The sequence below is a fragment of the Delftia sp. DLF01 genome, assembly GCF_014852125.1.
Lineage (GTDB): Bacteria > Pseudomonadota > Gammaproteobacteria > Burkholderiales > Burkholderiaceae_C > Comamonas > Comamonas acidovorans.
The window spans coordinates 115,344-226,807 of sequence record NZ_JACVAZ010000004.1 but is presented as its reverse complement, the minus strand read 5'-3'; the positions used below and the strand labels follow the sequence as shown (position 1 = coordinate 226,807).

General features: G+C 69.4%; 102 protein-coding genes. 46 read left to right on the top strand and 56 right to left on the bottom strand.

Annotated elements, in window-relative coordinates; all coding sequences use genetic code 11:
- Positions 1-58: 58 nt before the first annotated feature.
- The 7 genes from IB269_RS22065 to IB269_RS22035 all read right to left on the bottom strand — a co-directional run bounded on the left by IB269_RS22065 (position 59) and on the right by IB269_RS22035 (position 9,425).
- Complete coding sequence (locus IB269_RS22065) at positions 59-412, bottom strand: energy transducer TonB (protein WP_012207609.1); 354 nt, start codon at positions 410-412, stop codon at positions 59-61.
- Between the two features lie 79 nt (positions 413-491).
- Entirely contained in the window at positions 492-2,846 is a 2,355-nt protein-coding gene (locus IB269_RS22060) for an ATP-dependent DNA helicase (RefSeq protein WP_192368313.1), read from the bottom strand.
- Positions 2,843-4,519 (bottom strand): VRR-NUC domain-containing protein, encoded by a 1,677-nt coding sequence (locus IB269_RS22055; protein ID WP_192368312.1) that lies wholly within the window; start codon positions 4,517-4,519, stop codon positions 2,843-2,845. The genes IB269_RS22060 and IB269_RS22055 overlap by 4 nt, the downstream gene beginning before the upstream one ends.
- A gap of 109 nt (positions 4,520-4,628) precedes the next feature.
- Positions 4,629-5,441, bottom strand: coding sequence for an SDR family NAD(P)-dependent oxidoreductase (locus tag IB269_RS22050; RefSeq protein ID WP_192368311.1), 813 nt, complete (start codon positions 5,439-5,441; stop codon positions 4,629-4,631).
- An 82-nt stretch (positions 5,442-5,523) separates the two neighbouring features.
- On the bottom strand, positions 5,524-7,383 hold the full coding sequence (locus tag IB269_RS22045; protein WP_192368310.1) for a CocE/NonD family hydrolase: 1,860 nt from the start codon (positions 7,381-7,383) through the stop codon (positions 5,524-5,526).
- 11 nt (positions 7,384-7,394) lie between these two features.
- Positions 7,395-8,372, bottom strand: coding sequence for a Bug family tripartite tricarboxylate transporter substrate binding protein (locus tag IB269_RS22040; protein ID WP_097204947.1), 978 nt, complete (start codon positions 8,370-8,372; stop codon positions 7,395-7,397).
- Positions 8,373-8,408: 36 nt separating this feature from the next.
- On the bottom strand, positions 8,409-9,425 hold the full coding sequence (locus IB269_RS22035) for a porin (protein ID WP_123695690.1): 1,017 nt from the start codon (positions 9,423-9,425) through the stop codon (positions 8,409-8,411).
- 165 nt (positions 9,426-9,590) lie between these two features.
- Between IB269_RS22035 and IB269_RS22030 the strand changes: the two genes are divergently transcribed.
- Entirely contained in the window at positions 9,591-10,517 is a 927-nt protein-coding gene (locus IB269_RS22030) for a LysR family transcriptional regulator (protein ID WP_013800538.1), read from the top strand.
- Positions 10,518-10,538: 21 nt separating this feature from the next.
- Here the strand turns inward: IB269_RS22030 and IB269_RS22025 are convergent, their stop codons facing one another.
- The 7 genes from IB269_RS22025 to IB269_RS21995 all read right to left on the bottom strand — a co-directional run bounded on the left by IB269_RS22025 (position 10,539) and on the right by IB269_RS21995 (position 17,077).
- Positions 10,539-11,291 (bottom strand): ABC transporter permease, encoded by a 753-nt coding sequence (locus tag IB269_RS22025; protein ID WP_170962118.1) that lies wholly within the window; start codon positions 11,289-11,291, stop codon positions 10,539-10,541.
- Entirely contained in the window at positions 11,288-12,529 is a 1,242-nt protein-coding gene (locus IB269_RS22020) for an ABC transporter substrate-binding protein (protein ID WP_016448371.1), read from the bottom strand. The genes IB269_RS22025 and IB269_RS22020 overlap by 4 nt, the downstream gene beginning before the upstream one ends.
- 73 nt (positions 12,530-12,602) lie before the next feature.
- Complete coding sequence (locus tag IB269_RS22015; protein ID WP_065347657.1) at positions 12,603-13,418, bottom strand: ABC transporter ATP-binding protein; 816 nt, start codon at positions 13,416-13,418, stop codon at positions 12,603-12,605.
- Complete coding sequence (locus IB269_RS22010) at positions 13,415-14,503, bottom strand: acyl-CoA dehydrogenase family protein (RefSeq protein ID WP_192368309.1); 1,089 nt, start codon at positions 14,501-14,503, stop codon at positions 13,415-13,417. Before IB269_RS22010 ends, IB269_RS22015 begins: the two co-directional genes overlap by 4 nt.
- The gene (locus tag IB269_RS22005; protein ID WP_016448373.1) at positions 14,493-15,077 is read right to left on the bottom strand and encodes a carboxymuconolactone decarboxylase family protein; all 585 of its coding nucleotides are present in this window, start codon (positions 15,075-15,077) and stop codon (positions 14,493-14,495) included. The genes IB269_RS22010 and IB269_RS22005 overlap by 11 nt, the downstream gene beginning before the upstream one ends.
- A 130-nt stretch (positions 15,078-15,207) precedes the next feature.
- Positions 15,208-16,149: an AraC family transcriptional regulator gene (locus IB269_RS22000; protein WP_043821688.1), complete on the bottom strand. Its 942-nt coding sequence runs from the start codon at positions 16,147-16,149 to the stop codon at positions 15,208-15,210.
- A 154-nt stretch (positions 16,150-16,303) separates the two neighbouring features.
- Positions 16,304-17,077, bottom strand: coding sequence for an AraC family transcriptional regulator (locus IB269_RS21995; RefSeq protein WP_063328453.1), 774 nt, complete (start codon positions 17,075-17,077; stop codon positions 16,304-16,306).
- 181 nt (positions 17,078-17,258) lie between these two features.
- Between IB269_RS21995 and IB269_RS21990 the strand changes: the two genes are divergently transcribed.
- A complete protein-coding gene (locus IB269_RS21990) occupies positions 17,259-18,512 on the top strand; it encodes an MFS transporter (RefSeq protein ID WP_192368308.1) in 1,254 nt (417 codons plus the stop codon).
- 9 nt (positions 18,513-18,521) lie between these two features.
- Here IB269_RS21990 and IB269_RS21985 read toward each other — a convergent pair whose 3' ends face one another.
- Positions 18,522-19,550, bottom strand: a complete 1,029-nt coding sequence (locus IB269_RS21985; RefSeq protein ID WP_192368307.1) for a Bug family tripartite tricarboxylate transporter substrate binding protein — start codon at positions 19,548-19,550, stop codon at positions 18,522-18,524.
- Between the two features lie 203 nt (positions 19,551-19,753).
- Here IB269_RS21985 and IB269_RS21980 point away from each other — a divergent pair, with 203 nt between their 5' ends.
- Both IB269_RS21980 and IB269_RS21975 read left to right on the top strand, forming a co-directional pair.
- Positions 19,754-21,532 carry an IlvD/Edd family dehydratase gene (locus tag IB269_RS21980; protein ID WP_192368306.1) on the top strand — a complete coding sequence of 593 codons (1,779 nt, stop codon included), beginning with the start codon at positions 19,754-19,756 and terminating at the stop codon, positions 21,530-21,532.
- A gap of 90 nt (positions 21,533-21,622) precedes the next feature.
- Positions 21,623-22,315, top strand: coding sequence for a GntR family transcriptional regulator (locus IB269_RS21975; RefSeq protein WP_043821684.1), 693 nt, complete (start codon positions 21,623-21,625; stop codon positions 22,313-22,315).
- Positions 22,316-22,349: 34 nt separating this feature from the next.
- Here the strand turns inward: IB269_RS21975 and IB269_RS21970 are convergent, their stop codons facing one another.
- Positions 22,350-23,183, bottom strand: a complete 834-nt coding sequence (locus tag IB269_RS21970) for an AraC family transcriptional regulator (RefSeq protein ID WP_013800526.1) — start codon at positions 23,181-23,183, stop codon at positions 22,350-22,352.
- Between the two features lie 70 nt (positions 23,184-23,253).
- Between IB269_RS21970 and IB269_RS21965 the strand changes: the two genes are divergently transcribed.
- From IB269_RS21965 to IB269_RS21955, 3 genes are all read left to right on the top strand, one after another.
- Positions 23,254-23,916, top strand: a complete 663-nt coding sequence (locus tag IB269_RS21965) for an MSMEG_1061 family FMN-dependent PPOX-type flavoprotein (protein ID WP_034397215.1) — start codon at positions 23,254-23,256, stop codon at positions 23,914-23,916.
- 27 nt (positions 23,917-23,943) lie between these two features.
- Positions 23,944-24,348: a hypothetical protein gene (locus tag IB269_RS21960; RefSeq protein WP_192368305.1), complete on the top strand. Its 405-nt coding sequence runs from the start codon at positions 23,944-23,946 to the stop codon at positions 24,346-24,348.
- Between the two features lie 123 nt (positions 24,349-24,471).
- Positions 24,472-26,715: a TonB-dependent receptor gene (locus IB269_RS21955; protein WP_192368304.1), complete on the top strand. Its 2,244-nt coding sequence runs from the start codon at positions 24,472-24,474 to the stop codon at positions 26,713-26,715.
- Positions 26,716-26,892: 177 nt separating this feature from the next.
- Here the strand turns inward: IB269_RS21955 and IB269_RS21950 are convergent, their stop codons facing one another.
- The 3 genes from IB269_RS21950 to IB269_RS21940 all read right to left on the bottom strand — a co-directional run bounded on the left by IB269_RS21950 (position 26,893) and on the right by IB269_RS21940 (position 30,022).
- A complete protein-coding gene (locus IB269_RS21950; protein ID WP_012207634.1) occupies positions 26,893-27,405 on the bottom strand; it encodes an MgtC/SapB family protein in 513 nt (170 codons plus the stop codon).
- Positions 27,406-27,520: 115 nt separating this feature from the next.
- Complete coding sequence (locus tag IB269_RS21945; protein WP_192368303.1) at positions 27,521-28,984, bottom strand: chloride channel protein; 1,464 nt, start codon at positions 28,982-28,984, stop codon at positions 27,521-27,523.
- Between the two features lie 144 nt (positions 28,985-29,128).
- Entirely contained in the window at positions 29,129-30,022 is an 894-nt protein-coding gene (locus IB269_RS21940; RefSeq protein WP_013800520.1) for a LysR family transcriptional regulator, read from the bottom strand.
- Positions 30,023-30,163: 141 nt separating this feature from the next.
- Between IB269_RS21940 and IB269_RS21935 the strand changes: the two genes are divergently transcribed.
- Positions 30,164-31,219: an NAD(P)-dependent alcohol dehydrogenase gene (locus IB269_RS21935; protein ID WP_063328464.1), complete on the top strand. Its 1,056-nt coding sequence runs from the start codon at positions 30,164-30,166 to the stop codon at positions 31,217-31,219.
- Between the two features lie 6 nt (positions 31,220-31,225).
- On the opposite strand, the gene IB269_RS21930 is transcribed toward IB269_RS21935, so the two are convergent.
- Complete coding sequence (locus IB269_RS21930; protein ID WP_192368302.1) at positions 31,226-32,164, bottom strand: LysR substrate-binding domain-containing protein; 939 nt, start codon at positions 32,162-32,164, stop codon at positions 31,226-31,228.
- A gap of 136 nt (positions 32,165-32,300) precedes the next feature.
- Between IB269_RS21930 and IB269_RS21925 the strand changes: the two genes are divergently transcribed.
- Together IB269_RS21925 and IB269_RS21920 are read left to right on the top strand one after the other, a co-directional pair.
- Positions 32,301-33,326, top strand: a complete 1,026-nt coding sequence (locus IB269_RS21925; RefSeq protein WP_192368301.1) for a Bug family tripartite tricarboxylate transporter substrate binding protein — start codon at positions 32,301-32,303, stop codon at positions 33,324-33,326.
- 7 nt (positions 33,327-33,333) lie between these two features.
- Complete coding sequence (locus tag IB269_RS21920) at positions 33,334-34,221, top strand: N-formylglutamate amidohydrolase (RefSeq protein WP_192368300.1); 888 nt, start codon at positions 33,334-33,336, stop codon at positions 34,219-34,221.
- A 69-nt stretch (positions 34,222-34,290) separates the two neighbouring features.
- On the opposite strand, the gene IB269_RS21915 is transcribed toward IB269_RS21920, so the two are convergent.
- From IB269_RS21915 to cbiE, 5 genes are all read right to left on the bottom strand, one after another.
- Complete coding sequence (locus IB269_RS21915) at positions 34,291-34,620, bottom strand: DHCW motif cupin fold protein (RefSeq protein WP_192368299.1); 330 nt, start codon at positions 34,618-34,620, stop codon at positions 34,291-34,293.
- 62 nt (positions 34,621-34,682) lie between these two features.
- Positions 34,683-35,480, bottom strand: a complete 798-nt coding sequence (cobF, locus tag IB269_RS21910; RefSeq protein WP_160854323.1) for a precorrin-6A synthase (deacetylating) — start codon at positions 35,478-35,480, stop codon at positions 34,683-34,685.
- On the bottom strand, positions 35,477-36,355 hold the full coding sequence (gene cobM / locus IB269_RS21905; RefSeq protein ID WP_192368298.1) for a precorrin-4 C(11)-methyltransferase: 879 nt from the start codon (positions 36,353-36,355) through the stop codon (positions 35,477-35,479). The genes cobF and cobM overlap by 4 nt, the downstream gene beginning before the upstream one ends.
- Positions 36,352-36,849 carry a cobalamin biosynthesis protein gene (locus tag IB269_RS21900; RefSeq protein ID WP_047219211.1) on the bottom strand — a complete coding sequence of 166 codons (498 nt, stop codon included), beginning with the start codon at positions 36,847-36,849 and terminating at the stop codon, positions 36,352-36,354. Before IB269_RS21900 ends, cobM begins: the two co-directional genes overlap by 4 nt.
- Positions 36,846-38,048, bottom strand: a complete 1,203-nt coding sequence (gene cbiE, locus IB269_RS21895; RefSeq protein WP_192368297.1) for a precorrin-6y C5,15-methyltransferase (decarboxylating) subunit CbiE — start codon at positions 38,046-38,048, stop codon at positions 36,846-36,848. The genes IB269_RS21900 and cbiE overlap by 4 nt, the downstream gene beginning before the upstream one ends.
- Between cbiE and IB269_RS21890 the strand changes: the two genes are divergently transcribed.
- A complete protein-coding gene (locus IB269_RS21890) occupies positions 38,047-38,832 on the top strand; it encodes a cobalt-precorrin-6A reductase (protein ID WP_192368296.1) in 786 nt (261 codons plus the stop codon). The two genes, cbiE and IB269_RS21890, sit on opposite strands and share 2 nt — an antisense overlap.
- Here the strand turns inward: IB269_RS21890 and cobJ are convergent.
- From cobJ to cobG, 4 genes are read right to left on the bottom strand one after another with little or no spacing between them, the layout of a single operon-like run.
- Complete coding sequence (cobJ, locus tag IB269_RS21885; protein ID WP_192368295.1) at positions 38,775-39,599, bottom strand: precorrin-3B C(17)-methyltransferase; 825 nt, start codon at positions 39,597-39,599, stop codon at positions 38,775-38,777. The genes IB269_RS21890 and cobJ overlap by 58 nt on opposite strands.
- Positions 39,593-40,363, bottom strand: a complete 771-nt coding sequence (gene cobI / locus IB269_RS21880) for a precorrin-2 C(20)-methyltransferase (RefSeq protein WP_013800508.1) — start codon at positions 40,361-40,363, stop codon at positions 39,593-39,595. The genes cobJ and cobI overlap by 7 nt, the downstream gene beginning before the upstream one ends.
- The gene (locus IB269_RS21875; RefSeq protein WP_013800507.1) at positions 40,353-40,982 is read right to left on the bottom strand and encodes a precorrin-8X methylmutase; all 630 of its coding nucleotides are present in this window, start codon (positions 40,980-40,982) and stop codon (positions 40,353-40,355) included. Before IB269_RS21875 ends, cobI begins: the two co-directional genes overlap by 11 nt.
- Complete coding sequence (gene cobG, locus IB269_RS21870) at positions 40,982-42,226, bottom strand: precorrin-3B synthase (RefSeq protein ID WP_192368294.1); 1,245 nt, start codon at positions 42,224-42,226, stop codon at positions 40,982-40,984. The genes IB269_RS21875 and cobG overlap by 1 nt, the downstream gene beginning before the upstream one ends.
- A 247-nt stretch (positions 42,227-42,473) precedes the next feature.
- On the opposite strand from cobG, the gene IB269_RS21865 reads away from it, so the two are divergent.
- Positions 42,474-44,237: a methyl-accepting chemotaxis protein gene (locus IB269_RS21865; protein ID WP_192368293.1), complete on the top strand. Its 1,764-nt coding sequence runs from the start codon at positions 42,474-42,476 to the stop codon at positions 44,235-44,237.
- Positions 44,238-44,255: 18 nt separating this feature from the next.
- Positions 44,256-45,389 carry a FecR family protein gene (locus IB269_RS21860; protein ID WP_063328473.1) on the top strand — a complete coding sequence of 378 codons (1,134 nt, stop codon included), beginning with the start codon at positions 44,256-44,258 and terminating at the stop codon, positions 45,387-45,389.
- 54 nt (positions 45,390-45,443) lie between these two features.
- Here IB269_RS21860 and IB269_RS21855 read toward each other — a convergent pair whose 3' ends face one another.
- Positions 45,444-46,154 carry a LexA family protein gene (locus IB269_RS21855; protein ID WP_192368292.1) on the bottom strand — a complete coding sequence of 237 codons (711 nt, stop codon included), beginning with the start codon at positions 46,152-46,154 and terminating at the stop codon, positions 45,444-45,446.
- A 70-nt stretch (positions 46,155-46,224) separates the two neighbouring features.
- Between IB269_RS21855 and IB269_RS21850 the strand changes: the two genes are divergently transcribed.
- From IB269_RS21850 to IB269_RS21840, 3 genes are all read left to right on the top strand, one after another.
- The gene (locus IB269_RS21850) at positions 46,225-46,929 is read left to right on the top strand and encodes a hypothetical protein (protein ID WP_192368291.1); all 705 of its coding nucleotides are present in this window, start codon (positions 46,225-46,227) and stop codon (positions 46,927-46,929) included.
- A gap of 164 nt (positions 46,930-47,093) precedes the next feature.
- Positions 47,094-47,696 carry a thiol:disulfide interchange protein DsbG gene (gene dsbG / locus IB269_RS21845; RefSeq protein ID WP_016448401.1) on the top strand — a complete coding sequence of 201 codons (603 nt, stop codon included), beginning with the start codon at positions 47,094-47,096 and terminating at the stop codon, positions 47,694-47,696.
- Between the two features lie 58 nt (positions 47,697-47,754).
- Positions 47,755-48,432: a glutathione S-transferase family protein gene (locus tag IB269_RS21840; protein WP_225614250.1), complete on the top strand. Its 678-nt coding sequence runs from the start codon at positions 47,755-47,757 to the stop codon at positions 48,430-48,432.
- Positions 48,433-48,456: 24 nt separating this feature from the next.
- Here IB269_RS21840 and IB269_RS21835 read toward each other — a convergent pair whose 3' ends face one another.
- The 3 genes from IB269_RS21835 to IB269_RS21825 are packed head-to-tail and all read right to left on the bottom strand — an operon-like array spanning position 48,457 to position 54,367.
- Positions 48,457-49,950 carry an efflux transporter outer membrane subunit gene (locus IB269_RS21835; protein WP_192368290.1) on the bottom strand — a complete coding sequence of 498 codons (1,494 nt, stop codon included), beginning with the start codon at positions 49,948-49,950 and terminating at the stop codon, positions 48,457-48,459.
- 5 nt (positions 49,951-49,955) lie between these two features.
- A complete protein-coding gene (locus IB269_RS21830) occupies positions 49,956-53,111 on the bottom strand; it encodes a multidrug efflux RND transporter permease subunit (protein WP_192368289.1) in 3,156 nt (1,051 codons plus the stop codon).
- A 26-nt stretch (positions 53,112-53,137) separates the two neighbouring features.
- Positions 53,138-54,367 carry an efflux RND transporter periplasmic adaptor subunit gene (locus IB269_RS21825; protein WP_192368288.1) on the bottom strand — a complete coding sequence of 410 codons (1,230 nt, stop codon included), beginning with the start codon at positions 54,365-54,367 and terminating at the stop codon, positions 53,138-53,140.
- A gap of 137 nt (positions 54,368-54,504) precedes the next feature.
- On the opposite strand from IB269_RS21825, the gene IB269_RS21820 reads away from it, so the two are divergent.
- Both IB269_RS21820 and IB269_RS21815 read left to right on the top strand, forming a co-directional pair.
- Positions 54,505-55,071, top strand: coding sequence for a TetR/AcrR family transcriptional regulator (locus tag IB269_RS21820; protein ID WP_034397250.1), 567 nt, complete (start codon positions 54,505-54,507; stop codon positions 55,069-55,071).
- Positions 55,072-55,222: 151 nt separating this feature from the next.
- Positions 55,223-56,137, top strand: a complete 915-nt coding sequence (locus IB269_RS21815) for a LysR family transcriptional regulator (RefSeq protein ID WP_141835693.1) — start codon at positions 55,223-55,225, stop codon at positions 56,135-56,137.
- Here IB269_RS21815 and acnD read toward each other — a convergent pair.
- From acnD to IB269_RS21800, 3 genes are read right to left on the bottom strand one after another with little or no spacing between them, the layout of a single operon-like run.
- A complete protein-coding gene (gene acnD / locus IB269_RS21810) occupies positions 56,125-58,752 on the bottom strand; it encodes a Fe/S-dependent 2-methylisocitrate dehydratase AcnD (protein ID WP_192368287.1) in 2,628 nt (875 codons plus the stop codon). The genes IB269_RS21815 and acnD overlap by 13 nt on opposite strands.
- Positions 58,753-58,812: 60 nt before the next feature.
- The gene (gene prpC / locus IB269_RS21805; RefSeq protein ID WP_192368286.1) at positions 58,813-60,000 is read right to left on the bottom strand and encodes a 2-methylcitrate synthase; all 1,188 of its coding nucleotides are present in this window, start codon (positions 59,998-60,000) and stop codon (positions 58,813-58,815) included.
- Complete coding sequence (locus IB269_RS21800) at positions 59,997-60,395, bottom strand: acyl-CoA thioesterase (RefSeq protein WP_043821632.1); 399 nt, start codon at positions 60,393-60,395, stop codon at positions 59,997-59,999. The genes prpC and IB269_RS21800 overlap by 4 nt, the downstream gene beginning before the upstream one ends.
- 117 nt (positions 60,396-60,512) lie before the next feature.
- Between IB269_RS21800 and IB269_RS21795 the strand changes: the two genes are divergently transcribed.
- A complete protein-coding gene (locus tag IB269_RS21795; RefSeq protein WP_192368285.1) occupies positions 60,513-61,925 on the top strand; it encodes a short-chain fatty acyl-CoA regulator family protein in 1,413 nt (470 codons plus the stop codon).
- Between the two features lie 36 nt (positions 61,926-61,961).
- On the opposite strand, the gene IB269_RS21790 is transcribed toward IB269_RS21795, so the two are convergent.
- Positions 61,962-62,927 carry a ferritin-like domain-containing protein gene (locus IB269_RS21790; protein WP_012207662.1) on the bottom strand — a complete coding sequence of 322 codons (966 nt, stop codon included), beginning with the start codon at positions 62,925-62,927 and terminating at the stop codon, positions 61,962-61,964.
- A gap of 332 nt (positions 62,928-63,259) precedes the next feature.
- Between IB269_RS21790 and IB269_RS21785 the strand changes: the two genes are divergently transcribed.
- Positions 63,260-63,610: a serine/threonine protein kinase gene (locus tag IB269_RS21785; protein ID WP_192368284.1), complete on the top strand. Its 351-nt coding sequence runs from the start codon at positions 63,260-63,262 to the stop codon at positions 63,608-63,610.
- A 63-nt stretch (positions 63,611-63,673) separates the two neighbouring features.
- Here the strand turns inward: IB269_RS21785 and IB269_RS21780 are convergent, their stop codons facing one another.
- Positions 63,674-63,880 (bottom strand): hypothetical protein, encoded by a 207-nt coding sequence (locus IB269_RS21780; RefSeq protein ID WP_192368283.1) that lies wholly within the window; start codon positions 63,878-63,880, stop codon positions 63,674-63,676.
- Between the two features lie 271 nt (positions 63,881-64,151).
- On the opposite strand from IB269_RS21780, the gene IB269_RS21775 reads away from it, so the two are divergent.
- Genes IB269_RS21775 through IB269_RS21765 form a run of 3 tightly spaced genes read left to right on the top strand, consistent with a single transcriptional unit; the run spans position 64,152 to position 65,291 of the window.
- Entirely contained in the window at positions 64,152-64,475 is a 324-nt protein-coding gene (locus IB269_RS21775; RefSeq protein ID WP_043821628.1) for a hypothetical protein, read from the top strand.
- Positions 64,476-64,501: 26 nt separating this feature from the next.
- On the top strand, positions 64,502-65,023 hold the full coding sequence (locus IB269_RS21770) for a low affinity iron permease family protein (protein ID WP_043821626.1): 522 nt from the start codon (positions 64,502-64,504) through the stop codon (positions 65,021-65,023).
- 34 nt (positions 65,024-65,057) lie between these two features.
- Positions 65,058-65,291, top strand: coding sequence for a hypothetical protein (locus tag IB269_RS21765; protein WP_013800488.1), 234 nt, complete (start codon positions 65,058-65,060; stop codon positions 65,289-65,291).
- Between the two features lie 7 nt (positions 65,292-65,298).
- Here the strand turns inward: IB269_RS21765 and IB269_RS29200 are convergent, their stop codons facing one another.
- Positions 65,299-66,177: a c-type cytochrome gene (locus IB269_RS29200; protein ID WP_192368282.1), complete on the bottom strand. Its 879-nt coding sequence runs from the start codon at positions 66,175-66,177 to the stop codon at positions 65,299-65,301.
- A 72-nt stretch (positions 66,178-66,249) separates the two neighbouring features.
- Here IB269_RS29200 and IB269_RS21755 point away from each other — a divergent pair, with 72 nt between their 5' ends.
- The 9 genes from IB269_RS21755 (at position 66,250) to IB269_RS21715 (ending at position 75,793) form a co-directional block, all read left to right on the top strand.
- Positions 66,250-66,636 (top strand): c-type cytochrome, encoded by a 387-nt coding sequence (locus IB269_RS21755; protein ID WP_013800486.1) that lies wholly within the window; start codon positions 66,250-66,252, stop codon positions 66,634-66,636.
- Positions 66,633-67,571, top strand: coding sequence for a c-type cytochrome (locus IB269_RS21750; protein ID WP_192368281.1), 939 nt, complete (start codon positions 66,633-66,635; stop codon positions 67,569-67,571). Before IB269_RS21755 ends, IB269_RS21750 begins: the two co-directional genes overlap by 4 nt.
- Entirely contained in the window at positions 67,550-70,099 is a 2,550-nt protein-coding gene (locus tag IB269_RS21745) for a cbb3-type cytochrome c oxidase subunit I (RefSeq protein WP_192368280.1), read from the top strand. Before IB269_RS21750 ends, IB269_RS21745 begins: the two co-directional genes overlap by 22 nt.
- Positions 70,100-70,199: 100 nt before the next feature.
- Complete coding sequence (otsB, locus tag IB269_RS21740; protein WP_225614249.1) at positions 70,200-70,955, top strand: trehalose-phosphatase; 756 nt, start codon at positions 70,200-70,202, stop codon at positions 70,953-70,955.
- Positions 70,952-72,478: an alpha,alpha-trehalose-phosphate synthase (UDP-forming) gene (locus IB269_RS21735; protein ID WP_192368278.1), complete on the top strand. Its 1,527-nt coding sequence runs from the start codon at positions 70,952-70,954 to the stop codon at positions 72,476-72,478. Before otsB ends, IB269_RS21735 begins: the two co-directional genes overlap by 4 nt.
- A 111-nt stretch (positions 72,479-72,589) precedes the next feature.
- Positions 72,590-73,678: an acyl-CoA dehydrogenase family protein gene (locus IB269_RS21730; protein ID WP_192368277.1), complete on the top strand. Its 1,089-nt coding sequence runs from the start codon at positions 72,590-72,592 to the stop codon at positions 73,676-73,678.
- Complete coding sequence (locus tag IB269_RS21725; protein ID WP_192368276.1) at positions 73,666-74,424, top strand: PIG-L deacetylase family protein; 759 nt, start codon at positions 73,666-73,668, stop codon at positions 74,422-74,424. The genes IB269_RS21730 and IB269_RS21725 overlap by 13 nt, the downstream gene beginning before the upstream one ends.
- Positions 74,421-75,038 carry a class I SAM-dependent methyltransferase gene (locus tag IB269_RS21720; protein ID WP_192368275.1) on the top strand — a complete coding sequence of 206 codons (618 nt, stop codon included), beginning with the start codon at positions 74,421-74,423 and terminating at the stop codon, positions 75,036-75,038. The genes IB269_RS21725 and IB269_RS21720 overlap by 4 nt, the downstream gene beginning before the upstream one ends.
- Positions 75,035-75,793 (top strand): glycosyltransferase, encoded by a 759-nt coding sequence (locus IB269_RS21715; protein WP_013800478.1) that lies wholly within the window; start codon positions 75,035-75,037, stop codon positions 75,791-75,793. Before IB269_RS21720 ends, IB269_RS21715 begins: the two co-directional genes overlap by 4 nt.
- On the opposite strand, the gene IB269_RS21710 is transcribed toward IB269_RS21715, so the two are convergent.
- The 3 genes from IB269_RS21710 to IB269_RS21700 all read right to left on the bottom strand — a co-directional run bounded on the left by IB269_RS21710 (position 75,763) and on the right by IB269_RS21700 (position 77,680).
- Entirely contained in the window at positions 75,763-76,323 is a 561-nt protein-coding gene (locus IB269_RS21710; protein WP_180318690.1) for a DinB family protein, read from the bottom strand. The two genes, IB269_RS21715 and IB269_RS21710, sit on opposite strands and share 31 nt — an antisense overlap.
- A gap of 22 nt (positions 76,324-76,345) precedes the next feature.
- Positions 76,346-77,212, bottom strand: a complete 867-nt coding sequence (locus IB269_RS21705; RefSeq protein ID WP_192368274.1) for a PhzF family phenazine biosynthesis protein — start codon at positions 77,210-77,212, stop codon at positions 76,346-76,348.
- A gap of 63 nt (positions 77,213-77,275) precedes the next feature.
- A complete protein-coding gene (locus IB269_RS21700) occupies positions 77,276-77,680 on the bottom strand; it encodes a VOC family protein (protein ID WP_192368273.1) in 405 nt (134 codons plus the stop codon).
- Between the two features lie 69 nt (positions 77,681-77,749).
- Here IB269_RS21700 and IB269_RS21695 point away from each other — a divergent pair, with 69 nt between their 5' ends.
- Positions 77,750-79,117 (top strand): PLP-dependent aminotransferase family protein, encoded by a 1,368-nt coding sequence (locus IB269_RS21695; protein WP_192368272.1) that lies wholly within the window; start codon positions 77,750-77,752, stop codon positions 79,115-79,117.
- On the opposite strand, the gene IB269_RS21690 is transcribed toward IB269_RS21695, so the two are convergent.
- The 8 genes from IB269_RS21690 to IB269_RS21655 are packed head-to-tail and all read right to left on the bottom strand — an operon-like array spanning position 79,101 to position 86,222.
- Entirely contained in the window at positions 79,101-79,541 is a 441-nt protein-coding gene (locus IB269_RS21690) for a nuclear transport factor 2 family protein (protein ID WP_192368271.1), read from the bottom strand. The two genes, IB269_RS21695 and IB269_RS21690, sit on opposite strands and share 17 nt — an antisense overlap.
- Before the next feature lie 5 nt (positions 79,542-79,546).
- Positions 79,547-80,338: an SDR family NAD(P)-dependent oxidoreductase gene (locus IB269_RS21685; protein ID WP_012207677.1), complete on the bottom strand. Its 792-nt coding sequence runs from the start codon at positions 80,336-80,338 to the stop codon at positions 79,547-79,549.
- A 5-nt stretch (positions 80,339-80,343) separates the two neighbouring features.
- Entirely contained in the window at positions 80,344-80,904 is a 561-nt protein-coding gene (locus tag IB269_RS21680) for a DUF3833 domain-containing protein (protein ID WP_192368270.1), read from the bottom strand.
- Complete coding sequence (locus IB269_RS21675; RefSeq protein WP_192368269.1) at positions 80,901-82,229, bottom strand: MFS transporter; 1,329 nt, start codon at positions 82,227-82,229, stop codon at positions 80,901-80,903. Before IB269_RS21675 ends, IB269_RS21680 begins: the two co-directional genes overlap by 4 nt.
- Before the next feature lie 18 nt (positions 82,230-82,247).
- Positions 82,248-82,865 carry a hypothetical protein gene (locus IB269_RS21670; RefSeq protein ID WP_192368268.1) on the bottom strand — a complete coding sequence of 206 codons (618 nt, stop codon included), beginning with the start codon at positions 82,863-82,865 and terminating at the stop codon, positions 82,248-82,250.
- Positions 82,862-84,130, bottom strand: coding sequence for an SAM-dependent methyltransferase (locus tag IB269_RS21665; protein ID WP_192368267.1), 1,269 nt, complete (start codon positions 84,128-84,130; stop codon positions 82,862-82,864). Before IB269_RS21665 ends, IB269_RS21670 begins: the two co-directional genes overlap by 4 nt.
- Positions 84,127-84,879: a DUF1365 domain-containing protein gene (locus IB269_RS21660; RefSeq protein ID WP_013800469.1), complete on the bottom strand. Its 753-nt coding sequence runs from the start codon at positions 84,877-84,879 to the stop codon at positions 84,127-84,129. Before IB269_RS21660 ends, IB269_RS21665 begins: the two co-directional genes overlap by 4 nt.
- On the bottom strand, positions 84,876-86,222 hold the full coding sequence (locus IB269_RS21655) for an NAD(P)/FAD-dependent oxidoreductase (RefSeq protein ID WP_043825165.1): 1,347 nt from the start codon (positions 86,220-86,222) through the stop codon (positions 84,876-84,878). The genes IB269_RS21660 and IB269_RS21655 overlap by 4 nt, the downstream gene beginning before the upstream one ends.
- A gap of 140 nt (positions 86,223-86,362) precedes the next feature.
- Between IB269_RS21655 and IB269_RS21650 the strand changes: the two genes are divergently transcribed.
- From IB269_RS21650 to IB269_RS21615, 8 genes are all read left to right on the top strand, one after another.
- Entirely contained in the window at positions 86,363-87,001 is a 639-nt protein-coding gene (locus IB269_RS21650; RefSeq protein ID WP_071956946.1) for a TetR/AcrR family transcriptional regulator, read from the top strand.
- Between the two features lie 147 nt (positions 87,002-87,148).
- Positions 87,149-87,628: a sigma-70 family RNA polymerase sigma factor gene (locus tag IB269_RS21645; RefSeq protein WP_192368484.1), complete on the top strand. Its 480-nt coding sequence runs from the start codon at positions 87,149-87,151 to the stop codon at positions 87,626-87,628.
- A gap of 2 nt (positions 87,629-87,630) precedes the next feature.
- Positions 87,631-88,584 (top strand): FecR domain-containing protein, encoded by a 954-nt coding sequence (locus tag IB269_RS21640; RefSeq protein WP_192368266.1) that lies wholly within the window; start codon positions 87,631-87,633, stop codon positions 88,582-88,584.
- A gap of 96 nt (positions 88,585-88,680) precedes the next feature.
- Complete coding sequence (locus tag IB269_RS21635; protein WP_192368265.1) at positions 88,681-91,206, top strand: TonB-dependent siderophore receptor; 2,526 nt, start codon at positions 88,681-88,683, stop codon at positions 91,204-91,206.
- Positions 91,207-91,343: 137 nt separating this feature from the next.
- The gene (locus tag IB269_RS21630) at positions 91,344-91,859 is read left to right on the top strand and encodes a sigma-70 family RNA polymerase sigma factor (protein ID WP_012207690.1); all 516 of its coding nucleotides are present in this window, start codon (positions 91,344-91,346) and stop codon (positions 91,857-91,859) included.
- The gene (locus tag IB269_RS21625) at positions 91,856-92,917 is read left to right on the top strand and encodes a FecR domain-containing protein (protein WP_192368264.1); all 1,062 of its coding nucleotides are present in this window, start codon (positions 91,856-91,858) and stop codon (positions 92,915-92,917) included. The genes IB269_RS21630 and IB269_RS21625 overlap by 4 nt, the downstream gene beginning before the upstream one ends.
- A 116-nt stretch (positions 92,918-93,033) precedes the next feature.
- Complete coding sequence (locus IB269_RS21620) at positions 93,034-95,505, top strand: TonB-dependent siderophore receptor (RefSeq protein WP_192368263.1); 2,472 nt, start codon at positions 93,034-93,036, stop codon at positions 95,503-95,505.
- A 169-nt stretch (positions 95,506-95,674) separates the two neighbouring features.
- Entirely contained in the window at positions 95,675-97,792 is a 2,118-nt protein-coding gene (locus IB269_RS21615) for a TonB-dependent siderophore receptor (protein WP_192368262.1), read from the top strand.
- Positions 97,793-97,882: 90 nt separating this feature from the next.
- Here IB269_RS21615 and IB269_RS21610 read toward each other — a convergent pair whose 3' ends face one another.
- The 3 genes from IB269_RS21610 to glmS form a co-directional block, all read right to left on the bottom strand.
- Complete coding sequence (locus tag IB269_RS21610; protein WP_071956951.1) at positions 97,883-98,929, bottom strand: hypothetical protein; 1,047 nt, start codon at positions 98,927-98,929, stop codon at positions 97,883-97,885.
- Between the two features lie 345 nt (positions 98,930-99,274).
- Positions 99,275-99,433, bottom strand: coding sequence for a hypothetical protein (locus IB269_RS21605; protein ID WP_016448437.1), 159 nt, complete (start codon positions 99,431-99,433; stop codon positions 99,275-99,277).
- A 255-nt stretch (positions 99,434-99,688) separates the two neighbouring features.
- Positions 99,689-101,608 carry a glutamine--fructose-6-phosphate transaminase (isomerizing) gene (gene glmS / locus IB269_RS21600; RefSeq protein WP_065347280.1) on the bottom strand — a complete coding sequence of 640 codons (1,920 nt, stop codon included), beginning with the start codon at positions 101,606-101,608 and terminating at the stop codon, positions 99,689-99,691.
- A 137-nt stretch (positions 101,609-101,745) separates the two neighbouring features.
- Here glmS and IB269_RS21595 point away from each other — a divergent pair, with 137 nt between their 5' ends.
- Positions 101,746-102,261 carry an Lrp/AsnC family transcriptional regulator gene (locus tag IB269_RS21595; RefSeq protein WP_012207697.1) on the top strand — a complete coding sequence of 172 codons (516 nt, stop codon included), beginning with the start codon at positions 101,746-101,748 and terminating at the stop codon, positions 102,259-102,261.
- Positions 102,262-102,478: 217 nt separating this feature from the next.
- Positions 102,479-103,639 carry a sensor domain-containing diguanylate cyclase gene (locus IB269_RS21590; RefSeq protein WP_096914160.1) on the top strand — a complete coding sequence of 387 codons (1,161 nt, stop codon included), beginning with the start codon at positions 102,479-102,481 and terminating at the stop codon, positions 103,637-103,639.
- Between the two features lie 25 nt (positions 103,640-103,664).
- On the opposite strand, the gene IB269_RS21585 is transcribed toward IB269_RS21590, so the two are convergent.
- Both IB269_RS21585 and glmU read right to left on the bottom strand, forming a co-directional pair.
- Positions 103,665-104,525 carry a sensor histidine kinase gene (locus IB269_RS21585; protein ID WP_097205651.1) on the bottom strand — a complete coding sequence of 287 codons (861 nt, stop codon included), beginning with the start codon at positions 104,523-104,525 and terminating at the stop codon, positions 103,665-103,667.
- 94 nt (positions 104,526-104,619) lie between these two features.
- A complete protein-coding gene (gene glmU / locus IB269_RS21580) occupies positions 104,620-106,050 on the bottom strand; it encodes a bifunctional UDP-N-acetylglucosamine diphosphorylase/glucosamine-1-phosphate N-acetyltransferase GlmU (protein ID WP_034397314.1) in 1,431 nt (476 codons plus the stop codon).
- Between the two features lie 104 nt (positions 106,051-106,154).
- Here glmU and IB269_RS21575 point away from each other — a divergent pair, with 104 nt between their 5' ends.
- A complete protein-coding gene (locus IB269_RS21575; RefSeq protein ID WP_012207701.1) occupies positions 106,155-107,129 on the top strand; it encodes a LysR substrate-binding domain-containing protein in 975 nt (324 codons plus the stop codon).
- 153 nt (positions 107,130-107,282) lie between these two features.
- Here the strand turns inward: IB269_RS21575 and tyrS are convergent, their stop codons facing one another.
- Complete coding sequence (gene tyrS / locus IB269_RS21570) at positions 107,283-108,515, bottom strand: tyrosine--tRNA ligase (RefSeq protein ID WP_012207702.1); 1,233 nt, start codon at positions 108,513-108,515, stop codon at positions 107,283-107,285.
- A 167-nt stretch (positions 108,516-108,682) separates the two neighbouring features.
- Between tyrS and IB269_RS21565 the strand changes: the two genes are divergently transcribed.
- Both IB269_RS21565 and IB269_RS21560 read left to right on the top strand, forming a co-directional pair.
- Entirely contained in the window at positions 108,683-110,077 is a 1,395-nt protein-coding gene (locus tag IB269_RS21565; RefSeq protein ID WP_192368261.1) for a peptidoglycan DD-metalloendopeptidase family protein, read from the top strand.
- Positions 110,078-110,182: 105 nt separating this feature from the next.
- On the top strand, positions 110,183-111,331 hold the full coding sequence (locus IB269_RS21560) for an anhydro-N-acetylmuramic acid kinase (RefSeq protein WP_192368260.1): 1,149 nt from the start codon (positions 110,183-110,185) through the stop codon (positions 111,329-111,331).
- Positions 111,332-111,464: the final 133 nt, after the last annotated feature.

Below are 111,464 nucleotides of genomic sequence, written 5' to 3'. Positions count from 1 at the left end.
CCTTGTGTCGCTGCGCAGGGCACGCACCGGGTACACACCTGCCACCACCGGCATGCCGCTATTTCAGCAGGAAGGTGACGGGCACGCGCGTCCACATGCTGTCCGGCACGCCGTCGCGCGTGCCGGGGACAAAGCGCCACGTCCGCACGGCGTCCAGCGCCTCCTGGTCGAGCAGAGGATAGCCGCTGCTGTCTGCCACATCCACGGCCAGTGCCTTTCCGCTGGCGCCCACCAGAACCCGCAGCACCACCTTGCCTTCCTGCTCCAGCCGCCTGGCTTCCTTGGGATAGGCCGGCATCTTGTTCTCGCTGGCCTGCCTGTCGGGCACAGGCTGCACCACGCCTGCCGCAGCCGGGCCGCCGGCCAGCAGGCCCAGGGTCAATGCAAGGATGGCGCAGCGCATGCGGGGCATTCGGAAGGCTCCTGGATGGGGACGAGATGGGGGACTGGATGGGTATGGGATGGCAGTCGTGGACTGGTGCGGCCCCGGATCATCGCATGCCCTCCACCCGCCACCAGCGCGGCAGCAGCGCCTGCACCTCGCCGCGCCGATAGCGGTCGTCGATGAGAAAGACCACGCCGCGGTCGTGCTCGCTGCGAATGACGCGGCCTGCGGCCTGGACCACCTTGCGCAGGCCCGGGTAGAGGTAGCTGTAGTCATAGCCCTTGTCCGCGCCGAACTGGCGATCCATGGCGCGCTTCATCTCTTCGTTCACGGGATTGACCTGGGGCAGGCCCAGCGTGGCCACGAAGGCGCCGATGAGGCGCTCGCCGGGCAGGTCCACGCCCTCGGAGAACGCCCCGCCCAGCACGGCGAAGCCCACGCCCTGCCCGGCTTCGGTGAAGCGGGCCAGGAAGGCCGCGCGACCCTCCTCGTCCATGGACGGGGTCTGCAGCCAGACCGGCAGATCGGGATGGGCGCGCTGCAGGCATTCGGCCACGCGCTGCAGGTAGTCGAAGCTGCTGAAAAAGCACAGGTAGTTGCCGGGCCGGCGCGCGTACTGCGCGGCCACCAGGTCGGCGATGGGCCGCAGCGAACGGTCGCGGTCGCGGTAGCGCGTGGAGATGTGGCCGGCCACCTGCACATCGAGCTGGTCGGCCTGGAAGGGCGAGTCGGCCTCCAGCCAGTGCGTGCCTTCGGGCAGGCCCAGGATGTCGCGGTAGAAATGCGGCGGGCTCAGCGTGCCCGAGAACAGCACCGAGGCATGGGCCGCCGCATGGCGTGCCGCCAGGTGGGGCGCGGGCACCACGCAGCGTATGCACAGCGTGGAGGCCGGCGCGCGATGGGGGCCTGAGCGCCCGGGCAGCAGGTGGACATCGAACAGCGCATGGCCGCCGAACTGCTCGGCCAGCGCCATGAACTGCAGCGCCTCCCAGTAGAAGTCCAGCACCGGGTCGCCGGGCAGCATGGGGCTGTCGGCATTGGCGTCGGCGATGGCGGCCACGGCGCGCTGCACGGTGCCCAGCAGGCCTGCGGGCACTTCCTCATGGGCCTGGTAGCTGGCGGTCTGCTCCCTGTTCAGCGCGCTCCAGCTGCGGCTGAGCCGGTCCAGCGCCTTGCGCACGGCACCGGTGGCCGACTTGCGGGCGGCCGCCAGGGCGAACTGCGACAGCTCGGCCGTGTACATGCGGCGCGCGCGCTCGAGCAGGTTGTGGGCCTCGTCCACCAGCACGCCCACCTTCCATTGCTGGGCCTGGGTGAGCGCGTACAGCATGGCGGCGCTGTCGTAGAAGTAGTGGTAGTCGGCCACGACCACGTCGCTCCAGCGCACCAGTTCCTGGGCCAGGTAGTAGGGGCAGATGTCGTGCGCCAGCGCCACGGCACGCACGGCAGGCGGGTCCCAGGGCGCCTGCTGCAGCGCGGCGGCTCGCGCGGCGGGCAGCCGGTCGAAAAAGCCGCGCGCCAGCGGGCAGGAGTCGCCGTGGCAGGCCTTGTCGGGATGCTCGCAGGCCTTGTCGCGCGCCAGGATGGCGAGCACGCGCAGCCTTGCGGGTGGCGCGGGTGGCGAGGGCGGAGGTTGTGGCGCAGCCGGTTCCTGCGGCGGTGGCTGGTGCTGCTCGGCGATCTGCCGGTTCACGCTGGCCAGCGCCTGCAGCGCCAGGCCATGGCCCGTGCCCTTGGCCGTGAGGAAGAACAGCCGGTCCAGGCCCTGGTCCGGCATGGCCTTGAGCATGGGGAAGATGGTGCCCAGCGTCTTGCCGATGCCCGTGGGCGCCTGCGCCATCAGGCATTGGCCGCCCTGCTGCGCGCGCGCCACGCGGTAGACGGCCACGGCCAGCTCGCGCTGGCCGGCGCGAAAGCCCTGCATGGGAAAGCGCAGCGCGGCCAGCGCCGCCTCGCGCGCCGCGCGGTGGGCGGCCTCGCTGCGCGCCCAGTCCAGGAACAGCGCGCATTGCTGCTCGAAGAAGGCGCGCAGCGTGGCCGCGTCTTCCTCCTGCACCAGCACGGTCTCCTCCGAGTTGCCCACGTTGAAATACACCAGGGCCACGCGCAGCCGCTGCAGGCCGCGCGCCTGGCACAGCAGATGGGCGTAGATGCGCGCCTGGGCCCAGTGCAGTGCCCGGTGGTGGGCGCGCACGCCCTCGATCTGGCCCCGGTAGGTCTTGATTTCCTCAAGCTGGCCGGCCTGGGCGTCGAAGCCGTCGGCGCGGCCGCGCACGCGCAGGTCGCCGTATTCACCGGCCAGGCTGATCTCGGTCTCGTAGTCCTTGCCCCTGCGCGACTGCACCAGGCTGTGGCCGGCCATGCCCTCCAGCGCGCTGGGCGCGGTCGTGAAGCGCAGGTCCAGGTCGCCCGCGCGTGCCGTGAACTCGCACAGCGCGCGCACGGCCACGGTGTAGCTCACGCGGCCTCTCCCAGCGGCTGGCCGCGCCACTGCACATGGCACACGCGCACGGGAATGCCGTGCTCGGCACAGTACTGCAGCCAGCGGATCTGGTTGTCCTGCAGCTTGTCGCCGGGCGCCTTGGCCTCGACCAGTTCGTAGCGGCGCTCGGCCGGCCAGAAACGCACCAGATCGGGAAAGCCCGTGCGGTTGGCCTGCACGTCGCGCAGCAGCCGCGCAAAGAGCAGCTTGAGGTGGGCGGCCGGAATGCAGTCCAGCGCCAGCGCCAGCAGCGGCGCGCTCAGCGTGCCCCAGAACACGAAGGGCGACTGCAGGCCCTGCTTGTCGGCATGGCGCTGCACGATGACCTCGCGCCAGCTGCCATCGTCCAGATGCGCCAGGCATTCCTCGAACAAGACTGCGCGGCGCTGCACGAAGTCGGGCGCGGACAGGTCGGCCGGGCCGCTCTGGAACGGGTGGAAGAAAGCGCCCGGCAGCGGCGCGAAGATGGCCGGCCAGCACAGCAGGCCGAACAGCGAGTTGATGAGCGCGTTCTCCACATAGAACACCGGTGCGGAGTCGCTGTGCCAATGGTCGCGCAGCACGTATTCGACGGAGCTGGGCCGGGCCGGCAGGTCCAGCTCCACGTCCATGCGCATCTGCGCCACCACGGGCGCCAGCGCCGCCGCACGCCCGCGCGCGCCCTGCCCCAGGCTGCGGCGCAGGCGCGGCAGCATGCGCGCCACGCGCTGCAGCTCCTCGTCGCTCTCGGGCTGGGCCTGGGCGGCCTGGGCCAGCGCCATGGCATCGGCAAAGCGCTCCATGCGCTCGTACACGCGCATGCGCCGGTGGCGGGCTCCGGGGTAGCGGCTTTGCGCATAGGCCTGCTCGGCACGCTCCCAGTCCTGCATGCGCTCGCAGGCCTGGCCTATGCGCAGCAGCACCTTGGCGCGGCGCTGCTCCAGCCAGGCATTGCCGCTGGCGCAGCCGGCCACCTGCTGCAGCAGCGCATCGATCTCCACGCCCTCATCCAGCGCCGCGCGGCAGGCCTGCAGGGCCAGGTAGCCATCGACATCGGCACGCGACTGGAAGGCCCGCGACGCCGCATCGAAGGCCACGGCCTCGTAGCGGAACACGCCCAGGTCGGCCAGCACGAATTCCGACCAGTCCTGGTAGAGATTGCCGAAGAACATCAGCCGAAAGCGCTCGCACAGCGCACCCACCATCACGCGCCAGGCGGCTTCCCCGGCTCCGACGCCCTGGGGCTGCCACTGCGCATAGGGCCTGGGCGCCTCATGCAGGGGCTGCAGGGCCTGCAAAAGCTCGGCCTTGCGCAGGCCTGAGTGAATGGGTGCGCCGGCGAACAGCTGCAGCAGCTCGGGCTTGGTGTGCAGCGCAAACAGCTCCTCCAGCGCCATGGGGTGGCCCGCGTCCAGCCAGCCCAGCTCCAGCAGGGGCGCGGCTGCCTCGGCAATGCCGGGGATCTCTTCGTACACCAGCTTGCCGGCCCGAAACCACGGCCCGCGCCGCATCAGCAAACGCACCATCAGCGCCTGCGAGGGCTGGGGCAGCTGCGTGAAACGGGTGAGGAATGCCTGCTCGGGCGCGTCCAGCAGATCGCCGTAACGCTGGCCAATCCAGTCCAGCGCGCGCTGGAAGTTGTGCAGGTAGTAGAAGCGGTGGGGAGGGAGCATGGGCCTGGCAGATCGGGCAGCCAGGCCGCTCGAAAACTGTATCTTTATACAGTCATCATATCAAACCCGGTAGTGCTCACTTCGCGCAACGGACTTGCCCCGGGCAGGCTCATCCGGCCAGGAAGCCGCCATCGGTCGCCAGGCAGTGACCGACCACAAAGGCCGCCTCGTCAGACATCAGCCAGACGACGGCCGTGGCCACCTCCTGCGGATGGCCCATGCGCCGCAGTGGCAGGCCCGCCGCCACGGCATGCATGTCGGCAATGCCCGAGCCCAGCATCATGTCCGTGACCACGCGGCCAGGGGCAACGGCATTGATGCGGATGCCGCGCGGCGCGTACTCCATGGCGGCGGCGCGGGTCAGCGACAGGGCCGCGGCCTTGGAGGCGCCGTACAGCGACAGGCCCGGATTGGGATTGCGTATGCCGCTGACGCTGGTGTTGTTCACGATGGTGCCGCCGCCCGCCGCCAGCATGGCCGCCAGTTCATGGCGCATGGCGTGGAAGACCGCACGCACATTCGTGTCGAAGACCTGCGAGAAGACCGCATCATCCTGCTCGGCCAGCGCGGCACGCCGCTCCTGGAAGCCCGCATTGTTGAAGGCCGCGTCCAGCCGCCCGAAGCGCGCCACGGCCTGCTCCACCACCGCCGCCATGTCCTCCTGCCGCGTTGCATCGCAGGCCAGGAAAAGGCCGTCTGCTCCCCGCTGCCGGATTTCCTGCTCCAGCTGCAGGCCCAGCTCACGGCGGCGCCCCGTGACCATCACGGCGGCGGCGCCCTCCTCGGCCATGCGCAAGGCGGTGGCCCGGCCTATGCCGCTGGTGGCACCCACCACCAGGCAGACACGCCCCCGGAGCCGCCCCGACGGTGCAAGGGCCGGCAGGGGGCCGGCCAGTTCCAACTGACGCTGCTGCATGTCCATGGCGATGTTCCTTCGCAATTTGGTTGCATGGTACAACCAAATTGCAGAACATGCCAGACTGCCAAACGCGCGTGTTCCCCGACTAGACCGCCACCACCGGCAGCACGATGCGCGAGGCATGGCAGCCGCCCAGGTGCACGCTGTTGACCGCCACCTGCCTGGGCCCCGCACTGCCCTCGGGCGCGCCAGTGTTGGGGTTCACGTCGAAGCGCGGGAAGTTGCTGCTGGAGATGTCCAGGCGGATGCGGTGGCCCTTGCGGAACAGGTTGGAGGTGGGCATGGGCTCGATGGTGATAGCCACCACCTCGCCGGGCGTCATCAGCTCGGGCTGCTCCCATGAGTTGCGGTAGCGGCAGCGCAGGATGCCGTCGGTGATGTTCATCGCATAGCCCTGCGGATGGTCGGCGCTGGGCGGGTACTGGTCGATGAGCTTGGCGGTGAAGTCCGTGTCGGGCGCGGACGAGGACACCTGCAGCTCGATGGTGATGGTGCCCGTGACCTCCAGATCTTGCTGCAGCGGCTCGGTCTGGAACACCAGCACGTCGCCGCGCTCGGACAGCGGGCCGTAGGGCGGGCGGGCGGCGAAGGTGCTCTCGTGCGTGACCTGGTCGTAGGCGCCTGCGAACATCAGCGGCTCGCCCGAGGTGATGGAGCCGCCCAGGGTGGGCACGGGGCAGGCCGGGTCGAAGCGGTAGCTGCGCACGCCCGGCTGCGGCGCGGGCTCGCGGGCCAGCCTGCCGTCGGCGTGCAGGTGCCAGGCCGTGGGCTGCGTGCCGGGCACGGGCCAGTGGTCGGCGCTGCGCCAGGCCCCGCCGTGGTCCAGCCGGCCCTGGGCCGTGCGCGCGCCCGATCCGCCGCCCATGCGGAAGTAGCGCACGGCGGCTTGCTGGCGCGCGGGCATGGGCCGGCCCTTGAGCCAGTGGTCGAACCAGGCCAGGCGCATGGCCACGTAGTCGTCGGCCAGCGCGCCGTCGAGCACGGCACCGGGCCCGAAATCCACATCGCCCGCATGCGGGACGCTGCGCTCGCCATGGGTCCAGGGGCCCAGCACCATGCGGACCCGGCCATCGCCGCGCGACAGGCCCAGGTAGTTGTCCGTGGTGGTCTGCGCATACGGGTCCCACCAGCCGCACATCAGCATCACGGCCAGGCCGTCGAAGGCGCCGTAGTGGCCGGCGGCGTACAGCTCGGGCTGGCGCCAGTAGTCGTCAAAGCTGCCGCGCTCCCACTGGCTGAACAGGTAGTCCTCGTACTCGGGCGCCCACTGCAGCGGCGAGTCGCCGCGCGACCAGGGCAGGCGCAGGCACCACTGGCCGATGTCGGCCTGCTCCAGCGCCTGGCGCGCTGCGGGCTCCAGGTGGTTGCTGCCGCTGCGCGCATTGCGCAGGGCCCAGACGGCCTGCTTCAGCTCGAAGGCACCGCCATGGCGTATGCCGCCCCGGTAGGCATTCGCAAAGCCGCCGCATTCCAGGAACATGGCCTTGAGGCCCGGTGGCCTTTGCGTGGCCAGCGCAGTCTGCGTGTGCGCGGCGTAGGACAGGCCGTAGGTGCCCACGTTGCCGTTGCACCAGGGCTGCTCCATGATCCATTGCAGGGTGTCGGCGCCATCGTGGGCCTCGCCCAGGTATTTGGTGAACTGGCCTTCGGAACCGAAGCGGCCCCGGCAGTCCTGCACGACCACGGCATAGCCTTCGCGCGCAAAGCGGGCCGCCACCTCGCCCCGGCGCATGGGAAGGGGGTTGGCCGCGCTGCGCTCGCGGCGCGTTTCCTCGTTCTTGCCGTAGGGCGTGCGCTCCAGCAGCACGGGCAGCGGGCCGGGATGGTGGGGGCCGAGGTTCTCGGGCAGATACAGGTCGGTGGCCAGGCGCACGCCATCGCGCATGGGCACGGCGAGGCTGTGGTGGACCACGCCGCCCAGGTGGGTGATTGATGTATTGCTCATGCTGCTGGCGCTCAGTCGAGCTTGAGGTTGCGTTCCTTGACCAGCTTGGCCCAGCGCGCCGTGTCTTCCTGCATGAAGCGCGCCAGTTCCTGGGGCGTGGTGGGCGCGGGCTCGGCGCCCTGCGCCTCCAGCGACTTGGCCACTTCACGGTCCTGCAGCGAGCGCACCAGCGCGGCATTGACCTTGGCCACCACCGCAGGCGGCGTGCCGGTGGGCGCGAACAGCGCATACCAGATGTCGTATTCGAAGTCCTTGACGCCCGCCTCGGCCATGGTGGGCACCTGCGGCAGGGCGCGCGAGCGCGTGGCGCTGGCCACGGCCAGCGGCGTGAGCTTGCCGGCCTTGATCTGCAGCACCACGCTGGGCACGGCATTGATGCCCAGCTGCACATGGCCGCCCACCAGTTCGTTGACGGCGGGCGCGCCGCCCTTGTAGGGAATCTGCAGCATGCGCGTGCCTGTGGCGGCCTGGAACATTTCCATGGACAGATGGCCTGGCGTGCCGTTGCCGCTGGAGCTGTAGTTCAGCGCACCGGGGTTCTTGCGCGCCAGCGCCACCAGCTCCTGCACGGTGCTCACATTGAGGCTGGGGTGCGTGGTGAGGATGGGCACGTTGATCAGCACCCGCCCCACGGGCACGAAGTCGCGCGAGGGGTTGTAGGACAGCTTGCTGGACAGCAGCGGCGCCGTCACCATGCCCGAGCCCGCGCCCAGCAGCAGGGTGTAGCCATCGGCCGGCGCGGAAGACACCAGCTGGAAGCCATGCACGCCGGGGCGGTTGTCGATGACCACGGGCTGGCGCCACAGCTCGGACATCTTGCGGGCCACCACGCGCATGGCCGCATCGGCTGCGGCACCGGCGGGGAACGGCACGACGATGCGCACGGGCTTTTCCGGGAATTCGGCCGCATGGCCGGGCAAGGGCGCCAGGCCCAGCGCAAGGCCCAGTGCCAGGAAAGCCAAGGACAGGAAGCGTTGGAAGTGGGTCATGGGAATCTCCATTCTTGATGCGGGTGTGCAGGACGGTCAGAAGTCATGGCGCACGCCCGCGCCGATGGCGCGCACGGCCACGTTGGGGCGGCTGGAGTCCACGCCGTCGTGGTCCACGAAGGCCTGCAGTTCGGTGCGCTTGGACAGCGCATAGGTATAGGCCAGCTGCTGACGCCTGCGCTTGCCGGTCAGCGAGGTCTGCACGTCGCGCTGCATCAGGTTGAGCACCACGGCGTGCGCGCCATGGCGCAGCCGCGTGCCAAGCATCCAGTAGTCCACGTCGGCGCGCGAGACGCCGGGCTTGTGGTTGAAGCGGTCGCGGCCCAGCAGCACATAGGGCTCGATGGCACCAAAGCTGTAGCGCAGTCCCATCTGCCATTTGCTGTCGAACTCGTTGGCCAGCAGGCCCCCGGCGCGCGTGTCCTTGGCGTAGCCCAGGCCGGCCGCCCACGGGCCTGCGGCGTAGCTCAGGCCCAGGTCCAGCGATCTGGCGTCGTCCTCCAGCCCTGGGGCCTTGGCATCGCCGCGCAGGTAGTAGCGCGCACGGAACACCGTGCCGCCCCATGACGGGCTTTGGTAGCCCAGCGAATTGGAGGTGCGGTTGCGCGCATTGAGCATGGAGGTGCCGATGGCCGTGGCCCCGGCGTCATTGGCCGCGAACGAGGTGATGCCCGTGACCTGCGAGTACAGCGGCGAGCCCGTGGGATTGGCCGAGTCCAGCCGGCCCAGGGCCACCGTGCCCAGGCCGCCGCGCAGTGCCACGTAGCTGTTGCGAAAGGCCGGCGTGGTCAGCGAGCCCGTGTCCGCATCCAGCCCCATCTCCATGCCGAACAGTGCCTGCAGGCCGCCGCCCAGCTCCTCCTTGCCGCGAAAGCCCAGGCGCGAGGCGTTGTCGCGCTCCTCCATGGTGGAGCCGGCATTGCCGGTCTTGAGGTGGTTCACGGTCAGCCGGATCTGGCCGTAGACCTGCATGTCCTGCGCATGCGCAATCGGGTGGCCCAGGGCCGCGATGGACAGGCTGCAGACGGCGGCAATGCTTGGCAGGGCCTTCATGGAATCTTGCTCCTTGTGTTGTGCGTGCTCTGACGCCGCCGATTCTCAGGAGCCCCCGCATCCACCACAACGGTATGACGGACGCGTATTACCCTATGCGATTCGTGATGCGCCGTGCGCGCCCCCGGCCGCGCTGCCATCATGCAAGCACCGCCTGTACAACCCATGAATTTCAAGCAACTCGAAGCCTTCCAGGCCATCATGCTCAGCGGCTCCACCACGGGTGCGGCCGAGCGCCTGGGGCTGTCACAGCCCGGCATCAGCCGCCTGCTGGCCCAGCTGGAGCAGGACCTGGGCCTGCGGCTTTTCATCCGCGAAAAAGGCCGCCTGGTGCCCACGCAGGAGGCCGAGGCCCTGCTGCACGACGCCCAGGTGCTCATGGATTCGGCCCAGTGCTTTCGCCGCCATGCCGAGCAGTTGCGGCTGGGCGGCTTCAAGCGCCGGCTGCTCAAGGTGGCTGTGCCCGGCACCCTGGCCACCTCGCTGATGCCGGCCATTGCGCACCAATTCATGCAGGCGCATCCCGACGTGGTGCTGGAAGTGCTGTCGGGCTCCTACACCGAGACCGAGCGGGCCCTGCTGAGCCGCGACGCCGACATCGGCCTGGTGCGCCTGCCCATGACCATGCCCGGCCTGCGCACGCGGGCCTGCCTGGAGTCCGAGGCCGTCTGCATCATGCCCAGAGGCCATGCGCTGCAGGCGCTGGACGAGGTGACGCCGTCAGATCTGGTGGACGCCCCGCTGATCCTGCTTGGCCGCCAGCGCGAGATCCGCCAGGAGATAGACATGGCCTTTCGCCATGCGCGCGTACAGCCGCGCGTGGCCGTGGAGGTGCATTCCGTGGGCGAAGCCTGCGCCCATGTGGCGCAGGGCCTGGGCGTGTCCATGGTCAACGGCCTGCTGGCCAGCTACTGCCAGCCCGGCGCCCTGTCCAGCCGCCCGTTCAGGCCGCGCATCCGCTACCAGCTGGCCATTGCCTCGCTGGAGGCGGCGGTGCCGTCGCCCCTGCAGGACACGCTGATCGCCTTGCTGGTCCAGGCCATCGTGGCCACCGGGCATGCCGCCCCGGTGGACGACATGCCGAAGGCCTGATGCCCCGGTGATGCCGGCCGCTCAGTGCATCCAGCGCTGGTGCAGCCAGCGCGCCGCATGGTCCAGCGCATAGCCCAGGGCGCCGATCAGCACCACGGCGGCCATCAGCTCCGAATACGCGAGGCGGTCGCGCGTGTCGAGGATGAAGTAGCCCAGGCCGGCCGATACGCCCAGCATTTCTGCGGGCACCAGCACGATCCAGATGATGCCGATGGCCAGGCGCACGCCAGTGAGAATCTGGGCCGTGATGCCGGGCAGCACCACGCGCAGCACGGTCTCGGTGCGCGTGGCCGACAGGCTGCGCGCCAGCAGCAGCCAGTTGCGGTCCAGCTGGGCCACGCCGGCCGCCGTGCTGAGCAAGATGGGCCAGACGGCGGCGAAGGCCAGCAGGAAGTACACGGGCGCGTCGCCCACGCCCAGCACCATCACGGCAATGGGCATCCACGACAGCGGCGAGATCATGCGCAGGAACTGGAACACGGGCGAGAACGCCTGCGAGAACCCGCGCGACAGGCCCACCAGCACGCCCAGCGGCACGCCGACCACGAAGGCCAGCAGCAGGCCCACGGCCACGCGCTGCAGGCTCAGCAGGGTGTGCATCCAGATGTCGGCGCCCGTCAGCAGCTGGCCCAGCGCCTGCAGCGAAGGCCAGGGCGCGAAGGCCGCAGCCACGGGCGTGCTGCGCGCCAGCAGCGCGCCGCCCACCCACCACAGGGCCAGGACCAGGGCCGCGCCCAGCAGCGGCAATCCAATACGTCGCAACACCTGGCTCACACCACGATGGTTTCGCGGCGCGAGAAATCGGCCGGAATGCCGAAGACCTGCGGGCCGCCCACGGCCTGGATGGCCTTGCGCACGAAGCGGTCGTCCACCAGGTCGGTGGCCGCAAACCTGGGCTCCAGCTTGTCGAGGAAGCGCGTGTCGCCCTCGACCTTGGTGGCCTTGATGGCGCGCACCAACTGCTCGGTGTACGAGGGATAGGGATAGGGCTGGAAGTCGATGCGCCGCTGGTGCCAGCCCTTGTTGACGACCACGCCGCTGGCCTCGTAGCTGGCGTAGTCGGTGGCGGCCAGCACCTTGGACAGCGTCTGCTGCGGATGCGGCGTGTAGCGGCGCTCGCCGGTGCTCGACAGCAGGCGCGCGGCGGCCAGGCGGTTGTCGCGCGTCCACAGCTGGGCCTTGACCACGGCATTGGTCACGCGCTGTGCCCATTCGGGCTTGTCGGCGATATCGCGCTCGGCCAGGAAGGTGACGCAGCAGGCGTGGTCCTTCCAGACATCGCCCGAGAAGCGCAGCATCTTGCCCACGCCCGCGATCTCGGCGGCGGCGTTGAAGGGCTCGGCCACGATGAAGCCCGCGATCGACTTGCCGGCCAGTGCCGAGACCATTTCGGCCGGTGCCAGCACGACGAGGTTGACCTCGTTGGCCGCAATGGCGCCGCCGCGCGCGCGGGTCACGGCCGTGAGGCCGGCCTTGCGCAGCACGTCCTGCAGCAGGATGTTGTGGATGGAGTACCAGAACGGGATCGCCACGGTCTTGCCGCCCAGGTCCTGCACCTTCTGGATCTCGGGCAGCACGGTCAGGCCCGAGCCGTTGACGTGGTTCCAGGCCACGATCTTGGCGGGGAACTTGGCGCCGTAGCGCACCCACAGCGTGGAGGGCGTGAGCAGGTGGATGACGTTGACCTGGCCCGAGACGAAGGCCTCGACGATCTGGGCCCAGGAGCGGAACAGGCGCGGCGCCTCGGCCTTGAGGCCTTCGGCCTCGAACAGGCCGTTGCCGTGGGCCACCAGCAGCGGCGTGGCGTCGGTGATGGGCAGGTAGCCGATCTTCACGGGCTGGTCATCGCCCTTGAAGGCCTGGGCGCGCGCATCGCCTGCGGCCAGCAGCGGCGCGGCCACCGAGGCCGTGGCCAGTGCGCCCAGGCGCAGCATGTCGCGCCGCGTGAGGCCGCAGCCGCAGTCCGACGAGGCGCAGATGTGGGTGTAGGAAGGGTGGTCCTGGAAGCTCATGCGAAAGACCTTTCAGAAGAGCATGGTTGAAGTCGAAGAAATGGCGGATCTGCAGGCGGGCAGGCGAGGGAGATCAGGCCTGGGCCGCATGGCGCACGCCGTGCAGGGCCGAGAGGATGTCCAGCCGCAGCGCGGTCACGGCAGCGGCCTGGTCCTCGCGCGGGCGCGCTATGTCCACGCGCCATTCGCGCACGATGTGGCCGGGCCGCCCGCCCATCAGCAGGATGCGGTCGCCCACGAGGATGGCCTCGTCGATGTCATGCGTGACCAGCAGCGCGGCCGTGTGCCAGCGGTGGACCACGTCCACCATCAGCTCCTGCATCTCGGCGCGCGTGATGGCGTCCAGGGCCGAGAACGGCTCGTCAGCCAGCAGCAGCTGCGGCTCGCGGGCCAGGGCACGCGCCAGGGCCACGCGCTGGGCCATGCCGCCCGACAGCTGCGAGGGGTAGAGCGCGCCGCTGCCGCCCAGGCCCACGGCCTGCAGCGCCTGCTCCACGCGCTGGCGGCGGGCCTCTTGCTCCAGCTTCGGCTGGCGCTCGAAGTCCAGGCCGAAGCCCACGTTGCGCCGCGCGTCCAGCCAGGGCAGCAGGCTGGGCTGCTGGAACACGAAGCCCGCGCGCGGGTGCGGCGCGGTCAGCGGCTGGCCGAGGAACTGGAGCTCGCCCCGGCTCCAGGCGCCGCCGTCCGGCGATTCGAGGCCGCCGAGCACGCGCAACAGCGAGGACTTGCCGCAGCCGCTGCCGCCGAGCAGGCAGACGATCTCGCGCGGGGCAATGCTCAGGGAAATGTCCTCGAACACGGCCTTGCCGGGCGCATAGCCAAAGCCCGCGCCGCGTGCCTGCAGCACGGGCGCGGGAGCGTCAGGGGAGAAAGCTTCCGTCTGGGTCATGAACTGGTGGTTTCCAGGGCCGCGCCAGCCAGCGCACCCTGTAGCTGCGTGACGCTGGGCGTCACGATGGGGATGAAAGCCGCCTCGCGCCAACGGCGCGCGAATCCCAGCGGCTGGTCGCGATGATAAGCGCGCCCGCCGCTGGCGTGCAGCTCCAGCTGCAGGGACTGCTGCACGATGTCGTTCAATTCCAGACGCAGGCGGAACAGGGCTTGAGGTCGGTCAAGAAAACGCCCGTCGGACAGGCCCGCATGCAGCGTGGCCGTGGCCAGCTCCAGCGCGTGGCGCTGCTGCTGCAGCGGGCCGCCCAGCACATCGCGCCCGGCGCCGGCACGGGCCGAGGCCGCCGCCAGCGAGGCGCGCGCCAGGCCTATGCACAGCCCCAGCTGCAGGCCCATGAAGGCGGGCCGCACGCGCGGCAGGAAATGGTTGGCGTCGGCATGGATCACATCGGCCGGGCCGATCTGCAGCCCCTCGATGGACAGCGCCGCCGTATGGCTGCCGCGCAGCGCGATCAGGTCCAGGTCGGCGCTGCGCTGCAGGCCCGCCGCATCGCCGGGCAGCGCGGCCACGAAGGGCTTTGCACCGTCGCTGCGCGAGACGGCAACGGCCACCACGAAGCGACCCGGCGGCACCAGGTTGGTGGCCCAGGGCACGCGCCCGCGCAGTGCAAGGCCGTCGGCGCCGACAGTGCCGACGGGCGTGGCCTCGACCTGCAGGGCCTCGATGCCGCCCAGGTACTTCATGGCGTTGGACAGGCCCGTGGCGCCCGCCTGCGTGCCCTGCAGCAGGCCCGGCAGCCAGCGCTGGCGCAGCGCCGCGTTGGGCGACTGCAGCAGGTATTCGACAAAGGCGCGCTGCGCCCAGAACACGAAGCCCGCCGTCAGCGAATGCCCGGCCACGCCGGCAATGGCCTCCAGCGCATCGCCCAGGCTGCCGCCCTGCCCGCCCTCGGCCACGGGCACGCCCAGGCCGAACAGGCCGTGCTGCGCCAGCCGGGGCAGAACCTCGTGCGCATGCGCGGGGCCTTCGTCCAGGGAGTCGGCATGGGCGTCCAGCCACTGCCGCAGCGAATCAGCCAGCATGTGCGTTCTCCTGCGGTTGTCGGAACTGTTCGGGCAGATAGGGCTGCAGCTGCGGGTTGACGGGGCTTTGCGCCAGGCTGTTGGCAAAGTTGCACAGCGTGGCCAGGCTGATGCCCAGCACCACCTCCAGCGCCTGCTGCTCGCTCAGGCCGGCCGCATGGAAGGCGGCCAGGGCCTCGTCGGCCACGGCGCCGCGCGTGGCGATCACGGCTTCGGCAAAGCGGCGCACGGCGTCCAGGCGCGGCTGGCCCGTGTCGCGGCCGTCCTGCAGCGCCACCACCTCGGCCTGGGTCAGGCCGGCCTGCTTGAAGGCAAGCTTGGTGTGGCCGGCCACGCAGAAGTCGCAGCCATGGATGCGCGCCGCCGTGATCTGCACCACCTCGCGCTCGGCCAGCGTGAGCTGGGCGCGCGCGTTGATCTGGCCCACGGTCACATAGGTCTCCAGCGCCTGGGGCGAGTTGGCCAGGATGGCGATCAGGTTGGGCAGGAATCCGTTGCCGGCCAGGGCGCGCTCCACGAAGGGGCGGCTGGCTTCAGGAGCGGTTTGCGGGGTGTGCAGGGTCAGGCGTGCCATGGTGCTTTGCAGGAATGAAGGAATGCCTTCATGATCGGCCGCGCCCCCCTTGCCATCAATGCCGCCGCGTCGCGGATTTATGCCCGAACGTGTCAACCCGCAGGCGGATGCAGCGGGCTCGGATGGCGGCTCAGCAGCAGCGTGCCTGCGCGCGCTGCCAGGCGCCGGGCTGCTCGCCCATCACGCGCTTGAAGGCACGCGAGAAGGCCGCATAGGACTCGTAGCCCACGGCCTCGGCCACCTGGCCGATGGCCTCGCCCTGGGCCAGCCGGCGCGCGGCCAGCTGCATGCGCAGCAGCAGCAGGAATTGCTGGGGCGGCTGGCCGCAGGCCTCGGCAAACTGCCGAAAGAACGTGGCGCGCGACAGGCACACGCGCGCGGCCATGTCGGCCACGCTCCAGTTGCGGGCCGGCTCGCGCAGCAGCTCGGCCACCAGCGGCGCAAAGCCCGGCCGGCGCAGCAGGCTCCAGATGCCGCGCGCCCGCGCATCGCCATGCGCCAGCTGGCGCAGGCCGTAGAAGAACAGCAGGCCCACCAGCCGGTCCATCACGGCCGAGGGCTCGGTGCCCGTGCGCAGCGCCTCGGCGCGCATCAGGTCGAACAGCATGGAGGCGCCGCTCATCGCATGGTCGTCGCCGCGCAGCACCAGGTGGTCGGGAAAGGCATCGACCAGCAGGCCGCGCATGGGACCCTCGAAGGTGAAGAAGCCGCAGGCCAGCGCCGTCTCTCCGATGCCGGCATCGCCAGTGGCGGGACGCATGGCCTGCGGGGCGCAGGCCATGTTCGGGTCGGCATAGGGCGAGATGAAATGCGGCACATCGCGCGAGAGGAACACGCCGTCGCGCGGCTGCAGCTCCACCGAGGGCTGGCCCGGCAGGTGCAGCCAGCAGCGCCCGTCCAGGATCAGGTGAAAGCTGGCCCGCGCGCGCCCCGCCGTGGAGGCCCGCCAGCGCCCGCAGTACTGCCCCACATGGAACACGCTGGCGCGCCATTGCAGGCCGTTGAGCAGGCCGTCGATGACGCGATCGACCTGCGCTTCGGCCGCGCTGTCGGGGACTGGGTCGGGTAGCACGGTGGTACAGGCCAGGCAGTGAAGGGAATGCGGCCGGCCAGTATCGCCACGATGCAGGCGCGGGGGAACGAATCTTTGGGCATATGCTTGTGCCGCAATCGATATCTGGATCTGCATCCAAGTCCGCCCGGCCCGACCTTGGTCCGGTCGTGCCTCAGCGCTGGAAGCCCGAAGGCGGCACCCCGAAATGCCTTTTGAACATGGCCGTGAACGCGCTCTGGCTGGCGTAGCCGCAATCGAGGGCGATGTCGATGATGCGCTCGCCCGCCGCAATGCGGCCCAGCGCGAACATCAGCCGCGCCTGCTCGCGCCACTGGGCGAAGGGCATGCCGGTTTCCTTCACGAACAGGCGCTGCAGCGTCTTGGCGCTCACGCCCAGGCGCTGCGCCCAGTGTTCGGCGGTGGCGGTGTCGGCAGGCTCGCGCATCAGGGTCTCGCAGACCTGGCGCAGCCGCGCATCGGCGGACAGGGGCAGGTGCAGGGGCAGGACCTCGGCGGCGCGCAGTTCATCGACCAGCAGGTGCATCAGGCGCTCGTCGCGGCTGCCTTCGGCATAGTCCAGCGGCACGCCGACGGCGGCCACCACCAGCTCGCGCAGCAGGGGCGACACGTTGACCACGCAGGTGCGCGCGGGCAGGTCCGCAAAGGCCGAGGCGTCGATGTAGGCCGTGCGCATCTTCACGTCGCCCGACATGCGCACATCGTGCTCGGCGTCGGCCTCTATCCACAGCCCCCGGTTGGGCGGCACCAGCCAGGAGCCGGAATGCAGCTGCACGGACATCACGCCTTCGATCGCATACAGCAGCTGGCCGCGCGGGTGGGAGTGCCAGCCCGTGCTGGTGCCATGCGCCCAGTTGGCCTCCATGGCGGCCATGGGGCGCCCGGTCTGGTGGTACTTGAGGTATATGCGCGGCAGTTCTGCGGCCATGGGGCTTCCCGTCCTGTGCGGTTCTATGCGGTTCTATGCGGCTCTCTGTCCCGATCTCGACAATTGAAGTCAGTATAGAGAGAGACAGACGGACACCAAACGCCTATCTTCGGTCCCACGGCCCATTGACCTTCGTCAACGCCGGACCCTGACCGTGCCGCCCTGCGGGGCCCTTTCCTCCATGACAAGCAACACCACCACTCTTGGCGCCCCGGGCGAGCTGGGCGCGCCTGCAACGCACGCCCATCCAGCACCCAGCCATGCCGCGCAGGGCTTTTTGCTGCGCATCGTCGGCGCCGCCGCCTTCGCCCACCTGCTCAACGACCTGATCCAGGCCGTGCTGCCGGCCGTCTATCCCATGCTCAAGACGGAGTTCTCGCTGAGCTTCGCGCAGATCGGCTGGATCTCCCTGGTCTACCAGGTCACGGCCTCGCTGCTGCAGCCCTGGATCGGCCTGTACACCGACAAGCATCCCAAGCCCTACCTGCTGCCGCTGGGCATGGTGGTGACGCTGGTGGGCGTGGGCCTGCTGGCCCTGTCCACCAGCTACCCCATGCTGCTGGCCGCCGCGTCGCTGATCGGCGTGGGCTCGTCCACCTTCCACCCCGAGGCCTCGCGCGTGGCGCGGCTGGCCTCGGGCGGGCGCTTCGGCACGGCGCAATCGACCTTCCAGGTGGGCGGCAACACGGGCTCGGCCATCGGCCCGCTGATGGTGGCGGCCATCGTCATTCCGTTTGGCCAGCATGCGATCGCCTGGTTCATGCTGGTGGCGCTGCTGGCCATCTGGGTGCTGCTGCGCATCACGCACTGGCGCCTGCACCACGCGCCGGCCAAGGTGGTGGCGGCCGGCCAGCATGCGCTGACGGCGCTGAACCGCTCGCAGGTCATCCGCGCGGTGACCGTGATCTGCGTGCTGATGTTCGCCAAGTTCGTCTACATCGCGGCCTTTGCCAACTACTTCACCTTCTATCTGATCGAGCGCTTTGCCCTGCCCGTGCAGCAGTCGCAGCTGTACCTGTTCGCCTTCCTGGCGGCCGTGGCGGCGGGCACCTTCGCGGGCGGCCCGGTGGGCGACCGCATAGGGCGCAAGGCCGTGATCTGGGTGTCCTTCCTGGGCGTGGCGCCGTTTGCGCTGCTGCTGCCGCATGCCGACCTGTTCTGGACGGCCGTGCTGTCCATCGTCATCGGCCTGGTCATGTCCTCGGCCTTTGCGGCACTGGTGGTCTATGCGCAGGAGGCCGTGCCCGGCCGCGTGGGCCTCGTCTCGGGGCTGATGTTCGGCCTCATGTTCGGCATTGGCGGCCTGGGGGCTGCCGGCATGGGCAACCTGGCCGACACCCACGGCATCGTCTGGGTGTACAGCCTGGTGGCCTACCTGCCGCTGCTGGGGCTGGCAACGGCCTTTCTGCCGGAAACGCGCGCCCGGCGACGCTGAGGCGCAGCCTCAATCCGGCTGTATACCCGCCTGCCGGATCACGGCGGACCAGCGCGCCACCTCCTCGGCGATCTGGGCACGCGCCTCGGCAGGCGTGGTGAAGGTGGGCATGGCGCCCTGGGCGACCAGGGCGTCCTTCACTTCCTGCTGCCCCATCACCTCCTTGAGCGCGCCGCTGAGCCGGGCGACGATGGGCGCGGGCGTGCCCGCAGGCGCCAGCAGGCCGAACATCGACGTCACCTCGAAGCCCGACAGCCCGGCCTCGGCCGTGGTGGGAATGTCGGCAATGGAGGGCACGCGCTGCGCCGTGGTCACGGCCAGGGCGCGCAGGCGGCCGCCCTTGATGAAGCCCTGCGTGGCGGGCAGGGTATCGAACACCACATCCACCTGGCCGCCCATCAGATCGTTGAGCGCCGGCGTGCTGCCCTTGTAGGGCACATGGGTCAGCGGCACGCCCGCCTGCCGCTTGAACAGCTCGGCCGCCAGGTGCTGGGGCGAGCCATTGCCCGAGGAGCCGTAGTTCAGCCCGGCCGGCCTGGTTTTGGCCAGGGCGATGAACTCGCCCAGGCTGGCCGCCTTCACCGACGGGCCCACGGTCACCACCAGCGGCACGCGGCCCACCACGCCAATGGGCGCAAAGCTCTTGTCCATGGTGAAGCCTGCCGTGGACGCCATGAGCACGCTGTTGATGGAATGGCTGGTCAGCGCGCCCAGCAGCAGCGTATAGCCATCGGGCCTTTCCTTGGCCACGGCCGCGGCGCCCAGGTTGCCCGCCGCGCCGGCCCGGTTCTCCACCACCACGGGCTGGCCCAGCGCCAGCGAGAGTCTTTGCCCCACCACGCGCCCGATCACGTCGGTGGCGCCCCCGGGCGTGTAGGGAACGACCAGCTTGATGGGCCGGGCCGGATAGGCGCCGTCGGCCAGCGCGGGCGTGGCCAGGCCTGGGCCCAGCGCCAGCGAGGCCAGCAGCGCCGCAGCCAGGGCGGCGCGCCGGTTGGGCGCATGAATGCGACGGATGCGGGATGCAGCAACAACCATGGGTGTCTCCTCCTTTTGTCTTGTGTCGGAAAAACATGCCCGGCACGCACGCCGGGCACGGCTGCATGGTTGGTCAGATAGATTATTAATAATATAGGTGATAACGATGATAATAATCTGTAGCATCCGCCGCTATCCTGCCCCTCGACAAGGCAGCGCCTGCCTTCCGACCCCGCCAAGACCCTCTGCAAAGCACCCCACCCATGACCGACCCCAAGACTCCCGATGGCGCTCCAGGCCATGACATCGCCCCCGCCGATGCGGCCACGGGCATCTCCAAGGGCCTGACCAACTACGGCGACCGCGGCTTTTCGCTGTTCCTGCGCAAGGCCTTCATCAAGGGCGCGGGCTATACGGACTCAGCGCTGCAGCGCCCCGTCATCGGCATTGCCAACACGGGCAGCAGCTACAACCCCTGCCACGGCAACGCGCCCCAGCTGATCGAGGCTGTCAAGCGCGGCGTCATGCTGGCGGGCGGCCTGCCCATGGACTTCCCCACCATCTCGGTGCACGAAAGCTTCTCGGCGCCGACCAGCATGTACCTGCGCAACCTCATGTCCATGGACACCGAGGAGATGATCCGCGCCCAGCCCATGGATGCCGTCGTGCTCATCGGCGGCTGCGACAAGACGGTGCCGGCCCAGTTGATGGGCGCGGCCTCGGCCGGCATCCCGGCCATCCAGCTGATCACCGGGTCGATGCTCACCGGCTCGCACCGCAGCGAGCGCGTGGGCGCCTGCACGGACTGCCGCCGCTACTGGGGCAAGTTCCGCGCCGAAGAGATCGACGCCGAAGAGATCGCCGACGTGAACAACCAGCTGGTGGCCAGCGTGGGCACCTGCTCCGTCATGGGCACGGCCAGCACCATGGCCTGCATTGCCGAGGCGCTGGGCATGACCGTGCCCGGCGGCGCCTCGCCCCCCGCCGTCACGGCCGACCGCATCCGCATCGCCGAGCAGACCGGTACCGAGGCCGTGCGCATGGCGCGCGAGCGCCTGACCATCGACAAAATCCTCACGCCCGCCGCCTTCGAAAACGCCATGCGCGTGCTTCTGGCCATTGGCGGCTCCACCAACGGCATCGTCCACCTGGCCGCCATCGCGGGGCGCATGGGCTATGACATCGACCTCAAGGCCCTGGACCGCATGGGCCGCGACACGCCCGTGCTGCTGGACCTCAAGCCCTCGGGCGACCACTACATGGAGGACTTCCACCACGCGGGCGGCATGGCCACGCTGCTGCGCGAGCTCAAGCCCCTGCTGAACCTGGACGCCCTCACCGTCACCGGCCGCACGCTGGGCGAAGAGATCGACCGCGCCGGCCCCGGCTTTGCGCAGGACGTGGTGCGCCCGCGCTCCAACCCCATCTACCCGCAGGGCGGCATCGCCGTGCTGCAGGGCAACCTGGCGCCGGGCGGCGCCATCATCAAGCAGTCGGCAGCCCATCCCCGGCTCATGGAGCACGAAGGCCGCGCCGTGGTCTTCGAGAACGCGGCCGACCTGGCCCACCGCATCGACAGCGACGATCTGGACGTGACCGCCGACGACATCCTCGTGCTCAAGAACATCGGCCCCAAGGGTGCGCCCGGCATGCCCGAGGCCGGCTACATCCCCATCCCGCGCAAGCTGGCGCGGGCCGGCGTCAAGGACATCGTGCGCATCTCCGACGGGCGCATGAGCGGCACGGCCTTCGGCACCATCGTGCTGCACGTCACGCCGGAGTCGGCCGTGGGCGGCCCGCTGGCCCATGTGCACAACGGGGACCGCATCACGCTGTCGGTGGCGCGCCGCGAGCTCACGCTGCAGGTCAGCGACGAGGAACTGGCCCGCCGCGCCCGGCTCAGCCCGGTGACCGAGCCCACGGCCGAACGCGGCTACCGCAAGCTCTTTCTCACCACCGTGAACCAGGCCGACCAGGGCGTGGACTTCGACTTCCTGCGCTGCGCCACCGAACGCGGCACAATTCCCGGCCCGCGCGAATAGTCCATGCCAGGCAGCGCGGCACGCCCGCCATGCCCAGTGAGGGCCATCAGTTCGGACAAAATGGCGTTTTTGTCCCAACCGCCTGTCTTGATGGTCGCTGCCGCCTCACTGCCGATTTCCCTGGATGCCGAACCCGCCCCCGCAGCCGACGCCCTGGGCGCCATGGTGGCCGCGCTGGAAGAGGATGTGGTCTTCGGCCGGCTGCACCCGCGCGAGCGCCTGGTCGAAGACGACCTCATGGCCCGCTTCGACGTCAAGCGCCACATCGCCCGCGAGGCCCTGGCCGCGCTGGACCGCATGGGCTTGATCGAGCGCCGCAAGAACGTGGGCGCCCTGGTGCGCTCGTTCTCCACCCAGGAAGTGCAGGAGCTGTACGAGCTGCGCGGCATGCTCGAAGTGGAGGCCGCGCGCAAGATCCCCCTGCCCGTGCCGGCCGAGAGGCTCGAACGCCTGACCTCCATCCAGCAGCAGCACGACGCCGCCGTGGCCGAAGGCAATGCGCGCCTGGTGTTCCGCATCAACCTGGCCTTTCACCAGGAACTGTTTGCGCTGGCGGGCAACGACACGCTGCACAAGGCCATCACCGAATACGCGCGCCAGACGCACCCCATCCGCTTCGCCTCCCTGGTCTCGGCCGACTACCGCGAGCGCGCACGCCAGGAACACTGGCAAATGATCGAAGCCCTGCGCGCCCAGGACCGCGACGCACTGGTGCGCCTGTGCGCCGAGCACCTGCTGCCCTCGCGCGATGCGTATCTGAATGCGCAGTTGCAGCGGTTGTAGGCGAAGCCGTTAGCCACAAGGGCACCGCAGCCCCTCAGTCCCGCGCAGCCCCCAGCCTCCCCCGGTACGCCGCAGGCGTCTCCCCGAACGTGCGCCGGAACAGCCCGATGAAGGCGCTGGCCGTGGCGTAGCCCAGGTCCAGCGCGATGTTCGTCACCGGCGCGCCGGCGGCCAGCATCTCCAGCGAGCGCATCAGCCGTGCGCGCTGGCGCCAGGCGGTGAAGCTGAAGCCGGTTTCCGAGACAAAGCGCCGGCTCAGCGTGCGCGAGCTGACGGCGGCCCAGCGTGCCCAGGCCTCCAGGTCGCGGGCATCGGCCGGGTCGGCGATCAGCGCGCGGGCGATGCGCTGCAGGCGCGGGTCGGCGGGAAGGGGCAGGCCCAGGGGCTCCACGGGCAGGGTGCGGATCTCGTCCAGGATCACCGCCATCACATGGGCGCGGGCCTGGTCCGCCGAAGGGCCTGGTTGCACGGGCTGCGTTGTGGGCACGCCTTGCTGCCATCCCCAGCCGGCGGCGCGCAGCACGGCCTCGCGCAGCAGGCCCGAGGTGCGGATGGCGCAGGGCCGCTGCGGCAGGTCGGCGCAGGCCGGCTCCGCCACGTAGACGCTCCAGCCGTGGAAGGGACCATGGGAGCGGCCCGAATGCAGCTGGTGCGGCGGCAGCCACACGGCATGGATGGCGGGCACCACCCAGACCGCGTCTTCCACGCCCACCGACAGCAGCCCGCGCAGCGAGCCGAACAGCTGGCCGCGCGCGTGGCGGTGCGGCTCGGAGGCCAGTTCCTCGTCCTGGTTGCCCACGGCCGCGATCAGCACGGGGCCATCGGCACGGTTCACATGGCTGACCAGTTCAAGAATGGCATCGGGCATGGCGTCTTTGAGCTATTTGTTGGCTGATCCAGTCTACAGCCGCCAACGCCTTTGTTCTTACGCTTGTGCCATGCACACAGACAACACCGCCCTTGCAGAGCCGCCAGGCCCGGCCATCGACCTGGACTCGCTCTACGCCGCCCCGGCAGAAAGAATCCAGAAGGCCGTGCGTGACCGCCTGTCCGACTTCCACGAGGCCTATCTGCGTCAGGCCAGCTTCTTTTGCCTGGCCACGGCCGGCGAACGAGGCCTGGATGCCTCGCCGCGCGGCGGGCCGCCCGGCTTTGTGCAGGTGCTGGACGAGCGCACCGTGGCCTTTGCCGACTGGCCCGGCAACAACCGCATCGAATCCCTGCGCAACCTGCAGGCCGATGACCGCCTGGCCATGCTCTTCCTGTTCCCGGGGCTGGACATCTTCCTGCGCATCAACGGGCGCGGCCGCATCTCCACCGACCCCCATCTGCTGCAGGAGCTGAGCGAAGGCCGGGGCACGCCCAAGACCGCCACCGTGGTACTGGTCGACGAGGTGCTGCTGCACTGCGGCAAGGCCATCCACCGCTCCGGCCTATGGAACCCGTCAAGCCAGCTGGACCGCACCGCCCTGCCCACCGTGGGCCAGATGATGGCCGCCCTCACGCAGTTGGCCGATGCCACGGCGCCCGCCATGGATGCCGCCCAACAGGAGCAGGCCAACGCCCACTACGCCCATGCGGTCAGGCACGACCTGTACTGATGCCCTGCTTTTCCCAGGAACCATGACATGCTGATCGATACCTCCCGCTTTCCCCTGGTCTACCTGCGCGAACCCGAAGCGCAGGCACCTGCAGACGCAGGCAACGGCAATGACGCATCGGCCGAAGCCCAGATCGAATCCCTGCTCGACCAGGGCCGGCACTTCGTGCTGCTCACCGACCACCTGCCCGGCGACCACCCCGAGGAAAGCCACGAAGAACGCAAGCAGCGCGCCCTGTTCTTCAAGCGCAACCGCGAACGCATGCGCCAGCTGTGCCGGGGCATGGTCGTCATCACGGGCGACCGCGCCGTGCCCACCGCCCTGCGCCTGGCCGTGCAAGGCATGGGCAAGGCACTGGGCATGCGGGTTGCGTTCGTGCAGGGGGAGGATGAGGCGCAGGTCTGCTCGTGGGAGCTGCTTGGACAGGCGTGAAGGCGGGCCAGGAGGAGTGTGGGCACAAACAGACACATCTCCCTACAAGCTCCATACGGGGGAGTCGCATCGATAAAATTATTGGGAATCATTCTCATCCCGCATTCTCATCCCGTTTTCTCCATGCACTCCCCCCTCCACACGCTGACCCCGATCGCCGGGGCCCTGGCCCTTCTTTTGTCTGCTGGCGCCGCATGGGCCCAGCCTGCCCCTTCCACGGCATCGGCCGCGCCCGAGCTGGGCACCGTCACCGTGGAGGCCAGCGCCGATGCGTCGGCTGAAGGCCTGTCCAGGCCCTACGCGGGCGGCCAGGTGGCGCGCGGCGGGCGGGCCGGGATTCTGGGCACGCGCGACAACATGGAGACGCCGTTCTCCATCACCAGCTACACCAACGAGCTGATCCAGGACCGCCAGGCCAAGAGCGTGGGCGATGTGCTGCAGAACGATCCTTCCGTGCGCGTGGCGCGCGGCTTCGGCAATTTCCAGGAGTCCTACTTCGTGCGCGGCTTCGTGCTGGGCTCGGACGACGTGGCCTACAACGGCCTGTATGCGTTGCTGCCGCGCCAGTACATCGCCACCGAGCTGTTCGAGCGCGTGGAGCTGCTGCGCGGCGCATCGGCCTTTCTGATGGGCGCCAGCCCCAATGGCGGCGGCCTGGGCGGCAACATCAACCTGCTGCCCAAGCGCGCGGGCACCGATCCGCTGTCGCGCGTGACGGCAGGCATTGCCAGCGGCGGCCAGGCCTTCGTGGCGGCCGACGTGAGCCGGCGCTTCGGCCCCGACCAGGCCACGGGCATCCGCCTGAACGCCGCGCACCGTGGCGGCGATACCGCCATCGACCAGGAAAGCTCCAAGCTCGATCTGTTGTCCGTGGGCATGGACTGGCGCAGCCGCAATGTGCGCCTGTCGGGCGACATCGGCTGGCAGGACAACCGCCTCAAGCGCACGCGCACCAACGTCACGCCGGGCGCAGGGCTGGCCGCCATTCCTGCGGCGCCCGATGCTTCCTCCAACTGGGCCCAGCCCTGGACCTATTCCGACGAGCGCGACCTGTTCGGCACGCTGCGCGGCGAATGGGACATCAACAGCAATGTGACGGCCTGGGCCGCCTACGGCCTGCGCCGCAGCTCCGAGAACAACTCGCTGGCCAACATCACGCTGGCGGCGGCCGGCAATGGCGCGGCCACCACCAGCCGCTTCGACAACGCGCGCAAGGACCGCGTGAGCACAGGCGAGCTGGGCGTGCGCGCACGCCTGAACACGGGCAGCGTGGGCCATGAGATCGTGGCCAGCTACTCGGCCTTTGACCTCAAGGTCTACAACGCCTATGGCATGAGCACGTCTGCGGTCTCGGGCAATGTGCTGAACACCAACCTCTACAACCCCAGCTACTACGCGATCACACCGCTCAACTACCTGGGCAACGACCTGTCCAACCCCGCCTACAACCGGGGCACGCGCCTGAACAGCTTTGCGCTGGGCGACACGCTGTCGCTGATGGACGGCCGCATGCTGGTGACGGCCGGCGTGCGCCGCCAGACGATAGAGACCGACTCGGTGAGCTACCGCATCGTCAGCAACGGCGCGGTCACCAGCCAGGGCGGCGTGCGCACGGCCTATGACCAGAGCCGCACCAGCCCGGTGCTGGGCGCGGTGTTCAAGCTCACGCCCCAGGTATCGCTGTACGGCAACTACATCGAGGGACTGGCCCAGGGCGACACGGCGCCGGCCAAGTCGGGCGACACCATCATCGCCAACGCGGGCCAGCAGATGTCGCCCTATGTGACCAAGCAAAAGGAAGTGGGCGTCAAGTACGACGGCGGCAAGCTGGGCGGCGGCCTGGCCTTCTTCTCCACCGACAAGCCGCGCTCGCTGATCGACGGCAACCTGTTCACCTCGGCCGGCAAGGACCGTCACCAGGGCGTGGAATTCAACGTCTTCGGCGAACCCATGCGCGGCCTGCGCCTGCTGGGCGGCGCCACCTGGCTGGACGCCAGGCAGCAAAGCACGGGCCGAGCCACCACCGACGGCAAGCGCGTCATTGGCGTGCCGCGCTTCCAGGCCACGGCGGGCGTGGAATGGGATGTGCCGGGCATCAACGGCCTGGCGCTGGACGGCCGCCTGGTGCACACCGGTGCCAGCTACGCCAACGATGTCAACAGCCTGCGCGTGGCCGGCTGGAACCGCCTGGACCTGGGCGTGCGCTACATGACCGAAGTGCAGGGCAAGCTGCTCACGCTGCGTCTGCGCGTGGACAACGCGACGGACCGCAACTACTGGGCCTCCGTGGGCGGCTACCCCGGTTCGGGCTACCTGACGGTGGGCGGTCCGCGCACGTTCTCGCTGAGTGCGAGTGTGGATTTCTGAAGGCATGCGTGCATGGCCAGACGAGGCCATGCACGCACGTAACTGCCTATCGGGAGTTGGCGAGTGCCTCGCAAGCCTCACTGGCTGCGTTCGTGATGTTTGCCATGTTCACGTGGCACGAACATCAGGAAAAAGCGAACAAAGCCGGAATGCCAGGCTTCAGGCCGCCGCCCGCCCTCAAGTCTCGCGCGGCTTGGTATCCGGCTCCGCATCAGCCTGCGGGGGCGGCGCACTGACCACGTGCGGCAGCATCACGAGGATGACGATGGCCAGCAGCGTGGCCAGCAGCGCGATGGCTTCGCGCCCCAGGCCGCAGGCCACGCCGATGGCGGCCGTCATCCAGATGCCGGCGGCCGTGGTCAGGCCCTGCACCTGTTCCTCGGAGTGGCGCTTGATGATGGCGCCCGCGCCCAGGAAGCCCACGCCGGCCACCACGCCCTGGATCACGCGGCTCATGTCGGCAATGCCCATGCCACCGCGCTCGGGCACCAGCACGAACAGCGCCGCGCCCATGGCCACCAGCATGTGGGTGCGCAGGCCGGCGGCCTTGCCCTTGTGTTCTCGCTCGTAGCCGACGATGCCGCCCAGCAGGGCCGCCAGCAGCAGGCGCACCATGACGCGCGTGACCTCGGCCGCATCGGGCAGGCTGGAGAATTCCTCGGCCAGGGTGCTGGTTACTTCCTCCCACATGGCGCGTTCCTTTCCTCGGGTTGTGCGTCAGGACTCAGGAAGCGAGCATGGCGTGGCGTGCAGCGCGCCCAGGCCATCGCCCTTCGCCATTGCCTGTCAGCCAAGCGCGCCCGGCTCAGGCGCCTGCGGGCTTGTCCTGGTCCCTGGACGGTGCAGCCGGCTCTGCGGTGCTGGCAGGTGCGCTGGCAGGCTCCGGTTCCGGCGCGGCGGCCGGTGCTGGTACGGGCTCAGGTGCTGGCTCAGTTGCAGATGCAGGCTCGGGAGCAGGAGCAGGCACCAGACTCAGCATGTGCTGGGCCAGCGTCTCGTACAGCGGCCGGGCCAGCATGCGCGAGACCAGGCTGGCCAGCATGGCAGCGGCCATGAGGCTGAGCACCATGGAGTGGCCATCCACCATCTCCATCACGATGATGAAGGCCGTCAGCGGCGCCTGCGTCACGGCGGCCAGGAAGGCGGCCATGCCCATGGCGATGAGGGCGGGCGCAATGTCTGCGCCCATCAGGCCGGCCACGTTGTGGCCCACGCCCGCGCCAATCGACAGCGAGGGCGCGAAGATGCCGCCCGGCACGCCCACCCAGGCCGACAGCCAGGTGGCGATGAACTTCAGGGTGACGTAGAACGAAGGCACGTCGGCCTGGCCCGCCAGCATGTGCTTGACGGCCTCCGAGCCCGCGCCGAAGGTGGCGCCGCCCGTGACCATGCCGATGACGGCGATCACCAGCGCGATCGCCGCCGCGAAGCGGATGGGAAAGCGCGCACGCAGCTGGTTGAGCCGCTCGGGCGTGCGGGTCAGCGAAGCGGCCAGCAGCTTGGCAAACAGGCCGCCCAGCACGCCGCAGGCCAGGGTCACGCACAGGCCGGGCAGCAGCGCGTCCCAGGTCAGGTGGGGCACCTGGATGCGCCCGAAATAGCTGAGGTTGCCGAAGGCCGACACGCCCATCAGGCCGGCCAGCACGATGGCCGCGATGATCAGGCCGCTGGAGCGCGACTCCAGCTTGCGCGACAGCTCCTCGATGGCGAAGACCACGCCCGCCAGCGGCGCGTTGAAGGCCGCCGCAATGCCGGCCGCGCCGCCGGCCACCAGCAGCGCATGGTGGCTGATGCCCGAATGCGGGCCGAACCAGCGCCGCGCATGGTGCATGACACCGGCGGCCACCTGCACCGAAGGCCCCTCGCGCCCGATCGACAGCCCCGCCGCAAAGCCCGCGCTGGCCAGCGCCATCTTGGCGAAGGACAGCCACAGCGACACGAAGCGCCCGCGCTGCGCAGGGTCCAGCGCAGGGTCCAGCGTGGCGATCACCTGCGGAATGCCCGACCCCGCCGCGCCCGGCGCCCAGCGCCGCGTGAGCCACACGGCGCCCGCCGTGACGGCAGGCATCCACAGCAGCACGGCCCAGCCGCCCTGCCAGTGGTAGATGCTCTCGAAGAGTTCAAAGCCCGCGTCGGCCATCAGCGTGAAGGCCACCACGCACAGCCCGGCGGCGGCCGCATAGGCCAGCACGATGGTGCGGTCCAGCCAGCGCCTGCCGTCCCGGAATTCCTGGTTCAGGTTGTGGAGGAAGTCGGGTTCTTGCTGCATCGCGTGAAGAGATCGCGTGAAGGAGTCGCGTCAAAGGACCGCGAAAGAGGCTTGGCGAAAGCCGTTCATTGTGCCCAAGCTGACCGGCCGCGTATGTCACGGGCGGCAATGCCTACTTCGCCGCTGCGTTGATGGCCAGGCGCCTCAGCCGCGCCAGCGCAGCGCATCGACCACCAGCGAGAACGCGGGCGAGGGCTGCCTGCGGCTGGGGTAGTACAGGTGGTGGCCGTCGAATCTTGGGCACCAGTCCTCCAACACGCGCTGCAGCTGGCCGCTCTGGATCCAGGGCATGACCTCGTCCTCGGGCAGCAGCGTGATGCCCAGCCCGGCCAGGGACGCATCGATCTGGGGCTGGGTGGTGTTGAAGATCAGCGGCCCGTCCACGCGCACATTCATCTTGCGGCCCCGGCGCTCGAACTCCCACACATACAGGCCGCCCGAGGTCACCATGCGCTGGTTGATGCAGCGGTGCGCCATCAGGTCCTGCGGATTCTTCGGAATGCCGTGCTCCGCGAAATACCCGGGCGAGGACACCACGGCCATGCGCAGCGGCGGGCCGATGGGCACGGCGATCATGTCCTTGTCGATGGTGCTGCCCAGGCGCACGCCGGCGTCGAAGCGCTCGGCTACGATGTCGCGGAATCCGTAGTACACGTCGAACTCCATGCAGATGTCCGGATAGGCGAGCAGCAGCGGCGCCAGCCGGGGCAGCAGGGTGCTTTGCAGCATGTAGTCGCCGCAGGTGATGCGCACCGTGCCGCCGGGCTTGTCGCGCAGCGCGGTCAGGGCGTCGAGTTCGGCCTCGATCTCGTCGAAGCGGTGGCCTATGGCCTGCATCAGCCGCTCGCCCGCCGCCGTGGGCGAGACGCTGCGCGTGGTGCGCGTGAGCAGGCGGATCTGCAGCCGCTCCTCCAGCGCGCGCACGGTCTGGCTCAGCGCCGACTGGGTGACGCCCAGCGCAGCCGCCGCGCGCGTGAAGCTGCCCTCGCGCGCCACGGTGACGAAGGCCAGCAGGTCATTGAGGTTGCGTCTTGCCATGGCCGCAAGCCTAGCGCCATCCATTGATTAGCTGTGCTGATAAGCCCATTAAGCATTGATTAGCTAGTCAGCAGGGCAGGCGGCGGCAAGAATGCCCGCATCCCTTTCCACACCCACCAGGCCTCCCACGAGGAACATCCCATGACCGTCAAAGCCTATGGAGCCCATGCGGGCGACCTGCCCCTGCAATCCCTGGACATCACGCGCCGCGCACCGGGCGCCCACGATGTGCAGATCGAGATCGCCTTCTGCGGCGTCTGCCACTCCGACATCCACCAGGTACGCTCGGAATGGGCAGGCACGCTCTACCCCTGCGTGCCGGGCCACGAGATCGTGGGCCGCGTCTCGGCCGTGGGCGCCCATGTGTCGGGCGTGAAGGCTGGCGATCTGGTCGGCGTTGGCTGCATCGTGGACAGCTGCCGCCATTGCGCGGACTGCGACGAGGGCCTGGAGAACTATTGCGACCACATGGTCGGCACCTACAACGGCCCCACGCCCGATGCGCCCGGCCACACGCTGGGCGGCTACGCGCAGAGCATCGTCGTGCATGAGCGCTATGTGCTGCACATCCGCCACCCCGAGGAACAGCTGGCCGCCGTGGCGCCGCTGCTGTGCGCGGGCATCACCACCTGGTCGCCGCTGCGCCACTGGGGCGTGGGGCCGGGCCACAAGGTGGGCGTGGTGGGCATTGGCGGCCTGGGCCACATGGGCATCAAGCTGGCCCACGCCATGGGCGCGCATGTGGTGGCCTTCACCACCTCCGAGTCCAAGCGCGAGGCGGCGCGCGCCCTGGGTGCCGACGAAGTGGTGGTCTCGCGCAACGCGGCCGAGATGGCGGCGCACGCCAAGAGCCTGGACTTCATTCTGAACACCGTGGCCGCGCCGCATGACCTGGATGCCTTCTTCACCCTGCTCAAGCGCGACGGCACCATGGCCCTGGTGGGCGCGCCGGCCACGCCCCATCCCTCGCCCCAGGTGTTCAACCTGATCATGAAGCGCCGCAGCCTGGCCGGCTCCATGATCGGCGGCATTCCCGAAACGCAGGAGATGCTGGATTTCTGCGCCCAGCACGGCATCGTCGCCGATATCGAGATGATCCGCGCCGACGAGATCAACGCCGCCTACGAGCGCATGCTGCAGGGCGATGTGAAGTACCGCTTCGTGATCGACAACGCCACGCTGGCAATGACGCCATGACGGGCCTCAGGCGGCGGCCGGGTGGATGCCCATGGCGGCGATATCGGCCGCCGCCGTGTCCAGCAGCCAGCGGCGGAACTCGGCAAAGCCGGGCCGGGGCCGCCGGTCGCCGGGCACGCACAGGAAATAGCCGCGCTGCAGCGTCACCGGCAGGTCAAAAGGCACCACGACGGTGCCGGCCCGCAGTTCCTCGCGCACCAGGCAGCGCTGCACCAGGGCCAGGCCCATGTCCGCAATCACGGCCTGGATCAGGATGGACACCTGATCGAACGCCGTGGCGAGGTTGGGCGCCTTGCGGCCGGCGCCGGCCGCGCGCAGCCACTGCGTCCAGTTGCCCGGGGCGGTGGTGTGATAGAGCAGCGGCTCGGTGGCCAGGTCGCCGGGCTTGCGCCAGCCGCCCTGCGCCAGCCGCTGCGCCATGCGCGCCGGGTGGCAGATGGGCACCATCTCGCGGCCGATGACGTAGTCGCAGCTGCAGTGCGGCCAGTCCTCGGGGCCCAGGCCGGTGAGCACGGCGGCGTCGGGCGTGGGGCCCGTGAAATCCTCGCTCTTGCGGTAGGGCACGAAGTTCACGCGGATGCCGGGGTGCAGCTGCTGGAAGGCGCGCAGGCGCGGAATCAGCCAGGCGCTGGCCAAGGTGGGCACCACCGCCAGGTTCAGCGGCCGGTCGGCCGCGCCCAAGCGCAGGCGGGCGCTGGTTTCCTCGATGGCGGCCAGCGGCTCGCGCACGGCGTCCAGCAGTTCCCGGCCCACGGGCGTGAGGTGCAGGGAATGCGCATTGCGCTTGATCAGCGCCAGGCCATAGTGCTGCTCCAGCCGTGCCACGGCACGGCTGACCGCGCTCTGGGTGACGCACAGCTCGGCCGCAGCGCGCGAAAAACTGCCCAGCCGCGCCGCCGTGGCAAAGGCATGAAGCTCGGACATCGAAGGCGAGTGCAGACGCATGGAATACAGACCCTGAACGGGCATTGACGGACAGCACAACGGCGCGCCCGAAGCCGGTGCGAGCATGCGCAACAGTCATGCTAGCGGCCAAATTGTCGTTTGGAAGCACGGGCCATGCCACCGACACTTTGTCGTCATGAACACGCCCACATCCCTTCGCTCACCGCTTGGCGCACCGCTTCGTGCACGCCGCAGCACCGTCCTCGCCCTTGGCGCCATCGCCGGCATCGCCCTGCTGGGCGCCACGGCGGCCCGTGCCGAGTTTCCCGACCGGCCCATCCGCCTCATCGTGCCCTTTGCGGCCAGCGGCTCGACCGACCTGGCCGCACGCCTGATCGGCGAATATGCGGCCCGCGAGCTGGGCCAAGCCATCGTGGTGGAGAACCGCGCCGGTGCAGGCGGCTCGCTGGGCATGGAGCAGGTGGCCAAGTCGCGCCCTGACGGCTACACCCTGGGCATGGCCACCATGAGCACGCACGGCTCCAATGCCGCCGCCTACGGCACCCGCCTCAAGTACGACCCGGTCAAGGACTTCGCCCCCGTCAGCAATGTGGCGACCGTGCCCAGCGTGCTGGCCGTCAACGCCAAGTTCCCCGCCAGGACCATGGCCGAGCTGCTGGCCATGGCCAGGAAGGAGCCGGGCAAGATCACCTTCGCCTCGCCCGGCATGGGCTCGCTGGGCCATGCCAACGTGGAGTATTTCTCCAGCCTGGCGAAGATCGAGCTGCTGCACGTGCCCTACAAGGGATCGGGCATGGCGCTCAACGACGCCGTGGCCGGCCAGGTGGATGCGATCACGGACAACCTGCCCTCGGCCCTCACCCACATCCAGGCCGGGCGGCTGCGCGCCCTGGCCGTGCTCTCGGACAAGCGCTCCCCCGCCCTGCCCGACGTGCCCACCTACGGCGAGCTCGGCTTTCCACAGATGGGCAATGGCGGCTGGTTCGGCATCGTCGCGCCGGCAGGCACGCCGGCGCCGGTGGTGCGCCGGCTCAACCAGGCCATCCATGCGGCCATGAAGCAGCCGGACTTCATCAAGAAGATGGAGGACGCGGGTGCCACCCTCATCCCCAACACGCCGCAACAGTTCCAGGCCCAGATCGAGCAGGCCGTGGCGCGCTACGCCGCCGTGGCCAAGGTCGCCAAGATCAGCGCGGAGTGAGATGAAGATGCAGGACACCCTCCAGGACCAGGCCCTGTACGTGCTGCACCCGCCCGAGGGCGCCGCCATACCGCTGGTGTGCGATTCGCCGCACAGCGGTGTGTGCTACCCCGGCGATTTCGGGCACGCCGTGCCGCGCTCCGTGCTGCGTGCGGCCGAGGACACCCATGTCGAGGCCCTGTGGGGCGCCGCGCCCGCAGTCGGCGCCACCCTGGTGGAGGCGCTGTTCCCGCGCAGCTACCTGGACCTGAACCGCACGCTCGACGACATAGACCCGGCCCTGCTGGCCACGCCCTGGCCCACGCCGCTGTCGCCCGGGGAGAAGACGCGCATCGGCTCGGGCCTGATCTGGCGCACCGTGAAGAACCAGCCCATCTACGACCGCCTGCTGCCCGTGGACGAGGTGCAGCAGCGCATTGCGCGCTGCTACCAGCCCTACCACCAGGCGCTGGCCCAGGCCGTGGAGGACACGCACCGGCGCTTTGGCGCGGTCTGGCACCTGAACCTGCACTCCATGCCCAACAACGCCTATGAACGGCTGCAGATCCGCAGCGAGCGGCCTCTGGCCGACTTCGTGCTGGGCGACCGCGACGGCAGTACCTGCGAGCCCGCCTTCGTCGCCCTGGTGGAGGAATACCTGCGCGGCTGCGGCTACACCGTGGCGCGCAACGATCCCTACAAGGGCGTACAGCTGATCGCCAGGATCGGCCAGCCCGCGCTGCAGCGGCACAGCATGCAGATCGAGATCCGCCGGCCCATCTACATGGATGAGGACACTCGCGAGCGCAACGCCGGCTTCGAGGCCGTGCGCCAGGACCTCACGGGGCTGCTCCAGACCATGGCGGCGTACTTCGAGAGCCATCCGTCCGTCAGGCATTGCGCCGGCCGGGCATGAGCCCCTGGCATACCGCGCCGTGCGCCACGGCAGCGCGCTGCAGTGGCCGTGCTGATCGTGCCTGCAGGCTCAGTCCACCACGAAGAGCCTGGCGCCCTTGGGCGAGCGCGAGCGGTGCGGCTCGGCGTTGTCCGCTACCTGGTAGCTCATGCCGGGTGTCAGCGTGAAGCGGCGGCCGTCCGCCAGTTCGGTCTCCAGCTCGCCTTCCAGACACAGCAGCACATGGCCCTTGGTGCACCAGTGGTCGGAGACATAGCCGGGCGTGTACTCCACCGTGCGCACGCGGATGTTGCCGAAGTTCTGCGTGCGCCAGAACGCCTGGCCGGCCTCGGCCGAATGCTCGGTGGGCGCCACGGCGGCCCAGTCGGTGGTGTTGAAGGGGACGTTGTCCATCTGCATGGCGGGATTCCTTGATGAAGGGGGTGTGCAGCTTGGGGACCGGCTTTGCAGCAGCCTCGGCCTCAGTCCCCGCGCCGCAGCAGGTAGATATCCATGATCCAGCCATGCCGCTCGCGCGCTGCGGCGCGGGCCTGCACGATGCGGGGGGCGGCCTCGGCCAGCGGGCCGCTGTCCAGCATCTGGCGGTCCATGCCCAGGTAGGCGCCCCACCAGATGTGCAGGCCATGGGAGGGCAGCTCGGTGAAGCTGCATTGCCCGTCCAGCATGACCACGGCCGTGTCCACGCCCGGTGGCCAGCCCTGTTCGCGCAGCTGGCGGCCCGTGGTCACCACGAAGGGCTGGCCTATGCCGTTGAGCGCAATCGCATGCGCGGCGCACAGCACCTGCATGGAGCTGATGCCCGCCACCACGCGCACGCTGTGCGGCGCCGGCTGCATGCGCGCGGCAATGCGCAGGGTGCTGTCGTACAGCGCCGGGTCCCCCCAGACCAGCAGGGCGACCTGCAAGGGCTGGCCGGGGGTGCGCGGCTGCAGCCCCTCGTCCAGGGACCGGGTGATGGCCGCCTGCCAGCAGCGCGTGATGGCCGCATGCCATTCATCGACCTGGGCCAGGTAGTCGTCGCCCACGCTGCGGCGCACGGGCATGTCGAAGCCTTCGATGCGCGGGCCGGGCGCAGTGAGCACGGCATCGCACAGGTCGCGGCGCAGGGCGGCGAGTTCGGCCTTGTCCTCGCCCTTGTGCGGCAGCAGGATCAGGTCGGCGGCCTGCATGGCGGCCTGGGCTTCGCGCGTGAGGTGGTCGGGGTTGCCCGTGCCTATGCCGATCAGGCTCAGCGCCACGGGCGGCAGGGCCGCGCTCATGGGGCGGGGTTCCCGAGGGGCATGTCGCTCCCGAGGTCGCTCACGGTGTCCCTCAAGGTATCCCTCGCGGTATCCAGCGCGGCATTCGCATGCACATCGGTGGCGGGAAAGCGCGGCTCGGTGCCCAGCGGGCGGTAGCGGCGGTCGTAGTCGGCCGCGTAGAGGCGGCTTTCGCCGAAGTCCTCGGCCTGCAGGCTGCGGCCCACCAGGATCAGTGCCGTGCGCTCCATATGGGTGGCCACGGCCTCGGTCAGGCTGCCCACCGTGGTGCGCACCACGGTTTCGTCAGGCCAGCTGGCGCGCCAGACGATGGCCACGGGGCAGTCGGCGCCGTAGTGCGGCAGCAGCTCGGACTGCACCTTGGCGGCCACATGGATGGACAGATGGATGGCCAGCACGGCGCCCGTGGCCGCGAAGGCGGCCAGGTTCTCGCCCTCGGGCATGGCCGTGGCGCGGCCCGAAGTGCGTGTCAGCACCACGGACTGGCACAGGCCGGGCAGGGTCAGCTCCGCGCCCAGCGTGGCGGCGGCGGCCGCGAACGAGGGCACGCCGGGCGTGACGGTGTAGGCAATGCCGGCCTCGCGCAGGCGGCGCAGCTGCTCGCCCATGGCCGACCAGACGGACAGGTCGCCCGAGTGCAGGCGCGCCACGTCTTCGCCACGCGCCTCGGCGGCCTGGATCTCGGCCACGATGTCGTCCAGGCTCATGGATGCGGTGTTGACGATGCGCGCGCCCGGCGGGCAGTGCGCCAGCAGCTCGCGCGGTATCAGCGAGCCTGCGTACAGGCAGACCGGGCAGGCCGCCATGAGGTCGCGCCCGCGCACGGTGATCAGGTCGGCGGCGCCGGGGCCGGCGCCGATGAAATGCACGGTCATGCCGTTGCTCCTTGGTTCTTGGCCTGGCTGGCGTGGGCCAGGCAACAGTTCAGAGGTCCGCCCTGGCCCACGGCCAGGGCCAGGGTGGCGCTGCCATCGTCCGCCACCAGGCGGGTCACGCTCAGGGCGGAGTGCGGGCCTGCGGCGGCCAGCGCCGCCGCCTCGGCCACGCTGCCCGTGCCATAGCGCGCCAGCATGCGCGGCGACTGCGTGACCACGGGCTGCCCGGGCAGTTGCCCTGGCGGCACGCGCACCAGAACGGCCGTGGGCACGACAGCCGCCATCCAGGCGGCCAGCGCCGGGTGGCCGGCCTTGGTGTCCAGCACGGCCACGGCGCAGATGGGCTGGGGCGCGCAGGCGCTTGCGTCTGCGCTTTCCGGCAGCTGCGCCTGCGCCCGCTGCCACAGCGCCTGCAGCGCATGGGGCAGTGCGTCCGTGTGCAGGCCCAGGCCCAGCACGCCGCAGCGGTGGGGGATGGCTTCGTCCGGGTTCACCGCTGCCAGCTCCACTGCACCAGGGGCCGCGCAGCCTTCCAGCTGCGCATGCGGCCCAGCGGCTCGGCGCTGGAAATCTCCAGCCGCAGCAGCTGGCCGCCGTGCTCGGCCTGCAGCTGCACCAGCAGGGCCTCGGTCTCCAGCGTCACGGCGTTGACGACCAGGCGGCAGCCTGCGGGCATGAGGGCCTGCAGGCGCTCGAACAATTCGGCGTCAAAGCCCCCGCCCACGAACACGGCCTGGGGCCGGGCCAGCGCCTGCAGCCCGGCCAGCGCCTCGGGCGCCACGCCCTGCACCACGCGCAGGCGCGCCTGCAGTCCGAAGCGCCGGGCGTTGAGCCGGATGTTGTCCGCACGCGCCGCATGCTGCTCCAGGCTGATGGCAGAGCCACCGGCCAGGCACCACTCCACGGCCACCGAGCCCGAGCCGCCGCCCACATCCCACAGGCATTCGCCGTGGCGCGGCGCAAGAGCCGCCAGGGTCAGCGCGCGGGCCGGGGCCTTGGTGATCTGGCCGTCGTTGGCGTACCAGTGGTTGGGCCGGCCCGGCACCAGCGGCAGGGCCGCGCCGCCCTGGGCGAGCACGGCCACGGCCACGGGCGCGCAGGCAGGGTCGGCGGCCAGGGCCTGGGCGGCTTCGGCGGCGCGCCATGCACGGCGGCGCTCGCGCGGGCCGCCCACGGATTCCATGACCTCCAGGCGGCTGTCGCCCCAGCCTTCCTGCACCAGCCAGTCCGCCAATGCGGCCACGGCGGCGCCATCGCGCAGCAGCACCAGCGACTGGCGGCCTGGCGACAGGTGCGGCAGCAGCTGCTCCACGTGGCCGGCGTGCAGGCCCAGGCAGACCGTGTCTTCCAGCTTCCAGCCCAGGCGGGACGCCAGCAGCGAAAATGTCGAGGGTTGGGCGTGGCAGCGCCACTCCTGCGGCGCCAGATGCGCCGCCAGGCTGCCGCCCGCCCCGAACCAGAACGGATCGCCCGACGCCAGCACCACCGTGGGCCGGCCACGGCAGGCCAGCACGGGCGCCACGTCAAAGGGCACGGGCCAGGGGCGACCCCGCTCGCCGGCACCGGCCAGCGCCAGGTGGCGCGGCCCGCCAAAAACGGTCTCGGCCGCGTCCAGCGCGCGCAGCGCGGCGGGCGAGAGGCCGTCCAGGCCGTCTTCGTTCAGGCCCACCAATGTCAACCAGGGATCAGTCATGCCCCATGTTCTCCTGCTGGGCGGCACCAGCGGCGCCAGCCAGCTGGCCCAGGCCCTGCACCGCGCCGGCATTGCCGCCGTGTTCTCGTATGCGGGCGTCACGCAGTCGCCCGTGGCCCAGCCCCTGCCCACGCGCGTGGGAGGCTTTGGCGGTGCCCAGGGCCTGGCGCAGTTCCTGCGCGGGCAGGCCATCAGCCATGTGGTCGATGCCACCCACCCGTTTGCCGCGCAGATGAGCCGCAATGCCTGCGAGGCCTGCGCCGCCACCGGCACGCCGCTGCTGGCGCTGGAGCGCGAGCCCTGGCAGGCCAGTGCCGGCGATGCCTGGATCGACGTGCCCGACATGCAAGCCGCCGCTGCCGCCCTGCCCCAGGCAGCCGCCCGGGTGTTTCTGGCCGTGGGCCGCAAGCAGCTTGCGGCCTTTGCGGGCCAGCCGCAGCACCACTATCTGCTGCGCCTGGTCGATGCGCCCGAGCCCGGCAGCCTGCCCCTGCCCCACACCACGGTGGTGCTGGGGCGCGGTCCTTTCAGCGCGGAAGACGATGAAGCCTTGTTGCGCACGCACGGCATCGAATGGCTGGTGGCCAAGAACGCGGGCGGCGAGGCCACGCGCGGCAAGCTCGATGCCGCACGCGCCCTGGGCCTGCCCGTGGTGATGGTGCAGCGCCCGGCGCTGCCGCAGCGCCAGCGCACCGGGTCGGTGGCTGCGGTGCTGCACTGGATTGCTCATGGCGTGCTGCCGACGGCGCAGCCCGCACCGCCCGCGCCGCCATCCATGCCGTAGTGGCGTGGCGTGTAGACCCAGCGGCCCACGCGGCGCGTGGCGCTGTTGCCCACCAGGACCACGGTGCGCATGTCGGCCATCTCGGGCGTGGCCTCGGCCAGCGTGCATACGTGCAAGTGTTCCTCGGGCGTGGACACGGCGCGCGCGAACACCAGCAGGCGCTGCGGCTCGCAGCGGGTGCGCAGCAGCTGCAGCAGGCGCACAAAGCCTTCGGGCCGGCTCCTGGAGCGCGGGTTGTAGAAGGCCATGGCGAAGTCGGCCTCGGCCGCCAGTTCCACGCGCCGCGCGATCACCGGCCAGGGCTTGAGGTTGTCCGAGAGATTGATGCAGCAAAAGTCATGGCCCAGCGGCGCACCGGCCCGCGCGGCGGCGGCCAGCATGGCGGTGATGCCGGGCAGCACCTGGATATCGAGCGCCTGCCAGGCGGCAGCCTGCACCGCATCGGCAGATTCCATGGCCTCGAACACGGCCGACGCCATGGCGAACACGCCCGGGTCGCCCGAGGACACGACGACCACCTGCCGCCCGTGCGCGGCCAGCGCCAGCGCCTGGCGCGCGCGCTCCAGCTCCACGCGGTTGTCGGAGGCATGCCAGGCCACGGCCTGGCCCTGACCCGCCTGCGCCAGCAGGGCCTGCGCGCGGGACACATAGGGCAGGTAGCCGACCACATCGTCGGCCGCGTGCAAGGCGGCTGCGGCTTCGGGCGTGATCTGGTCCAGTGCGCCCGGGCCCAGCCCCACCACCGTCAGGCGGCCGGCGCTCACCATGCGGCCTCCGGCCGGCGGCCCTGGCCGTGCACGAGCACGATGGCGAAATAGGGGCAGGCGTCGTCGGACACATCGCCCAGGCGCGCGACCTGCTCGCTGTCCGTGGTGCCGTTCTGCACCAGCCAGGCGGCGTCAAGCCGGCCCGTGCGCTGCAGGGCGCGGCGAATGCGCGGCAAGTTGCGGCCGACCTTCATGACGACCAGGGCCTCGGCCGTCTGCATGCGGCGCACCAGCTCGTCTTCCGACAGGGTGCCGGTCATCACGCTGAGCACGTCGTCGCCCCAGGTGATGGGCTCGCCCGTGGCGTGCCAGCAGCCCACCATGCCGGGGATGCCGGGCACCACGTCCAGCGGCACCTGGCCGCGTTCGCGCAGCCGGGTGTACAGATGCATGAAGGAGCCGTAGAGGAAGGGGTCGCCCTCGCACAGCACCACCACCTGCCCGGTCTGCGCCAGCGCTTCCAGGCGCAGGCACCAGTCGTCGTAGAAGCGCGCCAGCAGGTCCACATAGGCGGGGCTGTCCACGGGCAGCTCGGTGGTCACCGGGTACTCCATGGCGTGCTCGGCGGCGCCTTGGGCCAGCAGGCCGTCCACCAGCTGGCGGGCCTTGCCGGGCCGGCCCTTCTTGCGGAAAAAAGCCACCTGGCGGGCGCCGCGCACCAGGCGGTCGGCCTTGACGCTCATGAGCTCGGGGTCGCCCGGGCCCAGGCCCACGCAGACAATGCCGGGCCCGCCCTGGCTGGGACGCGGCTGCCTACTCGACATGGCTGGCCAGTGCGTTGATGGCGGCCACGGTGATGGCCGAGCCGCCCAGGCGGCCATGCACGGCCATGCAGGGAACGGGCAGGTCCTGCATCAGCGCCTGCTTGGATTCCATGGCGCCCACAAAGCCCACGGGGCAGCCGATGATGGCGGCCGGCCGGGGGCAGGCCGGGTCCTGCAGCATGTTGAGCAGGTGGAACAAGGCCGTGGGCGCATTGCCGATAGCCACCACGGCCCCGGCCAGGTGCGGGCGCCACAGCTCCAGCGCAGCGGCGCTGCGCGTGTTGCCCATGTCACGGGCCAGCGCAGGCACGCGCTCGTCCTGCAGCGTGCAGATGATGGGGTTGGCGGCGGGCAGGCGCGAGCGCGTGATGCCCTCGCTGACCATGCGCACGTCGCATAGCACGGGCGCGCCGTTTTGCAGGGCCTGTGCGGCGGCCTCGGCCATGCCGGGCGAGAAGGCCACGTGCGGGGCCAGCTCCACCAGGCCAGCGGCGTGGATCATGCGCACCACCACGCGTTCCTCGACAGGCGTGAAGCGTTCCAGCGCCGCCTCGCGGCGGATGGTGGCAAAGGACTGCCGGTAGATCTCGGCGCCATCGGTTTCGTAGCGGTGCAGCATTATTCTTTTGAAAACAGCAATCCCGGATTGTCTCGCACCGAGGCCAGGGTCCGCTGCTCCTGCGCCCTATCCCCGGCACGGCCGTGGCGCACTACGGAATAGACAGGGCCTTCGCCCTCGTCTTCACCTTCTGCCCGCAGCACCACCGTGGCCGGCGCCTGCCGCGCGCAGCCCTTGGCGCATCCGGTCACATGCAGGTGCGCGCCATGGGGCACCTGCGGCGCCAGCTCCAGCGCCAACGTCTGCGTGGGACCCAGGGCCTGGGTGCAGCCCGGCGCGCCGGTACAGGCGGATACGCGCAGGCGCGGGTCATGGGCGTGGGTGATCCAGTCAGCGGCGTTGTCCAGCCCTGCAGCCGCCCACCAGCGGGGCAGCGCCGCGCCGGCTCCGGCGTCTTCCACCAGCAGCATGCGCCAGGGCGTCACACGCAAAAAGGCCTGCTCAGGCAAGGCGCGCACCAGCCGCGCCAGCGCCACGGCCGGCAAGCGGCCCAGCGGCGCGCCCAGCAGCCAGCCCACGCCGGGCACGGCACCGGGCGCCGGTCCTTCACCGTGGGCCGGGGTTTCTGTCTCCACCCAGTCCAGTCCGGGGGGCGGCTGCAGTTGCGCCGCCACCGCGGCCATGCGTCCGGGCCGCAAGCCCTGGGCGCGGCGAAGGGAGGCCTGACCGGCAAACCAGCGGGCCAGCGCCAGGCCTGCGGCCACGGCCTGGTCCGCGTCGGCCACGGCCAGCGCGTGGTTGCGCCCGTCAGGCTGCACCAGCCAGCCGGTGGCTGTGCGCTGCAGGCGGATATCGGCGGACACGCCGGCCAGCCGGCCCGGCGCGCCTTCCACCGACCAGCCGAACTTGGCCGGCAGGCCCGCCAGGTCGTCGGCCGCATCCAGTGCCTGCTGCAGGGCCTGGCCCAGCGCATGGACCGACTCCTGCGGCCGGCACAGCGGGTCGATCACCAGATTGCGGCGGCGCTCGCGGCCCGCGTCGGCGTCCAGCAGGCCCACGGCCGCCAGGGCGCGCAGCACGGCGGCGTGCCGCCCGGGCGCAATGCCGCGCAACTGCACATTGGCGCGGCTGGACAGCTCCAGCGCGCCGTTGCCATGCACGCAGGCCAGGCGCGCCAGACGCCGCGCCTGCGCTGCCGTCAGGCGGCCCAGCGGCGGGCGCACGCGCAGCACCAGCCCATCGCCGGAGGCCATGGGCTGCCAGGCGCCGGGGCACCAGCCTTGGATGTGGGGAGGGGTATGCATGGGGTAGGGGCCCCGACTGTAGCGCCGGCGCACCCGGCATCCCAGGTGCAAGACCCGCATGCGTTCATGAAATGCGGACTTTCTTGATCCAGCCCGCCTGGGAAGCGGGCTGGTAACGCCTAACACCCATCTAGCCTGAATTTGTCAATTCAAGTTGAAATTTAACAATTCACCCTTAGGGTTTTATCAAATTGATCATTTATTTTTGATAGAAACTGATACTTGCACCACCTACCTGGAAAGCGCCATGAATCTCCGCACCTGGACCGTCAAGACCAAGCTCTACGCCGCCTTTACCGCCCTGGCTTTACTGGTCGCACTGGTTTCCGTATCTGCCCTTCATGCGCTGGACGGTTCCGACCGCAACCTGACGCAGTTCGTCGACGGCGTGAACGCCCGCGCCCATCTGGCCGAACAGGTGCGCGCGGCTGTGGACAGCCGCGCCATCGCGGCGCGCAACCTGGTGCTGGTGAACACGCCAGCCGATCTGGACATGGAAAAAACGGCCGTGTACGCCGCCCATGCCGCGGTCAAGTCCCACCTGGACCAGCTCAAGGCCCTGGTGGCCGCGCCCGGGGTGGGCGAGGAGGCTCGCGCCCTGGTCGCCCGCATCGACCAGATAGAGCAGCGATACGGCCCGGTGGCGCTGGACATCGTTTCGCTGGCGCTGCGCCAGCAAAGGGACGAGGCCATTGCCAAGATGAACAGCGAGTGCCGGCCGCTGCTGGCCCAGCTGATCGCGGCCACCGACGAGTACAGCCAGCTCACGCGCCAGCACGCCCAGGTCATGGTGGAGCAGGCCACGCAGTCCTATGTGCAGCAACGCAACATGCAGATCGGCGTGAGCGCGGTCGCCTTCGTGCTGGCCCTGCTCATGGGCCGGCTGATCGCGCGCGGCCTGACACGCGCGCTGGGGGCCGAGCCTGCCCAGCTCGGTGAAGTCGCCCGCCAGATCGCCGACGGCAACCTCGACCCCGGACTGGTGCGCAGCGAAGCGCCCGCCGGCAGCGTGCAGGCCTCGCTCAACGCCATGCACCAGAGCCTGGCCAGCGTGGTCAGCGATGTGCGCAACAACGCCGACAGCGTGGCCGTGGCCAGCGAGCAGATCGCCAAGGGCAATGCCGACCTGAGCCGCCGCACCGAGCAGCAGGCCAGCGCGCTGCAGGAAACCGCAGCCTCCATGGACGAGCTGTCTTCCACCGTGCAGCAGAACGCGGACAACGCACGCCAGGTCAACCAGCTCGCGCGCGGCGCCAGCCAGGTGGCGGTCAAGGGCGGCGCCGTGGTGCAGGAAGTAGTGGGCGCCATGCAGGACATCCATGCCAGCTCGCGCCAGATCGGCGACATCGTGGGCGTGATCGACTCCATCGCCTTCCAGACCAACATCCTGGCCCTGAACGCCGCCGTCGAGGCCGCGCGTGCCGGCGAGCAGGGCAAGGGCTTTGCCGTGGTGGCCGCCGAAGTGCGCACCCTGGCCCAGCGCAGCGCGCAGGCCGCCCGCGAGATCAAGCAGCTCATCACTGACAGCGCCACGCGCGTCAGCCAGGGCGCGGAGCTGGCCGACCAGGCCGGCGCCACCATGGCCGAGGTGCTGCAATCCATACAGCGCGTGACCGACCTCATGGGCGAGATCAGCAATGCCAGCGACGAGCAAAGCGCCGGCGTGGCCCAGGTCGGGCAGGCCATGAGCCAGATGGACCAGGTCACGCAGCAAAACGCCGCCCTGGTGGAGGAAAGCGCGGCGGCGGCCTCCAGCCTCAAGTCCCAGGCCCAGCGCCTGGTGCAGGCCGTGGCCATCTTCCGCCTGGGCGACCAGGACGGCGCGGCACAGCAGCCGCGTTTGCAGGCGCCGCTGCCGGCGTCCGTGCCCACCCGCGCGGCCACGGCATCTGCGCTGGCCCCGGCCAGGCCTGCGCCGGCACAACCCTCAGCCGGTGCGCGCCCTGCACGACCTGTACGCCTCGCTGCGGCCAAACCGTCTGCCGAATCGCAGGACTGGACCAGCTTCTGAGGCCGGGAATCCGCACGCATGCGCCGCTACCGCTCCTGCACCGCTCCCCTGGACAAGGCTGCGCAGGTGCGCGAACTGGAAGAGTTCTTCCGCGGGCAAAACCCCATCGACCTCGCTGCGGCCGACTGGCACACGCGCATGGAGCAAGGCCTGACCGCCGAGGAAGAAGCCGAATTCACTGAATGGCTGGCAGCCAGCACGGCGCACGAGGCCGCCTTGCGCCACCTGGGCCAGAGCCTGGCGGCAGCGCGGTCCACTCCCCCCGAACAGGTGGCGCGCCTGCGCGCGGAGCAGGCACGCCGGCGCTCGCAGTCGGCGCCTCACGCACACCCGGAACCGGCCCCGCAGCGCCCGTCCTCCGAAGAGCGCCAAGGCTGGAGCTGGTCCCGCCTGCTGCCGCGCCCTGCCCTGGCGGCCCTGTGCTGCACGGTGGCCCTGGCCGTGGGCGTGGGCTGGCACCAGTGGCAGCAGCAGCCCACCTTCACCAGCAGCCACCTGACCCCACGCGGCCAGGCCAGGACCATCACCTTGCCGGATGGCACCGCACTGTCCCTGGATGCCGATACCCAGGCGCAGGTAACTCTGTACCGCGACCGGCGCGAGGTGCGCATCACGCAAGGGCAGATCCTGTTTGCCGTGGCGCCCGACAGCGACAGGCCCTTTCATGTGCTGGCCGGCCCGGCGCGCGTCACCGTGGGCGGCACGCGGTTTTCCGTGCGCTATCGCGCCACGGGCATGGAGGCGGGCAGCGCCCAGGTGGCCGTGCAGGAAGGCCATGTGCGCGTGGCCAGTGCGCAAGGCACTGCAGCCGCTGGCGCCGCGCCCGCCGCCCTGGTCGCTGGCCAGGCCCTGAGCGTGTCGCCTGCAGGCGTGCTCGGTCCGGTGTCGGCTGTGGCGCCCGGCAGCATTGCGCTGTGGCGCAAGGGACTGATCCGCTTCGAGAACACGCCCCTGGCCGACGCCCTGGCCGAGCTGGAGCGCTACGGGCCGACCGGCCTGGTGGTGCACGACCCGGCCGTGGCGGCCCTGCGCATTGGCGGCAGCTACCAGACCAGCCGCCCCGCCGAGTTCGCACGCATGCTGGCCCAGATCCTGCCCGTCACTCTGGTGGCCGGGCCCGATGGCCAGACCGAGATTGCCGCTGCGCCTTGAGCACGGAGGCGGGGCGCCGGGGCCGCGCGGCGGTCTATCGAAACAGCTCGGTCGTCAGCTTCCCCGCAGCCGGCGCCGGTGTTCGATCACCGTGCCCAGCAGAACCAGTCGGTTCCTGTCGCTGCGCAGCACGGCATGGTCTTCGTTGAGCGGTACCAGATCAAAGACCTCGATGCCATCCTCTCCCACACCGCGCACGCGGTACTTTCTGAGCAGCACCTGCCGCTTGCCATTCCTGGCCAGCACATGGTCGCCGGGCCGGGGGCTGGCCTGCGGATCGATCTGCACACGGTCGCCCTCGCGCAATTCGGGCGACATGGCATCGCCCTCCAGCGCAAGAAAAAACGCACCGGGCGATGCGTTGTCCTTGCCGAATTCGATGTCCAGGCTTTCAGCGGGATCGGGGAATGCGCCGTCATCTGCCAGGGCTGCAGCCTGGGCATGCGAGAGAACGGGATATTGGCGCAATCCTTTGGGAAACTCGGGCAGATTGGTGCCGGGCGTGTCCCCATCTGGAAGCAGGGCCGGCAAATCGGAAACCATCTTCACCAGCCTGGGACTGATTTCGAAAAGCGAAACCTTCAAGCCCTTGGCATACGCAATGCCCGCCTCCAGGCTGATGGGCCGGTTGCCGCTTTGGTGCTGGGAGACCATGGAGGAGCCGCCAGGAATGCCTGCCTTCTCTGCGAACTCGGCCTTGCTTTTCACGGTAGAGAGCAGGCGCTTCAGGTTCGCCGCCTCTTGCTCGGTGGTCCAAACTTTCATGTAGCGATGCTAATAATCGAAACAATTAGCAATGCTTTTCATTTTTCGATAGCTATGCTAAATTTTTCCCATGAGAAATGCAGCCAGCAAAACCCTGTTCCACCGTTTCATCCCCGGCCTGCGCTTCCACTCGTTCTGGTACTACCAGGCGCGCGGCTCCACGGGCAGGGTGCGCTGGGCGCGGCTGCCCATGGTCTCCGACGCCTGTGCGCAGGCCGATCCCCATGGCGCCTGGTGGTGTGCGCAGCGGTGCGCCGCCGTTCTGGCGCAGCGGCCATGGCGGTCCATGCAACTGCCGCCCGGCCTGCCTGCGCAGCCGGATGCCCGCCAGATGGCGCATGTCCTGCAGCAATGGCTGCCGGGCTGGAGCGCTGCGCCGGCCAGCGTGCAGGTCTGTACCCACGCGCTTGAGAACGGCGGCAGCGCGCTGCTGCAGCTGCATGTCCGGGCCAGGAGCGCGCCCAGCATTCTTTGGGCATGGGTGGTTGGGGTGGAGGTCCAGGCGCGCCAATCCCTTCAGGGGCTCGCGCCTGCGCCAGGCAGCCTGCAAGCCGGGCACCTGTCCCCGCGAGCCCTGCTGATCGTTCCCTTCGGCCAGGACATGCCCTGGGCCACCGGTCATACCGCCCGGGTTCGCCTGCATGCAAAGGGACCTCAACTGCGCGGGCCGCATGAAGTGGTTGCGCAGGACGGCTGCTGGTTTGAAGACAGTGGCCTGGATGCCGTGTTGCTGAAGCCGGTCTTGCGCGTTCAGGATGAGCGCGTATCCCTGTGAAGGGCCAGATGGGGCCAGATGGCGCAAGCGATTTCCTATAACGATGGAACGCGGCGGATGCACTCCGACTCACACCGTCCGCCGCTGTTGCCACAGCACCAGGCGTTGCACGCTTGTCGCGCAGCGCCGCACCCTCATTCATTCAACCGTTTCAAGGAGTTCCCATGCATCTTCAACGCACCGTCCTTTTTGCAGGCATGGCTGCCAGCCTCTTTCTGGCGGCGGGATGGGCCACGGCCGCAGAAGGCCCTGCCACGGCCCAGGCCCCCCAGGCCAAGGCCCAGGCCGCCAAGCCGGCGGGCGACACCGTGCAGGCGCAGCTGGAGACCTCCACCTGGGTACCCGACGGCAAGGCCGATGCGCCGCGCGTGATCTATACCTTCACCGACCCCAACTGCAAGTACTGCCACAAGTTCTGGGAGGCCGCGCGTCCCTGGGTGGACGCAGGCAAGGTGCAGCTGCGCCACATCCTGGTCGGCGTGATCCGGGACGACAGCCCGGCCAAGGCCGCCGCCATCCTGCAGGCCCCGGACCGCGCGGCCGCGCTGATGGAGCACGAGAAGAAGTCCGCCCAGGGCGGCATAGCGCCCGCCTTCAGCGTCAGCCCCGACGTGCGCAAGACGCTGGAGGCCCACCGCAAGCTGATGATGTCCCTGGGCTTCCGTGGCACGCCGGGCATCGTGGTGATCGACAGCCAGGGCGGCACCAAGAGCTATGGCGGCATGCCGCGCGATGCGGCCCTGCCCGAGGTGTTCGGGGCGCTGTGAACGGGCTGCCGTGAACCGGACGCCAGGTGATGCCCACACCTCGGCAGCCACGAGTAGCATGGCCGGCAGGATCACCACTGCGGAGAACGCCACCATGCTCAAGCTCTATGGTTTTTCCAGGGTCAATGCCGGCGCGCGCGGCCGCACGCGCGATCTGCGCGTGCTGTGGGCACTCGAAGAGATGCAACTGCCCTTCGAGATCGCGGGCATGGACCATCCCGCGCACGACCTGAACACCGAGGCCTACCGCCGGCTCAGTCCCTTCGAGCAGATTCCTGCGCTGGACGATGACGGGCAGGTGATTTCGGAGTCGGCCGCCATCGTGCTGCATCTGGCCAGGAAGTGCGGCCGGCTGATGCCCTCCGATGCAACCGGCGAGGCCCAGGTGCTGCGCTGGTGCTTTGCAGCCATGAACACGGCGGAGCCGCCGCTGCTCAGCCTGATGGTGCTGGACTGGACGGCCGATGGCAGCTGCGGCAAGCACCGCGAATTCCTGGTGGGCTGGGCGCATCGCATGCTGGGCAACCTGGAGCGCTGGCTGGACGGGCGCCGCTTCATTGCCACCGACGAATTCACGGTGGCCGACATCCTGATGGCGCATGTGCTCGCCTGCATCCCGGACAGCACGCTGACCGCGCCCTGCCCCGCCGTGGTGGCCTACCGCGACAGGTGCCTGGCCCGGCCCGCCTGGCAGCGGACCCTGGCGGCCTACAACGCGCGGGTGGAGGCGGCGTAGCCGGGGCTCAGGGCTGCTCGGTGCTCAGGGCTGCTGGACGGCCGCCACAGGCTGGGACTGTGATGGTGGTGGTGGCGGCGGCGCAGTCCAGCTGCCGCCGAGCACGCGGAACAGCTGGGCCAGCGCCAGCTGCCGCTGGGTCACGGTATCGATGTAGGCGCTTTCATTGGCGAAGGCGCTGCGCTGTGCGTCCAGGTAGCGCAGATGGTCGTCCACCCCCGCCTGGTAACGGGCCTGCGCCAGCCGCAGGCTTTCGCGGCTGCTGTCGCGCAGCGCCAGGCGCGCGGCTTCCTCGCGGCGCAGCGTGTCGGTGGCGGCCAGGGCGTCGGCCACTTCGCGGAAGGCGGTCTGGATGGCCTGCTCGTAGGCTGCCACGGCCATGTCCTTGCGCAGCACGGCCAGGTCGAGGTTGGCGCGGTTGCGCCCCCCGTCGAAGAGGGGCAGCGTGACCTGGGGAGTGAACGACCAGGCGCGCTGGCCCGAGCGGAACAGGTCGGACAGATCGGCGCTGGACGATCCCAGGAAGCCGGTGAGCGAGATGCGCGGGAAGAAGGCCGCGCGCGCCGCACCAATGTCCGCGCTGCGCGCGCGCAGCCGGTGCTCGGCCGCCTGGATGTCCGGGCGGTGGATGAGCAGTTCGGAAGGCGTGCCGGCCGACAAATCCTGCAGCAGCATGGGTACGTCGGGCGACTTTGCGGACCGTGCGGACTGTGCGGACTGTGCGGACAGGTACGGCCCCAGATCTTCCACGCCCGTCAGCAGCAGCAGGGCGTTGCCGGCCTGGCGCAGTTCGCGTTCGCTGCGCTCCACGTCGGCGCGGGCCTGGGCGGCCAGGCCCAGGGCGTCCTGGTGATCCAGGGCGGTGGCCGTGCCCGCATTGCGCCGCTGCGCGGTCAGGCGCAGCGAGGATTCACGGCTTTGCAGCGTGCGCTGCGCCAGTTGCAGCCGGCGCAGGGCCCCGTCGCGGGACAGGTAGGCCTGCACCACTTCGGCGCCCAGGCTGATGCGGGCGGCGCGCGCGGCCTCTTCGGTGGCCAGGTACTCGCCCAGGGCGGCTTCGGACAGGTTGCGCACGCGGCCGAACAGGTCCAGCTCGAAGGCGGCCAGCCCCAGCCCGGCCTGCCAGTTGCTCTGCACCTGCGGCTGGCCCGTGGCATTCATGTCGCCCGGCAGGCGCTGGCGCGTGCCGCCGCCCTGCAGGCCCACGCCCGGCAGCCGGTCGGCGCGCTGCACCTGGTACAGGGCGCGTGCCGCCTCCACGTTGAGCAGGGTCTGGCGCAGGTCGCGGTTGTGGGCCTGGGCCAGGTCCACCAGCTGGCGCAGCTGGCGGTCGGCGATGAAGCTGTTCCAGTCCAGCGTGGCCGCCGACGAGGACAGCACGGGCGCGGCATCCTGTTGCGGCCAGTGCGTGGGAATGGGCGCCTGCGGACGCTGGTGGACCGGGACGAGGGAGCAGCCCGCCAGCACCAGGCTGGCGGCCAGCGCACACAGGGCGCGTGGGAAGAAGTGCATGGACATGGCGCTTACTCTGTGGAGGTTGCCGGGGCCTGCAGGGCAGGCGGGGTGCCGGCCGGCGCCTTGCGCCGGAACAGGGACAGCACCCAGACGAAGAAGACGGGAACGAAGACCACCCCCAGCAGCGTGGCCGACAGCATGCCGCCGATCACGCCGAAGCCGATGGCGGCCTGGCTGGAGGCGCCCGCGCCCGAGGCCAGCGCCAGCGGCACCACGCCCAGGATGAAGGCCAGCGAGGTCATGACGATGGGCCGAAAGCGCAGCCGCGCCGCCTGCAGCGCGGCCTGGGCCAGGCTGTGCCCCTGCGCATGCAGGTCCTTGGCGAACTCCACGATCAGGATGGCGTTCTTGGCCGCCAGGCCGATGATGGTGATCAGGCCCACCTTGAAGTACACGTCGTTGGACAGGCCCACGGCCGAGGTGGCCAGCACCGATCCCAGCGCGCCTATGGGCACGATCAGCATCACGGCGGCGGGAATGCTCCAGCTCTCGTACAGGGCCACCAGCAGGAGGAACACCACCACGATGGCCAGCGCGAACAGCTTGGGCGCCTGGGCACCGGCGGCTTTCTCCTGGAAGGACAGGGCCGTCCACTCGTAGCCGATGCCGCGCGGCATCTCGGCCATGATGCGTTCCAGCTCGGCCATGGCCTCGCCCGTGGTGTGGCCGGGCCTGGCATCGCCCGAGATGCGGAAGGCCGGATAGCCGTTGTAGCGCGAGATCTGCACCGGCCCGCTTTCCCAGCGCACCGTGGCAAAGGCCGACAGCGGCACCTGCTGCCCGCCGGCGTTGGGCACGTGCAGGCGCAGGATGTCCTCGGGCCGCGCGCGGGCCTGGGAATCGGCCTGCACCACCACGCGCTGCAGGCGGCCCGCGTTGGGAAACTCGTTGATCACGGCCGAGCCGTAGGCCGTGGACAGGGCCGTGTTGATGGCGCTGAAATCCACGCCCTGGGCCTGCGCCTTGCGCCGGTCGATGTCCAGCCGCAGCTGGGGCGCATCCTCCAGGTTTTCCATCATGGCGTAGGCAATGATGGGCGAGGCATTGGCCTTGGCCAGCAGCTGGTCGCGCGCGGCGATCAGCGCCTCGCGGCCCAGGTTGGCGCGGTCCTGCAGGCGCAGCGCAAAGCCGCCGGAGTTGCCCAGGCCGTCGATGGGCGGCGGGTCCACGGCCATGACGGTGCCGTCGGACAGGCGGGCAAAGCGCTGGTTGAAGGCCTGCACCTCGTCCCAAGACGCCTGCCCGGCGCCGCGCACCGACCAGTCCTTGAGCGTGACGAAGGCCAGGGCCGCGTTCTGCCCCATGCCCGAGAAGCTGTAGCCCATCAGGAACTCCGCCTGGGCCGTGGCGGGGCGGCCCTGGATGTAGTCCTCCATGTCCTTGACCATGGCCTTGGTGCGCTCCGTGGTGGCGCCCGGCGGCAGCTGCACGCCGACGATGTAGTAGCCCATGTCCTCGTAGGGCACGAAGGATTCGGGCATGCGCGTGTACGCCACGCCCAGCCCGGCCACGATGGCGGCATACACCAGCATGCAGCGCCCGGCGCGGCGCACCAGCCGCTGGTTGAGCAGGTCGAAGCGCTCGGTCAGCGTCGCGAAGCGGCGGTTGAACCAGCCGAAGAAGCCCTTGCGCTCGGCGTGGTGGCCCTTGGCAACGGGCTTGAGCAGCGTGGCGCACAGCGCCGGCGTGAAGGTCAGCGCCAGCAGGCCCGAGAACAGGATGGACACGGCCAGCGACAGCGAGAACTGCCGGTAGATCACGCCCACCGATCCGCTCATGAAGGCCAGCGGCAGGAACACCGCCACCAGCACCAGGGTGATGCCGACGATGGCGCCCGAGACCTGCTGCATGGCCTTGACCGTGGCGGCCAGCGGAGACAGCCCCTCCTCGGCCATGAGGCGCTCCACGTTCTCCACCACCACGATGGCGTCGTCCACCAGGATGCCGATGGCCAGCACCATGCCGAACATGGTCATCATGTTCACCGAAAAGCCCAGCACATACATCACGCCCAGGGTGCCGGCCAGGCAGACGGGCACGACGATGGTGGGAATCAGCGTGTAGCGCAGGTTCTGCAGGAACAGCCACATCACCAGGAACACCAGCGCTACGGCCTCCACCAGGGTATGGATGACCTTGCCGATGGCCACTTCCACGAAGCGCGAGGTGTCATAGGGCACGGCGTACTGGATGCCGGCAGGGAAGTTCTGCGACAGCTCGGCCAGGCGCGCCTTGACGGCCTTGGCGGTCTGCATGGCGTTGGCGCCGGGCGCCAGCTGCACGGCGGCGGCCACGCCCTGGCGGCCGTCCTCGCGCGAGGAAAAGCTGTAGTCCAGCTGGCCGACCTCCAGCCGCGCCACATCGGCCAGGCGCACGGCCGAGCCATCGGCCCTGGCACGCAGCACGATCTGGCCGAACTCCTCGGGCGAGGCCAGCGTGCCCTTGACGGCAATGGTGGCGCTCAGCTCCTGGCCAGGCCCTGCGGGCGAGGCGCCAAAGCTGCCGGCCGGCACCTGCGCGTTCTGGGCGGCGATGGCCGCGTTCACGTCCGCCACCGACAGGCCGTAGCCCAGCAGCTTGTTCGGATCGACCCACACGCGCATGGCCACATCGGCCGCGAAGAACTGCACCTTGCCCACGCCGGGCACCCGGCGGATCTCGTTGTTGATGTTGCGCACGGCGTAGTCGGACAGGGCCACCTCGCTGTTGCTGCCGCTGCCGCTGCCGTCCTTGTAGGTCAGCGAGTAGATCATCAGGAAGTTGGCGCTGGCCTGCTCGACCTGCAGGCCCATCTGCATCACGGACGCGGGCAGGCGCGCCTCGGCCTTCTTGATGCGGTTTTGCACCTCCACCTGGGCCAGCGCGGGCTCGGTGCCCGGGGCAAAGGTGGCCGTGATCTCGGCCAGGCCCGTGGAGCCGCTGGAGGAGTCGAAGTACAGCAGCCCCTTGGTGCCGTTGAGCTCCTCCTCGATGACGCTGGTCACCGACTCCATCACCGTGGTGGCGGAGGCGCCCGGATAGTTGGCGGTGATCGAGATCTGCGGCGGCGCCACGTTGGGAAACTGGGAGACGGGCAGCGCCGGTATGGCCAGCAGCCCGGCGAGCATGATGAAGATGGCCACCACCCAGGCGAAGTTGGGGCGGTTGATGAAGAACTTGGACATGGTCTATTCCTTGGGCAGGCGCCGGCTCAGTCGCTGGACGTGGCGGAGCTGCCGGAGGCGCTGAAGGTGCCGGACAGCCCCGCCGTAGGGGAGGCCGCGGCATCGGAAAGGGCCGTGACCTGAACCCGCGCCCCGGGCTGCAGGCCCGCCATGCGGCCCACCACCACGCGCTCGCCGCCCTTGAGGCCTGCGCTGATCTGCCACTGCGCGCCATGCATGGCCGCGGTCTGCACGGGGCGCATCTGCAGCGTGTCCTGGCCGTCCACCACCAGCACGTGGGCCTGCCCGTCGGTGCTGCGCTGCACGGCCCGCTGCGGCACCAGGATGGCGGCAGGGTCCACGCCCTGGCCCACGGTCACGCGCACATACATGCCGGGCAGCAGCATGCCGTCGCGGTTGTCGAAGCGCCCGCGCAGCGCCATCTGGCCCGTGCCGCGGTCCACCGTCACATCCGAGAACATCAGCCGCCCCGTGCGCTGCAGGCCCGTGCCGTCCACCTTCAGGGAGACCGGCGTGCCGTCCTTGCCCGCCGTCTGTGCCAGGCGGCCCTCGGCCAGGGCCGCGCGCAGGCGCTGGGCTTCGGCCACGGGCTGCTGGAAGTCGGCATAGACCGGGTCGAGCTGCTGGACCAGCGCCATGGGCGTGGCCTCGCCCTGGCCCACCAGGGCGCCCTCGGTGACCAGTGCACGGCCGATGCGGCCCGCGATCGGCGCCCTGACCGTGGCGTATTCCAGGTTCAAGGCGGCCGCCTGCACCTCGGCCTGGGCGGACTGCCGCGCGGCCTGGGCCGCCTGCAGGCGGGCCTGCATGGCCTCGAAGTCCTGGCGGCTGACCGCCTCCTGCGCCACCAGCGGCGCGTTGCGGCCAACCACGGCACGCGCTTCGAGCAGGGCCGCCTCGGCGCTGGCCAGCTGGCCCTGGGCGCGGGACAGGGCGGCGCGCAGGGGCGCCGGGTCGATCTGGAACAGCACCTGGCCGGCCCGGACGTCGACGCCTTCCTCGAAATGGCGGCGCAGCACGATGCCGGCCACCCGCGCACGCACCTCGGCCACGCGCACGGGCTCGATACGGCCCGGCAGCTCGCTGGACAGGGCCAGCGGCGCGGGCTGCACGGTGACGGCCTGCACCACGGGCAGCGCGTCACCCGCTGCGGCCGGAGCCTCGTTGCGGCCGCAGCCCGCTGCAAGGGCGGCCAGGGCGGCCAGCACCAGGGCCGCCAGCGGCAGGCCACGTCGATTGTTCAGACGCATGCTCATGTTCACAACCTGATTGAGTTCGATACGAAGGCCGCGATGGTACATATCAGAATCAAATGAGTCAACATCGATTCATTTGATTCTTTAAAGCATCAACAGATAAAATCCATGCACTTTCCAAGGAGGCATGACAAGCGATGACGAGCACCAAGCAAGAGGACGAAGGCAAGCTGCTGGGCGCACTGGCACTGGCGCTGCTGGACGATCCCAAGGCCAATCTGCAGGAGCTGGCACGCGCCATCGGCATCAGCAAGGCCACGCTCTACCGCTTCTGCCCCACGCGCGACCAGCTCATCGACCGGCTCATAGGGCATGCGGCCGACACCCTGTCGCGCGCCATGCACGCGGCCGAGCTGGAGCGCCACGCGCCGCTGGAGGCGCTGCGCCGCCTCACCGCCCACTGCCAGGACCATCAGACGCTGCTGCTGTTCCTGATGTATTTCTGGCGCTCCGACATCTCGGTGGTCGGCCAGATAGAGAGCGAATGGGTGGCGGCCATGGATGCCTTTTTCCTGCGCGGCCAGCAGGCCGGCGTGTTCCGCATCGACATCACGGCCGCGGCGATGACCGAGCTGTGGCTTTCCATGGCCGTGGGCCTGCTGGATGCGGAACGGCGCGGCCGTGTCGCGCGGGCCAGCGTGGCGGCCGTGATGGAGCAGTCCTTCCTGCACGGCGCCCTGCAGCCCGGCGCACCGGCCGCGTAGCACGCCGGGCGCCGGGCGCCGATGGGGGAAACCGAGGTGATGAATGATGGTCATGCACTGCTTTCAATCGATGAAGGCAGCGATGAAATGGATTCGCATCAATGAACTAGAATTTTTCTAGTTCAAAAATCCATGAATTTTTCTCACCAACATGTTGGAACGCACCCACCTCGCCATCGTCCGTGAAGTCGAAAAACAGGGCTCGCTGACGGCGGCGGCCGGCGTGCTGTGCGTGACGCAGTCGGCGTTGAGCCACAGCATGAAGAAGCTGGAGCAGCAGCTGGGCACGGACATCTGGCTGCGCGAAGGCCGCAGCCTGCGCCTGACGCAGGCCGGCCAGTACCTGCTGGCCGTGGCCCAGCGCGTGCTGCCTCAGCTGGACCTGGCCGAGGAGCGGCTGCGCCAGTTCGCCCAGGGCGAGCGCGGCGCGCTGCGCATCGGCATGGAGTGCCATCCCTGCTACCAGTGGCTGCTCAAGATCGTCGCGCCCTATCTGGCGAGCTGGCCCGATGTGGATGTGGATGTGAAGCAGAAATTCCAGTTCGGCGGCATCGGCGCCCTGTTCGGCTACGAGATCGACCTGCTGGTCACGCCCGATCCGCTGTTCAAGACGGGCCTGGAGTTCGTGCCCGTGTTCGACTACGAGCAGGTGCTGGTGGTCTCCAGCGCGCATGCGCTGGCAGGGGCCGATTTCGTGGAGGCCGCCCAGCTCGCGCCCGAGGTGCTGATCACCTATCCCGTTCCCATGGACCGGCTGGACATCTACAACCAGTTCCTCATGCCGGCCGGCATCACGCCGCGCCGCCAGAAGGCCATAGAGACCACGGACATCATGATGCAGATGGTGGCCAGCGGCCGGGGCGTGGCGGCCCTGCCGCGCTGGCTGGTGCAGGAGTACGCGGGCAAGCTGGACGTGGTGCCCGTGCGCCTGGGCGCCAAGGGCATTGCCAAGCAGATCTTCCTGGGCGCGCGCGTGGCGGACCTGCAGACCGACTATCTGCAGGCTTTCATCGAGCTGGCGCGCCAGCCGCTGGCCGCCGGCACGCCCCCTGCTCAGGCTGCCTGAGCCTGCGCCAGGAAGTCCTGGGCAAAGCGCTGCAGCACGCCGCCCGCTTCGTAGACCGATACCTCCTCGGCCGTGTCCAGCCGGCAGGTCACCGGCACGCGCAGCGTCTGGCCGTTGCGGCGCTCGACCACCAGAGTGAGTTGGGTGCCCGGCGTGCGCTCGCCTTCCACGCCATAGACTTCCGTGCCGTCCAGGGCCAGGGTCTTGCGGTCGGTGCCCGGCAGGAACTGCAGCGGCAGCACGCCCATGCCGATGAGGTTGGTGCGGTGGATGCGCTCGAAGCCTTCGGCCACCACGGCCTCCACGCCCGCCAGCCGCACTCCCTTGGCCGCCCAGTCGCGTGAGCTGCCCTGGCCGTAGTCGGCGCCCGCGATGATGATCAGCGGCTGGCGGCGGTTCAGGTAGGTTTCCATGGCCTCCCACATGCGCACCACGCGGCCTTCGGGTTCAATGCGCGCCAGCGAGCCCTTGTGCTGCACGCCGTCAATGACGGCCATTTCGTTGACCAGCTGCGGGTTGGCGAAGGTGGCGCGCATGGCGGTCAGGTGGTCGCCGCGGTGGGTGGCGTAGGAATTGAAGTCTTCCTCGGGCAGGCCCATGCGCGCCAGGTATTCGCCCGCCGCGCTGTCGGCCAGGATGGCGTTGGAGGGCGACAGGTGGTCGGTGGTGATGTTGTCGGGCAGCAGGGCCAACGGCCGCATGTTGCGCAGCGTGCGCGGGAAGGCCGCCAGCGCGCCCACGCCTTCGGTGTCCCAGTACGGCGGGCGGCGAATGTAGGTGGACTGCGGGCGCCAGTCGTACTGGGGCGAGGCCTTGTCTCCATCGTCCTTGCGGATGGCGAACATGGGTTCGTAGACGGCGCGGAATTGCGCAGGTTTGACCGCTTGCTCGACGATGGCGTCGATCTCCTCGTCGGCGGGCCACAGGTCCTTGAGGCGGATCTCGCGGCCTTCCACCACGCCCAGCACATCCTGCTCGATGTCAAAGCGCACCGTGCCCGCCAGCGCATAGGCCACGACCAGCGGCGGCGAGGCCAGGAAGGCCTGTTTGGCCTGGGGATGGATGCGCCCGTCGAAGTTGCGGTTGCCCGAGAGCACGGCCGTGGCGTAGAGGTCGCGCTCGACGATTTCCTGCTGGATCCTGGGGTCCAGCGCGCCGCTCATGCCGTTGCAGGTGGTGCAGGCAAAGGCGACGATGCCAAAGCCCAGCTGCTCCAGCTCGGTGAGCAGCCCGGCCTCCTTCAGGTACAGCTCCACGGCCTTGGAGCCCGGCGCCAGCGAGGATTTGACCCAGGGCTTGCGCGTGAGACCCAGGCGATTGGCATTGCGCGCCAGCAAGGCGGCGGCGATGACATTGCGCGGGTTGCTGGTGTTGGTGCAGCTGGTGATGGCGGCGATGATGACGGCCCCATCGGGCATCAGGCCCTGACGCTCCTGGGCGCGGGCGGCCTGCAGTTTTGCCGCATCGGCAATGCCGCGCTCGGCCAGGGCCGAGGTGGGCAGGCGCCGGTGCGGATTCGAGGGGCCGGCCATGTTGCGCACCACGGTGGACAGGTCGAACTGCAGCACGCGCTCGTACTGCGCATCGGCCAGGCTGTCGCTCCAGAAACCTGCGGTGCGCGCATAGGCTTCGACCAGGCGCACCTGGGCCTCGTCGCGGCCGGTCAGGCGCAGGTAGGCCAGCGTCTGGTCATCAATGGAGAACATGGCCGCCGTGGCGCCGTATTCAGGGCACATGTTGGAGATGGTGGCGCGGTCGCCAATGCTCAGGCTGTCGGCGCCCTCGCCAAAGAATTCCACATAGGCCCCGACAACTTTTTGCTGGCGCAGGAATTCGGTCAGGGCCAGCACGATGTCGGTGGCGGTGATGCCCGCCTGGCGCCGGCCCGTGAGGCGCACGCCCACGATCTCGGGCAGGCGCATCCAGCAGGCGCGGCCCAGCATGACGTTCTCGGCCTCCAGCCCGCCCACGCCCACGGCGATCACGCCCAGGGCATCGACATGGGGCGTGTGCGAGTCGGTGCCGACACAGGTGTCCGGGAAGGCCAGGCCATCCTGCACGGTGACCACGGGGGACATTTTTTCCAGATTGATCTGGTGCATGATCCCGTTCCCTGCGGGAATCACATCCACGTTGGCAAAGGCCTTCTTCGTCCACTCGATGAAGTGGAAGCGGTCCTCGTTGCGGCGGTCCTCGATGGCGCGGTTCTTCGCAAAGGCATCGGGATCGAAGCCGCCGCACTCCACGGCCAGCGAGTGGTCCACGATGAGCTGCACGGGAACGACGGGGTTGACCTGGGCAGGGTCGCCACCTTCGGCCGCGATGGCGTCGCGCAGGCCGGCCAGGTCCACCAGGGCGGTCTGGCCCAGGATGTCGTGGCAGACCACGCGCACGGGGTACCAGGGAAAGTCGATGTCGCGGCGGCGCTCGATGAGCTGCAGCAGGTAGCCGTCCAGCTGCGCGGGATCGGCGCGGCGCACGAGGTTCTCGGCGTGGACGCGGGCGGTGTAGGGCAGGCGTGCCCAGGCGCCGGGCGAGAGGGCATCGACGGCGGCGCGGGCGTCGATGTAGTGCAGCGTGGTGCCGGGCAGGGGTTTCTTGTGGGTGTGGTTCATGAGGCGGATGCAATGCGGGCGGGCCTGCAGCCCGCCCGCCAGGTTCAGGACAGCGGCGGCTCAGGCGCGCGCATCGAGGGGCACGAACTTCTGGTCATCCGGCCCCGTGTAGTTGGCGCTGGGGCGGATGATCTTGTTGTCCTGGCGCTGCTCGATCACATGGGCTGCCCAGCCGCTGGTGCGCGCGATCACGAACAGCGGCGTGAACATGGCCGTGGGCACGCCCATCATGTGGTAGCTGACGGCACTGAACCAGTCCAGGTTGGGGAACATCTTCTTGACCTCCCACATCACCGCTTCCAGCCGGTCGGCAATGTCGTACATGCGGGTGGTTCCCGCCTCGTCGGACAGGCGCTTGGCCACGCCCTTGATGACCACGTTGCGCGGGTCGCTGACGGTGTAGACCGGGTGGCCGAAGCCGATCACCACTTCCTTGGCATCGACGCGGCGGCGGATGTCGGCCTCGGCCTCGTCGGGCGTGTCGTAGCGCTTCTGGATCTCGAAGGCCACCTCGTTGGCGCCGCCATGCTTGGGGCCGCGCAGCGCACCGATGGCGCCCGCGATGGAGGAATACATATCGCTGCCCGTGCCCGCGATCACGCGCGCCGTGAAGGTGGAGGCGTTGAACTCATGCTCTGCATAGAGGTTGAGCGAGGTGTGCATGGCGCGCACCCAGCCTTCGGAAGGCCGGTGGCCGTGCAGCAGGTGCAGGAAGTGGCCGCCGATGGAGTCGTCATCGGTCTCCACCTCGATGCGCCGGCCCGAATTGCTCCAGTGGTACCAGTACAGCAGCATGGAGCCCAGGCTGGCCATGAGCCGGTCGGCAATGTCGCGGGCACCCGCCAGGTTGTGGTCGTCCTTTTCGGGCAGCACGCAGCCCAGGGCCGAGACGCCGGTGCGCATCACGTCCATGGGGTGGGCGCCGGCAGGCAGCTGCTCCAGCGCCTGCCTGACGCTGGCCGGCAGGCCGCGCAGCGCCTGCAATTTGGTCTTGTAGGCCTGCAGTTCGGGGCGCGTGGGCAGCTTGCCGTGCACCAGCAGATGGGCAATTTCCTCGAACTCGCAGACCTCGGCAATGTCCAGGATGTCGTAGCCGCGATAGTGCAGGTCGTTGCCCGAGCGGCCCACGGTGCACAGCGCCGTGTTGCCGGCGGTCACGCCCGACAGGGCCACGGACTTCTTGGGCTTGAATGCGGACGCAGATGGTGCAGTTGGCGCAGATGGCGCGTCGATGATCGTGGTACTCATGGAAGGGTCTCCTGGTTCAGATAGGAATGGGCAATGGCGGCAGGAAGGCCGTTGTGGTCGACAGCCACCATCTCGAACAGGCCCTTGAGCACGTCCTCGCAGGCAATGCCCGGTGCCTGGGCCGACGCGGTGACGCAGACCGTCATGGAGCTGCGCCCCACGCGGCTGACCCAGCCGCGCAGGACGATCTCGTGGCCCACGGGCACGGGCGCCAGGAAGTCCACGCCGGTGACGGCGGCCATCACCACCTCGCGCTGCGCCAGGCTGCGCGCTGCCAGAAAGGCGGCCTTGGCCATGAGCTGCAGGCCCTGGCCCGCGAACAGCGTGCCGTGGTGGTTGGCCAGCGCGGGCAATACCAGTTCGCGCAACTCGGCGGTTCCAGCAGGTGTTGTCATGCTTCGCAATCTACGCAAAATAGCGGCTCAGCCATAGGGCTGAAAAGGCGAATTCTTGCGAAACGAATCCCACGATATTGCGAATTCTGCGAATAACAGCCACCCGAGGAAACAGGCATGAAGAAGACATTCATGGGCGTCAAGCTGCGCAAACTGCGCGCGGAGCACGGCCTGTCCCAGATCGCCCTGGCCCACGCGCTGGGCCTGTCGCCCAGCTACCTGAACCAGCTGGAGCAGAACCAGCGGCCGCTGACGGTGTCGGTGCTGCTCAAGCTCAACCGTGCGCTGGGCGTCGATATCCAGCAGTTCTCGGAGGACGAGGAGGCGCGCCTGGTCGCCGGCCTGCGCGAGGCCCTTGCCGAGGCGCCCGAATCCATTGCCCTGCCCGAGCTGCAGGAAGTCGCCGCGCAGATGCCGGCGCTGGGGCGTGCGGTGATGGCGCTGCACCGCCGCCATCTGGAAGCCCTGGAGCGCATCGAGAGCATGTCGCTCAGGCTGGGCGATGACCGCTCGGACATGCCGGTGGCGCGCACCATGCCGTTCGAGGCCGTGCGCGATTTCTTCTTTGCGCACCAGAACTATTTCGATGAAGTGGACCGCGCGGCCCAGGCCCTGGCCGGCGAGGCGCGCGCGGACCCGGGCCATCTGGCGGACTGGCTGGTCCGGCGGCTGCAGCAGCGCCACGGCGTGCAGGTGCATCGCTCGGAAGACTCCCGGCAAAGCCAGCGCCGCTTCGACCCGGCCACGCGCTCGCTGTGGCTGTCCTCGGCGCTGGAGCCTGCGCAACAGGCCTTCCAGCTGGGCACGCAGCTGGCCTTGCTGGAGATGGGCGACACGCTGGACCGGCTGATCGCCACCGCCGCCTTCCAGGGCGATCCGGCGTCATGCAAGCTGGCCCGCGTGGGCCTGGCCAACTACTTTGCGGGCGCGCTGCTGCTGCCCTATGACCTGTTCCTGGAGACGGCCGAGCAGTTGCGCTATGACATCGACCTGCTGGGCCAGCGCTTTGGGGTGGGCTTTGAAACCGTCTGCCACCGCCTGAGCACGCTGCAGCGGCCGGGCGCACCGGGCGTGCCCTTCTTCTTCGTGCGCGTGGACCGCGCGGGCAATATCTCCAAGCGCCAGTCGGCCACGCATTTCCACTTCAGCCGCACGGGCGGCACCTGCCCGCTGTGGACGGTGTACGAGGCCTTCGGCCAGCCCGACCAGGTGCTGCGCCAGCTGGCCAGCATGCCCGACGGGCGGCGCTACCTGTGGATTGCACGCTCGGTCTCGCACGGGCAGCGCGGCTATGGTTCGCCGCGCAAGACCTTCTCCATCGGCCTGGGCTGCGACATACGCCATGCCTCGCGCCTGGTGTATGCCAAGGGACTGGACCTGGGCGATCCGGAATCGGCCACGCCCATCGGCATGGGCTGCAAGGTCTGCGAACGCGACCAGTGCACGCAGCGCGCCTTTCCCTATGTGGGAAAGGCGCTGCATGTGGATGAGAACGCCAGCCGCTTTGCGCCCTATGGCGTGGGCGGCTGACGATTCCGTGGCCCGCGCGGTGCGCGGGATGCGCGGTCAGGCTGCGCTGCGGTAACGGTCGCGCAGGTCGCGCACTTCATCGTGGTTGCGCTGGGCACCCTGTGCCTGGCGCTCCACCACCACGCGCACGGCCGGTGGCAGCGGTTGCTTGAGCGCCTTGCGGTACTGGGCGAGGGCGGAGTCCTCGCCGCGCTCGCATTCCTCCAGCACCGCCTTGTCGTCCTGCGAGGTCAGGGCCGTCTTCACGGACACCCAGCCCCGGTGCAGCGCGCCAGCCACCGTGCCGCCCGATGCCGGCTCTCCGCCAAGCCTGCGGATTTCCGCTTCCAGCTCCCGCGCGGCAACACCGCACTCGGTGGAATGGCGCATGAACAGGGCCTTGAGGTCGGGCGAGTCGGCGTTCTCGGAGGAGGTGCGAAAGCCGTACTCGCCATCGCGGCAGGATTCAAGCAGGTCGTTGAGCACGTCCACCACATCGTCGTTGTCGATATCGCCCGTATAGGCGGGGGCGACGATGGTGCCCGTCTCGTCACGGACATCACGGCTGCCTGCGCGCGCCCAGGCGGCGCGGGCTGCGGGCCGGGCCTGGTCCCAGTCCAGATGGCTGGCGCCACGGCGTGTGGTCCATTCGCGCTCCCACTCGGCGTCGAAGGCATCGAAGTCGGCATCGCGGCGTGCGGCGGCAGCGTTCCAGCCCAGCTCGTAGGCGGGACGGTATTCCTCGTAGCTGCGGCCAGCCACGTAATAGGGCTCGCTCTGGTAGGCATCGCGCCAGTAGGCATCTTCAACCGTGGGGTTCACGGCCTCGGCTGCACCCTTGCCAGCCAGCCCGCCGACCACGGCACCGGCCACACCGCCCACGGCAGCGCCGATGGGGCCGCCCATTGCGCCGAATGCAGCGCCGGTGACGGCGCCGCCTGCTGCGCCTATGCCGGTGCCCACCGGATGCGCGCCGGGTGCGTCGGACAGCGGGTCACGGTTTGCGGGGTTCGATTGCGTCATGGAATGTGCTCCTTGGCAGTTGAAAGTGATTCCTATGCTGATGGCCGCGGCGGCCGTCCGGCGTGCGCGCTTGCGGCCATGTGCCGTAGGAACGCAGCGCCCTGCCCTTGCGGACATCGCGCCAGCGGCCTGTGGCCATTTTTCGCACTGCCGCACAGGGCAAGCACAGGGCAATCGGCGTGCCTGCCGGCCCTCCCGCATCGGACTGCATCCGAGCGCATCGGCACGCTCCTACCTCCAGGAAAGTGCTGTGCCCACCCCCGCTGCAAGCCCGCGCAGGCAGGCTTGGTCCATGACCCGGCCACGGTGGCCGGACCCCCTTGGAGATCACCATGCGCACCCCGAACAACACGGCTGCCACCGGCAGCGACACTCCCCAGATCGACAGCAGCGAAGACGCCAGCGCCGACCTGCCCGAAGGCAAGGACATCAACGAGCACCTGAGCGCGGAAAAGGATGTGGCCGATTCCATCGCCGAGGCCTCGGCGCACCGTTTCGACGACATGCCCCAGGACGGCCCGCTGAACTTCGACGATGGAACCGACATGGGCCACCCGCGCGGCAACACGCAGCGCGAGGGCGGCACCTGGCAGGCCGAGGGCGCGGACAGCGGCAGCCTCAGGCCGCCCGCCGAAATCCTGTCCAACCGCAATGGCCCCAGCGACCGCAAGAACGGGCGGTGACGCACCTTCGCACGCCATGAAAAAGGGCACCCGAGGGTGCCCTTGTCGCGAGGAACCGGCAATTCATCCAGCGCCGCGGTCACCGCCTGGTCCGCCGCCCTTGTTCTGGCGCGTCTGGGCCTGGTTGCCGCTGCCGACATGGGCCTCGCGGTCATGGCGGCTTTCGGGCGTTCGCTGGCCTTCGTTCCTTTGCGTGGGCGGCTTCGCGCCCTGGCGGTTGTGATCGTTCTCCACCTTGCCCTTGCCGGGATCCTGTCTGTCGCTGCTCATATCGCGCTCCTTGTCTATGGTGCCGGGCCCCATCGCTGCAGGGCCGGACTTCCAGTCTAGGCAGCGCGCAAGGCCCAGGCAGCGGGTCATGGGCGCCCGCCGGCGTGGGGCGTCTCCCACAGGGCAAACGACGTGCCTGAGAACGGCGTTCATGCGCGAGGCATCTTTTCGTTCCTGCGCTTTCGGCGTGGTCCCACGGCGGCTGCGCACGGGCGAAGAGACCATGGCCCAAGCGCCGCCTGCGCAGGCCCGCGAACGAAAGGAAGACGCCATGAAAGACAAGACCCCATCCGCATCCAAGTCCTCTGCACCCACACAGGCGAAGCCGTCTGGCGATGGCCAGACCAAGCTGCCCGGCCAGGTCGGCAAGGCGCCCCATGCGCCCGGTGAATCCGATGCAGCCGACGCATCCGAACAAGGCCTGCGCCTTCCGCACGAGCGCGACCAGAGCCTGGACGCCACCAGCGATGCGCCCGATCCGGTGATGCGCCAGGCCCATGACGACATTGTTTCCGGCCAGGTGGATACCGACATGCGGCAGACGCCGGGACTGGATGCCGAGCAGCGCAAGAAGATGGTGCGCAAGCAGCCTTGATCGATTTTTCCGGACGGTTTTCCCCCATGCAAAGCACAAGTTCCACACCAAGCCGCCGCACACCGGGAGACGCCCTGGGCTCTATGCCCGAGACCAGCAGTGCCTCGTATGCCGACCACTCGCGCCTGCTGTCGGCCTTCGATCATTTCGCCAGCAGGGTGACGCGCTGGGCCGGCACGCCCATGGCCTTTTGCGTGGCCCTGATCTGCGTGGCCGTATGGGCCGTGGCGGGGCCGATGTTCCACTTCTCGGAGAACTGGCAGCTGGTCATCAATACGGGCACGACCATCGTGACCTTTCTGATGGTGTTCCTCATCCAGCAAAGCCAGAACAAGGACAGCGTGGCCCTGCACCTGAAGCTCAACGAGCTGCTGGCAGCCAACAAGATTGCCAGCAACCGCATGATCGGCATCGAGGGGCTGGACGAGGAGCAGCTGCAGCAAGTGGCGGCCTTCTACGTCAACCTGGCCGCCCGCGCGCGCGAAAGCGGAGCCTGCAAGGAATGCCACTCCATCGACGAGGACGACCCGGCACGGCCCGGCAACTGAGGTGGCCTGACTGCACTCCATCCAGGTAGAACCCATGCCAGACATTCCCGATTGGCTCCAGTGGCCTGCCTTTGCGGCCTCCCTCATCGGCGCATGGTGGGTGGGCTCGCGTTCCGCCGGGCGGCGCAATGTGGGCTTCTGGATCCTGATGCTCAGCAATGTGCTGTGGGCGCTGTGGGGATGGTCCTCCGGCGCCTGGGCGCTGGTGACGCTGCAGGCCTGCCTGGCCATCACCAACATCCGCGGCTCCATCAAGGCCGAGCGTTGAGCCAGCGCTAGCGCAAGCTGGCCAGGTAGGCAGCAATGTCCCGTGCATCCTGCTCGGCGACCCCCATGGCGGGCATGGCGGTTCCCGGCTTGACGGCGTCGGTCTGCACCAGCCAGCGCACCATGTTGTCGGGAGTGTTGTCCAGCACGCCGGCAATGCGGGTGCGGCGCGCCATGCCGTCCAGCGGCGGCCCCACCTGCGGGCTGGCCTGGGCCTGGCCCGCCACCGTGTGGCAACCCACACAGGCGTACTGGTACAGGGCCCGCTGCCCGCGCACGGCATCACCGGGCCGCAGCGCCTGCACGGGCGGCCTGCACGGCTGGAAGGCATCGTCCCGGCCCGCGTGTCCTGCGGAGCCCACCACCCAGTCCTGCCCCGCCATCGCGGCGAACTGCGGCGGCGACAGCTGCGGCATCTTCTGCAAGAAGGCGACCACCGCCCAGAGATCGTCCTCCGACAGGCGAAATTCCCAGGAAGGCATGCCCGTCATCTTCAGCCCGTTGCGCGTGAGCCAGTACAGCTGGCCGGCACTCCATCGCTGCGTGGCGTCGATCAGGGGCCCGGGCAGCGGCTGCATGCCCTGGCCCGCCGCCCCCTGGGCCACGCCGGGGCCGCCGTGGCACTGCACGCAGTGCTGGCGATAGCACTGCGCACCGCGCGCCAGCATGGCTTCGTCCGCCGCGCGCGGCGGCTCCAGGCCCCGCGCGTGGTAGCGCACGGACTGGCGCATGGCAATGTCCAGCAACTGGTAGACCGGCTTTAGGTGCTGGCGATTGGCGGCCACGTTGTAGACGCCGCTGGACACCAGGGCGGCAGCCAGCCCCGCTGCCGCGCAGGCAACGGCCAAAAGCGTGAGTGCCACGGTGCGCAGCTTGGTGGAGGCCATGAGAAATTGTCCTACCCGCCCTGCTGCGCGAATGTCAGCAGATCCTGATTGGGGACGCGGAATAATTTCCCCATGCCCGAGGCGCTCCCCTCCTTCCTGCACCGGCGCCAGCGAGTCGCCGCAAGCCTGTGCGCCGCTTTCTGGCTTGCGTGCGGCGGTGCGGCAGCTGGCCAGGAAAGCGCGTCAGTCGAGCGCGGCAGGCTCCTGCTGGCCCAGTACCGCTGCGGCAGCTGCCACAGCATTCCGGGGGTGGCCGATGCCCGGGGACGGGACGCCACGCCGCTGGACGGCTTCGGGCGGCGCAGCTATATCGCCGGGCGGCTGCCCAACCTTCCGGACCTCCTGAGCGCCTGGATCGTGCACCCGCAGGCACTGGTGCCCTCCACCACCATGCCGTCGCTGGGCGTATCGGCCGCGCAGGCGCGCGACATGGCGGCCTACCTGGGCAGCCTCCAATGAGCGGCACGGCGGCCGCCACCCCCCAGTCATCGCTGCATGCGGGCAGCGTGCAGGCGGCCTCGTTCGGAGAACTCAGTGCCGTGCTGTCCGTGGGCGCGGCGGCGCTGCTGCTGGGCGTGATGCTGCTGCTGGCCCTGTCGCTGGGCCGCGCGCGCCCGGTGCGCGTGCGCCTGTGGCTGGCGGGTGGCGGCATCGCCCTGCCCGTTGCCGTGCTGACAGCCCTGTTCTTCTACGGAGAAAGCCGCCGCCCCGACTGGCGCCCCATGCCCCCGGCCGACGCATTGGTGGTGACCGTGACGGCACACCTGTGGTGGTGGGACATACGCTACAGCGATCCGCGCACGGGCGCCGAGTTCGTGACGGCCAACGAGGTCCGGCTGCCCGTGGGCCGGCCCGTGTACTTCGCGCTGGCCAGCGGCGATGTGATCCACAGTTTCTGGGTGCCGGCACTGGGCGGAAAAATGGACATGGTGCCGGGCCGTCTGCAGCACCTGCTGGTACAGCCCACAGCCGAGGGCCGCTGGCGCGGGCAATGCGCCGAGTATTGCGGCGAGCAACATGCGCGCATGGCGCTCGACGTACTGGTGGTGGCGCCGCAGGCGTTCGAGCGCTGGTCCGCCGCGCAGGCGCGGCCCGCCTCCGTTGCCGTGAACCACCCGGGGCTGCAGGCCTTCGAGAAGCACCGCTGCAGCTTCTGCCACCGCGTGCGCGGCGTGGCCGACGAGGCCTCGCGCGGCCTGGGGCCGGACCTGACCCATGTGGGCGGCCGCCTGTCGCTGGCTGCCGCCAGCCTGCCCAACACGCCGCAGAACCTTCGCTCCTGGATCACCCATACGCAGCAGCTCAAGGCCGGGGCGCGCATGCCCTCGGGCGCAGGGCGTGTGCCCGACCACGAACTGGAAGACATCGCCGCATGGCTGAGCACCCTGAAATAGATGCTGCCCCGCCGCACGGCTTTCCCAGCGCCCTGCCCCGCCCCGCCGGCGAGCGCGAAGCCCTGGAGCGTGCCTGGGCACGCCCGCGCGGCTGGCGCATTTTCAGCGCCGTGAACAACACGCAGATCGGCGCCTTCTACATCGTGACGGCACTGCTGTTCTTCGTGCTGGGCGGCATCCTGGCGCTGGTGATGCGCGTGCAGCTGGCCGTGCCCGACAACGACCTGCTGGACGCCGCCACCTACAACCAGATGTTCACCATGCACGGCACGGTGATGATGTTCCTGTTCGCCGTGCCCGTGGTGGAGGCGATTGCAGTCTTTCTGCTGCCGGGCATGCTGGGCGCCCGGGACCTGCCCTTTCCCCGGCTGTCCGCCTATGCCTTCTGGGCCTATGCGATCGGCGGCCTGGCGTTCTTCTGCACCATCTTCTGGGGTGTGTCGCCCGATGGCGGCTGGTTCATGTACCCGCCGCTCACGAACAAGCAGTACTCGCCCGGCATCGGCGCGGACTTCTGGCTGCTGGGCATCGGCTTCATCGAGATCTCGGCGATTGCGGGCGCCATCGAACTGATCGTCGGCATTCTCTTCACACGCGCACCGGGCATGACGCTGGGCCGGATGCCGGTGTTCGCCTGGGCCACCCTGGTCAGCGCGCTGATGATCGTGTTCGCCTTCCCGGCCGTGATCGCGGCCACCACGCTGCTGGAGCTGGAGCGCGCCTTCGACTGGCCCTTCTTCAATCCGCAGTCCGGCGGCGACCCGGTGCTCTGGCAGCATCTCTTCTGGTTCTTCGGCCACCCGGAGGTCTACATCATCTTCCTGCCTGCGGCCGGCATGGTGTCCATGATGGTGCCCGCCATGGCGGGCACGCCGCTGGTGGGCCAGCGCGCCGTGGTCTGGGCGCTGGCCGGCGTGGGCGTGGTCAGCCTGCTGCTGTGGATACACCACATGTTCGCGGCCGGCCTGGGGCTGACGGCGCTGCTGCTGACTTCCATCGCCAGCTTCGTGGTGGCCATTCCGAGCGGGCTTCAGGTCTTCGCCTGGATTGCCACCTTCTGGCAGGGCCGCGTGCGCATGGACACGCCCACGCTGTTCCTGCTGGGCTTTCACTTCATCTTCGTGCTGGGCGGGCTGACGGGCGTGATGGTGGCCGTGATTCCGTTCGACTGGCAGGCGCATGACAGCTACTTCATCGTCGCCCACCTGCACTACGTGCTGATCGGCGGCATGGTGTTCCCCGTGTTCGCGGCCCTGTACTACTGGCTGCCCGTGTTCAACGGCGCGGCGCTGTCCGAGCGGCTGGGGCGCTGGATATTCGCCCTGCTGTTCGGCGGCTTCAACATCGCCTTTTTCCCCATGCACCTGACAGGCCTGCTGGGCATGCCGCGCCGTGTCTACACCTACGCGGACGCGCTGGGCTGGAACGGGCTGAACCTGCTGTCCACCGTGGGCGCCTTCATCTTTGCGCTGGGCGTGCTGCTGCTGTTCATCGACGTGGCCCGGGCCGTGCGCCGGCCGGACCGCGACCATGGCAATCCCTGGCGCGCAGGCACGCTGGAATGGCTGCCGCCGCGCGAGTACGGCGTGCGCAGCATTCCCGAAGTGCGCGGCACCGAGCCGTTGTGGGACCGGCCATCGCTGGCGCAGGAAGTGGAGGAAGGGCGCCACTGGCTGCCCGGCACCGTCTTCGGCGGCCGGGAAACCCTGCTCACCGATGCGCGCAGCGCGCGGCCCGTGCAACTGCTGCGCCTGCCCACCGACGGCTGGCCGCCGCTGCTGGCCGCAGCGGGCACGGCCGCCTTCTTTTTGCTGCTGACCGTGGAATGGGTGGCGCTGGCCTTTGCCTGCGGCCTGGGCGCCATCGCCGCCATGCTGGCCTGGATCTGGCAGCTGGACCGCACTGCGCCGGCCCCCCGGGCCGAGGTGGCCACGGGCATCTTCCTGCCCGTGCAGCCGGCCGGCAGGCGATCGCATTCCTGGTGGGCCGTGCTCATCCTGTGCACCGTGGACTTCACGGTCTTCGCCTCCTTCGCCTATGCCTACATCCACCTGTCGATGGCGCTGGAGGTCTGCCCTCCGCCGGGCGCGGCCCTGCCCGCGCCCTCCCGGGCCATGGCCAACGTGGTGCTGCTGGCCGCCAGTGCCCTGCTGCTGCGGCACTGCACGCGCTCACCTTTGGGAGACGGACCGCACAGGCAGCGCCTGCTGCGTGCCTGCGCCTTGGGGGCCCTGGTGTGCGCGGTGGGGGCCTTTGGCCTGTCGCTGGCAGGCCATCTGGATGCGGGGCTTTCACCGCGTGCGGACGGCTGGAGCGCGGCCGTGGGCGTCATCGTGGCCTACCAGGGCTTTCACTGCGTGCTGATGATGGTGCTGGGCGGCTTTTTGCTGGCCCGATCATGGTCCGGCCATCTGCAGCCCCGGGCGCGCGCCACGCTGGACAACGTGGGCCTGCTCTGGCAGGCCGCAGCCCTGCAGGGCATTCTGGGCGAGGCCATTTTGCGCCTGGTGCCGGCCCTCATGGGCTGACCGGGCCGCTTTCATCGAGAGACTGCGGCGCATGGCCGATCCCCGCACAAGCGCTCGGCTGACGGCCGATGGACCCGGCACTCGATACCTTGGTCTCTCCATGGAAACACCTCCGCTCCCCACCTGCAGATCCGCGCTGTTCCTCGACTTCGATGGCACGCTCGTGCCCCTGGCCGAGACACCGGACGCCATCCGGCCGGATCCCGCCCTCCTCCCGCTGCTGGCTGGCCTGCAGTACCGGCTCGATGGCGCGCTGGCCATCGTCACAGGCCGTCAGATCGAGGTGCTGGACCGCTACCTGGCGCCGCTGTGCCTGCCCGCCGCCTGCGAGCATGGCCTGCAGCGGCGGGATGCCGCAGGCCGCCTGCACCCGCAGCCATTGGCCATGCCAGAGACCGTGCTGCAGTTGTGCAATGCCTTGGCGGCCGATCATCCCTTCCTGCTGGTGGAGCGCAAGCGCTCCTCGGTCGCACTGCACTACCGGCGCGCGCCAGAATTGGCGGCGCTGTGCCTGGATACATTGAGCCGCGCACTGCGGCACCTGCCCGGTCTGGAGCTGCTGCACGGCAAATGCGTGCTGGAGGTCAGGCCTGCGGGCGTGGACAAGGGCCGCGCCATTGCGGCCTTTCTGCGCGAAGAGCCGTTCGCCGGCCGCACCCCCGTGTTTGCCGGTGACGATGTCACGGACGAGAGCGGCTTTGCCGTGGTGCAGGCGCACGGCGGCATGGCGATCAAGGTGGGCGAAGGCGCAAGCGGGGCCCGCCACCGGCTGGACAGCCCGCAGGCCGTGCACGCCTGGCTGCAGTCCGCATGCATGCACCTGGCGGCACAGACCTGCGCGGAGGCCCTGCCATGAGCCGGCTGGTGGTGATCTCCAACCGCGTGGCCGATCCGGGCAGGACTGCAGCCGGGGGCCTTGCCGTGGCCATGGGCGATGCGCTGCGGCAGACGGGCGGCCTGTGGTTCGGCTGGAGCGGAACCGTCACCGACGACGGTGCCCAGGCCGCGCCTGCCGGCCATGTGCACCGCTCCCAGGCCGGCAAGGTCACGCTGGCCACGGTGGACCTGGACCGCGCGGACCACGACAGCTACTACGCGGGCTACAGCAACGGCGTGCTGTGGCCCGTCTTCCATGGCCGGCTGGACCTGGCGAATTTCGACACGGGCCTTGCGGCCGGCTACCGCCGCGTGAACCAGCTGCTTGCGCGCCGGCTGCTGCCCCTGCTGGCGGAGGACGACATCCTCTGGGTGCATGACTACCACCTGATCCCGCTGGCGGCCGAGCTGCGCGCCCTGGGCTGCCGCCAGCGCATCGGCTTTTTCCTGCACATCCCGCTGCCGCCACCGACCCTGCTGGCGGCCATTCCCGAGCATGCATGGCTGATGCGCTGCCTGTTCGCCTATGACCTGGTGGGCCTGCAGACCCGCCAGGACGTGCAGCATTTCGAGCGCTATGTCTGCGAGGAGGCGGGCGGCCAGGCCCTGGGCAACGGCGCATTCCGCGCCCATGGCCAGCGCCTGGTGTGCCGCGCCTTCCCCATAGGCATCGATGTGGATGGTTTCATGGCGCTTGCACAGGGCGGCGCCTCGCGGGACATGTACGAGCGCATGAAGCACGAATACGCCCAGCGCCGCCTGCTGCTGGGCATAGACCGGCTGGACTACTCCAAGGGCCTGCCGCAGCGCCTGCGCGCCTTCCGGGAGCTGCTGGCCCGCCATCCCGAGCAGCGCCGCAGCGCCACGCTGATCCAGATCGGATCGCCCACGCGCGAGGGCCTGGACGCGTATGCCGACATACGGCGTGAACTCGAATCGCTGTGTGGCGCCATCAACGGCGACTACGGCGAGCTGGACTGGATGCCCGTGCGCTACATCCACCAGACCCTGCCGCGCGATGGCATTCCGGGCCTGTGCCGCGCGGCGGCCGTGGGGCTGGTCACCCCGCTGCGCGATGGCATGAACCTCGTGGCCAAGGAGTACGTGGCGGCCCAGGACCCGGCCGACCCGGGCGTGCTGGTGCTGTCGCGCTTTGCCGGCGCTGCCGAGCAGCTGCAGGAGGCGCTGCTGGTCAATCCCTACGACGTGCACGGCACGGCAGCCGTGGTGCAGCAGGCCCTGCAGATGCCGCTGCAGGAAAGGCGCCAGCGGCACCAGCGGCTGCTGCAGCGCATTGCCGAGCAGGATGTGCACTGGTGGCGCAAGGCCTTTCTGTCTGCCTTGAAAGAGGCCAGGCCGCTGGAGCACAGGGAAAGGGAAGGCTTCGGCATCCCCGTTCCCTCGATCAAGCAGGAGCAGGCGCCGCTGCGCCTGGAACTGGCCGCCTGCCCTGCCGATGGTGTGGAACGGGACGCCTGCCGGTCGGTGATCTCCGACAGGTAATGCCTTCCTGCTCCTGCGGCGCCGCGTTCATCCTCCCGGCACCATGGCATCGCCTGGCGCCTCCCCCCAATTCCAGGCTGCGCAAGGCACGAAAAAGGAAGGTGAGCGGTGATGGCCCAGCACAACGACGAGCACGCCAATGCGTGGACATGCAGCGACACGCTGGCCCAGGCCTTGAGCGGCCATGCGGACCTGTCGCCGGCGGACCAATTGGCCCTGCTGGTAGCGCAGGGCGCCGACCGCCTGCCGCTGCCGGGCCATGGCTACACGCTGCAGCGCTGGCGAGCACTGGCCGAAGTGGCCGCCCACAGCCTGGGCCTGGCCAAGCTCTATGAAGGCCATACCGACGCCCTGGCCATCCTGTCCGAACTGCAGGCCGACCTGGCCACCGAAGGACTGCGCTGGGCCGTCTGGTGCGCCGAGCCGCCGGGCGAGCGCGTGCAGGCCACGGCGGCATCTCCCGACGCCACGCAACGCATGACGCTGCAGGCAGGCTCGGCGGTTCGCCTGTCCGGCCACAAGCCCTGGTGCTCCGGCGCACGCGCCGTGGACCGCGCCCTGGTCAGCGGCTGGCTGGCAGACGGCCAGCGCTGCCTGATCGCCGTCACCATGGACCAGCCCGGCATCAGCAGGGACGACAGCCACTGGCAGGCCGTGGGCATGGCCGCCAGCGCCAGCGCCGATGTGCACTTCGACGGCGCCACCGGCGTGCTGGTCGGGGCCCCGGGCCAGTACCTGAGCCGCCCCGGCTTTCACCATGGCGGCGCCGGCGTTGCGGCCTGCTGGCATGGCGCGGCAGCGCGCATCGCCAGCCATCTGCAGCAGGCCGTCAGTCAAGGCGAGGACCCGCACCGGCAGGCCCACCTGGGCGCGCTGGACGTGGTCCTGGCCAGCGCGGCCGGCCTGCTGCGCGACGCTGCGGCCTGCATCGATGCCACGCCATCGGACCCCTGCCTGCTGGCCGTGAGCCGCGCCCGCCTGGCCGTGGAAGCCGCCGCCGAAGAGGTACTGCGGCGCGTGCCGCGCGCCATCGGTCCCGGCCCGCTGTGCAAGAACAGGGGCCTGGCGCAGCTGATGGCCGACCTGCCCGTCTTCATCCGCCAAAGCCATGCCGAGCGCGACCAGGCGGCGCTGGGCCGCCTGCTGGCCGAGAAGGCACAGGCCTCGCAGGCACCGGGAGGCGCGGCATGGATGCTGTGAAGCCGCGCCTCATCGAGGGCCGGGGCACGCCCGAATCGCGCTGGCAGGCCTGGTTTGCGCAACGCCGGCCAGCGCAGGTATCCATGGACGACCTGCTGGACGGCCGGCGCCGCGCCGTCATCGTCGCGCCGCACCCGGATGATGAAATCCTGGGCTGCGCCGGCCTGCTGCACCGCTGTGCCGAGCGGGGCATGCCCTGCCTCATCGTCTCCGTGACCGATGGCGGAGCCAGCCACCCCGACTCGACGCTGTGGCCGCCGCAGCGTCTGGAGCGCGAGCGCGTGCAGGAGAGCACCCAGGCCCTGGCCCTGCTTGCGCCGCAGGCGCAGGTGCTGCGGCTGGGCTTGCCCGACGGCCATATCGCCGAGCATGCAGCGCAGTTGCTGCAGCGGCTGGAGCAGTTGCTGCAGCCCTCGGACGCGCTGCTGTGCACCTGGCGCGAAGACGGTCACCCGGACCACGAGGCCACGGGACAGGCCTGCGCCACGGCGGCCGCTCGCACGGGCTGCCGGCTCTTCGAGCTGCCGATCTGGGCCTGGCACTGGGCCGAGCCCGGCGACGCGCGCGTGCCCTGGCACCGCGCCGCCGCCATTGCGCTGGCACCGCAGGAGCTGGCGCTCAAGCGCAAGGCCCTGTCGTGCTTTCGCAGCCAGCTGCTGCCAGACCCGTCCACGGGCCGCGACGCCGTCCTGCCGTCCTGGGCCACGCAGCGCCTGCTGCGTCCGTTTGAAGTGGTGTTTCTATGAACGGCGCCAGGCAGCACTTCGAGCAGATGTACCAGGCCGACCCCGACCCCTGGCAGGTCGCATCGCGCTGGTACGAGCGGCGCAAGCGCGACCTGCTGCTGGCCGCCCTGCCCCGCGAGCGCTATGCCCACGGCTTCGAGCCGGGCTGCGGCAATGGCGAGGCCACGCAGCGCCTGCTGCAGCGCTGCGACCGGCTGTGCGCCGTCGATTTCTCGGACAGGGCCGTGGATCTTTGCCGCCAGCGGATTGCGCCGCAGGACCGCGCCCGCCTGGACCTGCAGGCCCTGCCCCTGCCCTGGCAATGGCCACAGGTGCCCCAGGTGCCCCAGGTGCCCCAGCAAGGCTTCGATCTCATCGTGGTCTCGGAGCTCGCCTACTACTTCGACGACGCGGCACTGGCGCATTTCAACCGCCAGTGCCTGGCCTCGCTGCAGGGCGGCGGCCACTGGCTCATGTGCCACTGGCGGCATGGGGCGCACGATCACCTGCAGACCACTCGCACCCTGCATGACAGCGTGTCGGCCCATGCGCAGCTGCACTTGCTGCTGAGCCACAGCGAGCCGGATTTCCAGCTGGACATCTGGCAGAAAACCCCTGAAAGGACGGACAGATGATCGGCGTGTGCATCCCAGCCCATGACGAGGAAGACCTCATAGGCCGCTGCCTGGACAGCGTGTTTTGCGCGGCCGCCCATGCCGACCTGCAGGGCGAGACCGTGGCCGTCGTCGTGGTGCTGGACAGCTGCCAGGACGCCACCGAATCGGCCGTGCGCCGCTGGCCCGCCATCCCCTTGCCGATTGCCGCGCGCAACGTGGGCAAGGCCCGCGCGCTGGGGTCGGAGTACCTGCTGCTGCTGGGCGCCCGCTGGCTGGCCTTCACGGATGCCGATACCACGGTCTCCCAGAGTTGGCTGGCCGACCAGCTGGCGCTTCAGTCCGACGTGGTCTGCGGCACGGTGCAAGTGGCCGACTGGTCGGCCCACGGCGTCCAGGCGGACACGGCGCGGCGGCACTTCGAGACCACCTACACGGACCGCGACGGCCACCGCCACGTGCACGGCGCCAACCTGGGCATCTCTGCCTGGCACTACCGCCAGGCCGGCGGGTTCGACGCACGCACCTGCGGCGAGGACCAGGACCTGGTGGACCGCCTGGCGGCCGGCGGCGCCCGCATCGCCTGGTCGGCCCGGCCCCGGGTGATGACCAGCGGCCGCGCCTACTCGCGCGTGGCCGACGGTTTTGCCGGTGCGCTGCGCCAGGGATGGGCCCTGCCCGGCAACACGCCGCCTGAGCTGCCCGTGCTCCAGGGCGCCCTGGCGCAGCAGGCCCTGGCCCTGCCTCAACCGCAGGCCGGCTCGTCCACGCGGTAGCAGTCCCTGAGGAACACCGGCAGGTCGTTGGCCGGCGGCACGAAGGGCACCTGGTACATCATGTCGCTGACAAAGCCACGGTGGTAGCTGCCGTGGTTCACCACGTGCAGCACGATCTGCTCGCGCGTCATGGCACCCTGCCCGCCGCCCACGAACTCGAAGTGCACGACCTTCGCCAGTTCCTCGTCCGGGCACGCATCGACGAACTCCACATACCAGCGGTCCATTGCCTGCACGGATTCCCACAGCGCCTGCAGCGTGGGCGTGTCGTCGGTGTTGCGCATGGTGTAGCCATGTTTGCGGCCCTGCAGGTGGTGCCTGAAGATGTCCTCCACCACAAGGACGTGGTTCAGCGTGCGCACCATGTTGCCGAAGCTCGTGGGGCGCTGCTTCAGGGCCTCGCCTTCGGGCAGTTCCATCACGCTCTTGAAGGTCAGGCCGTTGGCCCAGGCCTTGTAGCGCACCAGCATTTTCAGGTTGGCCCTGGCCGATGAGACGGGAGCGCGCGGGCTCTCTTGGATCGCTGTCATTCGTGGGTTCTTTCGGTGTGGATCAAAGGCCGCTCAGTGCGCCTTCGACATGGGTGCGCGCAGTGCCGCCCACCCAGACCTGGCCCGTGCCGTCACGGGTCAGGAAGATGCGGCCGTCACGGCCCAGACAGCGGCCCTGGGCGGCAATGTAGTCGCTGTCCATCACCCCTGTCGCAAACAGCCACTGCGCCAGCGAGGCGTTGAGGCTGCCGGTGACGGGGTCTTCGACGATGGCGCCCTGGTGATCGGAGAAGAAGGCGCGCACCTCGCAGGCGGCAGGGCTGGCACCGCTGGCACCGCCGCCCCCCCTGGCATAGGGTCCCACCACGCCCACGTCCATGCGCGTGGGCCACTGCCGGGCCGGGTTCAGCGCCAGCACCTGCTCGGCCGAGGCCAGGCGGATGCCCAGCCAGCCGGGGCCGTTGTCTATCCACGAGGCGGCCTGCACCTCTTCGGCAGTGATGCCCAGCATGCGCAGCGCGGCATCCAGCTCGTCGGCGGTGGGCGCGCCAAAGCGCAGCATGGGCGGCGCGGCGAATGCCAGCCGCCCATGCTCCTGCCGTATCTGCACCAGTCCCGCCCCGCACTCCTGGACGATGTGGCCTGCGTTCCTGGGCGCACCGTGCTGGGACAGCCAGGCATGGCAGCTGCCCAGCGTGGGATGGCCGGCAAAAGGCATCTCCCGGTCCAGCGTGAAAATCCTCACGCGGTAGTCGGCCTGCGCCTGCGTGGGCGGCAGCAGGAACGCGGTTTCGGAGAGGTTGAACCAGCGTGTCAGCTGCTGCATCTGTGCGGTGGTCAGCGCCTGCCCACCGGTGATCACGGCCAGCGGATTGCCGGACAGCGGGCCGCTGGCGAAAACGTCGACCATATGAACGGCAATGCTCATGAAGACGGTCCTTGTTGCATGGAAAGGAAAAGAAAGGGAGACGGGCGGCGGGCCCGATCTGCGCTACGACTGCACATCGGCGCGATGCACCACATGGACCTTGTTGCCGTCGGGATCGCGCAGGTAGGCGCCGTAGTAGCCATCGCCGTAATGCGGGCGCGGGCCGGGCGGGCCTTCGTCGCTGCCGCCCCGGGCCAGGCCGGCGGCATGGGCCGCGTCCACCGCGTCGGGCGACGGAGCCACAAAGGCCACCATGGCGCCATTGCCCGCCGTGGCCGGCTCGCCGTTGAAGGGGCTGTAGACATAAAAGCGCGGCAAGGCCGCCGGCGGCGCCACCCAGCACAACGCGGCCGGCCCGCCATCGGGCTGGACGGCGCGGCGCTGCAGTCCCAGCGGGAAAAGCACCGCGTCATAGAAGCGGCCGGCCCGCTCGAGATCACGGGCGCCGACGGTGATGTGGCTGAACATGGAGTGAACGTTACACTATCAACAAATGAAATAGTGTCACGGCACACTCATTTTTTCCTTGCCCCGACCATGCTCCTGCCCTCCCCCTGGACGCCCCGTCTTGCGCGCATTGAAGCCAGTGCCGCCGAGCGGCTGGCGCGCGCCCTGGCCGACGATATCGTCGAAGGCCGGCTGGCCGGCGGCGACCGCCTGCCCGCCCACAGGGACCTGGCCGACAGGCTGCAGATCGGCCTGGGCTCGGTGACCAGGGCCTATGCGCTGCTGGAGCGCCGGGGGCTGACACGCAGCGTCAAGGGCCGTGGCACCTTCGTGGCGTCACAGCAGGCGCAGGCTGGCGAGGACATCGACCTGTCTTCCAACGCGCCGCCGGCCGCCATCAGTGCGCGCGTCCTGGCTCGTACGCTGACCGGGATTGCGCGCAGCATCGATGCCGATCATTTCAACTTCTATGCCCCGCCCCAAGGCCACCTGGAGCATCGCCGCGTGCTCGTGCGCTGGCTGCAGACGCTGGGCCTGAACGTGGAACCCGACCACATGGTGCTGACCAGCAGCGCGCGCCAGGCGCTGTCCCTGGCATTCGATCTGGTCTGCCAGCCCCGGGGCCGGCTGCTGACCGAGCGCATCACCTACCCCGGCGCCATTGCCCTGGCCCGGCGCAAGGGGTATGCCCTGCAGGGCCTGGCCATCGACGCGCAGGGCCTGCTGCCGCAGGCGCTGGCCGAGGCGCTGGAGGGCATTCCCGCCGCCGAAGGCAAGGTGGTCTACCTCACCCCCACGCTGCACAACCCGACCACGGCCACCATGGGCGCGGAGCGCAGGCAGGCGATCGTGGACATCTGCCGCAGCGCAGGCGCCTGGATCATCGAAGATGGCGTGTATGCCGCCTGCTTGCCCGATCACGCACCCTTGGCCCATCTGGCCACACTGGCGCCCGAGATCACGCTGCATGTGAACGGGCTGTCCAAGTCCCTGGGCCCGGGGCTGCAGGTGGGCATGCTGGTGCTGCCCGCTTCGCTGTGCGGCGCGGCTGTGGAGCTTGTGCAGGAGATGTCCATGGCGCCTTCGGCCCTCTCCTGCGCCGTGATCGATGAATGGCTGTCGCACGGCGTGGTCGCTTCCCTGCAGGCCGACCTGCGCCATGAGGCACAGCGGCGCTGCCGGCTGGCCGCATCACACCTCGCCTCACACCTGAGTGGCTCCGGCCTGGTGCTGCACCCCGAGGCCTATAACGCCTGGCTGCCCATGGAGCGCGAAGCCGCCGACCGCCTGGTATCGGCCGCAGCGGCGCTGGGCTTGAAGCTGACCGATCCGGGCTCGCTCATGGTGGACCCGCAGGAGCAGGCCAGCGGGCTGCGCATCTGCCTGGGTGCGCCGCGTTTCGACGCGCTGGACGGCGCCCTGGCGCAGTTGGCCCGGCTGCTTACTGCGGCGCCCTGAGCTTGTGCTGCAGCGCCCTGGCCACGGCGCCCAGCACGGGAACCTTGGCGAAGATTTCCTCCACCGGGTCCCAGAAATCGCGGTGTACTGCCACCAGCCCCTGCGCATCGAACTCCAGGTAGCTGGTGCCGCAGATGTGCATGGGCTGGCCGGATGAGCGCACAAAGCCCAGCTCCCACAGCAGAAAACCGCTGTCCCCCTGCACCGCGCCGTGGCTGACGGCGAAGCGGGGCCGGTCGAGCTGCTCGAACATGTGGGCAAACACGCGCTCGATCGCGGCGTGGCCGCGCACCTCGTTGAACGGGTCCTTGAACAGGGCCTGCTCGGCATACAGCGACAGCAGCGCCGGCAGGTTGTCGCGGCGCAGGGCCTCGTAGGCCTGGGCCAAGCGGGCCAGTCGCGGATCGGATATGCCGCTGCTCATGGGTTTCATGCTCCGGTGAAGCGGCGGACCGCAGAGAAATACCAGGCGTCTGGCAGGCAGCGCAGCAGGCGCACCCAGCGCGTGAAGCGGCGCGGAAAATTCATCTCGAAACGCCCCTGCGCCCAGCCCTGCAGCATATGCCGGGCCGCCTCGTCGGCGCCGATCAGGGCCGGCATGCTGAAGCTGTTTTGCGCCGTCAGCGGCGTATCGACAAAGCCGGGATTGATGATGGACACGCCCAGGCCCAGGCCATGCAGGTCCAGATAGAGGTTTTCCGCCAGGTTGTTGAGCGCCGCCTTGGTGGGGCCGTAGGCCAGGGACATGGGCAGTCCCCGGTAGCCGGCCACCGAGCCGACCAGGGCCAGATGGCCCCGGCCAGCCTTGAGCAGCATGGGCAGCGCGGCATCGAGCAGGTGCAGCACGCCGCCATAGTTCACGGCCAGGTGGTGCTGCATCTCGGCCAGGTCGAACTCGGTGGCGCGCAGGGGCCGGTAGTGGCCTGCGCAGTAGAGGATCAGGTCGGGCGCCCCGCCCGCGTGGGCCAGCACGGCCTGGGCGGCCGCATCCACGGCGGCGGCATCGGTCACGTCCAGCGGCAGGGCCAGGCAGCCCTCGCGGCCGCGCACGAAGTCCTGCAGCGCGCCGCCGTGACGGGCGGAGACGATCACGCGGGCGCCCTGCCGGTGCAGCGCCTCGGCCGTGGCTCGCCCTATGCCCGAGGAGGCGCCCACCACCCATGCCGAGCGTCCCTTCCAGTCAGCCAGCAGCGGGTTCAGCCCGCGCGAGAACAGCGGCATGGCCATCACTCCTTGACAAAGGACAGCGTCACATCGCCCAGGTGCACGCCGAGCTTGCTCATGGCCGTGCGGTTGAGCAGGGTGCGCCCGTCCATGAGGTACATCCAGTCATCCATGTGAACGTTCCAGACCCGCCCATTCACGGGCAGGGCCAGCACATAGCTCCAGCGGATGGCATTGCCCGCACTCTGGCCCTGGGCCTCGCCCACCACGTCGTCGGCCCGGCCGCTGTAGCGGCCCTCGCCCAGGTGGCGGATATGCCAGACCCGCTCCTGGGTGCTGCCGTCGCTGTAGACGAAGTGCTCCTCCAGGGATCCCTCGTCGCCATTCCAGCGGCCCGTCATGCGCACGGTGAATCGCTTGACCACCTTGCCTGATCGGTCCGTGAACATGCCGTGCGCCGTCAGCGGCCCGTTGAAATACTGGCGCAGGTCCAGCGTCGGCTGCTCCTTGGCGTAGTCCTGGACCGAAGGCCCGGCACAGCCCGCCAGGGACAGTGCCAATGCCGCCCCCAGGCAGACGCGCCGCAGCGGCGAAAACGAAGTGGAGTGGGTGATGTGGCTCATGTGTGACTCCAGGAAGAATGCAATCGCTCGGCGCGCCAAAGCAGCAGCGCCGCCGCCAGCTTGAGCAGGCAGGGCAGCCCGCCATAGGCCCAGGCCAGCGCCTGCAGCCCGGCCGGGTCGGTGCCGCCGCTGCGGTAGCCCGCGGCGGACAGCAGGGGCAGGGCCAGGCCCGCAGCCAGGGCCAGGTTGAGCTTGGTGGCGCAGGTCCACCAGCCCAGGTAGCGGCCCTCGCCCCGGCCGCCCTGGCCGGACTCGTGAATCACGCCCGTGAGCAGTGCGCCCGGCAAGGCCAGGTCCGCGCCCAGGGCCAGCCCGCTGGCCAGGCAGATCACGGCAAAGGCCATGGCGTCGCCCGCGCCCAGCCAGGGCGTGAAGCCGAAGGCCAGCACGCTGGCCAGCATGCCCGCGCGCCAGCTGGGCGCCAGGCCCCAGCGCGAGACGGCCTTCACCCACAGCGGCAGGCCCAGGGCCGCCGCGCCAAAGAAGCACAGCAGCAGCAGGGGCTGCAGTGCAGGCGCCTGCAGCCTGTCGGCCACAAAGAAGGGCAGCAAGGTGGCGGGAACGGCCGCGGCCACGCCATTGAGCATGAAGATGGCCAGCAGCCGGCGAAACCCGGCATCCGCCCACGGAGAAGTGGAAGAGGCCAGCTCGGCCGAGGCCGGGGACTCCGGTAGCGGCATGCGGGGCGCAGAGGACACATGGGGCACAGGAGCCACGGGCGCCCGGAGCCGGTACAGCCCCATCAACCCCAGCGCCAGGCCCAGCGCCAGCACGGCGCTGGTGGCGTCAAGGCCCATCACGGCCGGCAGCACGCTGGCCAGCAGCACGCCCGCCAGCGTGGCGCCCTCGCGCCAGGCCGTCACACGGGCACGCCAGGCGGGCTGGCCGCCCCAGCGGGTGCCCCAGGCCTGGTGGAGGATGGTGACGAAGCTGTAGGCCAGCGTGCACACCAGCAGGCTGCCGGCCAGCCAGCCCAGCATGGCGGCCTGGGAGCCGCGCGGCGGATGCCACAGCGCCCCGAAACCCAGCACCATCAGCAGGCTGCCCAGCGCAGCCGCCCTCCAGGCCGGCCGCACACCCTGGCGCAGCAGCCTGTCGGCCTGGCGGCCAATGGCCGGATCGACCACGGCATCGAGCGCCCGCGTGGCCAACAGCACCGCGCCCAGCCCGGCCAGCGGCGCGCCGGCCACGCTGGCGTAGTGGTAGGGCAGGTTCACATACAGGGGCAGGGACACGAAGGCCAGCGGCGCGGCCAGCCCGCCATAGGCCAGCCCTGTGCGCCAGGGCAGCACGGGGGCGGGAGCGGGGGCCGGGACGGAGGTCATGGCATGGTCCGCTGGCGTTCAGCCCTGGCCCAGCAGCGAGGTGCGCATGGCAGGCGCCGAGGTCTGCGGCGCCAGCCAGATGCCGAAGAACAGGCGCGCATAGTCGGCATCGCGCAGCTGCGCCGTCTGCCGGCCGTTGTGGAAAAAGCGCACATCGCCCTGGCCGTCGTTCAGGCCCAGCAGCCGGTCCTTGGCCACCACATCGGGAAAGGCCTGCTTCATCAGGTCCAGCCATTGGCGGGCCTGCTCTTCGGTGAAGCTGCCGACCCTGCGCATTTCGGCGATGGAGCGCTCGGCGATGGCCGCGCCTTCGAGCTTGCGGTCGTAGACCAGCTCCAGCGCAAACGGGTGGCGGGCGTAGTCCTCGGGCAGCAGTCCGGGCGCGGCCCACAGCCGCGCCTCATAGACGCGCAGGCCGAAAAAGCGCAGCACGGCCGTGCCCATCAGGCGCGCGGACGGCAGGGCGCTGCGCAGTTCGGGCGGAAGTTCGGCGATCGGGGTGATGGCGTGCAGGGCGTTGGACATGGTGATCAATGAAGGGGCAAGGACGCAGGCGGCGCCCCAGGCCAGGGCCTGGCGGCGGGGGGCGCGGGGGGAGCGCGGCGCGCGGCGCGCGTGGGGTTGCGGGGCTGTCATGGCAGGGGCTTGCGCAGCGTGAACTGGACGACATCGGTGTTGCCGGTGTCGAAGGCCGCCTCGCAATACGCCAGGTAGAAGGTCCAGATGCGCACGAAGCGTTCGTCAAAGCCCTGGGCACGCACGGCGTCGAGGTTGTGATCGAAGGCCTGGCGCCAGCGCCGCAGCGTCTCCGCATAGTCGCGGCCGAAGGCCATGCGGCGCTCCACCACCAGGCCGGCGCGGCGCGCCTCCTGCTCGAAGGCGGGGATGCTGGGCAGCAGGCCGCCCGGGAAGATGTACTGCTGGATGAAGTCGGTGGAGCGCAGATAGCGCGCGAACAGGTCCTCGCGCAGCGTGATGGTCTGTATGCAGGCCAGGCCCCCGGGCTTGAGGCAGTCGCGCAGCGTCTGGAAGTAGCCGCGCCAGTATTCGCGGCCCACGGCCTCGAACATCTCGATGGAGACGATGGCGTCGAAGGGCTCGCCCGCATGGCGCGCGGGCAGGTCGCGGTAGTCCTGGTAGCGCAGCTCCACCGCGTCGGCCAGGCCCGCCTGCTGCATGCGCTGCTGCCCCCAGACCAGTTGCTCGCGCGACAGGGTCACGCCCGTGACCCGGGCGCCGAACTCCTGCGCCGCCGCCTCGGCCAGCCCGCCCCAGCCGCAGCCGATTTCCAGCAGGCGCTGGCCGGGCTGCAGCCGCACCTCGTCCAGCGTGCGCCTGAGCTTGGCCTGCTGGGCTTGCTGGAGGTCCGCGTTGCGCAGCGCTTGGCCCGTGCGGCCCTGGAACCAGGCCGCGCTGTAGCTCATGCCCGGGTCCAGCCACAGGCGGTAGAAATCATTGCCCAGGTCGTAATGGGCATGGATGTTCCTGGCACTGCCGGCTCGCGTATTGCGTTGCAGCAGATGGCGCAGGCGGTAGCCCAGCCGGCCCCACCAGCTGCCATAGACCAGGCTTTGCACATGGTCGCGGTTGGCCATACACAGCCGCAGCAGGGCGGCCAGGTCGGGGCTGTCCCACTCACCGGCGATATAGCCTTCGGCCAGCCCGATGTCGCCCGATTTGAGTGTGCGCTCCAGCGCCTGCCAGTCGTGCAGCACGCAATGCGCATCGGCAGCTCCCGACGGGGGGCGGGGCAGGTGCAGCAGGCGGCCATCGGGCTGCTCCAGGTCCAGCTGCCCGTGGGGCAGGCGTTCGAGCAGGTTCAGCACCCGGCGCGCCCGTGCAGGCGTGCGGCGCGGCGTTGCCGCGGAGGGGCTCAGCAGGGGGGCGGCGGTAGTGTTCATCGTGTGACGAAGCGCTTGGGCTCGGAGGGTTTGCCATGGAAAGGCACGCGCTTGGCCCAAAGGCGCAGCGCATGCCAGTGGATGCGGGCGACCACGCCCAGCGTCATCAGGGGTGTGCCGAAGAAGGCGCGGCGCACGGTGGCGCCGTCGAGCGGGTGCAGCACGCCGCCCACGCTGGTCTGCAGCAGCGGGCCGTCCTCGTCGTGCAGGTCCACGCGCGCCAGGGTGCGGTCTTCGCCGCGCTCGAAGCGGAAGCGGTACTCGCCGCGCACCTCGCAGAACGGCGAGACATGGAATTGCTTGCGCGCCACCTGCTCGCGGCCCCAGTCCAGGTCCGGCCCCGCCAGCAGATAGGCATGGCGCTCGCCAAAGGTGTTGTTGACCTCGGCCAGCACGGCGGCCAGCGAGCCGTCGGCGCGGTGCGCATACCAAAAGCTCACGGGCTTGAACACGTAGCCCAGCACGCGCGGGAAGGTGTGCAGCCAGACCTCGCCATCGGCGTCGGCTATGCCTTCGCTGTGCAGCAGCTGCTCGAACCAGGCCAGTGCGTCGCAGCCGCCTTCGCCGTGGTCGCTGTCATGAAAGCTCAGCCAGCCCAGCCGGTTGCGCCGCAGCGCGGCGTCCGGCTGCGTGCGCAGGCTGCGCAGCGGCAGCATCAGAAAGTAGCCGGGATAGCGGAAGGCATGCTCGACAGGCCGCAGGCGGCGGTGCCAGACATGGCCGAAGCCGATGAGGGGGCGGGCCGTCATGCGACCCCCTCGAAGGCCGCGCTGGCGGGCAGGACGGGCAAGGCCGGCAGGGCACGCAGCAGGCCATCGGCCGCGTCCAGTCCCGAGCGCAGGCCATCTTCGTGAAAGCCGTAGCCGCACCATGCGCCGCAGAACCAGGTCCGGCGCTGGCCCTGCACGCCGGCCACGCGGCCCTGGGCCTCGATGGCCGCCAGGTCGAACACCGGGTGGCTGTACTCGATGCGCGCATGGACCTGGCCTTCATCGATCGGGCGCACCGGGTTCAGCGAAACCATCACGGGCTGCTGCCACGGCAGGGGCTGCAGGCGGTTGAGCAGGTAGTGCAGGCAGACGCCGGCCTGGTCCCGTCCCGGGTCGGCCGCGCGTTCGTAGTTCCAGGCGGCCCAGGCCGCCTGCCTGCGCGGCAGCACGCTGGCATCGGTGTGCAGAACGGCCTGGTTGGGCTGGTAGCGGATGGCGCCCAGCACGCTGCGCTCCTGTGGCGTGGCATCGCTGCCGAGCAGGCGCAGGGCCTGGTCGCTGTGGCAGGCCAGCACCACGGCGTCGAACGGCTCCGTGCCGTTCGCCGTCTGCAGCAGCGCGCCGTGCGCGGCGCGGCGCAGGCCCAGCACGGGCGCATTCAGGCGCGCCTCGTGGCGGCCGTCCTTCAGCAGCGCGGCCACCATGCGCCGCACGTACTGGCGCGAGCCGCCGCGCACCGTGTGCCACTGCGGCCGGTCCGTGACCTGGATCAGGCCGTGGTTGTGGCAAAAGCGGATCAGCGTGGCCACGGGAAAGCGCAGCATCTGGTCGGTGGGGCAGGACCAGATGCAGCCCATCATGGGCAGCAGGTAGTCCTGACGGAAGGCGGCGCCAAAGCCGTGGTCGTCCAGAAAATCGCCGATGGCGCTGCGCAGCCGCGCTTCATCGCCTTCCTGGGCGATGCGCGTGGCCAGGCGGTTGAAGCGCAGGATCTCGGCCAGCATCTTCAGAAAGCGCGGGCGCAGCAGATTGCCCCGCTGCGCGAACACGCCGCCCAGCGAACTGCCGCTCCATTCCAGGCCCGCGCGGCCATCGGCCTCAGGCACCTGCACGGAAAACGACATCTCGGCGGCAGCCGTGGGCACCTGCAATTGCTCGAACAAACGCGTCAGCAGCGGATAGGTGCGGTGGTTGAAGACCAGAAAGCCGGTGTCCACGCCCTGGCTCACGCCGCCCAGCGTCAGGTCCACCGTGTTGGCGTGCCCCCCGAAATGGCCGCCCGCCTCCAGCAAGGTCACGGCAGGCCCGCCCGGCGCCGCGGCCAGGCGGCTCGCTGCGGCCAGCCCCGCAATCCCCGAACCGATGACAGCAATGCGATGCATGGAGGCGCCCTTCTTGGTTGAACAGACCGACTAGACCACAAAGACCAAATCGTGAACTGATGAGTTCAAACTATAAACCAAACATACCCGCTTTGCACTATTTGGTATCAGATATGACCTGCGAGGTCTAAAATATCGCTATGACTAGCCGCTCCTCCATCAAAGAACAGATACAGCGCGTGCGCGAGCAGGCCATCGTGGCGGCCGTCAACCGGCTGCTGGCCACCAAGGGCTACGACGCCATGACGGTGGACGAGGTCGCGGCCGAGGCCGGCATGGCCAAGGCCAGCCTGTACAAGCTGTTCACCTCCAAGGAAGAACTGGCGGGCGCCGCCATGGTGGGCGTGCTGGACCGCGCCCTGGCCTTTGTGGACGGCCTGCGCGACACGGCGGCCCAGGCCGCCGAGGCCGGCACGCCGGTGCGCCCGCTGGACCAGCTCAAGGCCGTGACATGCTGGGCCATGCAGACCCAGCTGGAAGGCGAAATGCCCTCCCTGCCGGCGCAGAACTCCAACCTCAGCGCCTCCCTGCAATCCAACGATGCCTACATGGACCGGCTGATCGCCCTGAGCAACCGCCTGAGCATCTGGATCACCGAGGCCCAGACCAGCGGCCAGCTGCAGCCCGCGCTGCCGGCCGAGCTGGTGCTCTACACGCTGTTCGCGCGGGCCTGCGATCCGGTGGTGGCCCTGCTCAAGGAATCGGGCCAGTACACGCACGCGCAAATCATCGACTGGGTCACGAGCACGACCTTCGACGGGCTGGCCGCAGCCCGTTGAACGGCCGGCCCGGGCCGCTGCGGCCTCAATGCAAATGAGAATTCATATCAACTGGATAAAATGCCGGGAGTTCTTTGACGCACAAGAGGAAAGGCCCGGCAAGTGCATCCATCCACCGACAGTGGCGCCAGCCAGGCTCTGGGCAGCATGTACGCGCAGCACAACCCTTGGCTGGTCGCGTGGCTGCAGCGCAGGCTGGGCAACCGCTGCGATGCGGCCGACCTGGCCCAGGACACGTTCACGCGCATCTGGGTCAGCGCCAGGACACAGGCCATCGAGGACATCCAGGAGCCCCGCGCCTACCTGACGACGGTGGCCCGGCGGCTGCTGGTCAACCACCTGGAGCGCCGCTCGCTGGAGCAGGCCTACCTGGCCTCCCTGCACCTTCTGCCCCAGGCCACCGTGCTGTCCGTGGAGGCGCGGGCCATCCTGCTGGAGACGCTGCAGGAGCTCGATGCGCTGCTGGACGCCCTGCCCACCAAGGTGCGCACGGCCTTTCTCATGTCCCAGCTCGAAGGCCTGTCCTACGAGGACATTGCCGCCCACATGCAACTGAGCGTGCGCACCGTGACGCGCTACATGGCCCAGGGCTTTCGGCAATGCCTGCTGGTGATGCTGGAGCGCTGAGCATGCAGGCCGCAGACGCACGCATCCTGGACGAGGCTGCCCGCTGGCTGGCCCGCAGGCACGCCTCGGACTTCAGCGCCGCCGAGCAGGCCGAGCTGGCACGCTGGCGCAGCCAGAGCAGCCGGCATGAACAGATCTGGCAGTGCGCCGAGCAGCTCAAGGGCCGCTTCAACGCCGTTCCCGGCGCCATCGGCATGGCCACGCTCAACCGCGCGCGTCCCTCGGCCGCAAGGCGCCAGCTGCTGCGCTCGGCCGTGCTGGCCCTGGCCACGCCCGCGCTGGGCTGGCTGGCCTGGCGCCACCTGCCCTGGCAGGACTGGACGGCCGACTACCGCACGGCCAAGGGCGAGCGCCGCGCGGTCACGCTGGCCGATGGCAGCCTCGTGCAGCTGAACACGGCCTCGGCCATCAGCGTGCGCATGGATGGCACGGCGCGGCGCATCCGCCAGCATGCGGGGGAAATCCTGGTCGAGACCGCGCATGCCCCGCCCTACGCCTCCCAGCCTTTCATGGTGCAGACAGACGACGGCCAGATGCAGGCCCTGGGCACGCGCTTCATCGTGCGCAAGCTGGAGCACGGCACGGCGCTGGCCGTGCTGGAGGGCGCGGTGCGCGTTACGCCGGCAGCATCGGCCAAGGCCGTGATGGTGCATGCGGGCGAGCAACTGCATTTCGACGGCCATGGCGCCAGCGCCACCCGCCCGGTGGCGGCGCGGGACTCGGCCTGGACGCTGGGCGTGCTCTATGCCGAGAACCTGCGGCTGCAGGACTTCCTGGCCGAGCTGTCGCGCTACCGCGAAGGCTTTGTGCGGTGCGATGACGATGTCGCCGACCTGCGCGTCTCCGGCACGTACCAGTTGCAAGACACCGACCGCATCCTGGCCCTGCTGGCCCAGACCCTGCCGGTGCGCGTGCACGAGCGCAGCCGGTACTGGGTGACGGTGACGCGGCGCTGATTTGGATTTTTTTTGCCAGGGCTGTCCGGTTTTTCAATCTCGCCTGTCAAGGGGTGTGAAAAGCACTTTCATCGACCGCCCAGAGGACAGAACACCATGCACTCCCCTTCTTCCACCGCCGGACCACGCGCCAGCCTGCGCGCCACCGCCTTGGCGGCCCTGGCCGTCAGCACCTCGCTGCTGCTGCACGCGCTGCCAGTCCAGGCGGCCGAGCCGGCCGCCAGCGCCGCTGCCCGGAGCTACCAGATCCAGCCGGGTCCGCTGGGCCCGGCGCTGATGGCCTTTGCCGCACAGGCAGGCGTGAACCTGGGCATGGACCTGCAGCAGCTCGGTGGCATGGAGACACGCGGCCTGTCCGGCACGTTCTCCGTGGAGGACGGCTTTGCGCAGCTGCTGAACACGTCAGGCTGGACAGCACGCCGCGTGGGTGCGGGCAACTATGCGCTGGAGAAGCTGCCTGCGGCGGCCCGCCAGGCGCCGTCCGCTGCAGCGGCCGTGCCCGCAGCGCCGGCCGCAGCCCCAGCCGCAGCAGAGGCCACGGAACTTGCCGCCATCACGGTGACCGCGCGCACGCAGAACAACCTGGTCGCGCCCTCGCGGCAGGTCACGATCCTGGAAGGCCAGGAGGTGGAGCAGCTGCGCCAGGGCTCGGACAGCCTGGCCACCATGCTCAGCAAGGTGGTGCCTGGCATGGCGGACTCCAGCCACACCATCACCGACTACGGCCAGACGCTGCGGGGCCGCAACATGCTGGTCCTGGTGGACGGCGTTCCGCTGAACACCAACCGCGATTCGTCCAGGAACCTGGCCAACATCAACCCGGCCGACATCGAGCAGATCGAGGTGCTGCGCGGCAGCAGCGCCATCTACGGCAGCGGTGCGGCGGGCGGCATTGTCTCCATCCGCACCAAGCGGCCCTCTGGCGAGACGCGGGCCGAGACCATCGTCACCGGCTCGGCCCCCCTGTCCCGCCTGCGCGGCGCGGGGCTGGGCGGCGAGGTGCAGCACTACCTGTCCGGCGGCGGCGAGGTGGTCGACTACTCGGTGAGTCTGGGCGCAAAACACATGGGCGGTGCCTTTGACGCCAAGGGCAACCGCATTGCGCCCGAGCCCAGCCAGGGCGACCTGTTCGACTCCAACATCTACAACGCCTCGGCCAAGATCGGCTTCAAGCTAGATGCCGACCAGCGCCTGCAATTGACCGCCAGCCACTACAACGCGGCCCAGGATACGGACTACGCCTCCGACCCATCGGTGGCACGGCTGCCGGCCGGAACGGCGGCGGCCCGCCCCATCAAGGGCCTGGTGCTGGCCGACCAGAACCAGATCAAGAACACCATGCTGGGCCTGGACTACGAGAACCGGGACATCGCAGGCAGCACGCTGGCCGCCCAGCTCTACTACCGGGATTTCTTCACGCGGTTTGCGCCCTTCGACGCGCGCGCCGTGCCGGTGCGGGGCGCCAATGTCGATCAGTCCATGCAGAACTCCGAGGTCTTTGGCGGGCGCCTGACACTGAAGACGCCGCTGGGCGCCGGCAAGAAAAGCCTGCTGATCTGGGGTGCGGACTTCCACCAGGAGCGCACCGACATGCCCATCGACATCTTCGACCCCAGGGCCTATGACGCCAGCGGCGGCCTGGTCTTCAACAAGACCGGCCGCCTGGTCTACATGCCCCCGGTCACCACGCGCAGCATCGGCGCCTTCGCCCAGCTGCAGCACCAGTTCAGCGACCAATGGTCGGCCGAAGGCGGCCTGCGCTACGACCGCGCCCAGGCCAGCTTCAACGACTTCACGCCGCTGTCGCAATCGCGGGTGCCCAACCCCCAGTCCGTGAATGGCGGCACCGTCCAGTACAACGCCTGGACCTACAACCTGGGCACGGTCTTCACGCCGGTGAAGGGCCAGGAGTTCTATGCCTCGTACAGCCAGGGCTTCGAGCTGCCGGACATCGGCGTGGTGGTGCGCAATGCCACGCCGGCCTTCAACCTGGGCAACTCCAACCTGCAGGCGGTCAAGACCAACACCTATGAAATGGGCTGGCGCGGCAAGTTCTCCAACGTGATGGCCAATCTCAGCGTCTTCCAGTCGCGCTCCAACCTGGGCGCCGTGCAAAGCTTCAACAACGGCCTGTCCCTGCTGCGCACCCGCGAGAAGATCCACGGCATCGAAGGCGGCCTGGACTACTTCAGCGATGACGGCCACTGGAGCGCGGGCGGCAGCTTCACCTGGATGAAGGGCCGCGAGCTGCCGCAGGCCGCCAGCGGCTACCAGGACATGACGGGCTTTCGCATCCCGCCGCTCAAGCTGACGGCCTATGTGGAGTACCGGCCCGATGCCCGCTGGAGCCACCGCCTGCAGGCAACCTCGTATGCCGCCAAGGACTACCGCCTGGACGGCAAGACCGGCTTTGGCCGCTATGACACGCGGGGCTACACCACGGTGGACCTGATCAGCCAGTGGAAGATCGACCCCAAGAACCGCGTGTCCCTGGGCGTGGAAAACCTGTTCAACCGCCAGTACTTCCCGCTCTACAGCCAGCTGCTGCGCAGCAACAACAACACCAGCCGCCTGCCAGCGGCCGGCACGGTGCTGAAGATCAGCTACGCGCACACCTGGTGACCTGCGGGCAGGCACCGATCGCCGGGGCCTGCCAATACCCACCCGTGCAGCCCGGACGACCCCCTGGTTAAAATGAGAACCAATCGCATTAAGTCATTGATATCAGGGGATTCATCTTTGCGGTTGTGGGGGTCAGCATGTCATCCGGCGAATTCGCGCTGCACAACGAGGTCCAGTCGCTCTATCGTGACCATCACCGATGGCTGCGCGATTGGCTGCGCAGAAAACTGGGCTGTTCCCACCATGCCGCCGACCTGGCCCACGACACCTTCGTGCGCCTGCTCGGCCGCAAGGAGCGGGCGGACCCGGTGGACCCCCGCGCCTACCTGACCACCATCGCCCACGGCCTGGTGGTGGACTTTCACCGGCGCCGGGCGCTGGAGCGGGCCTACCTGGAGTCGCTGGCCGCCCTGCCCGAGCCGCAGGCGCCTTCGCCCGAGGCGCGGGCCATCGTGCTGGAGGCCCTGGTGGCCATCGACGCCATGCTCGACGGCATGAAGCCCGCCGTGCGCCAGGCCTTCATCCTCTCCCAGCTCGAAGGCCTGACCTATGCGCAGATCGCCGCCCGGCTGCAGGTGACCGTGCGCACCGTCAACAACTACATGCTCAAGGCGCTGGAGCACTGCTACCTCATCGTGGCAGACGGCGCATGACGGCCTTGCCCTCGAACAGCGACAGCGCCCTGGACGCGGCTGCACACCCGCCCACCCACACCACCATCCCAGCCCAGGCACAGGCCCGCATCCGCCAGGAAGCCATTGCCTGGTACGCCCGACTGTGCTCCGGCGATGCCACCGACGCCGACCGTGCCGCCTGGAAGCGCTGGCATGAGTCCCACCCCGAGCACCAGCGCGCATGGCAGCATTTCGACGCCCTGCAGTCCATGCTGCAGCGCGTGCCGGGCCACCTGGCCGCCTCCACGCTGCAGGCCAGCCGGCGCAGCCGCCGCCGGGTGCTGCGCGGCATCGGCGCACTGGTGGGCAGCGGGGCCGTGGCGGGCCTGTCATGGCAGTTGGCCGGCGAGCAGGGCGGCGTGCGCTCCTGGCTGGCCGACTACCGCACCGGCACGGGCGAGCGCCGCACCGTCACGCTGGCCGACGGGTCCGAGCTGACGCTGAACACCCGGACCTCGGTGGATGTGTCCATGGACCCCACGCGCCGGCTGCTGGTGCTGCGCGAGGGCGAGATCCTGGTGCAGACCGCCCATTCCCTGGCCGGGCCCGGCGCGGGCGCCAAGGATGGCCGCCCGTTCATGGTGCACACGCCGCAGGGCCGCATCCTGGCGCTGGGCACGCGCTTCACCGTGCGCAGCGAGGGTGGCGAGGGCGGTGACACCGTGGTGAGCGTGCTGCAGGACGCCGTGGAAATCCAGCCCCTGCAGGACCCCAGCCGCAGTCTGCGGCTGCAGGCCGGCCAGCAGGCCAGCTTCAGCCGCAACGGCATGCTGCCCGCCCAGGCCGCCGACCCGGCTCTGGTCAGCTGGGTGGGCGGCAGCCTCATCGTGGACGGCTGGCGGCTGGACGACGTGGTGCGCGAACTCGCACGCTACCGGCCCGGCCGCCTGGCCTGCGACCCGGCCGTGGCCGGCCTGCGCGTGTCCGGCGTGTTTCCCCTGGCCGACACGGACAAGGCGCTGGCCGTCATCACGCGCGCCTTCCCGGTGCGCGCGGCCAGCCTGTCGCGCTACTGGCTGACCCTGGTACCGGCCTAGGGGCTTGCCCATGCCGCACAAAAAAACCTTGCGGCCAGTTTTCATCTTTTGCGATCTCGTTCGGCTCCCTTCATGAAAGCCCTTGTCTCACCGCTGTTCATGGCCAGGAAACCCGAATGCAAACGCCCTTCACACCGACACCCGCCCGCGCGGCGCTGACCTGCCTGCTGGCTGCGGCGGTGGCATGTGCGGCCCCCGGCCATGCGGCCGAGCCCCTGGCGCAGACCCGCCAGGCCGCCAGGGCCTATGAGATCGGGGCCGGCCCGCTGGCCTCGGTGCTGGGGCAGTTTGCGGCGGCCGCAGGCGTGGCCCTGTCCTATGACCCGGCCAGCACGCGCCAGCGGCAGTCGGGCGGCCTGCGCGGCAGCTATACCGTGGGCGCGGGCTTTGCGGCCATCCTGGCGGGCTCCGGGCTGGAGGCGGTGGAAGGCGGCGCGGGTGAATTCATCGTGCGCAAGGCGGCCATGCCCGCCACGGCCGGCGCTGCAGCGGCCGACGCCACCGAGCTGCCCGCCGTGCGCGTCGTGGCCCGGGCGGCCCCTGCCCCGGTCGATGCCGACGAGCGCTACCAGCCCACGCCCGATGCCTCCAGCCTGCGCACCACGGCGCCCGTGCTGGAGATCCCGCAGGTGGTTAACGTGGTGCCGGCCCAGGTGATCCGCGACCAGCGCCCGCGCAACCTGGACGAGGCGCTGGCCAATGTCAGCGGCGTCACCCAGGGCAACACCCTGGCCAGCACGCAGGACACCATCATGAAGCGCGGCTTCGGCACCAACCGCGACGGCTCCGTCATGCACAACGGCATGCCCCTGGTACAGGGGCGCGGCATGAACGCCGCCGCCGAGAGCGTGGAAGTGATCAAGGGCCCGTCCTCGCTGCTGTACGGCCTCATGGACCCGGGCGGCGTGATCAACGTGGTCAGCAAGAAGCCGCAGCTGCGCCAGCGCACGGCGCTGTCGCTGCAGGGTTCGGGCTACGCGGGCGGGCGCAACGGCACGGGCGCCACGCTGGACACCACCGGCCCCATCGGTGAGAACGGTCTGGCCTACCGCCTGGTCGTCGACCATGTGGACGAGGACTACTGGCGCAACTTCGGCCAGCACCGCGAGACGCTGGTGGCGCCGTCGCTGGCCTGGTATGGCGACGACACGCAGGCCGTGCTCTGGTACGAGTACCGCAAGTACCTGACGCCCTTCGATCGCGGCACGGCGCTGGACCCGGTCACCCGGCGCCCGCTGGACCTTCCGGCCACGCGCCGGCTGGACGAGCCCTTCAACCAGATGACGGGCGAGACCCACCTGGCCCAGCTCTCCGTGGACCACCGCCTGGGCAGCGGCTGGGCCGCCCACCTGAACCTGAGCTACAACCGCGAGATCTACGACGCCAACCAGCTGCGCGTGAACGGCGTGAACACCGCGCGCGGCACCCTGCAGCGCAGCAACGACGCCACGCACGGCGCACTCAGCACCGACAGCTATGGCTCGGCCTATGTGGACGGCAGCGTGCAGCTGGCCGGCCTGCGCCATGACCTGCAGTTCGGCGCCGATGCCGAGTACCGGCTGATCTACCGCTCCGACCTGCTGCGCCAGGCCGTCACCTCCACCTTCAGCTACACCAATCCCGTCTATGGGCTGGAGCAGCCCTCGGCCACCGTCTCGGCCAGCGACAGCGACCAGAGGGACCAGCTGCACAACCAGTCGCTGTTCCTGCAGGACGCCATCCACCTGGGCGACCGCTGGGTGCTGACGACCGGCCTGCGCTACCAGACCTGGCGCCAGACCGCCGGCCGGGGCCGCCCGTTCAAGGCCAACACCCAGGCCGACGGCACGGCCTGGCTGCCGCGCGCCGGCCTGGTCTACCAACTGGCCAGCGGCCTGTCGCTCTACGGCAATTACTCGCAGTCGCTCAGGCCCACCTCCACCATCGCGCCGCTGGCCAGCGGCACCGTGATCGACTCGGGCGTGGCGCCCGAGGAAGCCCGGTCCTGGGAAGCCGGCGCCAAGCTGGACCTGCCAGGGCAGCTCACCGGCTCGCTGGCGCTGTTCGACATCCGCAAGAAGAACGTGCTGGTGTCCCAGTTCAACGACGCCACCAAGCTGACCGACTGGCGCACCTCGGGCGCGGCGCGATCGCGCGGGCTGGAGGTGGATGTGGCCGGCGAACTGGGCCGCCACTGGAGCGCCATCGCGGCCTTTGCCTATGTGGATGCCAAGACCACGCAGGACCCGCTCTACCAGGGCAACCAGCTGTGGAACGTGGCGCGGCAGACGGCCTCGCTGTCGGCCGTGTACGACTTTGGCCAGGTGCTGGGCGATGTGCTGGGCGAGGGTCGGCTGCGCGTGGGCGGCGGCCTGCAGTACGTGGGCAGGCGGCCCGGCGACTCGGCCAACTCCTTCTGGCTGCCGGGCTACACCGTGGCCCATGCCTTTGCCACGTATGACACGCGGATCAACGGCTACAGGACGCGCTTTCAGCTCAACGTGAAGAACCTGTTCGACCGCACCTACTACCCGTCGAGCGCCAACACCTACTTCATCTCGATGGGCGACGCGCGCCAGGTGCTGCTGCGCGCCACGGTCGAGTTCTGAGCGCGCGCCAGCCCCGCCCCCGGCCTTTCCTTTTTTGTGTCTGTCCCGGCCCGCAGCCGCATGCGATGCCGCGCATCACGCATCACCTCCATGAACTTATCTCCGCCGCTTATCGCCTCGCCGAACGCCCCGCCAAACGCTTTTTTCCTCTATTGACTGGCCATTGCGCATGCCTTCCTCCTTCCACACCCTCCCCCCCATTGCCGGCATGTCCCGTTCCGGCCTGTGCCTTGCCCTGGCCACCATCCCCGCGATGGCTTTCTCCCAGGCCGCCGACGCACCGTCCACGCAACTGGAAACCGTGCAGATCCAGGCCGAGAAGCAGCAGAACAACGAAGACAACTTCGTCGCCCGCAAAACCACGGGCGTGCTGCGCTCCGATGCGCCGCTGTTCGAGACCGCGCAGTCCATCAGTGTGGTGACCCAGCGCCAGATCGAGGAAAAACAGGTCAGGTCCGTGGCCGAGGCGCTGGAGAGCGTGGCCGGCGTGGCGTCCGGCTCGTACGGCCGGCGCGGCTGGGATGACTTCATCATCCGCGGCCAGATCTCCAGCGCGCAAACCTATGTGGACGGCCTGCGGGCGCAGACCTCCACAAACGTGCTGCGCTCCGAGGACATCTTCGGCATCGGCTCCATCGAAGTGGTCAAGGGCCCCACCTCGGTGGGCTTCGGCCTGGCCCTGCCGGGCGGCCTGGTCAACCTGACCACCAAGCGCCCGCAGGCCGAGTCGTTCTCGCGCGCCGGCATCAGCGTGGGCAGCTATGGATTGAAGGAGGCCAACTTCGACCTGAACTACTCGCCCGACGCAAGCCGCAAGGGCGCCTTTCGCATCGTGGGCCGCGCGTCCGACCAGAACGATCCCACGGACTATGTCTACTTCAAGAACCAGTACCTGGCGGGCTCGTACAACTTCGACCTGGATGGCAGGAACGAGCTGTCCGTCATCGCCAGCTACCAGCACCGCAATTACATCCGCAACCAGGGCATTCCGCAGAACTACGAGAAGTACGGGCGCAATGTCTTCATCGGCGAACCCGACCGCAGCTACGAGGTGGACTCCTACCGCCTGGGCGCCAACTACGCGCACTACTTCGACAACGAATGGGTGTTCCGCCAGAACTTCGCGCTCACCAAGGGCAGCAGCCTGAGCAACTCGGTCTTTGCGGCGGCCAATGCCAGGTTCCCCCTGGTGGCGCGCCAGATCAACTACCAGGACAAGCAGGACGTCAACATCGCCCTGGACAACTACCTGGAGCGCAACTTCCGATTCGACCGCGTGAACTACGAGCTGACCGCCGGCATCGACATGATGCGAGAGCGCAGCGACTACTACCAGCGCGTGGACAACATCAACCCCTTCAACGCCGACAACCCGGTCTATGGCGTCACCTCCATCAAGGAGGGCAAGCCCTCCCACAACCTGACCTACAGCCAGTACGTGGGCCTGTACCTGCGCAACACCATCAAGATCGACGAGAAATGGATCGTCGGCCTGAACGGCCGCCATGACTGGACGCGCGTGGAAATCCAGGACAGGCTGGCCGGCGGCTCGGTCAGCAACAGCAACACCGCCTTCACGGGCAGCGCCTCGCTGATGTACCAGGCCAGCGAGTTCCTGGCACCCTACGTCAGCTACTCCACCTCCTTCATGCCCGTGACGGATGCCGGCATCAACGGCACGCTGCTCAATCCCGAGGAAGGCAAGCAGACCGAACTGGGCGTGAAATTCCAGGCCCTGGACCGGCGCGTGCAAGGCTATCTGGCGGTGTATGACCTGCGGCGCAAGAACGTCACCGAGAACGACGCCACGCTGGGCTACGCCGTCCAGACCGGCGAGCAGACCACCAAGGGCTTCGAAGCGGAAGTCGTCGCCTCGCTGACGCGGCAATGGAATGTCTCGGCCGCCTACAGCTACATTCCCTCGGCCCGGACCTCCCAAAGCCTGACGGCCAGCGAAATCGGCAAGCGCATCAACCATGTGCCCAAGAACGCGGGCTCCGTCTTCACGCAGTACTACTTCAACCCCGACCGCCTGGGCTGGAACATGGGAGCAGGCCTGCGCATGCAGGGCGCCCGCACGGCGCAGCGCGGCACGGCCTTCGTCAACCTGGCCAAGTACACCCTGCTCGACCTGAACCTGGGCTATGAAGCGAAGTCATGGGGCCTGAGCCTGGCCATCAAGAACCTGCTGGACAAGGACTACGTCCAGGGCACCACGCCGAACGCGCAGCTGCTGAGCTTCGGCAGCCCGCGCACGCTGATGGTGAGTGCCAGGTTCAAGTACTGAGGCTGACTGGCTCCTTCAAGCATGCGAGCCTTTCAGCAAAGGTGCGCAACCCGGCGCCGCCGGTAGGCGGGCGCCGGCTGCGCCCCGGCTTCATGGCCCCTTGCGCAGCGAGATCGGCGTGCCCCAGACCGGGTCGGCCGCGCCCTGGCGGCCCAGCGTGGTGACCTGCATGGGCACCAGGCGTGCCATCAGCTTTTCCTGCTCGGCGTTGAGATTGGCGCGCGTGGCCAGATAGTTGCGCGTGAACTCCATGGGCGGCGGCAGTGTGTGGACGGTGAAGTCTTCCAGCGGGCATTCCACCTTCTCGGCCGCCACCTTGCGGCAGCCTGCCTGGCGGAACTGGTAGCTGGGCGTCTTCAGGTGCGAACGCTGGCTCAGCACCAGTTGGCCGCCCTCCAGCGTGAAGCTGGCCAGCGCCTGCCTGGGCGGCACGCGCACCTGGACCTTGAGTGCGGGAATGTCGCGCGAATCCGTGTCCTGGTAGTAGCCCGCCGCCATGCCCGGCGTGCTGTCGGTGACCATGCGCTCGCCCCAGGCCACGCAATTGCCCGAGGCGCGGTGCACCGTGGTGCAGTACTTCTCGATCCGGCTCTGCGAGTGCGTCGTGCCCTCTTTCCAGTTCATCTCGGTATAGAACTGGCGATAGGTTTCCGGCGACAACGTGGCCGTTCCAAGGGTGCCACGGCCTGAGCCGGCGGCCCCGGCCTTGGCGCCCAGCTGGTCAAGCTGGGCATTGAGCCGGTAGTCGTCACCCCCCGTCATCAGGTACTTGCCCGGCGGCAGCACATGGACCTCGAAGGCCTTGAACAGATAGGTGGTCTTGGGGTCGCGCTGCAGCGCGTTGTTCTGGAACTTGCGGCCAAACACGATCTCCGGCTTGTCCTCATGGGTCCAGACCACGTTGGGAGTCCACTTCGACATGCCATCGGCGTCGGCCAGCGACTTGTGCGGCGTCAGATCAGCCACCAGCACCACGGCCATGTTGGCCTTCAAGGCTTCGCTGATCACCCACAGCGCCTTTGCCTGCTCCGCTTCCTCCTTCTCAAGCTGCCCGCTGGAAGGCGGCGCGGCACACCCTGACAATCCCAGGGCGAGCACCAGGGTCGGCAAAACGAAACAGGGGCGCTGCAGTGTCATCGTTGAAATCCTTGGGGGTTGATGCTGGAAAGGCGTCATTTTGCGGGGAGATCTCCGGCGGCCCCTGCCAGGGGCAGGCCCTCGACACGGAAAAGCCGCCCGAAGGCGGCCGGTTCCAGGGAGCGCTGCACCAGCGCTGGCTGCGATCAATCAGCGTTGCTGTGGCTGGCGCAAAGGCTGCCCTTGTTGGCGGACGTTCGCCTTGCACTGCATCTGGCTGTAGTTCCTGTCCGTGATGGGTTGCCCCATCTGCATGGGAACATGGACCGGATGCCGCGGGCCTCTCGTGGGAAGAAGCTGTTTCATGGTTCCATCCTCACGTCAAACGGAACGCCGCCCAGCCCGTCAGCGGGGCTGATTGGGCTGCTGCTGGCCTGGCTGGTTCTGGCCAGGTTGCTTGTGCTGGGGGTTGTCCTGCTGCTGCTGTCCCGGGTTTTGCTGGTTCGGGTTCTGCTGCTGCGGGTTGTTTTGCTGCTGCTGTTGCTGGTCGTTTTGCTGAGCCATGGGTATCTCCTTCACATGGTGGTCAAAGAGGCGCGTCAAACGAAGCGCCCGACTGCAGCGCAGATATGCACTGCGCTGGTAACCAGTGTGGGACCAGGCATGCGGCTCAGCCGTAGGACCGGCCACAGCGTGCGCAGCCCCATGTTGCGATACCGCAGGTAGGCCAGCCGCCGGGTGTCCGACGGACATTTCGCACAGGGGCACGGAGACCAGGGCAGGTCACGACCTGCGCCCTGGTGCCCTCAACCCTCTGCCTCACTCCACCGTCACGCTCTTGGCCAGATTGCGCGGCTTGTCCACGTCGGTGCCGCGTGCGCAGGCCGTGTGGTAGGCCAGCAGCTGCAGCGGGACCACGTGCAGGATGGGGCTCAGGGCGCCGTAGTTCTCGGGCATGCGGATGACGTGCATGCCTTCGCTGCTCTCGATGTTGGTCTTGGCATCGGCCAGCACATAGAGCACGCCGCCGCGCGCGCGCACTTCCTGCATGTTGCTCTTGAGCTTTTCCAGCAGCTCGTCGTTGGGCGCGACCGTGACCACGGGCATGGCGCTGTCCACCAGGGCCAGCGGGCCGTGCTTGAGCTCGCCCGCCGGATAGGCCTCGGCGTGGATGTAGCTGATTTCCTTGAGCTTGAGCGCGCCTTCCAGCGCAATCGGGTAGTGGATGCCACGGCCCAGGAAGAGCGCGTTCTCGCGCTTGGCGAAGTCCTCGGACCAGCTGATGACCTGGGGCTCCAGCGCCAGCACCGATTGCAGGGCCACGGGCAGGTGGCGCATGGCGGCCAGGTACTGCTGCTCCTTTTCCTCGCTCAGGCGCCCTTGCGACTGCGCCAGGGCCAGGGTCAGCAGGAACAGGCCCGCCAGCTGGGTGGTGAAGGCCTTGGTGGAGGCCACGCCGATCTCCACGCCGGCGCGCGTGATGTAGGCCAGCTCGCATTCGCGCACCATGGCGCTGGTGGCCACGTTGCAGACGGTCAGCGTGTGCTTCATGCCCAGGCTCTGCGCGTGGCGCAGCGCGGCCAGGGTGTCGGCGGTCTCGCCCGACTGGCTGATGGTGACGACCAGGGTCTTGGGATGGGGAACGCTGGTGCGGTAGCGGTACTCGCTGGCCACTTCCACGCTGCAGGGCAGGCCGGCCAGCGCTTCGATCCAGTACTTGGCCGTGCAGCCGCTGTAGTAGCTGGTGCCGCAGGCCAGGATGAGCACGCGGTCGATTTCCTTGAACACGCGCCAGGCCGAGGCGCCGGACTTGCCGTCCGAGCCCGCGCCGTCGAACAGCTCGGGCACGATGGCCTGCACGCCTTCCAGCGTGTCGGCAATGGCGCGCGGCTGCTCGAAGATTTCCTTTTGCATGTAGTGGCGGTAGGGACCCAGCTCGGCCGCGCCGCTGTGGGCGTGCACGGTGCGCACGGGGCGCTGCTCGGGCGCCAGGCGCTCGCCGCCCTTGCCCACCAGCCAGTAGCGGCCGGGCTGCAGGTCCACGATGTCGCCCTCTTCCAGGTAGACGATCTGGTCGGTCACGCCGGCCAGGGCCATGGCGTCGCTGGCCAGGAAGTGTTCGGCGCCGTCCTGGCCCACGCCCAGGATCAGCGGCGAGCCGGCGCGCGAGCCGACCACGCGCTGCGGCTCGTCCTTGTGCATGACGGCGATGGCGAAGGCACCATGCAGCCGCTGCGTGGCGGCCTGCACGGCCTCGAACAGGTCGCCGCCGTAGAGGCTGTCCACCAAGTGGGCGATGACCTCGGTATCGGTCTGGCTGGCGAAGACATAGCCCTTGGACTGCAGCTCGGCGCGCAGGGCTTCGTAGTTTTCGATGATGCCGTTGTGCACCAGGGCCACGCGGGCCGGCTGGTCGGTGTCGGCCACGGGCGAGACGCCAGGGCCGTGGCTGAAATGCGGATGGGCGTTGCGCACGGCCGGCTCGCCATGCGTGGCCCAGCGGGTATGGGCAATGCCGGTGTGGCCGATGACCTTGTCCTGCTGCACCTGGGCCATGAGTTCGGCCACGCGCGCCGTGGAACGGGCGCGCTGCAGGCCCTGGCTGTGCACGCCCTGGGCGTCCAGCGCCTGCACGGCCACGCCGCAGGAGTCATAGCCGCGATATTCCAGGCGCTGCAGGCCCTGGACGAGAACGGGGACGATATCGCGGAAGGAAACCGCTGCGACGATGCCACACATGGACAAGCTCCTTGTTTCGAGATGACGACGGATGCTACGCAGGTTGAAAAGAAATTTCTCGCCAAATTTCTTTGTCTATTGAACTAATATTTCATCAAAACCAGCACAAGAAATATTATTTCAATTCACAGAATTCAATGACACAAAATTCCATAGAACTGGACGCCACCGATCTGCGGTTGCTGCAATTGCTGCAGGTCGATGCCAGCCGCAGCAACCAGGCCCTGGCCGCGCTGCTGCAGCTGTCGCCGCCCACCTGCCTGCGCCGCGTGCGGCGGTTGCAGGAGACCGGGCTGATCGAGCGGCAGGTGGCCATCCTCCAGCCGGAACGCCTGGCCGCCGCCCTGGGCCACGGGCTGCAGGCCATTGTGGAAGTCTCGCTGGACCGCCAGGACAGTGATTCGCTGGACAGCTTCGAGCGCCGCGCCGTGGCGCTGGACGCCGTGCAGCAGTGCTGGCGCGTGTCGGCCGGGCCTGATTTCATCCTTGTGGTGGCCGCGCCCGACATGCCGGCCTATCTGGAGTTGAGCCGCGCGCTATTCACGGGCGACGCCAACGTGCGCAATGTCAAGAGTTTTTTCAGCGTCAAGCGCGCCAAGTTTTCCACCGCCATGCCGCTGCCGTCCACAAATCCCGGAACAGCCGCCGAATGAGGCCAGGAGCCTTGATTTTGTGAGTATTTGTGCTCATCAGGAAGCTACGCTGCATCGGGCCCGCGTAGGACAAGAGGCCTGCAATGTGTCCCGAACGCCAACTTTGGGCAACGTTAAACTTTAAGGCGTTGCGCACGCACGGGGACAATGATACAAATTGATGCAACAACACTTTCTGACGCGCTAGGCAATCGGCGCGCACTCGGCTCGCACCGCCATGTCCTTGCGCCAGCGCATCCATCGCCGAACCTACCCCTTGCGCGTCTCCAGCATGGCATTGGGCGGCCTCGTCGTGGGCACGGCCATGACCGAGATGGGCGCCAGCCCGGCGGTCTGGGGCTTTGTGCTGGTCAGCGCCCTGGTCTGGCCGCACATCGCCTTTTTGCACGCCCGCCACAGCCGTGACAGCCACCGCGCCGAACACGCCAATCTGCAGATAGACGCGCTGATCATCGGCAGCTGGATTCCCGTGATGCATTTCTGCGCATTGCCCAGCATTGCGCTGCTGGCCATCAGCATTGCCGACCGCAACCACACGGCCACGCGCGACGGCTGGCTGCAATCGCTGGTGGCCACCTTGCTGGCCGCCGCGCTGGTGGCCCTGCTGCTGCGACCCGTGCCCGACTGGGAGGCCAGCCTGGCCGTGCAGCTGAGCATGCTGCCCCTGCTCCTGCTGCACAGCGTGTTCTCCAGCTGGTCCACGCGCCAGCTGGTGCGCAAGCTGGCGCGCCAGAACGTGAAGCTGCAGGTGCTCAGCCGCATCGACCCGCTGACCACGCTGTACAGCCGGGACTACTGGTGGCAAAAGGCCCGCGCCGCGCTGCGCGACTACCGGCAGACGCAGGCCTCGGCCTGCCTGCTGATCGTGGACATAGACCACTTCAAGCGCATCAACGACAGCTTTGGCCACACCGTGGGCGACGAGGTGCTGCAGGCCATAGGCCTGACCATCCGGCACTGCCTGCGCTCGCACGACGCAGCGGGCCGTTATGGCGGCGACGAGTTCGCCGTGCTGTGCATGCACACCCAGCTGGACGACGCCTATGCGGTGGCGCTGCGCATACGCAACCAGTTGAGCCAGCTGCGCGTGCGCGAGCATCCCCAGCTGCGCGTGAGCGCCAGCATTGGCGTGGCGGCGGCGGACCCGAGCTTTCTGTCGGTCAAGGACTGGATCAATGCGGCCGACAGCGCGCTCTACAGCGCCAAGGATGCCGGGCGCGACCAGGTGATTCCCGCCGCGCCGCTGATGGCCGGCAGCGCGCCTGCCCGAGCGGGAACAGGCTCGGACACAGACCCCGATACTGGCTCCGACACGGGCCCGGACACCAGGGACTCCCGCCCCACGCACCAGCCCGAGCCGGACGACACGCTGATCTGAGGGCAGGCGCGAGCGGCAGGCGGTCTCAGAGCCCGCGATCGGCGCGCCGCACTTCGCCGCCGGGCCAGTTCAGGCAAACGCAGCAGCCGCCCGCAGGCGTGGCGCGGATGGTGGCCTCGCCGCCGTGGCGACGCATCACGCCGCGCACCAGGGCCAGGCCCGTGCCCAGGCCGGGGAACTCGGATTCGCGGTGCATGCGCTGGAAGATGCCGAACAGCGCTCCCGCACGCGAGGGGTCGAACCCCACGCCGTTGTCCGTCACGCTGAGCGTGATGCCGCCGTCGGCATGGCGCTCCACCTCGATGGCAATGCGCGGCTGGTCCACGGGCCGGGTGAACTTGACGGCGTTGTCCAGCAGCGCCTCCAGCACCTGGCGCAGCAGGGCCGCGTCGGCACGCACGGCGGGACTTTGCTGCGGCAAGCTCCATTGCAGCCGCGCAGCCGCGCCGCAGGCCGCCCAGCGCGGCTGCGCCAGCACGGCCGTGCGCGCCTGTTCCAGCAGCTCCTGCAAGGCGACGGGCTGCCACTGCATGGGCGTGCGCGCGGCGCGCGACAGGGCCAGCAGGCCGTCGAGCATGCCGCCCATGCGGCGCGCCGACTGGTCCATGGTCTGCAGGAAGCCGCGCGCCTCCTGCAGCTCCTGCGGCGAAGGCGCGGCCTGCGACAGCAACTCATCGACCAGGGGGCCGAAGGACAGCACATGGCGCAGCGGCGCGCGCAGGTCGTGCGACACCGCATGCAGCCATTCCTGCTGCGCGGCGCGCAGGGCCTGCAGCTCCTGCTCGCGCTGGGCCAGGCGCTCCAGCGCATCCTGCAGCGTGCGGGGTGGGCCCTGCAGGTCGGCGGCGGGGTCGGGGGGCGGATGGGGTGCGAAAGGTTCCGTCATGGCATGGACAGGGTCAGGAGATTCGGCAAATCGGCGTACCCCGTACGGGACCCGCCGGCGATGCGGGCCCTCGAGCCCACGTGTCTCGGAAGTCTCAGGACTTGGGCAGTTTGACTGGGCGCTTCCAGCTGGTGATGCTCACCTGCCTGCCCCGCGATACCGTGAGCACGCCGGGCTCGGTGCTCTTGGTGACCGTGGAGCCGCCGCCCACCGTGCCACCCGCGCCAATGGTGACGGGCGCCACCAGCACGCAATTGCTGCCGATGTGCACGTCGGCCTCGATCACCGTGCGGTGCTTGTTCACGCCGTCGTAGTTGGCCGTGATGGAGCCGGCACCGTAGTTGACGCGCTCGCCCACCGTGGCATCGCCCAGGTAGGCCAGGTGGTTGGCCTTGGCGCCATCGGCCAGCACGGAGTTCTTGACCTCGACGAAGTTGCCGATGTGCACTTCGCGGCCCAGTTGCGCTCCGGGGCGCAGGCGCGCAAACGGGCCGACCAGGGCGCCCTCGCCCACGCTGACGCCGGCCTTCTCGCCATCGACATGCGTGTACGGATGGAGGACGGCGCCCGCCGCAATCGTGGCGTTGGCAATGCTGCAATAGGCGCCGATGCGCGCACCTTCGCCAATCTCCACATGGCCGCTGAAGATGCAGCCCACGTCGATCTCCACATCCTGCCCGCAGGCCAGGCGTGCCGCGCGGCCCGTGCGCGGGTCGTCGCGCAGATCAAAGCGCGCGGGGTCGGCCAGGCGCACGCCCTGCTCCATCAGCGCACGGGCCTGGGCGCCCTGGTGGGCTCGCTCCAGCTCGGCCAGTTGCAGCGGGCTGTTGACGCCCGCCACCTGCACCGGGTCGGCAATGCAGTGCGCGACCACGGGCACGCCGTCGGCCACGGCCATGGCGACCACGTCGGTCAGGTAGTACTCGCCCTGGGCGTTGTCATTGGTCAGGCGGGCCAGCCAGCCGGCCAGGTGGCGGGCCGGCACGGCCATGATGCCGCTGTAGATTTCCTGGATGGCGCGCTGGGCGTCATTGGCATCCTTTTGCTCGACGATGCGCTGCACCGTGCCGTCTTCGCCGCGCACGATGCGGCCGTAGCCTGTGGGATCGGGCAGGCGCACGGTCAGCAGCGCCAGCCGCTGGCCATCGGCCGCATCGACCAGGGCGCGCAGCGTGTCGGCCTGCGTCAGCGGCACATCGCCCGAGAGCACGATGACCATGCCGTCGCCCGCCAGCGCGGGCACGGCCTGCTGCACCGCGTGGCCCGTGCCCAGCTGCGGCTCCTGGCGCACGAACTTCAGCGCCATGGAGCCGCCCTGGCAGGCCGCCGCCATGGCGGGCTCCACCTGGTCCGCGCCGTGGCCCGTGACCACCACGGCCGAGCGCGCGTCCAGCTGCGCCGCCGTGGACAGCACATGGCCCAGCAACGGGCGCCCCGCCAGGCGCTGCAGGACTTTGGGAAGGCGGCTTTTCATGCGCGTGCCCTTGCCCGCGGCCATGATGACGAGATCCAGAGGTGCTGTCATAGGTGATTCATCCAAAACGCCAGAACCTGTGCCGGCAACGCCGCCGATTATCTGCCCGCCAAGGGCTGCGGCCGGTCACACGATTGACGTATGCTGGCGGCGCCATGCCCCATGCCACCACTGCACCCGTTCCCCTGCTGCGCACACGCGCCATCGGAGCCGGCCATCTGCGTGCCTTCCTGGCCGTGGCCCGGCACCTGAATTTCCGCGCGGCCGCCGACGAGCTGTCGCTGACGCAGTCGGCCGTGAGCCGCCAAATCCAGTCGCTGGAGGATGAAGTCGGCGTGCCGCTGTTCCTGCGCCACACGCGCGCCGTGGAGCTGACGGGGGCCGGCGCCCAGCTGCTGCGCTCGGTGGCGCCCGCGCTGGAGCAGATCGACGCCTCGGTGCGCCAGATCCGCCAGACCGTGGGCCGCAAGAGCGTGGCCATCACCACCTGGGCCAGCTTTGCCGCCATGTGGCTGATCCCGCGCCTGGAGTCGTTCCAGCGCGCCTGGCCCGATATCGACATCCGCATCGACACCAGCGACACCGTGATGGACCTGGACACCACCGACGTGGACCTGGCCCTGCGCTACGGCCGCGCGGGCGACGGCTGGCCCCAGGCGCAGCGCCTGTTCGGCGAGCAATTGGCCGTGGTGGCCAGCCCGCGCCTGCTGGCCGGCGGCCCGCCGCTCAGGACGCCGGCCGACGCGGCGCGCTACACGCTGATCGAGACCGGCGACGCCCACCGCATGCCCCAGCTGGAATGGCTGGGCTGGCAGCGCTGGTTCGGCGTGCAGGGCTGCGACCAGCTGCAGCCGCCGCGCTGGCTGTACTTCAACTACGCCCACCAGATCGTGCAGGCCGCACTGGCCGGACAGGGCCTGGCGATTGCGCGGCTGCCGCTGGTGGCCGATGCGCTGGCGGCTGGCGATCTGGTCGAGGTGCTGCCCGCGCACCGGCTGGAATCGCCGCTGGCCTACTGGCTGATCGTGGGCCCGCGCAGCGCCGCGCGTCCCGAGGTGGCCGCCTTCTGCCGGTGGCTGCAGGAGCAGGCCGAGGTCACGCGCGAAACCGTCGAATCGCCCCCGGCTTGAAAAATGCCCCCCCACGCTCCCCTTGCTGCGCAAGGTCCGCTGCCCCCCGAGGGGGCCGTTTTCATCTTGGTGCGGCCCGGCGATGAAAAAAGGACGCGGGCATGCCGGCGTCCTTCATTCCTGTGCAGCCGGGCGCATGGCCCGGCGCGGGCATCAGCCCAGCGTCACGCGCGCAAACTTGCGCTTGCCCACCTGCACCACATAGGTGCCGGCTTCGAGCTTGAGGCCCCGGTCGCTGATGGCCGTGCCGTCCACGCGCACGCCGCCGCCGTCGATCAGGCGGTTGGCCTCGCTGGTCGAGGGCGCCAGGTTGGCCTGCTTGAGCAGGGCACCGATGCCCAGCGGCGCGCCCGACAGGCTGACCTCGTCGATCTGGTCGGGAATGCCGCCCTTGCTGCGGTTGTTGAAATCCTGCTCGGCCGCATCGGCCAGCGCCGCGCTGTGAAAACGCGCCGTGATCTCCTTGGCCAGCAGCACCTTGGCGTCCTTGGGATTGCGCCCGCCTTCCACCTCGGCCTTGAGCGCGGCGATCTCGGCCAGGCTCTTGAACGACAGCAGGGTGTACCAGTTCCACATCAGCGTGTCCGAGATGCTCAGCACCTTGGCGAACATGGTGTTGGCGTCCTCGGTGATGCCGATGTAGTTGTTCTTGGACTTGGACATCTTGTGCTCGCCGTCCAGGCCCACCAGCAGCGGCATGGTGAGCACGCACTGCGTGTCCTGCCCATATTCCTGCTGCAGATGGCGGCCCATGAGCAGGTTGAACTTCTGGTCCGTGCCGCCCATCTCCAGGTCGGCGCGCAGCGCCACCGAGTCATAGCCCTGCAGCAGCGGGTAGAGGAACTCGTGCAGGCTGATGGAGCTGCCGTCGGTGAAGCGCTGGTGGAAGTCGTTGCGCTCCATCATGCGGGCCACCGTGTACTTGGCCGACAGCTCGATCATGCCGCGCGCGCCCAGCTTGTCGCACCACTCGCTGTTGTAGCGCACCTCGGTGCGGGCGGGGTCCAGCACCTTGGCGGCCTGGGTGTAGTAGGTCTCGGCGTTGACCTTGATCTGCTCGGCCGTCAGCGGCGGGCGCGTGCTGTTGCGGCCCGAAGGATCGCCGATCAGGGTGGTGAAGTCGCCGATCAGGAAGATCACCTGGTGGCCCAGGTCCTGCAGCTGGCGCATCTTGTTGAGCACCACGGTGTGGCCCAGATGGATGTCGGGCGCCGTCGGGTCCAGGCCCAGCTTGATGCGCAGCGGCACGCCGGTGGCCTCGGAACGGGCCAGCTTTTGCACCCAGTCCGCCTGGGGCAGCAGCTCATCCACGCCGCGCAGGGTGGTTTCAAGCGCTTGGCTTACACCGTCGGTGACCGGGTATGTTGTAACAGCAGATTGATTCATAAGGGTTTTTCGCCAGGCCGCGTAGGACTGCGTCGGTATACTCCGGGGATTTTCCCGCTGCGGCGAATTCTAGACGCCCGCCTATCCGCACCGCAGAGCGCGGACTTGTTGCCCGTCTGGAGAGCGTATCCCGCCGCTGCGATGCTGTCCGTCCCCCGCAGGGCCGGATGCGCGCAACCCAAGGATCTGATGTTGTGAAATATGGCTTGAACCATGCCAGCGGTGCTCTTGTTGCGCGGCTGACCTCCGTGATCCAGCAACACCCCAAGCGTGTCACCGCAGCACTGGCAGCCATCTTGCTCACGGGCGGCGGCGGTGCCTTCGCCGTGGCCAACCTGGGACCCGATCCGGCCGACCTGCCGGTGCGCATGCTCTCCACGCCCGTGGAATCGCTGGCCGAAGGCCAGACCCTGGCCGAGCTGACCGACAGCGTGCAGGGCATGTCCCTGTACCGTTCCGAATACACGCGCGGCAGCGACACGGCCGAAACCCTGCTCCAGCGCCTGGGCGTGGCCGATCCGGCCGCCGCCGCCTTCATGCGCGGCAACGACCAGGTTCGCCAGCATGTGCTGGGCCGCGCCGGCCGCCTGGTGACGGCCGAGACCACGCCCGACCACCAGCTGTCGCAGCTGACCGTACGCTGGGCGCCCGACGAGGACGGCAGCTTCCGCCGCCTTGTGCTCGAGCGCAAGAACAATGAACTGAGCACCCGCATCGAGACGGGCAAGCTGACGGCCTCGCCCCGCCTGGCCGGCGGCATCATCCGCAGCTCGCTGTTCGCCGCCACCGACGCGGCCTCCATCCCCGATGCCGTGGCCATGCAGATGGCCGACATCTTCCAGGGCGACGTGGACTTCCGCCGCAGCCTGCGCAAGGGCGACCGCTTCTCCGTGGTCTACGAATCGCTGGAAGCCGATGGCGAGCCGCTGCGCGCAGGCCGCGTGCTCAGCGCCGAGTTCCACAACAACGGCAAGGTCGTGCAGGCGCTGTGGTTCCAGGACGAAGGCAAGGCCAAGGGCGACTACTACACCATGGACGGCAAGAGCCGCCGCCAGGCCTACCTGACCTCCCCCGTGGAGTTCTCGCGCATCAGCAGCGGCTTTGCCATGCGCATGCACCCCATCCACAAGACCTGGCGCGCCCACCTGGGCACGGACTTCGCCGCTGCCACGGGCACCAAGGTGCGTACCGTGGGCGACGGCACCGTCTCCTTCGCGGGTGTGCAGAACGGCTATGGCAACGTGATCTTCGTGGACCACGCCAACAACCACACCACGGTCTACGCCCACCTGAGCCACATCGGCGTCACGCGCGGCCAGCGCGTGGAGCAGGGCGACATCATCGGCAACGTGGGCTCCACGGGCTGGGCCACCGGCCCGCACCTGCACTTCGAGTTCCGCGTCAACGGCGAGCACCGCGATCCCATGACCATCGTCCAGGCCACCGATGCCGCCCGCCCCGTCTCCAAGGCCGGCCGCGCCGCCTTCGACAAGATGGCCGCGCAGATGCGCATCGAGCTGCAGGCATCGAACGAAGCACTGGCCCTGGCCAGCGAACGCTGAGCCACCGCGCTCCCATCCCGCAAAGGCTGCCCTGGCAGCCTTTGTTGTTTCAGGCGCATCTTTTTGTGATCGCGGGCCCCAGGCCACAGGGCTACCATTGCCGGCATGAACCAGCCCACCCCCTCCCCCATCGCCCACCGCTACTGCATAGGCCTGATGTCCGGCACCTCGCTTGACGGGGTGGACGGCGTGCTTGTGGACTTTGCCGAAGGCACGCAGGTGCTGTGGCATGCCAGCCGGGGGTTCGACGCCGCGCTGCGCGCCGAGCTGCTGGCGCTGAACACCCCCGATGGCCGCGACGAGCTCCACCGCGCGGCGCTGGCGGCCAATGCGCTGGCGCGCAGCTATGCCGAGGTGGTGCGGGAACTGCTGCAGGCCACGGGCCTGGCGCCCGCGCAGATCGCCGCCATCGGCGCCCACGGCCAGACCGTGCGCCACCGGCCCCAGATGTTCGACGGCACGGGCTACACGCTGCAGCTCAACAGCCCGGCCCTGCTGGCCGAGCTCAGCGGCGTTGCCGTGGTGGCCGACCTGCGCAGCCGCGACGTGGCCGCAGGCGGCCAGGGCGCGCCGCTGGTGCCCGCCTTCCACCAGGGCGTGTTCGGCCGGCCCGGCGAGACGGTGCTGGTGCTCAACATCGGCGGCATTGCCAATCTCAGCGTGCTGGCGGGCGATGGCACGGTGCTGGGCTTCGACTGCGGCCCCGGCAATGCGCTGATGGACGGATGGTGCCAGGCGCACACGGGCCAGCCCTATGACGACGGCGGCCAATGGGCGGCCACGGGCCAGGTGCTGCCCGCCCTGCTCGACCGCCTGCTGGCCGAGCCTTTCCTGCAGCAGCCGCCCCCCAAGAGCACGGGGCGCGACCTGTTCCATGCCGACTGGCTGGCCGGCCATCTTTCCGCCAGTGCAACCAGCGCCGCCGATGCCCGCCCTGCCGACGTGCAGGCCACGCTCACCGAATTCACGGCCCGCGCCTGCGCCGGTGCCGTGCAGCGCTTCGGGCATGGCGGCGGCGAGCTGCTGGTCTGCGGCGGAGGTGCGTTCAACACGCAACTGATGCAGCGCATCGCCGCCTTGCTGCCCGGCGTGGCCGTGGACACCACGGCCACGCGCGGCCTGCCGCCTCAGCAGGTGGAGGCCGCCGCCTTCGCCTGGCTGGCGCGCCAGGCCCTGCTGGGTTTGCCGGGCAACCTGCCCGCCGTGACGGGCGCACGCGGCCCGCGCATCCTGGGCGCCATCCACCCCGCATAAAAAAACCATGCAAGGCATCCGCCAAGCATGGGCCCACCAAACATCTTGCCTGAGCCCAAAGCCTATGAAACTGGCGCGGCCCAAACGCAGGGACGCCGAGCAAGAGCCGCCTCGCGGCGAGGGCGTCGTCCCC

What these genes read in the sequence shown, in the direction of transcription:
- IB269_RS22065 (WP_012207609.1), bottom strand. Translation starts at nt 412, where the DNA reads ATGCCCCGCATGCGCTGCGCCATCCTTGCATTGACCCTGGGCCTGCTG.
- IB269_RS22055 (WP_192368312.1), bottom strand. Translation starts at nt 4,519, where the DNA reads ATGCTCCCTCCCCACCGCTTCTACTACCTGCACAACTTCCAGCGCGCG.
- IB269_RS22050 (WP_192368311.1), bottom strand. Translation starts at nt 5,441, where the DNA reads ATGGACATGCAGCAGCGTCAGTTGGAACTGGCCGGCCCCCTGCCGGCC.
- IB269_RS22045 (WP_192368310.1), bottom strand. Translation starts at nt 7,383, where the DNA reads ATGAGCAATACATCAATCACCCACCTGGGCGGCGTGGTCCACCACAGC.
- IB269_RS22040 (WP_097204947.1), bottom strand. Translation starts at nt 8,372, where the DNA reads ATGACCCACTTCCAACGCTTCCTGTCCTTGGCTTTCCTGGCACTGGGC.
- IB269_RS22035 (WP_123695690.1), bottom strand. Translation starts at nt 9,425, where the DNA reads ATGAAGGCCCTGCCAAGCATTGCCGCCGTCTGCAGCCTGTCCATCGCG.
- IB269_RS22030 (WP_013800538.1), top strand. Translation starts at nt 9,591, where the DNA reads ATGAATTTCAAGCAACTCGAAGCCTTCCAGGCCATCATGCTCAGCGGC.
- IB269_RS22020 (WP_016448371.1), bottom strand. Translation starts at nt 12,529, where the DNA reads ATGAGCTTCCAGGACCACCCTTCCTACACCCACATCTGCGCCTCGTCG.
- IB269_RS22015 (WP_065347657.1), bottom strand. Translation starts at nt 13,418, where the DNA reads ATGACCCAGACGGAAGCTTTCTCCCCTGACGCTCCCGCGCCCGTGCTG.
- IB269_RS22010 (WP_192368309.1), bottom strand. Translation starts at nt 14,503, where the DNA reads ATGCTGGCTGATTCGCTGCGGCAGTGGCTGGACGCCCATGCCGACTCC.
- IB269_RS22005 (WP_016448373.1), bottom strand. Translation starts at nt 15,077, where the DNA reads ATGGCACGCCTGACCCTGCACACCCCGCAAACCGCTCCTGAAGCCAGC.
- IB269_RS21995 (WP_063328453.1), bottom strand. Translation starts at nt 17,077, where the DNA reads ATGGCCGCAGAACTGCCGCGCATATACCTCAAGTACCACCAGACCGGG.
- IB269_RS21990 (WP_192368308.1), top strand. Translation starts at nt 17,259, where the DNA reads ATGACAAGCAACACCACCACTCTTGGCGCCCCGGGCGAGCTGGGCGCG.
- IB269_RS21985 (WP_192368307.1), bottom strand. Translation starts at nt 19,550, where the DNA reads ATGGTTGTTGCTGCATCCCGCATCCGTCGCATTCATGCGCCCAACCGG.
- IB269_RS21980 (WP_192368306.1), top strand. Translation starts at nt 19,754, where the DNA reads ATGACCGACCCCAAGACTCCCGATGGCGCTCCAGGCCATGACATCGCC.
- IB269_RS21975 (WP_043821684.1), top strand. Translation starts at nt 21,623, where the DNA reads ATGGTCGCTGCCGCCTCACTGCCGATTTCCCTGGATGCCGAACCCGCC.
- IB269_RS21970 (WP_013800526.1), bottom strand. Translation starts at nt 23,183, where the DNA reads ATGCCCGATGCCATTCTTGAACTGGTCAGCCATGTGAACCGTGCCGAT.
- IB269_RS21965 (WP_034397215.1), top strand. Translation starts at nt 23,254, where the DNA reads ATGCACACAGACAACACCGCCCTTGCAGAGCCGCCAGGCCCGGCCATC.
- IB269_RS21960 (WP_192368305.1), top strand. Translation starts at nt 23,944, where the DNA reads ATGCTGATCGATACCTCCCGCTTTCCCCTGGTCTACCTGCGCGAACCC.
- IB269_RS21955 (WP_192368304.1), top strand. Translation starts at nt 24,472, where the DNA reads ATGCACTCCCCCCTCCACACGCTGACCCCGATCGCCGGGGCCCTGGCC.
- IB269_RS21950 (WP_012207634.1), bottom strand. Translation starts at nt 27,405, where the DNA reads ATGTGGGAGGAAGTAACCAGCACCCTGGCCGAGGAATTCTCCAGCCTG.
- IB269_RS21945 (WP_192368303.1), bottom strand. Translation starts at nt 28,984, where the DNA reads ATGCAGCAAGAACCCGACTTCCTCCACAACCTGAACCAGGAATTCCGG.
- IB269_RS21940 (WP_013800520.1), bottom strand. Translation starts at nt 30,022, where the DNA reads ATGGCAAGACGCAACCTCAATGACCTGCTGGCCTTCGTCACCGTGGCG.
- IB269_RS21935 (WP_063328464.1), top strand. Translation starts at nt 30,164, where the DNA reads ATGACCGTCAAAGCCTATGGAGCCCATGCGGGCGACCTGCCCCTGCAA.
- IB269_RS21930 (WP_192368302.1), bottom strand. Translation starts at nt 32,164, where the DNA reads ATGCGTCTGCACTCGCCTTCGATGTCCGAGCTTCATGCCTTTGCCACG.
- IB269_RS21925 (WP_192368301.1), top strand. Translation starts at nt 32,301, where the DNA reads ATGAACACGCCCACATCCCTTCGCTCACCGCTTGGCGCACCGCTTCGT.
- IB269_RS21920 (WP_192368300.1), top strand. Translation starts at nt 33,334, where the DNA reads ATGCAGGACACCCTCCAGGACCAGGCCCTGTACGTGCTGCACCCGCCC.
- IB269_RS21915 (WP_192368299.1), bottom strand. Translation starts at nt 34,620, where the DNA reads ATGCAGATGGACAACGTCCCCTTCAACACCACCGACTGGGCCGCCGTG.
- cobF (WP_160854323.1), bottom strand. Translation starts at nt 35,480, where the DNA reads ATGAGCGCGGCCCTGCCGCCCGTGGCGCTGAGCCTGATCGGCATAGGC.
- cobM (WP_192368298.1), bottom strand. Translation starts at nt 36,355, where the DNA reads ATGACCGTGCATTTCATCGGCGCCGGCCCCGGCGCCGCCGACCTGATC.
- IB269_RS21890 (WP_192368296.1), top strand. Translation starts at nt 38,047, where the DNA reads ATGCCCCATGTTCTCCTGCTGGGCGGCACCAGCGGCGCCAGCCAGCTG.
- cbiE (WP_192368297.1), bottom strand. Translation starts at nt 38,048, where the DNA reads ATGACTGATCCCTGGTTGACATTGGTGGGCCTGAACGAAGACGGCCTG.
- cobJ (WP_192368295.1), bottom strand. Translation starts at nt 39,599, where the DNA reads ATGGTGAGCGCCGGCCGCCTGACGGTGGTGGGGCTGGGCCCGGGCGCA.
- cobI (WP_013800508.1), bottom strand. Translation starts at nt 40,363, where the DNA reads ATGTCGAGTAGGCAGCCGCGTCCCAGCCAGGGCGGGCCCGGCATTGTC.
- IB269_RS21875 (WP_013800507.1), bottom strand. Translation starts at nt 40,982, where the DNA reads ATGCTGCACCGCTACGAAACCGATGGCGCCGAGATCTACCGGCAGTCC.
- cobG (WP_192368294.1), bottom strand. Translation starts at nt 42,226, where the DNA reads ATGCATACCCCTCCCCACATCCAAGGCTGGTGCCCCGGCGCCTGGCAG.
- IB269_RS21865 (WP_192368293.1), top strand. Translation starts at nt 42,474, where the DNA reads ATGAATCTCCGCACCTGGACCGTCAAGACCAAGCTCTACGCCGCCTTT.
- IB269_RS21860 (WP_063328473.1), top strand. Translation starts at nt 44,256, where the DNA reads ATGCGCCGCTACCGCTCCTGCACCGCTCCCCTGGACAAGGCTGCGCAG.
- IB269_RS21855 (WP_192368292.1), bottom strand. Translation starts at nt 46,154, where the DNA reads ATGAAAGTTTGGACCACCGAGCAAGAGGCGGCGAACCTGAAGCGCCTG.
- IB269_RS21850 (WP_192368291.1), top strand. Translation starts at nt 46,225, where the DNA reads ATGAGAAATGCAGCCAGCAAAACCCTGTTCCACCGTTTCATCCCCGGC.
- dsbG (WP_016448401.1), top strand. Translation starts at nt 47,094, where the DNA reads ATGCATCTTCAACGCACCGTCCTTTTTGCAGGCATGGCTGCCAGCCTC.
- IB269_RS21840 (WP_225614250.1), top strand. Translation starts at nt 47,755, where the DNA reads ATGGCCGGCAGGATCACCACTGCGGAGAACGCCACCATGCTCAAGCTC.
- IB269_RS21835 (WP_192368290.1), bottom strand. Translation starts at nt 49,950, where the DNA reads ATGTCCATGCACTTCTTCCCACGCGCCCTGTGTGCGCTGGCCGCCAGC.
- IB269_RS21830 (WP_192368289.1), bottom strand. Translation starts at nt 53,111, where the DNA reads ATGTCCAAGTTCTTCATCAACCGCCCCAACTTCGCCTGGGTGGTGGCC.
- IB269_RS21825 (WP_192368288.1), bottom strand. Translation starts at nt 54,367, where the DNA reads ATGAGCATGCGTCTGAACAATCGACGTGGCCTGCCGCTGGCGGCCCTG.
- IB269_RS21820 (WP_034397250.1), top strand. Translation starts at nt 54,505, where the DNA reads ATGACGAGCACCAAGCAAGAGGACGAAGGCAAGCTGCTGGGCGCACTG.
- IB269_RS21815 (WP_141835693.1), top strand. Translation starts at nt 55,223, where the DNA reads ATGTTGGAACGCACCCACCTCGCCATCGTCCGTGAAGTCGAAAAACAG.
- acnD (WP_192368287.1), bottom strand. Translation starts at nt 58,752, where the DNA reads ATGAACCACACCCACAAGAAACCCCTGCCCGGCACCACGCTGCACTAC.
- prpC (WP_192368286.1), bottom strand. Translation starts at nt 60,000, where the DNA reads ATGAGTACCACGATCATCGACGCGCCATCTGCGCCAACTGCACCATCT.
- IB269_RS21800 (WP_043821632.1), bottom strand. Translation starts at nt 60,395, where the DNA reads ATGACAACACCTGCTGGAACCGCCGAGTTGCGCGAACTGGTATTGCCC.
- IB269_RS21795 (WP_192368285.1), top strand. Translation starts at nt 60,513, where the DNA reads ATGAAGAAGACATTCATGGGCGTCAAGCTGCGCAAACTGCGCGCGGAG.
- IB269_RS21790 (WP_012207662.1), bottom strand. Translation starts at nt 62,927, where the DNA reads ATGACGCAATCGAACCCCGCAAACCGTGACCCGCTGTCCGACGCACCC.
- IB269_RS21785 (WP_192368284.1), top strand. Translation starts at nt 63,260, where the DNA reads ATGCGCACCCCGAACAACACGGCTGCCACCGGCAGCGACACTCCCCAG.
- IB269_RS21780 (WP_192368283.1), bottom strand. Translation starts at nt 63,880, where the DNA reads ATGAGCAGCGACAGACAGGATCCCGGCAAGGGCAAGGTGGAGAACGAT.
- IB269_RS21775 (WP_043821628.1), top strand. Translation starts at nt 64,152, where the DNA reads ATGAAAGACAAGACCCCATCCGCATCCAAGTCCTCTGCACCCACACAG.
- IB269_RS21770 (WP_043821626.1), top strand. Translation starts at nt 64,502, where the DNA reads ATGCAAAGCACAAGTTCCACACCAAGCCGCCGCACACCGGGAGACGCC.
- IB269_RS21765 (WP_013800488.1), top strand. Translation starts at nt 65,058, where the DNA reads ATGCCAGACATTCCCGATTGGCTCCAGTGGCCTGCCTTTGCGGCCTCC.
- IB269_RS29200 (WP_192368282.1), bottom strand. Translation starts at nt 66,177, where the DNA reads ATGGCCTCCACCAAGCTGCGCACCGTGGCACTCACGCTTTTGGCCGTT.
- IB269_RS21755 (WP_013800486.1), top strand. Translation starts at nt 66,250, where the DNA reads ATGCCCGAGGCGCTCCCCTCCTTCCTGCACCGGCGCCAGCGAGTCGCC.
- IB269_RS21750 (WP_192368281.1), top strand. Translation starts at nt 66,633, where the DNA reads ATGAGCGGCACGGCGGCCGCCACCCCCCAGTCATCGCTGCATGCGGGC.
- IB269_RS21745 (WP_192368280.1), top strand. Translation starts at nt 67,550, where the DNA reads ATGGCTGAGCACCCTGAAATAGATGCTGCCCCGCCGCACGGCTTTCCC.
- otsB (WP_225614249.1), top strand. Translation starts at nt 70,200, where the DNA reads ATGGAAACACCTCCGCTCCCCACCTGCAGATCCGCGCTGTTCCTCGAC.
- IB269_RS21735 (WP_192368278.1), top strand. Translation starts at nt 70,952, where the DNA reads ATGAGCCGGCTGGTGGTGATCTCCAACCGCGTGGCCGATCCGGGCAGG.
- IB269_RS21730 (WP_192368277.1), top strand. Translation starts at nt 72,590, where the DNA reads ATGGCCCAGCACAACGACGAGCACGCCAATGCGTGGACATGCAGCGAC.
- IB269_RS21725 (WP_192368276.1), top strand. Translation starts at nt 73,666, where the DNA reads ATGGATGCTGTGAAGCCGCGCCTCATCGAGGGCCGGGGCACGCCCGAA.
- IB269_RS21720 (WP_192368275.1), top strand. Translation starts at nt 74,421, where the DNA reads ATGAACGGCGCCAGGCAGCACTTCGAGCAGATGTACCAGGCCGACCCC.
- IB269_RS21715 (WP_013800478.1), top strand. Translation starts at nt 75,035, where the DNA reads ATGATCGGCGTGTGCATCCCAGCCCATGACGAGGAAGACCTCATAGGC.
- IB269_RS21710 (WP_180318690.1), bottom strand. Translation starts at nt 76,323, where the DNA reads ATGACAGCGATCCAAGAGAGCCCGCGCGCTCCCGTCTCATCGGCCAGG.
- IB269_RS21705 (WP_192368274.1), bottom strand. Translation starts at nt 77,212, where the DNA reads ATGAGCATTGCCGTTCATATGGTCGACGTTTTCGCCAGCGGCCCGCTG.
- IB269_RS21700 (WP_192368273.1), bottom strand. Translation starts at nt 77,680, where the DNA reads ATGTTCAGCCACATCACCGTCGGCGCCCGTGATCTCGAGCGGGCCGGC.
- IB269_RS21695 (WP_192368272.1), top strand. Translation starts at nt 77,750, where the DNA reads ATGCTCCTGCCCTCCCCCTGGACGCCCCGTCTTGCGCGCATTGAAGCC.
- IB269_RS21690 (WP_192368271.1), bottom strand. Translation starts at nt 79,541, where the DNA reads ATGAGCAGCGGCATATCCGATCCGCGACTGGCCCGCTTGGCCCAGGCC.
- IB269_RS21685 (WP_012207677.1), bottom strand. Translation starts at nt 80,338, where the DNA reads ATGCCGCTGTTCTCGCGCGGGCTGAACCCGCTGCTGGCTGACTGGAAG.
- IB269_RS21680 (WP_192368270.1), bottom strand. Translation starts at nt 80,904, where the DNA reads ATGAGCCACATCACCCACTCCACTTCGTTTTCGCCGCTGCGGCGCGTC.
- IB269_RS21675 (WP_192368269.1), bottom strand. Translation starts at nt 82,229, where the DNA reads ATGACCTCCGTCCCGGCCCCCGCTCCCGCCCCCGTGCTGCCCTGGCGC.
- IB269_RS21670 (WP_192368268.1), bottom strand. Translation starts at nt 82,865, where the DNA reads ATGACAGCCCCGCAACCCCACGCGCGCCGCGCGCCGCGCTCCCCCCGC.
- IB269_RS21665 (WP_192368267.1), bottom strand. Translation starts at nt 84,130, where the DNA reads ATGAACACTACCGCCGCCCCCCTGCTGAGCCCCTCCGCGGCAACGCCG.
- IB269_RS21660 (WP_013800469.1), bottom strand. Translation starts at nt 84,879, where the DNA reads ATGACGGCCCGCCCCCTCATCGGCTTCGGCCATGTCTGGCACCGCCGC.
- IB269_RS21655 (WP_043825165.1), bottom strand. Translation starts at nt 86,222, where the DNA reads ATGCATCGCATTGCTGTCATCGGTTCGGGGATTGCGGGGCTGGCCGCA.
- IB269_RS21650 (WP_071956946.1), top strand. Translation starts at nt 86,363, where the DNA reads ATGACTAGCCGCTCCTCCATCAAAGAACAGATACAGCGCGTGCGCGAG.
- IB269_RS21645 (WP_192368484.1), top strand. Translation starts at nt 87,149, where the DNA reads ATGTACGCGCAGCACAACCCTTGGCTGGTCGCGTGGCTGCAGCGCAGG.
- IB269_RS21640 (WP_192368266.1), top strand. Translation starts at nt 87,631, where the DNA reads ATGCAGGCCGCAGACGCACGCATCCTGGACGAGGCTGCCCGCTGGCTG.
- IB269_RS21635 (WP_192368265.1), top strand. Translation starts at nt 88,681, where the DNA reads ATGCACTCCCCTTCTTCCACCGCCGGACCACGCGCCAGCCTGCGCGCC.
- IB269_RS21630 (WP_012207690.1), top strand. Translation starts at nt 91,344, where the DNA reads ATGTCATCCGGCGAATTCGCGCTGCACAACGAGGTCCAGTCGCTCTAT.
- IB269_RS21625 (WP_192368264.1), top strand. Translation starts at nt 91,856, where the DNA reads ATGACGGCCTTGCCCTCGAACAGCGACAGCGCCCTGGACGCGGCTGCA.
- IB269_RS21620 (WP_192368263.1), top strand. Translation starts at nt 93,034, where the DNA reads ATGCAAACGCCCTTCACACCGACACCCGCCCGCGCGGCGCTGACCTGC.
- IB269_RS21615 (WP_192368262.1), top strand. Translation starts at nt 95,675, where the DNA reads ATGCCTTCCTCCTTCCACACCCTCCCCCCCATTGCCGGCATGTCCCGT.
- IB269_RS21610 (WP_071956951.1), bottom strand. Translation starts at nt 98,929, where the DNA reads ATGACACTGCAGCGCCCCTGTTTCGTTTTGCCGACCCTGGTGCTCGCC.
- IB269_RS21605 (WP_016448437.1), bottom strand. Translation starts at nt 99,433, where the DNA reads ATGGCTCAGCAAAACGACCAGCAACAGCAGCAGCAAAACAACCCGCAG.
- glmS (WP_065347280.1), bottom strand. Translation starts at nt 101,608, where the DNA reads ATGTGTGGCATCGTCGCAGCGGTTTCCTTCCGCGATATCGTCCCCGTT.
- IB269_RS21595 (WP_012207697.1), top strand. Translation starts at nt 101,746, where the DNA reads ATGACACAAAATTCCATAGAACTGGACGCCACCGATCTGCGGTTGCTG.
- IB269_RS21590 (WP_096914160.1), top strand. Translation starts at nt 102,479, where the DNA reads ATGTCCTTGCGCCAGCGCATCCATCGCCGAACCTACCCCTTGCGCGTC.
- IB269_RS21585 (WP_097205651.1), bottom strand. Translation starts at nt 104,525, where the DNA reads ATGACGGAACCTTTCGCACCCCATCCGCCCCCCGACCCCGCCGCCGAC.
- glmU (WP_034397314.1), bottom strand. Translation starts at nt 106,050, where the DNA reads ATGACAGCACCTCTGGATCTCGTCATCATGGCCGCGGGCAAGGGCACG.
- IB269_RS21575 (WP_012207701.1), top strand. Translation starts at nt 106,155, where the DNA reads ATGCCCCATGCCACCACTGCACCCGTTCCCCTGCTGCGCACACGCGCC.
- tyrS (WP_012207702.1), bottom strand. Translation starts at nt 108,515, where the DNA reads ATGAATCAATCTGCTGTTACAACATACCCGGTCACCGACGGTGTAAGC.
- IB269_RS21565 (WP_192368261.1), top strand. Translation starts at nt 108,683, where the DNA reads ATGCGCGCAACCCAAGGATCTGATGTTGTGAAATATGGCTTGAACCAT.
- IB269_RS21560 (WP_192368260.1), top strand. Translation starts at nt 110,183, where the DNA reads ATGAACCAGCCCACCCCCTCCCCCATCGCCCACCGCTACTGCATAGGC.